Here is a 111906-nt window from a genome sequence, read left to right on the forward strand (position 1 = left end):
TGTCCCCGGGGAGACGGCGTCAGGCGGCCGCCGTCGTGAAGGCCGGAAGGTAGCCGAGGGTGTGGCCCTCGGCGGTGGGGTGGACGTTGGAACCGCTGATCCACTCGTCGCTGGTGCAGATCTCGTGGCCCGCGAAGGCCGGGCGGGCGTCGGCGAACACGAAGCCCGCGGCCTGGGCCCGGCCGGCGATGATGCCGTTGAGCAGGTCCGAGCCCTGGTTGAGCATGGTGCGCTTGGCGGAGCTCAGGCCGCCGATGCAGAGACCGCCGTTCTTGTACAGGTAGGGGTAGCCGACCACGACGACCCTGGCCTGCGGGGCGCGGGTGCGGATCTGGGCGTACAGGGCGTCGAGCTGCCCGGGCAGTTCGTTCTCGGCGACCTCGCGGGAGTCCGCCAGGGCGCGCTCGCACGCGCTGGTGGTGGAGTACTTGCAACTGAGCATGACGGACGCGAATCCGGTGTCGTTGCCGCCGATGCTGATGCTCACCAGCTGGGTGGACGCGCTCAGCGCCGAAAGCTGGTTGCGCTGCACGTCGGGGACCTGCGCGCCACCGCAGGCGACGAATTTGAAGGACGCCGGGGAATTGGCGGCGGCCCATAGTGCCGGATAGGCGTTTCTGCTTCTAGTGCAGGCGGTGTCGGAATAGTTTCCGGCGCCGGTTCCGGAGGCGTAGGAGTCGCCCATGGCGACGTATTCGCCGGTCGCCGCGTGTGAGAGGGGGGCGGCGACGGTCGTGAGCGCGGTGAGGGCGAATGCTCCCAGCGTCGCGGAGACGACACGAGAGAAGCGCATGGGGATCCTCCAACGGGGTGGGCGTGGCGCAAGTATTACCGCCGGGTAGGAGGCTGGTGAAGCGCTATGGGCTGGGAGTGGAACCGCGTTGTCGATTCGCGAACGGTGCGACGGCACAATGCGAAAGATGGCATTGTGCAAAGTAACTATCAATGGCACGGTCCACTGGTCAGGGGAATGGCTGGCCGGTGATCTCGCCCATGGTTCGCCGGTCGTTTTACCGACCGGGGAAGTCGGTGGGTGAGAACGCCGAAACAGCGGGGGCACCCACCCGCACACCGCCTTTCCGGTGCGGCCGACCGTTCACGGGAGCCGGGTCACCCTTCGGCGGGTCCGTCCTCTTATGGGGGACTGGATCTAGTCCGGTGCGGCGGGGCGCTCATCCCGGGCTGGGTAGTCTGTCGCGGCGGGGCGCCCATCCCGGGCTGGGTAGTCTGCCGCGGCGGGGTGCTCGTCCTGGGCTGGGCAGTCTGCCGCGGTGGGCTCCGGGCGGGCGGCGTCCTGCACGGGGTGGGTGGTGGTTTCCGCCGAGCCGCCGAGCCGGTCGACGTAGTCGTCCAGGTGTCGCCGGGCGAAGTCCTGGGGTGACCACTCCTCGTCGAGGTGGTCCGCGTCGGGGTCCCACAGGTACGCCGCCGCGTGCCGGCCGTCGCCGAGACCGATCCGCCGCCGCTCGTATTCGGGGCCCTCGAAGTCGTCCAGCACGCGCTGCTCTCGCACGGTCAGGCCGGTCAGCAGCAGCCCGCGGGCGATCCCAGCCCCGGGGATCAGGCCGGGGTAGACCCGGCCTGGTAGCGCGACGACCCGCAGGCCGGGCGCTTCGGCGGGGGCGCGGTTGGGCACCCGGCCCAGCAGCGCCTGGAGCACTTCGGGGAACCGCAGGGTTCCGTACACGAACAGCGGCTCGGACTCGCGCAGCGGCATGAGGGCACCGTAACCGGTGAACGCCCCCATTTTCGTGACATGCGCGACACCGAACTCCTCGTCGGGGTGGGCGAGGTTCCCCGGGCCGACCTGGCGACCCGGGGTCGCCGGGTGTTCGGCCCGGCCGGTGACGAGGGCGGGATCCACCACGACGAGTGGTTGTACGCCGAACTCGGGCGCCTGCTCGGTCAGGACATCCCGGCGAGTTTGTAGAGGACCAGGGAACCGGCCACGGCGACGTTGAGGCTGGCACCGGTTCCGATCATGGGGATCTCGACGACCTGGTCGAGCAGGTCGAGGGCCTCGGGCGGGATGCCGGTCTGCTCGTGACCCAGCACCATCACCGTCCGGGAACGGGCCATGGGCAGGTCCGCCAGCCGGACGGCGCCCTCCGCCAGTTCGACGCCCAGGATCCGGTCGCCGTCGGCGCGCCGGGCGGCCAGCCAGCCGAGGGGGTCACCGGTCCAGTGCACGCAGGCCGGTCGGCGCAGGGTGTTGCCGCGGGCGAGCGCCTCAGGCACCCAGCTGAAGCGCGGGACCGCGATGCAGGCTCCGACGGCATCGCAGGTGCGCAGCAGCGTTCCGAGGTTGGCGCCGTGCAACGGCCACAGCGGTGCGGCGAGCAGATGGTCCCAGCAACGGTGGCCGCGACGGCGGCGCTCGGCCCGCAGCTCGCGGGGGGAGCGGACGCGAACCGCCCGACTCATGCCTCCGGGGCCCGGTCGCCCCCTGTCATCTCGTGTTTCATGTGAAACGCCCCTTACGGCGGGCGCGGACCATCGACGGCATCGGCCTCCCAGCATACCGAGCGGGGACGTCCGCTCTAAGGCGTGTTTCGAAGTGGGCCGGGTGCCGGTGGTCCTGGTTCGCTCGGGCAGGACCCGGCCGCCCTGGCGGGGCGCGCCTTGCAGGTGACGTGCCGCCGGGGTCGCCCCAGCTCACACCGCTGAGCTGACCAGAGGCCCGCTAGTGCGGTGTCCAGCAACGTTTGCGACCTCACCTTGCGGCTTGCCCGGAACGTGATCGTGGAGGATAGGTGGGGCTGGGCCCACCTATCCTCCACGATCACGTTCCGAGGCAGGGGTGGACCCGGTGAACGTTGCTGGACACCGCACCACCTGGCACAAGTGCCTGCGCCGGTGATCGTTGAGGATGGGTGGGGCTGGGCCCCACCCATCCTCAACGATCATGCGGGCAAGGGGCCGGCGGGGTACCGGCTACCGGGCCGGGCGTCCGCCGCCCGGGGCCGGACGGGCCTGATCGGGGGCGGGGCCGCCGGGGATGCTGAGGTGCGCGGTGGTGCCGCCGTCCGGGGGCCGGGCGAGGCGGATGGTGCCTCCGGTGTCGTGGGCCGCGCGGGCGACGATGGACAGCCCGAGGCCGGAACCGGGCAGGCTGCGCGCGGACGGGGAGCGCCAGAACCGGTCGAACACGTGCGGCAGGTCCTCGTCGGCGATGCCGGGGCCCTGGTCGGTGATGGTGAGTTCCCCGTCGCTGAGGCGGGTGGTGACGGTGCCGCCGGGCGGGCTGAACTTGATCGCGTTGTCCAGCAGGTTGAGCACCGCGCGCTCCAGTGCGGCGGTGTCGCCGTGGACGTACCAGGGCCGCAGTTGCTGCTCGAACCGCAGCCCCGGGCCGCGCAGCCGGGCCCGGGCCAGGGCGGTGCGGGTCACCTCGTGCAGCGCGACGGTGTCACCGGGCGGCGGGTCGCCGGGCGGGGCCAGCTCCAGGAGGTCGTCGACGAGGCTGGTCAGTTCGAGCATCTGCGCCTTGAGGTCGCCGAGCAGTGTTGCGCGGGTGTGCGCGGGCAGAGACCGGCCCTCCTGGTCGGCGCGCAACAGCAGGTCGATGTTGCCGCGCAGGCTGGTGAGCGGCGTGCGCAGTTCGTGGCCGGCGTCGATGATGAGCTGCTGCTGGCGGTCGCGGGCCGCGGCCAGCGCGACCGTCATGGTGTTGAAGGAGCGGCTGAGCCGGGCGATCTCGTCGTCCCCGCTGTCGGGGATGCGGATGCGCAGGTCCTCGGTGCGGGCGATGTGCTCGACGACCCGGGTGAGCCGGTCGATGGGCCGCAGCGCGGCGCGGCCCAGCAGCAGGCCGATCACGGCGGCGCCGGTCACGCACAGGCCCGCCAGCGCCGCCAGCAGCAGGGCCAGGCTGTCCAGGGAGCGGTGGAGCTGGTCGAGGGGGACCGCGATCGAGATGGTGACGGGCTCGGCGGCGCGGCCCGGCGGCGGGTGCAGCGTGCGGGTCAGCACCCGCATGGGGGTGCCGTCAGTGGCGGTCCCGTCGTGCAGCGCCTGCCGGTCCAGGCCGCGGGCGACGCGCACGTCCCGGCCGGTGACCGTCAGCGCGTGGGGGCCGGCGAGCCAGCAGCCGCGGCCGTCGGCGGTCACCGACTGCGTGGTGTAGCGCAGCGGCCGCAGCGGCTGCTGGTCGGGAGCGGACCGGCACTCCTCCCAGGCGGGCGGGAGCCCATCGGCGCGGCGGTTGTCGAGCCTGCCCAGCGGTGCCGTCTGCAACGACCGGTCCACCTGCTGGTACATCTGGGCGCGGGACAGGAACCAGGCGCTGACGGCACACGCCACCACGCCGACCGCCACCGACAGGACGGTGAGCAGCGCCAGCCGGGACCGGAACGTGGCACCCCGCGTCCGGACACGGCCGGTCACGCCCGCTCCCGTTCCCGGAGGGCGTGTCCGGCGCCGTGCGTAGGGCGGCGGCTGGTCACGCGGGTTCCCGTTCCGGGAGGGCGTGTGTGGCGGCGGCTGGTCACGCGGGTTCTCGTTCCGGGAGGGCGTGTGTGGCGGCGGCTGGTCACGCGGGTTCTCGTTCCGGGAGGGCGTGTGTGGCGGCGGCTGGTCACGCGGGTTCTCGTTCCGGGAGGGCGTGTGTGGCGGCGGCTGGTCACGCGGGTTCTCGTTCCGGGAGGGCGTGTGTGGCGGCGGCTGGTCACGCGGGTTCTCGTTCCGGGAGGGCGTGTGTGGCGGCGGCTGGTCACGCGGGTTCTCGTTCCGGGAGGGCGTGTGTGGCGGCGGCTGGTCACGCGGGTTCTCCTGTCGGAAGGGCGTGTCCGGCGCCGTGTGCTCGGAGGTGGCCGGTCACGCGGGTTCTCCTGCCGGGAGGGTGAGTCCGATGCCGTGAGGGTGGCTGGTCACGCGGGTTCTCGTTCCGGGAGGGCGTGTGTGGCGGCGGCTGGTCACGCGGGTTCTCCTGCCGGAAGGGCGTGTCCGGCGCCGTGTGCTCGGAGGTGGCCGGTCACCCGGGCTCCCGTTCCCGTAGGACGTAGCCGACGCCGCGTACGGTGTGGATCAGCCGGGGGTCGCCCGCGGCCTCGGTCTTGCGCCGCAGGTACATCACGTACACGTGCAGCGAGCTGGTCGGGGGCTCGTAGGTGAACCCCCAGACCTCCTGGAGGATCAGCTCGCGGCTCAGTACCTGCCGGGGGTGCCGCAGTAGCAGTTCCAGCAGGGAGAACTCGGTGCGGGTCAGCGCCAGCGGGCTGCCCGCGCGGGTGACCTCCCGGGTGGGGACGTTCATCGTCAGGTCCGCGAACTCCAGCACCTCCTGCGGGGGCCTGGCCGCCGCCATGGCGCGGCGCCGCAGCAGGGCCCGGACGCGGGCCAGTAGTTCGTCCAGGTCGAACGGCTTGGCCAGGTAGTCGTCGGCTCCCGCGTCCAGGCCGGTGACGCGGTCGCCGACCATCCCGCGGGCGGTCAGCATCAGCACCGGGACCGTCGAGCCGGTGGCGCGCAGCCGGCGGCAGGCGGTCAGCCCGTCCATGCCGGGCATCATGACGTCCAGCAGCACCAGGTCGGGCGCCTCCCGGGCCAGCGCGGCGAGCGCCTGCCGGCCGTCGGCCGCCGTGACGACCTGGTAGCCCTCGTACTCCAGGCCGCCGGCCAGCGTGTTGCGCACGGCCGGTTCGTCGTCGACCACCAGGATCCGGGGCGGTGCCGGGCCCGGTGCGGGGGTGCTCATGACCGCCAGGTTAGGTGGCCCCTCGGGCGGCCGATCCGGGACGGGGCCGCCGGTGACCCGCTCCATCAGCGGTGCTCAGCCGGTGGGCCGCGGCGAGCCGCCACCGGCGGGCAGCAGCGGGCGGCACTCGGCCAGCGCCTTGGCGACCTTGGGGTCGGCGGTCCGCAGCCGGTTCGGCGGGGTGCCCGCGGGGACCTCGGCGCCGTTCTTGGCCATGCAGTCGGCGAACGCGCGCAGCGCGCTGCCGTTCCGGTCGCTCGGGCTGCGGGCCTCGGGGCGCAGCGAGGCGCAGGCCTGGACGGCTTTCCGCTGCTCGGCCGACAGCGACGGCCGTCCCCAACCCGCCCCGGGACCGCCGTCCGGCCCGGGGTTCGGGCGTCCGCCGGTTCCGGGACTCGGGCGGCCGTCAGGTCCCGGGTTCGGGCGTCCGTCGGTTCCGGGGCTCGGGTGGCCACTCAGGCGTCCGTCCGGTCCGGGACTCGGGCGGCCATACGGACGGCCGTCGGTTCCAAGGCTTGGGCGGCCGTCAAGTCCAGGGCTCGGGCGTCCATCGGGCCCGGGGCTCGGGCCGCCGCGCCGGGGGAGTTCGACGCCCTGCCGTTTCAAGCAGTCCTGGTAGGCGGTGCGGTCGGCGGCTCGGGGAGCGCCGGGCGGGGTGCCGCCCGCCGTGGCGTTCCCGCCGCCGCAGGCTGCGGAGGCCGCGGCGAGGACCGCGAGCGCCGCCGCGGCCACGCAGCCGCGGAGGCGGTGCGCTCCGGGCGTGCCGCGCCGGATGGAGGTGGTCATCGCGTTCGTCTCTTCCATGGCGGGTCAGCCTCCCGCGCCGTTCCCGCGGCCGGGGGCGGCGGCCGCGGGGCCCGCGGTGATGCTGGTGGCGGTGACCTTTCCGGTGGCTCCGGCGGTGCCGCGCACCACCACCGAAGCGCCCGGCCTGAGGTCGGTGATCTTCCCGGCCGTGCTCACCTGGATGGTGGTGCCGGCCGCGGTCTCGACCGGCACCGTCGTGCCGTCCGGGGTCTGGAGGTAGACGGTGCGGCCGCTGACGAGCCGGACGGTCCCGGTGGTCACCCCGGCGCCGCCGTTCGGGGAGCCGCCGTTCCTGGCGAAGGCGCCGCGGCCGGCCGGGGAACCGCCGCCGTTCCCGGCGAGGGCGCCGCCGGGGCGGGCCGCGCTCCCCTGCTCCTGGGCGCCCCACCGCTGCTGGGCCTGGACGCCGCCGAGGAACCCGACCGCCAGCAGCACGGCCGCGGCCAGGAAGGTGGTCGACACGGCCCGCCGCGGCCGGGGGGACGCGGCGAGCGCGGTCTCGATGTCGCCGGGGAAGGGGGAGCCGTCCAGCGGGCCGGGCGGTGTGTCCTGGGTCTTGCGCACGGCAGGGTCTCCGTTTCGGTCGTGCGGGTCACTCATGGCGCAGCGCCTCGATCGGGCGCAGCGACGCGGCGCGGCCGGCCGGGTAGCTCCCGAAGAAGAGCCCGATCGCGAGGGAGACGCCCAGGGACAGGAAGATGGAGCCGGGCACGATCACCGGCTCCACCCCGGCGATGGTGAACTGGCTGCCGACCACGCCGACGGCGACCCCGAGCAGCCCGCCGACCAGGCTGAGCACGGTCGCCTCGGTGAGGAACTGGCCCATGATGGCCCGCCGGGGCGCGCCGATCGCCTTGCGGATGCCGATCTCGCGGGTGCGCTCGGTGACGGTGACGAGCATGATGTTGGTGATGCCGATCCCGCCGACCAGCAGGCTGATCGCGGCGACCGCGCCGAGCAGCACGGTGAAGGTCCGGCTCGAATCGCTGACGGTCTGCTGGAGGCTCGCCTGGTTCTGCACCGCGTAGTCGGTGCCGGAACCGGTGGTGATCCCGTGCCGCTGGTCCAGGATCGCCGAGATCTCGCTCTGCGCGGTCGCCGTCGAGTTCGCGTCCCTGGCCTGGACCACGATCTGGTCGAGGCCGCCGAAGCCGGTCAGGCTCTGCCGGACCGCCGTCAGCGGGGCGACGGCGAGGTCGTCGGCGTCGGCGAACCCCGCGGACCCCTTCTCCCGCAGCACCCCCACGACGGTGAACGGCACGCCGCCGACCGTCACCTGCCGGCCCAGCGGGTCGGCGGTGCCGAACAGGTTCTCGGCCACGGTGTGCCCGATCAGCATGACCTTGCGGGCCTGGGCGACGTCGGCGGCCGTGAAGTAGGCGCCCGCCGCGACCTGGTTGTTGGTGGTGCCGAAGTAGGCGGGGTCGGAGCCGACGAACTGGCTGATCGTGTGGCTGCCGCCGGCGTAGGTGGCGGCCGCCGAGGGCAGCGTCACGACCGGGGAAGCCGACTTGACCGACGGGGCGGCGGCCGGGTCGGCCAGCGCCGCGGCGTCCTCGACGGTGAGCGGCCTGGCCTGGACCCGGGGACCGGTCTGCGCGGCGGCCCGGGCCCCGCCGCCCGGGCCGCCGCCGCTGGTGGTGGGGCGCACGGTCAGCATGTTCGAGCCGAGCCGGGCCAGGTTCTCCTCGATCTGGATCGAGGAGCCGTTGCCGACCGCCACCAGCAGGATCACCGCCCCCACCCCGATGAGGACGCCCAGCGTCGTCAGCCCGCTGCGCAGCTTGTTGGCGCCCAGCCCGCGCAGCGCGAACCGGACGACGTCGGCGTTCACCGGGCCGCCCCGAAGCGCGGCGGGCCGGCGACGGGGGCGCGCCGGAGGTCCTCGGTGATCTGACCGTCCGCCAGGCGGATCACCCGTTTGGCGCGGCCGGCGACCTCGTCCTCGTGCGTGATGACCACGACGGTGCGTCCCCTGGTGTTGAGCCCGGCGAGGATGCCCAGCACGTCCGCGGTGGAGGTGCTGTCGAGGTTGCCGGTCGGCTCGTCGGCCAGCAGCAGCGACGGGGAGGTGACCAGCGCGCGGGCCACCGCCACCCGCTGCTGCTGGCCGCCGGACAGCTCGTTGGGTTCGTGCCCGGCCCGCTCGGCCAGCCCGACCGCGTCCAGCGCCGCCAGTGCCCGGCGGCGGCGTTCCGCGGCGGGCACGCCCCCGTAGGACAGCGGCAACTCGACGTTGGCCAGCGCGCTCATCCGGGGGATGAGGTTGAAGGACTGGAACACGAAACCGAGCTTGCGGTTGCGGACGATCGCCAGCCGGTGCTCGTCCAGCCCGCCGACGTCGGTGCCGTCCAGCAGGTAGCGGCCCGCGGTGGGCGCGTCCAGGCAGCCGAGGATGTTCATCAGGGTCGACTTGCCGGAACCGGACGCACCCATGATCGCGACATAGTCGCCGCGCTCGACCGTGAGGGAGACGCCGCGCAGCGCGCGCACGGCGGTCTCCCCCTGCCCGTAGACCTTGGTGACGGCGCGCACGTCCAGCACCGGTGTGGCCGGGGCGCTCATCGGCCGCCCCCGCGAACGCCGCCGCCGAGCCCGCCTCCGCCGCCGAAGCCGCCGCCGGGGCCGCCCGGCCTGGCCCGGCCACCTTCCTGGGCGGGCGTCTGGGCGTCGGGGAGCAGGACCCGTGCGCCTTCGGTCAGCCCGGACCGGATCTCGATGCCCCGGTCGCCGCTCAGCCCCGTCTCCACCATGGTGGTGACCCGGCGGTCCCCGGCGGCGACGATGACGGTGCCGCGGCCGCCGGCGGTCCGTACCGCCGTCGCCGGCAGGTACAGCACGTTCTCGGCCTTGCCCGTCACCACCGAGACCTTGGTGGTCTGCCCCAGCCGCACTCCGCCGGGTCGTTCGTCCAGGGACATCCGGACCTCGTACTGCACGACGTTGTTGCTGGTGGTGGGTGTCTGGGCGATCGCGGCGACCTTCCCGGAGGCGGACGTTCCGGGCAGCGCGTCGAAGCCGACCGTGGCCGGTTGCCCGCGTTTGAGCTTGGCGACGTCGGCTTCGGTGAACATCGCGTTCACCTCCAGCCTGGTGGTGTCGGCGATGGAGACGAGTCCCGTGCCGGCGGAGTCGTTCCCCGAGGTGGACTGGCCGCCGGCCTGGTCGCCGGTCTGGCCGCCTGACCCGGTGTTTGAACCGGTGGCGGGGCCGCCGACCGTGCCGTTGACCGCGGTGACGGTCCCGGCGAACGGGGCCGTCAGCGTCGTGCCCGCCAGCTGCCGGGACGCCTGGGCGTGCCGGGACTTGGCCGACAGGTAGGCGGCGTACCCGGCGGCGGTGGAGGTGTCGCCTTCGCCGGCGGCGTCCAGCGCGGCCTTGGCCGCCGTCACCTCGTCCCGGAGCTGGGCGTCGTCGAGGGTGGCCAGGACCTGGCCCTTCCTGACGGTGTCCCCGACCTGGACGTTGATCGTCTCGATGGTGCCGGTGGCGCCGAAGTCGAGGTCGCCGGTCCGGGCGCTGCCCACCGAGCCGGTGGCCGACACCGAGGCGAGCAGGGTGCCCCGGGCCACCGTCACCGTCCGGGGGGCCGTGGCGGAGCCGCCGTCGCCCCGCAGGGACAGGTACCCCAGCGTGCCCGCCGCCACCAGCACCACCGCCAGCGCCCCGTTCACGGTGCGCCGCCCGCCGGGCAGCGACCGGGCCGGGCGGCTTCGAAGGATCCGCGATTTCACCTGGCCGAGGATGCACGGCCGGATGAAACGGGACCTGAGACGAGGTTAAGAAAACGCTGAGAACCGGGCCGGCGGCGACTCTTAGCGAATTCTTAGCCGGGCCGGAGGCTCCCCTAAGGACCGCCCGCCATCCTGCACTGTCATGATTGCGCCCGCGTTGACCAGGCGACTGGCCCGGATTCCCAAGAAGGTGTGGAGCGCCGTGGCTCTCCTGCTCCTGGCGGGGACGCTGCCGCTGTGGACCGGCGGCGAGCCGCCGGCCGGCCCGCGGACCGCACCGGCCCGGCAGGACGCGGCCGTCGCCGCCGCGGCCGGGACGGTGCAGGGTTCCGGTGTCCGCGGGCTGGCCTTCGGCACCTCCGGGACCGTCCGGCAGGTGCGGGTCCGGGCCGGGGACGTGGTCCGGGCCGGTCAGGTCCTGGCCCGGCTCGACGACACCGCCGCGCGGGAGGATCTTGCGGTGGCCAGGGCCGAGTTGGCCGCGGCGATCGAGGCGCGCGACCGGCCCGCGCGTTCCGGTGGTTCCTGCGCGGTCGCGCCCGCCGCGTACCGGGTCCGGTCCTCCCCGACGCCGACGCCGACCCCGGCGCCGTCGGGTTCGCCCGAGCCGTCCGGCACGCCGAGCCGGTCGCCGGCCGCCACGGTGACGCCCGTACCCCGGGAACGGGAGGCGGGCGGCTGCGCGGGTGCCACCGGATCCGGGACCGGGGCGAACGCCGCCGCGCAGGTCGTCCAGGCCGAGGTGGGGGTACGGCGGGCCGAGCGGGCGCTGGCCGGCACCCGGATCGTGGCGCCGGCCTCGGGCACGGTGCTGACCGTCGCCGGCACCGCCGGTACCCGGACCGGGGGGTCGAGCGCCTTCGTCACGCTGGGCGACCTCGACGAGGTCCAGGTCGAGGGGCTGTTCTCCCAGAGCGACGTGGCGGCCCTGGCGGTCGGGCAGGACGCCGAGATCACCCTGACGGTGCGGCCCGGCGAGCGGTTCACCGGCAGCGTGGTGCACATCGCCCCGGACGCCACCCGGGACGGTGACCTCGTCCGCTACGGGGTCCGGATCGCGTTCGACGACCCGCCTGAGGGGCTGCTGCCCGGGATGACCGCCAGCGTCACCATCGCCACCGGCTGAGGGCCGGGAATGGATCTGTGGCCGGGCGGGTTGAGTAGGATGCAAACGAAAACCGTTTTCATTCGTAGGCATCGAGAGGGGGCCCGAGTGGCGAGGAGCGAATCACGCCCGGTGGTCAAGCTGCGCTCGACCGCGGGCACCGGCCACACCTACGTGACCCGCAAGAACCGCAGGAACGACCCCGACCGGCTCGTGCTCCGCAAGTACGACCCCGTCGCCCGCGAGCACGTGCCCTACCGAGAGGAACGCTGACCCATGAAGAAGGGCCTGCACCCCGACTACCGTCCGGTCGTCTTCCGCGACCGGTCCGCCGACTTCACCTTCCTCACCCGGTCCACCGCCACCAGCGACAAGACCGTCGAGTGGACGGACGGCAACGTCTACCCGGTGATCGACGTGGACGTCTCCTCGGCGAGCCACCCGTTCTACACCGGCCGCAACCGCACCCTCGACACCGCGGGCCGGGTCGAGCGCTTCAACCAGCGCTACGGCCGCTGACCTCCACCGCACGAGCCTCCTTCCCACGGGAAGGAGGCTCTTCGCCGTAGGGGCCGTGTCACCTGAGGCCGCCGGCTCCGTGCACGGTGCGGGGGAAGCCCGCGCGGATCTCGTTGCGGGCGTCCGGCGATGACCTGACCGAAGCCGGCCTGGCGGCCCGCGGGCGGATGCCGGAGTTCCCCGGCGACGTCGAGGCGGACCGGCCCCGTGAACCCGGAGGCGGGGTTCTGGCGAGACATCGGTGACATGTCCCCGCACGAAAGGGCGGCCCCATGCCATGGTGTCCGCGATGACCGCACCGCCCGCGGCCACGGCCGGCGACTCCACACTGATCCGGGAGTCGCTGGAACGACCGGAGGCGTTCGCCGGGCTGTTCGACCGGTACGCGGGAGTGCTCTACCGGTACGTTTCTAGGCGGCTGGGACCGGAGGTCGCCGAGGACCTGGTCGGCGAGACCTTCCTCGTCGCCTTCGACCGGCGCCACCGCTACGACCTCTCCTACGACGACGCCCGGCCCTGGCTGTTCGGCATCATCACCCGGCTGGTCTCCCGGCACCGGCGGACCGAGGCCGCCCGCTACCGGGCACTGCTGCGCAGCCCGGTGGACGGCGGCGCCGAATGCCCGGCCGACCGGGTGGCCGCCGGGGTCACGGCGGCGGCGGCCCGCCCCGCCCTCGCGCGGGCGCTCGCCGCGCTGCCCGCCCGGGACCGCGACGTGCTGCTGCTCGTCGCCTGGGGCGACCTCTCCTACGAGGAGGCCGCGCGGGCACTCTCCATCCCGGTCGGGACCGTCCGGTCCCGGCTCAACCGCGCCCGCCGCAAGGTCCGCACGTCGCTCGGCGACACCAACCCGCTGCACGAGGAGGCGTAGCCATGGACGACCTGCGGATGCTCCGCGACCTCGGTCGCGACCTGGAGCACGAACCCCCGCCGACCCTCGCCCGCCAGCGGTCCCGCCTGCTCGCCGGACGGCGCCGCCGGCCACGCCGCCGGGCGGCGCTCGTCGGCCTGGTCGCCGTGCTGACCGCGGCCCTCCTCGCCGCCCCCGTCCTGCTGCTCCGCGCCGAGCGCTCCTCCCAGGAGCCCCTGACGGAACGGACACAGCGGCCGGGCACCGCGCTCAACATCCTGATCATCGGCTCCGACCGGCGGCGCGGCGACCCCGTGGGCGCCCGGGCCGACACGATCGTCCTGCTGCACCTGCCCGCGGGCCGGAAGCCGGTCACGGCGGTCAGCATCCCCCGGGACTCGGCGGTCCGGATCGGACCGTGCAAGCCGGGCGCCGCGACCCGGACGGACCGCATCGGCGCGGCGCTGGCCGAGGGCGGCCCCGGCTGCGTGCGCAAGGCGGTGGAGACGGCGGCGAAGGTGAAGATCGACCACCATGCCGTGGTCGACTTCGCCGGGCTCAAGCGGATGGTGGACGCCCTCGGCGGCGTCGAGATCACTCTCCCGCGGGCGATGGCCGACCGCCAGTCGGGACTCAGCGTCCCGGCGGGCAGGCAGATCCTGGACGGAGACCAGGCACTGGCCTACATCCGCGCCCGCCGGGAGGTCGGGGACGGATCGGACCTGGACCGGATCAGGCGCCAGCAGCAGTTCATGAAAGCGCTGGCCCGGCGGGCCGGGGAACGGCTCTCCAGCCCGGACTGGCTCGCCGCCTTCCTCCGGATGGCGGCCGGCGCGGTCGACTCCGACCTCGGCTTCCGGGAGATGCACGCCCTCGCCCGGAGCCCGGGCAGGGCCGGCCTGAACGACCTCGTCCTCGCCACCGTCCCGGTCGCCCCGGATCGCACCGACCCCAACCGGGTCGTCTGGCACCCCGCCCGGGCCGACCGCCTCTTCGCCCCGTTCCGGCACTGAGGTCCCGCCGTCCCGCGCCGCACCGGAGCGGGACGGCCCCTCAGCCGGCGCCCGGCGGTCGCGGCCGGAACACCCGGCTCGATCCCCGGAACGGGAAACACCCCGCCCGGATCGGTAGCGGCCCGGCCGGATTTGCGCCAGTGGCGGGCGCCGGGGCGGGCCGGTGGCGATGATGGCGGCATGGCGGGGCGGAGAAAGGCGCGCGGGGCCCGGTGGCGCACGGCCGTGCTCGTGGCCGGGCTGGTCGCGCTGGTCGGGTTACCGGCCTGGGTGGCGGCCACCGGGTTGCGCGGCGACCCGGCGGCCGCGGGCACGGCCGCGGGGGTGGCGGCGACGGTGCTGGCGGTCCCGGTGCTGGCGGTGGGGCTGTGGACGTGGTGGCGGCGCACCGCCGGCCCCCGGCCCGTCCCGGTCGGCGAGGAGGTCGCCCGGGTCCGGGAGACGCTGGCCGTTCTCGTGGCGCGGCAGTGGGACGGCGAGGCGCTGATCCGGTCGCTGGACGACCCCGCCCCGATCCCGGTGCGGTGGCGGGTGACCGGCCGGCCGGAACTGCTGGACCACCCGGCCAACCTGACCCCCGGCGTGCTGGTCTCGGCCTCCGGCGGTGACATCGCCGGCCTGGTGGCCGAGTTCCGGCGGCTGGAGCGCCGGCGGCTCGTCGTCCTCGGCGGGCCGGGGACGGGGAAGACCACGCTGGCCGTGCAGCTGGTGCGCGAACTGCTGGCCACCCGCGCCGAGGAGAGCGAGCCGGTGCCGGTCCTGGTGTCGGCCGCCGGGTGGGACACCGGGCGTTTCCCGCGGCTGCGCGACTGGCTGGCGGACCACCTGGCCCTGGAGTACCCGGAACTGCGCGCCCCCGGCCTGGGCCCGGACATGCCCGAGGTCCTGGTCGAGCGCGGCCACGTCCTGCCGGTCCTGGACGGGCTGGACGAACTCCCCGAGCCCGCCCAGGCGGCGATGATCACAGCGCTGAACGGCTCCCTCGGCACCGGCCAGCTCGTCCTGACCAGCCGCACCGGCGAGTTCGCCCGCGCGCTGGAGGCGGCCGGGGACGCGCTCACCTCCGCCCTGGTGGTCGAACCCGATCCGCTCACCCCCGAAACGGCCGCCGCCTACCTGGAACGCTGCCTGCCCCCGCGTCCCGCCCCGGCCTGGGAACGCGTCCTGGCGGCCCTGCGTACCCCCGACGGCCAGGCCGCGACCCTGGCCGGTCTGGTCACCACCCCGCTGAACCTGTGGTTGCTGCGCACGGTCTACATCACCCGCCGCGCCGACCCCGCCCCCCTGCTGGACGGAACGCGGTTCCCCGGCCTGCCGGCCCTGCGCGCGCACCTGCTCGGGCAGCTCATCCCCGCGCTGATCGCCGCCCGGGCCGGCGAGGAGGACTTCGCCAGGGCGTTCCCCCACTGCCGCGAGCCGGCCGAGGTCCGCCGCGGGCTGGGCTACCTGGCCCGGCACCTCACCGACCAGGGCACCCGCGACTTCGCCTGGTGGCGGCTCGCCCGCACCGTCCACGGCCGGTGGGGGCTGCGGTTCAGGGGCGGGCTTGCGGCCGGGCGTGGCACGGCCCTCGCGGTCGGGCTCGGCGCGGCCCTCATGGTCGTCCCGAACGGGGTCGGCGCGGCCCTGCTGGCCGGTGCGGTCGCCGGCGCCGTGGCGGGGCTCCCGGCCGCCGTGGTGGTCGGGTTCATGATGCCGGGCTGGGCGTGGGAGCCGCCGGGCTTCGCGGACCTGCGGTTGCGCGAACGCCTCATCCCGCTCCTGCGCGTTCTCCGCGAGGAGGTCGGGATCCTGCTCGTGGTCGGGCTCGTGATCGGGTTCGCGGTCGGGCACTGGAGTGCGGCCGGAGCGGGAGCCGGAGTGGTGCTCGGTTTGTGGGCCGGGGGCGGGGCCGGGCTCGTCATCAGGCTCATCAGCGGGTTCGTGAGCTGGTCGGAGGCACCGGTCACGGCAGAACGGATCAGCACGCCGCTGGCGAGCTGGCGGGCCGACCGCACGTTGAACCTGCTGCGCGCCGGTTCGGGACTGCTCGGCTCCGTTCTCGTCATCGCGGTCACCATCGGGGTCATGGCCGCGGCCGTCGGTGCGTGGGGGAGGGGAAGCGATCCCCTGCTCCTCGCCGGGCTCGTGATGGGGTTCATGAGCGGTCTCCCGGTCGGGCTGAGAGGCGCGTGGAGTTCCGGGTTCGGCCGCGGCCGGCACCACGCCTGGTGGGCGTACCAGCTGGTCACCCGGCGGCTGGCCCGCCAGGGCCTGCTGCCCCGGCGGTTGATGCCGTTCCTGGACGAGGCGCACCGGCTGGGCCTGCTGCGCGCGGTCGGCCCGGTGTACCAGTTCCGCCACGCCGACCTACAGGACTACCTGGCCGAGACGTACCTGCCGGGCCGGGAGAGGTCCTCGGGGTAAACGACGAATTAGAGCCGGCCAATAACGCCATTTCTCTTGAAGTGGGGCAAAGCGGGGCAGGGCTGGATACCCTCCTGGGATGGGTTCGCCCGCACGACGCATTTTCATTAGCCACACCAGTGAAATGTCGCGGTTTCCGGCGGAGCGGAGCTTCGTGGCCGCCGCCACGGACGCGGTCATCAGGGCCGGAGACGCCGTGGTGAACATGGCCTACTTCCCCGCCACGGAAACCTCTCCCGCGGAGTACTGCCAGGAGCAGGTCCGGAGCAGCGACGTCTACGTGGGGCTGCTGGGGATGCGCTATGGCTCCCCCGTCCGCGAGCGTCCGGAAGTCTCTTACACGGAACTCGAGTTCGAGACCGCCGGCGAGGTACAGATCCCACGCCTGATCTTCCTGCTGGACGAAACCGTCGAACTCGGCGGCGCAACCGACGAAACCGACCGTGAACGGCAACGGCTCTTTCGCGGCCGGGTACGCGCGAGCGGCCTGATCACCGCGAAATTCCGGACTCCCGAGCAACTCGAACTCCTGGTCCTGCACGCACTGCACGACCTGGAGCGGCGCCCCGAGCCCGACCGGCCGACCGAATCCAGCAGCCCATGGATGATCCCGGCGAGAACGAGCACGGTCATCCCCCGGCCCGCCATCCTCAACGAGACCATCGACACCCTCATCTCCGACAAGGGAGTCGTCGTCGGGGTGACCACGGCACTGCGCGGCGCCGGCGGATTCGGCAAGACGACACTCGCCGCGGAGATCTGCCGGGAACCGGGAGTGCAGGAGGCGTTCCCCGGCGGGATCCTGTGGGTCACGGTCGGCCAGTGGGTCAACGGAGCGGAACTGGCCTCCCGGGTGAACGACCTGAGCGAAGCGCTTTCCGGCCGCCGCCCCACGCTGTCCAGCCCGGAGCAGGCGGGCTTCCACCTGGGCGAACTGCTCGGCGAGCAGAAACGCCTGATAGTCGTCGACGACGTCTGGCACCGGTACCAGCTGCGCCCCTTTTTGCAAGGCGGGCCGAACTGTGCCCGGCTCTTCACCACCCGGGTGCACAGCGTGCTGCCGGACGACGCCATTCCCATCACCGTGGACGCCATGGAACGGCAGGAGGCCCGCACCCTGCTGACCGTCGGCCTGGGAAACCTGCCGGCCGCCCAGGCCGAGCGGCTGGCCCGCCTCACCGGGCGGTGGCCCGTCCTGCTCACCCTGGTCAACCGCTCGCTGCGGCGGCGAGTACGGCGGGGAGCCTCGGTCGTCCAGGCGGCCGAGGCCATCGAGGCCTACCTGGACCGGGCTGGCCCGACCGCCCTGGACGTCCGGCACCCGGAGGAGCGGGACCAGGCGGTCGCCGCCACGGTCGAAGTCAGCGTGGGCGCGCTGGCCGAGGACGAGCTCAGCCGGTACATGTGCCTGGCCGTCTTCCCCGAGGACGTCGACATCCCGCTGGCCGTGCTGCAGATGTGGTGGAAGCACCTGTGGGGAGTGGAGCGGGAAGAGGTCGACGAGTTCTGCGCCCAGCTCGTCGACCTGTCCCTGGTCCTGGCCGACGACAACGATCCGCTGGTGATACAACTTCACGACGTCATCCGCTCCTACCTGCGTGAACGCGCCTCGCCACAGGGCCTCCAGGAGATGAACGCCTCCCTGCTGGACGTCGCCCGCAGCACGCTGCTGCCCGCCCACGCCGACGGCGAGCCCCCGTGGTGGCTGCTCCCCGCCGAAGCCGAGTACATGTGGCGGTACGCCGCCTACCACATGTTCGAAGCCGGCCTGGACGAGGAACTGGCGCGCACGGTCTGTGACCTGCGCTTCATCGTGGCGAAACTGGAAGTCCAGGGGCCTGTCGCGGTCGAGGCCGATCTCGCCCTCGTCAACGACCCCGTCGCCGCGGACCTGCACCGGCACATCGGCAGAGCCGCGCATCTGCTCACACCGACGGACCCTCCCCATGCGCTCGCCGGCATCCTGATCAGCCGGCTCGAGAGCAGCCCGGTGCTGGCTCCCTCGATCAGGAAGTTCACCCGCTCGCTGACCGACTCGCGCCTGGTCAACCGATGGCCGTTGCCCGATGTGCCCGACCCCGCGTTGCGACGTGTCATGCAAAGCCGGCCCGGGGGGATCTGGGGCTGCACTTTCAGCGCCGACGGCGCGTGGCTGGCCTGCGCCGACGTGCTCTGCACCGTGTGGTTGTGGAACGTCGAGACCGGGGAACCCCGGGCCGTCCTCGAAGGGCACGAGGCCGGGGTCCGCTCGTGCGCCGCAGACCCGCACGGCGGCTGGCTGGCCACCGCCAGCGAGGACCGCACCATCCGCGTCTGGGACGTGCACGAAGCCCGGACCCAGGCCGTCCTGCACGGCCACACCGCGGCGGTGTGGACGTGTGTGGCCGGCCCGGACGGGAGCTGGCTGGCCAGCGGGGACGCCAACGGGACGATCCGGGTGTGGGACATGGCCGGGCACACCACCATCACCGTCCTGGACGGCCACCAGTCCGCGATCCACTCCTGCGTGGCCAGCCCCGACGGCACCTGGCTGGCCAGCACCGACGCCGGCGGGACGGTCCTGGTCTGGGACACGGCCACCTGGCGGAAGGTCCGCACCCTGCACGGCCACACCTCCACCGTCTGGGCCAGCGCCGCCAGCCCCGACGGCAGCCGGCTGGCCACCGCGGACAACGCCGGGACCATCCGCGTGTGGAACCCGCTGGACGGCTCCGTGCACGCCGTCCTGGAGGGGCACTCGGCGGGCGTGCGCGGTTGCGTCATCGACCCGGCGGGCGCCTGGCTGGCCAGCGTCGACTCCGGCGGGGTCGTCCGGCTGTGGAAGACCGACGGGTGGGAGGTCATGGCGGTCGTCGAAGGCCGCAGTTCCGGGGAGTGGGCGTGCGCGGTCAGCCCCGACGGGCGCCTGCTGGCCACCGCCGACGCGGTGGGCACCATCCGGGTCTGGGACGTGGCGGCGCTGCGCACGAGTACCGCCCCGGAGTCCCGGACCCCGGGGGTGCAGGCCTGCGCCGCCAGCCCCGACGGCCGGCGGCTGGCCACCGGCGACGCCGCCGGAGAGGTCCGGATCTGGGACGTACGCAACGAAAACGTGCGCCGGCTGCTCCAGGGCCACAACGCCGGGGTGTGGGCCTGCCCCTTCAGCCCGGACGGCACCTGGCTGGCCAGCGCGAGCGAAGACCGGACCGTGCGCATCTGGGACGTGGCCACCGGCCGGACGCTGCGGGTGCTGGAGGGGCACCCGGCGGCCTGCTGGAACTGCGCGATCAGCCCCGACGGCACCTGGCTGGTGAGCACCGACGCCGAGGGCACCATCAAGCTCTGGAACACGGAGACGTGGGAGACCACGGGGGAGCTGACCGGCCACGACGCCGGTATCTGGGCCTGCGCCATCGCCCCCGACGGCACCTGGATGGTGACGGTGAGCGAAGACCAGACGGCCCGGGTGTGGGACGTCGCCACCCGGGAGCAGATCCTGGTCCTCGACCACTCCGCGGGGGTGTGGATGTGCGCCATCGCTCCCGACGGCCGATGGATCGTGACCGTGGACGCGCTGGGCATGGGCCGTATCTGGGACACCTCCACCGGGGCCCTGCGGCGGCTGCTCGACGGCCACACCGCCGGCGCCTGGTGGTGCGCGGTGAGCAGCGACGGCGCCCACATAGCGACCGCGAGTGAGGACCAGACGCTGCGCATCTGGGAGGTCGACGGCGGCACCGGCGTCACCGTCCTGGAAGGGCACGGCTCCGCCGTCTGGGCCTGCGACTTCAGCCCCCGGCACGGCTGGCTGGCCAGCGCCGACGCCGGCGGCGGCATCCGCATCTGGGACAGCGGCAACTGGCGGATGAAATCGACCCTGGAAGGCAACACCAGCGCCGTCTGGGCCTGCGCGGCCGGACCGGACGGAACGTGGATCGCGACCGCGGGGCTCTCTCCCGACGCCAGCGGGCCCGTCGACATCTGGAACGCCGGGGACGGCGAACTGCGCCTCTCCCTGCCCGGTCATGATGCGGGGGTCCGTGCGTGCGTGGCGTCGCCGGACGGGCGCTGGCTGGCGACGGCCGACACTGGTGGTGCGGTGCGGGTGTGGGATGTGTCCACGGGTGCGGTTCTTGCTCGGCCGGTGTCGCATCCGGCGGCGGTGTGGTCGTGTGCGGTGGATCCTGGCGGGGCGTGGCTGGCCACCGCTGATGCTGAGGGGAGTATCCATCTGTGGGACACCGCCACCTGGGATGCCCCCACGGTCCTGCCCGGTCATGACGCGGGGGTCCGTGCGTGCGTGGCGTCGCCGGACGGGCGCTGGCTGGCGACGGCCGACACTGGTGGTGCGGTGCGGGTGTGGGATGTGTCCACGGGTGCGGTTCTTGCTCGGCCGGTGTCGCATCCGGCGGCGGTGTGGTCGTGTGCGGTGGATCCTGGCGGGGCGTGGCTGGCCACCGCTGATGCTGAGGGGAGTATCCATCTGTGGGACACCGCCACCTGGGATGCCCCCACGGTCCTGCCCGGTCATGACGCGGGGGTCCGTGCGTGCGCGGTGTCGCCGGACGGGCGTTGGTTGGCGACGGCCGACACCAACGGCGCCATCTGCGTCTGGGACGTCGGACGCCGGGCCTGCGTCACGATGATGCGCGTGGAGCAGTCCCTGCACGACTGCCGCTGGCTTCCCGGCGGGGACGCCCTCTGCCTGGTCGGCCTCGGCGGGATTTACTTGTTCACATGGATGCCCGGCTAGCCCTCCCGGCTTAGACTCTCTGCCAGGACACGCGCTCCATCGACACCATCTCCGGCCGGCCCCTTGGGCGGATCAGTGCAGGCACGATGAGACTGCTCCAGTTCTGCGAACTTTCCCCGCAAGGCATCACGGGCCTCAGGGAGATCTACGAAGAGGCGTTCCCGACAAGCGAACGCCTTTCCTTCGACTCGCTGGTCGGCGGGACGAAGGACGCCTCCCGGAGCCTCACGGCACTGCTCCAGGGCGATGAGGTCAGCGCCTTCGCCTCCACGCTGCGGCTGCACGGATACCCGGCGGTCCTGCTCGAGTACCTGGCGGTCCACCGCCGGCGTCGAGGCACCAGCCTCGGCGGAACGCTCTGGTCCCACGTCCGGCGGACGGCCGAATCCACGCCGACGGTGCGAGGGGTCGTCCTGGAGGTGGAGGACCCGGATGAGCCGGGCATAGCCGTGGACACCGTCGCCCTCCGGCGGCGCCGCCTGGTCTTTTACCGGCGTCGCGGGGCCCGGGTGCTTCCCGTGCTCGATTACCTGATCCCCGACCAGCAGTGCGCCGGTGAGCTGCCCATGGTGCTGATGTGGGCGCCCACCGGAAGTGGAGGTTCGCCGGACCGTACGGAACTGCGGCTCCTGCTGCGGGCATTGCACCAGGAAGGTTACGGCCTGCCGGAAGACAATCCGTTGACCTGCATCGCGCGCATTCCCGGGGAAACCCTTGAGTGATTTACCGTGACATCGTGTTCTGCTCGAACCTCGTGGGGAAATTGTGCACATCGTCTTCGTCCACGCGCCGGTGCCGCACCGAATGGTGCCGGGAAGAGGTGAGTACTGGAAGGCCTTCGACGACCGGTACATGAAGGCTCATCCCGGGTTCCGTCCGCTCCGCAAGACCCTGTGGGAACTGCCGCACTGGATTCTCTGGCTGGCCGGTGTCCTGGAGAACGCCGGATATTCCTCCCTGCAGGCTCTGGAGCTCTACACGCTCTGCCCGGTCCTGAACGGCGTCGATGAGGATCTCGCGGCCCGGGCCATCAGAGATGCGCCGGGAGATGTCTACCTGCTCTCTCCGATGGCCGTGAACCTGCCGCAGGCACTGCGAATCGCGCAACTGATCAAGAGTGAGCATCCGCGTGCCGTGGTGGTGTTCGGCGGGGTGGCCGCCACCCCGCTGGACGAGGAGGTCGCATCGTCGCCACATGTCGACTACGTGCTCAGGGGGCGCGCGGAGATCGCCCTGCCGCTACTGATGGACGCCATAGCCTCGGGTGGTGAGACAAGCCGGATCCGTGGAGTCACGGGAACCTGGCAAGGCCGTGTCCGGCGGGTCGAGGGCACCTACGCGGACGTGCCTCCCGGCCGCATCCCCTTTCCGAGGGTGGACCTCTTCGACAGCTCGAGCGGGCAGGACATCCGGTACATCCGGCAGAACTACGCGCTGGGCTGCCCGTTCACCTGCGAGTTCTGCACGATCCAGACCATAGGCCGCTCCCCGGGCTATTTTCCCCCGCAGCGCGTGCTGGACGAGATCGCGGCCTACCGAACCCACTACGGGGACCACCACCACGTCTACTTCGGCGACGAGACCTTCACGCTCAACCTCGACCGGACCAGGGAGATCTGCTCCGTCCTGGCCGCCGAGGGCGGGATCGAGTTCGATGCCCAGACCCGGCTGAACTGCCTGCGCAACCCGGAGTTGCCCGCGATGCTGCACGCCGGAGGCTGCCGGTGGATCGAAATCGGGCTCGAATCGCTGAACACGCGCAGCCAGGACCTCTTCAAGCAGCACACCGACACCGCGTCGCTCGAACGGACACTCGACCGCCTCGTCACCGCGGGCATCGGCACCTGCACGTTCCTCATCATGGGGCTCCCCAACGAGAGCGTCGACGACATGCGACGCACTGTGGACAGGGCCTGCTCCCTGCTGGCACGGGGGCTGCTGACGGCCAGCTACGTCTCCGTCTTCGTGCCCTATCCCGGAACGGCCATGTTCGACCGGCCCGCCGACTACGGCATGCGACTCCACCACCGCTCCTACGACCTGTTCCACGAGGACCTGCCCCCGGTGTACGACTCGGCCTCGGCCCGCAGCGACGAGGTCTACGAAGTCTTCCTGGAGGCCGTCTCCCTGTTCACCACGGAGATGCGCAACGGCCACTGACCGGCCGGCGGCAGACCCCGTCCGGGTGCGGCCGCCGTGCCGTTGCGCCCTCTCACCACCGGTTCTATGTAGGTTGTCATACATAATCCGGTGTGCACCGTTCCGCTCCGAGGGAGTCAGCGTGACCGAGATCGAAGCCCCGCCGCACCCGTTCGACGCGGCCATCACGCTCACTCCCGCGGCCGGCGGCGCCCTGCGGGGCCGGACCCGGCCGGAATACGCGAACATGGTCGGCCCCTTCGGCGGCGTCACCGCCGCCACCCTCGTGCAGGCCGTCCAGCAGCACCCCGACCGGCTCGGCGACCCGCTCTCCCTCACCGTCAACTACACGGCCCCCATCGCCGACGGGGACTTCGACATCACCGCGCGGGCCGTGCGCACCAACCGCACCAACCAGCACTGGCTGCTCGAACTGGAGCAGGACGGTGTCGTCGCGACCACCGCCACCGCGGTGTTCGGCACCCGCCGGGACACCTGGTCGGACACCGAACCCGACATGCCGTCGGTACCATCGCCGGACGCCGTCCCCGCACGGGGCCTCTCGGACTTCATCGCGTGGTCCCACAACTACGAGATGAGGTTCGTCGAGGGCGGCATACCGGCCCAGGACGCCGGCGAACACCCGGACTCGACCACGACCCTGTGGGTGCGCGACACCCCGTCCCGCCCCCTCGACTTCCCGGCGCTGACCTCGCTGTGCGACGTGTTCTACCCGCGGGTGTTCCTGCGGCGCGGCCGGTACGTGCCGGCCGGCACCGTCTCCCTCACCGTGTACTTCCACGCCGACGCCGCGGAGATCGCGGCCCAGGGCGACGGCCACATCCTGGGCACCGCGCGCGCCCACCGCCTCTCACGCGGCTACTTCGACCAGACCGCCCAGCTGTGGGGCCGCGACGGCACCCTGCTCGCAACCACCCACCAGTGGGTCTACTTCAAGGACTGACCACCGACCCGTGGGCTTCCGGGAGAGCCGGTTGCGACAATCGTCCAACCGCTGAACGCTGTCATTGACCCCTGGCATACTCGAACTGGAGTTCGAATCGGGGAGGGGTGTGGATATGCAGAGATCACCCTCGTACTCTGACGCCATGGACATGGTCAGACTCGAGGAGCGAGCCGCGCTCGTGGCGCTCCTCCAGGTTCGACCTCAGAGCGTGCGCTGGGGCGAGATCACTGCTGGGGTCGTCGAGGCCGGCAGCGCTCTCGAGGTGTGGCATCGCCTGGTGCCCCCCACGCTGCCAAGCCTCCCCGGGGAACTCGACCCGATGGGCGCGGCCGTCCAGGACATCGAGACCTGGGCCGCTCAGGGGCACACGATGCTCACCGTTCTCGACGGTGCCTACCCCGCGCGGCTACGGGGAGTTCATCAGGCGCCGCCCGTCCTCTTCACACGGGGCTCGGTGCTGCCACAGGACCGAGCTGTTTCCGTGGTCGGCTCCCGCAAGGCTTCCGAGCGTGGACTGGAAATCGCCGCCAACATCGCCGGCGAACTGGTGGCCCGAGACGTGACGGTGGTGGTGGGTCTCGCCCTCGGCATCGATACGGCCGCCCACCGGGCGGCACTGGAAGCAGGCGGGCGGACGGTGGCCATCATCGGGACGGGCATCAACAAGGCCTACCCCGCCGCCAACCGCGAACTGGCGGCCTGCTGCTCTCCCAGTTCTGGCCCGATGCCCCTGCCCAGAAGCACACCTTCCTGATGCGGAACGCCACCATGTCCGGCTACGGGCTGGCGACGGTGGTCGTGGAAGCGGGGGAGCACAGCGGCGCCCGCGCCCAGGCCCGGATGGCAGTCGAACACGGACGCCCGGTCATTTTGACCGACCTGGTCGTCAACAAGAACCTGTGGGCCAAGGAACTCGTCGGCCGGCCGGGCATCTACGTCGCAAGCGGCCTGCGCGACGTCATGGAGGTCATCGACGGCCTGATCAGCGGAGAATCGCTGATCGACGAGGACCTGCGACGGCTGGTTCCGTCCTAGCCATGCTCGATGCCCAGGTCGAAAGCGCCGGCCTTGATCCGATGCCCGAGCCTCCGCCAAGCACGACCCTCGAGGACAAGGCGTGGGCCTTCCGGATCCTTGGAGTCCCGTACGGCCGCGTAATCATCAGGGATCACAGCAGCGACTTCTACGCAGTTCTCGCCGCTGGTGCTGTAAGAGGAGCGACGCCACGCGAGGTGGCGGGGATCCTCACCCATCCGTGATCTCCCTTGCGGCACGTTCGATGCGTGCCTGTGACTCGTCTGGAGACATGGCCATTTCTGATAGTTCGTCGAAGACCACCCTACGACGAGCGACGTCGCTTTCGGACTCCAGGTAGATGTCCCCGCCCTGCCCGGTGCCTCCGGTCAGAGAGGTCAGCCGGGAGGGTAGGCCAGCTTGATGCGCCGTAGACCGTACGAGGGGTTCACGGCCATGAAGTAGGGGCCGTCCGCCCGTAGAGCAGCCGCTACGATCCGTGCTTCGTTTTCGAGGTACCACTGTGCCATGTCCCGCCCGGTGAGAGTGGCGCTGGACAGGCCGAAGACCTGGGCGCCGGACATGTAGACGACCTGGGCCTCGAGTGGATTGTGAGCGATGGCCAGGTCCTTGCACAGCAGGACGTCGCCGGCCAGGGCGGCTTCTTCGATCCACTGGGTGTCCTGGATCTTCTGCGATCCGGCTTTGCCGTACCGCTCGTCCATGGTCTCCAGCGACCAACCGGCTGCTCGTAAGGTCTCAGGGACGATCTTGGAACCCAGGCCCCGGTCGAGGAAGAACCGGAGCCCTGACCCGGCGGCTGTTGTGCTCATGTTTCAGGCCGCCTTGCAGATCGCTTCGACTTCTCCCACGGTCAGGTCGTAGTCGTACGCGACGTCCTTCGCCGGCTCCTCGGCCTGCAAGCGGCTCACGATGTCCATGACTCTGATGCCGCGGTCGGCCACAGTGGGCTGGCCGCCGTTCAGCCAGGGATCGACGACCACATCGACGCCCTCGAACTGGGGGAGCCGGATCGAGCGGGTCCATCCGTTCTCATAGGTGACCCGGGTGAGGTAGTCGCGGACGACAGGGCGGAAGACCTGCTGGCCGCTGCGGATGACGACCAGGTCCTCGACCTTCTGGTCGGCTGGGTCGTTCGACTGCTTGGCGAAGTCCCACAGCACCTCTGCACCGTCGGTCTGGAGTCTTTCGCTGGCCAGCGCCTGCGCCAGGCCGATGTGCTCCTGCAACCACAGCACGGCGGGCCGGATGCGTTGCATGGGCAGTCCGGCTTTAGTGAACGCGGCCACGATGTACGCCTCGGCGAGCCCGACGAACGGAACGCTCGGATGCCGGGCGCTGGACGACTCGATGGTGGTGACGATCGGTGCTGATGTCGCCACCTCACCGCCGAGCCGCTTGTAGGTGCGGCCGACCGCCCAGTTGCGGAAGGTCTGCGGCGCCACATTGATGATCCGCGCTGCTTGGGTCTTCTGGTACAGCGGCAGCGAGTAGTGAGGATCTTCGAGCACAGTGCTCGGCTCGAGCATCTCGATCACCCCCTTCGCGGTCGAACAGCCGTCAAACGATCAAAAGGCCGGTTCCTGTTGCCAAGAACCGGCCTCTGACTTGCATCAACCTGTCGGGGTGGCGGGATTTGAACCCACGACCTCTTCGTCCCGAACGAAGCGCGCTGCCAAGCTGCGCTACACCCCGGTTGGTGGCGCGCTGGGAGGCGTACGATCTCCCGGCGCCTCGGCAAGTCTAGCGGATCCCAAGGCGTGCTGCGTTCCCATTATCCGGGGGTGGGCGGCTATGTGCGGGGGACGAGGGTGAGGAGGGAGGCTTCGGGCGGGCAGCAGAAGCGGACGGGGGCGGTGGGCGAGGTGCCGAGACCGGCCGAGACGTGCAGCCAGGCGTCGTCGTGCCGGTGCAGGCCCTTGACGCGGGGGCGGTCGATGCCGCAGTTGGTGACCAGCGCCCCGTACAGCGGCATGCAGACCTGGCCGCCGTGGGTGTGCCCGGCGAGCAGCAGGTCGTAGCCGTCGGCGGCGAACCGGTCGAGGTTGCGCGGTTCGGGCGAGTGCATCACGCCGAGGTGGACGTCGGCCCGGGGGTCGACGGGGCCGGCGATCCGGTCGTAGCGGTCGCGGTTGATGTGGGAGTCGTCGATGCCGCCGAACTCCACGTCGAGTTCGCCGACCTTGAGCCGGCCGATCCGGTTGTTGAGGTCGAGCCAGCCCGCCGCGGCCAGCGAGGACCCCAGCTCACGGTAGGGGAGGTCGGGGACGCGCCGCCGTTTGGCGTAGTCGGCCTGGCTGGTCCGCCACAGGTACCGGGTGGGGTTCTTGAAGACCGGGGAGTAGAGGTCGTTGGAGCCGTACACGAACGCGCCGGGGAGTTCGAGCAGCGGGCCGAGCGCGTCGAGGAACGGGCCGATGGCGTCGGGGTGCGAGATGGTGTCGCCGGTGTTGATGACCAGGTCGGGCTCCAGCCGGTGCAGCGAGCGCAGCCAGGAGAGCATCCGCCGGCGGCCGGGGGTGAGGTGGGTGTCGGAGATGTGCAGCACCTTGACCGAGGGCGTCCCCGGCGCCAGTACCGGCACCTCGAAGCGGCGCAACCGGAACCAGTTGCGCTCGATCAGGGAGGCGTAACCGAGACCGGCGGCGCCGGTGCCGATCAGGCCCAGTGGTACGGCGTATCTCTTTCGCACGCCACCATGCTGTCAGACATACGCACATCTGCCGAACGTTCGCGCAAGAGAAAACGCATTTCGCCCATGGCCGGATGCACGGGTAATCCTGATGAGACGCCCCGCGGCGGGAGGGCATGATGGGGTCCATGAGTTCGCTCAAGGAGAAGCTGCGGGCCGACCTGTCGGCCGCGATGAAGGCGCGCGACGAAGTGCGCACCCGCACCCTGCGCATGACCCTGACCGCCGTCACCAACGAGGAGGTGGCGGGCAAGCAGTCGCGCGAGCTGTCCGACGACGAGGTCCTCAAGGTCGTGGGACGCGAGGCCAAGAAGCGCCGCGAGGCCGCCGAGGCGTTCGCCCAGGCCGGCCGCGCCGAGCAGGCCGAGGCCGAGCGGGTCGAGGGCGCGGTGCTGGCCGAGTACCTTCCGGCGCAGCTCTCCGACGCGGAACTCGGCGAGATCGTGCAGGCCGCGATCGCGGAGACCGGCGCGTCCGGTCCGCGCGCCATGGGCCAGGTCATGAAGGTCGTCCGGCCCAAGGTCGGTGACCGGGTCGAGGGCGGCCGGCTCGCCGCCGAGGTCAAGCGGCGGCTCGGGGCCTGACCTGCGAGGACATGAAAGGGGGGCGCCGTCCGGCCGGACGGCGCCCCCCTTGCACGTTCAGTCGCGGCCGCCGGGTCCCGGCGGGAACGTGAAGCCGGGCGGCAGGCCGGGGATCTGGCCGCCGCCGCGGCCGCGCCGGGCCTGGCTGACGAAGACCCGCACGGTGGTGCCGGGTTCGGCCTCCGAACCCCCGCCGGGAGAGGTGCGGGCGACCCGGCCGAGGGGTTCGTCGGAGCGGACGAGCCCCCCGAGCTGCGGGTTGAAACCGGCCGAGCGCAGCTCGTTCATCGCCTGGTCCACCGGCATGCCCCGGACGTCGGGGACCGGCTCGTCGCCGTAGTCGGGCGGCGCCGAGAACGAGGTGGCGGGCTTGCCCTCCAGCGCGCCCATCATCGACTGCTTCCAGATCGGCCCCGGCACGGTGGCGCCGTAGACCGTCCCGTAGCAGCGGCCGCCCATGCAGGCGCCCTGCCCGGTCAGCTTGCTCGCGTTGGGGCCGCGCGGGTCGCCGAGGCTGACCGCCGCGGCCAGGTCCGGGGTGTAGCCCGCGAACCAGGCGGCCGCCGAGCCGTCGGTGGTGCCGGTCTTGCCCGCGGCGGGACGGCCGATCCCGCCGACGCCCTTCATGGTGCCGCGGGTGAACACGCCCTGCAGGATGCCGTTGACGCCGTCGGCGGTCTGCTCGTCGAGCGCCTGCTTGCAGTCGGCGCTCGGTACCTTCAGCTTCTTGCCGGACGGCTCGGTGACCTCGGTGAGGGCGATCGGCTTGCAGTACTTGCCGCGCGCCCCGAAGGCGGCGTACGCGGCGGCGACCGTCACGGGGTCCATCTCGTTGACGCCGAGGGTGAAGGTCGGCGTGATGGCCAGCTCCGGACCGCCGGACCGCCGGGTGATGCCGAGCGCCGCCGCGGTCTTCGTCACGTCGCAGAGCCCCACCTCGCGTTCCAGTGCCATGAAGAAGGTGTTGGCGGACTGCCAGGTCCCGGTGCGCAGGGTGTACCGGCCGCCCTTGTCGCCCTCACCGCTGGCGTTGAAGACCTGGTGGCCCGGGGAGTTGACGGTCCGGCCCTTGCAGTCGGTGTATCCCGAGTTCGGCATGAACGGGGCCGGCGCATTCAGGGCGGTGTTGGGCGACATGCCCTCCTTGAGGGCGGTGGCCAGGGTGAACGCCTTGAACGTCGACCCGGCCTGGAAGCCCGACCCGCCGCCGTGCTTCCAGTCGGCGACCAGGTTGATGGACGTCTCGGTCTTCTTGTCGGGGCCGAACGGCTTGCTGGCGGCCATCGCGCGGATCTTGCCGGTGCCCGGTTCGACCATCGCCTCCGCGGCGACCTTGGTGTCGCCGGGGTTGAGGTAGTTCTTGAGGGCGCGGTCGGCGGCGCGCTGGGCCTTCATGTCGAGGGTGGTGCGGATGACGTAGCCGCCGCGGTTCAGCCGGTTGCGGACGTCGGTGCGCTGCTTCTCGTTCAGTTTCCAGTAGTTGCCGCCGCCGAGCATGTTGTACATCTCGTACTTGACGTACTCGCAGAAGAACGGCGCCTGGCTGGTCTCGCAGCCGCCCTTGGGCTGGGTCTCCTTGAGCTTGACCGGCTTGGCCGCCTCGGCGTCCGCCTGGACCTTGGTGATGTGCCCGAGCTCGGCCATCCGGTGGAGCACGATGTCGCGGCGCTGGCGGGCGTTCTTGGGGAACCGGATGGGGTCGTAGGCGCTGGGGTTCTTGGTGATGCCGGCCAGCAGCGCCGCCTGCCCCAGCGACAGCTTCGCGGCGGGCACGCTGAAGTAGCGCTTGGCCGCCGCCTGCACCCCGTACGCGCCCGCGCCGAAGTAGGCGATGTTCATGTAGCCCTGGAGGATCTCGTCCTTGGTCATCTTCTCTTCGATGTCCAGGGCGTAGCGCAGCTCGGTCAGTTTCCGGCTGATGGTGGGGGCGGTGACGGCCCGGTACTCCTCGTCGGTCTTGGCGTTCTCGACGAGCAGGTTCTTGACGTATTGCTGGGTCAGGGTGGAGCCGCCCTGGGTGGTCTCGCCGGCCTCCGCGTTGGTGGCCAGCGCGCGGATGGTGCCTTTGAGGTCCATCGCTCCGTGCTGGTAGAAACGCGAGTCCTCGATGTCGATGATCGCCTGTTTCATCACCGGGGCGACTTGATCAAGGCGCACCGACTCGCGGTACTTGTCGAAGAACGTGGCGACCGTCTTGCCCTTGGAGTCGTACACGACGGTTTTTTCCGGCGGCGGGTCGGTGTTCAGCTCGCCGTCGAGATTCTGGAAGCTGTCGGCCGCGTCGCGGGCCGTCAGCCCGGCGGTGCCGACGCTGGGCAGGGCGATGAGCGCGACGAGGACCCCGGCGAGGACACCCGCGCCGACCAGGCGGAACAACGTGACCAACGTTTTGCCGGGGGCATTGCTCTGTACACGCACCCGTATAGGGTACGGCCCCCTCGCGCGATCCGGTCCGGACGGCCGGGAGTTCCCGGTCCGGCCGCTGGTGTCTCGTTCATGTCAGCGGGCGGTAACTAGTCCGTTTCGGCGCCATGGCCCAGGCGGGCTATATCGAGAATGGGCCCATCAGGGACTGTTGAAACGTCCCAGGCTTCCGTAAGTTCTTCCCCACGGCTTTTGTATGGCGGCCTGACGCCCGCGCCCGTCTGGCCAAGCAGCGCAATCGACACAGACCCTAGGGGAGTGGGGCCAAGATGTGGATCACGGATTGGACCGCCCGAGCCGCCTGCCGTAACGCGGATCCTGATGCTTTGTTCGTGCAGGGTGCGGCGCAGAACCGAGCGAAGCTCATCTGCCGGGGGTGCCCCGTCCGGACCGAGTGCCTCGCCGATGCTCTCGACAACCGGATCGAGTTCGGCGTGTGGGGCGGGATGACCGAGCGGGAGCGGCGGGCTCTGCTGCGGCGGCGGCCGGACGTGTCCTCGTGGCGCGACCTGCTGGAGACCGCCAAGGAGGAGTACGAGCGGTCCAGCGACGACGAAGCCGACGCCGAGGCGCTCGTCGCGAGCTGAACGACATGTACCGAGCCCGGTACGGCCGATGACGGCCGTACCGGGCGGTCGTCGTCCAGGTGTTGCCGCCGCGCGGGCTCACGTCCCGTGCGGCGTCGATCGCCGTCTCACCCTGCCCGCCGGGCGGGGCGCTCCGCCCGGTTCAGGCCGCGGGAACGGCCGCGTTCTCGGCGAGGTCGTCCCCGACCAGGTGCAGGCCGTCCAGGTCATGGACGTCTTCGGCCTGCGCGGGCACGGCGGTGACGGGCACGCTCGGATGCGCCGAGGTGAAGCCCGCGCGGAGCCGTTCCTCGCGGGCGGCGAGCTGCATCCGGTCGGCGTGCAGCCGTAGCAGCGACGCGGTCAGCGGGTGCTCGCCGCGTTCGGTCAGCGTCTCGGCGGCGGCCTGGCTGCGCGCCGACGACAGGGACGGCGCGACGGCGGCGGCGCTCGCCCGGTGCACCCGGTTGACGACCAGGCCGGCGAGCGGCATCCGCTCCTCGGCAAGCCGTTCCACGAAGTACGACGCCTCCCGCAGGGCGTCCGGCTCGGGCGTGGCCACGACCACGAACGCGGTGCCGGGGGTCTGCAGCAACTGGAAGGTCTTCTCGGCGCGCTCGCGGAACCCGCCGAACATCGTCTCGAACGCGGCGACGAAGGTCTGCGCGTCCCGGAGCAGCTGGACGCCCAGCACCTTGTTGAGCGCGCCGGTGAACACCCCGAACCCGGCGGTCAGCACCTTCACACCGAGCCGGCCGCCCGTCTTGGCGGGCGCGGCCAGCAGCTTCATCAGCCGGCCGTCCAGGAAGCGGCCCATCCGCTCGGGGGCGTCCAGGAAGTCCAGCGCGTTCCGGGACGGCGGGGTGTCGACGACGATGAGGTCCCAGTCGCCCGACCGGTGGAGCTGGCCCAGCTTCTCCATCGCCATGTACTCCTGCGTCCCCGACAGGCTGGACGACAGCGACTGGTAGAAGGGGTTGGCGAGGATCTGCCGGGCCCGGTCGGGGTCGGAGTGCGCCTCGACGATCTCGTCGAAGGTGCGCTTCATGTCGAGCATCATCGCGTACAGCTCGCCGTCGCCCTGGACGCCCTCGATCCGGCGCGGGCTGTTGTCGAGCTCACCGATCCCCATCGACTGGGCGAGCCGGCGGGCCGGGTCGACGGTCAGCACGACCACGTCGCGGCCCCGCTCGGCGGCACGCAGCCCGAGCGCGGCGGCGACGGTGGTCTTACCCACCCCGCCGGAGCCACAGCAGACGATGATGCGGGTACGCGGGTCGTCCAGGAGCGCGTCGACGTCCAGGACGGGCGGGGGCTTGTGCATGTTTCCTCACTCCCTCGGCTCAGGCGGCGCCCTGGTCGCGCAGGGTTTCGGCCAGCCGGTAGAGCCCGGCCAGGTCTATGCCGTCGGATAGCAGGGGCAGGGTGTACCGCGGGTGCGGGCTTTCGGCCAGCCGCTCCTTCTCGCGGCGCTGCATGGCGGTGCGCCGGGCGTGCTCGGTGGCTTCGGCGGCCAGCGCGCGGGCGATGTCCTCGGCGCCGTGCTCCAGCCCGGCGGACTTGATCCCGCGGACGATCTCGTCCAGGTCGAGCGAGCCGTCGCCCGCCGCGGCGAGATGGTCCGGTTCCAGCGCGGACGGGTGCTCCATGTTGATCATGATGCCGCCGATGGGCAGGTCGGCCTCGTCCAGGTCGTGGATGCCGTCCAGGGTTTCCTGGACGGGCATCTCCTCCAGCAGGGTGACGAAGTGGACGGCCGTCTCGGGGCTGCGCAGCACCCGCATCACCGTGTCGGCGTGGTTGCGGATCGGCCCCATCTTGGCCAGCCCGGACACCTCGTGGTTGACGTTCAGGAACTTGGTGATGCGGCCTGTGGGCGGGGCGTCCATCACCACCGCGTCGTAGAGGCGCGAGCCGTCCTTCTCCCGGCGGCGCACGGCCTCGCTGGTCTTGCCGGTGAGGATGACGTCGCGCAGGCCGGGCGCGATGGTGGTGACGAAGTCGACGACGCCGAGCTTGGTCATCGCCTTACCGGCCCGCTTGAGGTTGTAGAACATTTCGAGGTACTCGATGAGTGCGGCCTCGGTGTCGATGGCGAGCGCGTACACGTCGCCGCCGCCGGGGGCGACCGCGACCTTGCGCTCCTCGTACGGCAGCGGTGGGCAGTCGAAGAGTTGCGCGATGCCCTGCCGGCCCTCGACCTCGGCGAGGAGGACCTTGCGCCCGCCGCTCGCCAGGGCCAGTGCGAGCGCCGCAGCGACGGTGGTCTTGCCGGTGCCGCCCTTGCCGGTGACGACGTGGAGGCGTACTCCGTCCCAATCGGTGTCTCTTGCGCTCACCGATTCACAATATCGCCCGCTCGGGGGGGATCTCGGAGGCGACCCCTCCCCTGTGTAAGTGATTTCTGACACCGGTTGCGGACGGGCTTCCGGGGGTTAGTCTGCAAAGGGAGCGCAACCGTCCGCCCGGCCAGGCCGACGAGGAGCACGGGTCCCTGCCGGCCGGCAGAAAGGTGCCCGTCATGGAAGCCGTGGTACTTCTCGCAATACTCATCTTCGTTCTCCTGATGGCCGCGTCCACCGGCATCCGGGTCGTGCAGCAGTTCGAGCAGGGCGTGGTGTTCCGGTTCGGCCGGGTGCACATCGACCGGGTGCGGACGGCGGGGCTGCGGGTGATCATCCCGATCGTCGACCGGATGCAGAAGGTCAACATGCAGGTCGTCGCGATGGGGGTGCCCGGGCAGGACGGCATCACCCAGGACAACGTGAGCGTGCGCGTCGACGCCGTCGTCTACTTCCGGGTGATCGACCCGGTGAAGGCGATCGTGAACGTGCAGAACTACGGCCACGCGGTCTCCCAGGTCGCACAGACCTCCCTCCGGTCGGTGATCGGCAAGGCCGACATGCAGCAACTGCTCGGCGAGCGCGACACGATCAACAAGGCGCTGCGCGAGATCATCGACGAGATGACCGAGGGCCCCTGGGGCGTCCGGATCGAGCGGGTCGAGATCAAGGATGTCTCGCTGCCCGAAGGCATGAAGCGCTCGATGGCCCGGCAGGCCGAGGCCGAGCGCGAGCGGCGGGCCCGCATCATCCACGCCGACGGCGAGTACCAGGCGTCCAAGCGGCTGGCCGCCGCCGCGCACGAGCTGTCGAAGGACCCGGCCTCGCTCCAGCTCCGGCTGCTGCAGACGGTCACGGACGTGGCGGCCGAGAAGAACAGCACGCTGATCATGCCGCTGCCGGTGGAGATGCTGCGCTTCTTCGACAAGATGGCCGGCGAGGCCGCCCCTGCCCCCGCCGCCGCCGAGCCGGAGCCGGTCGAGGAGCCGCCCGCCATCGAGTCGGTCGAGGACGTCCCCCCGGTCGGCGAGGTCGAGCCGTCCCCGATCGAGGCCACCACCAAGCCGGGCGTGTAGCGGGATCAGCCACCGCTCTCGATCTCGTGGCGGAGCCGCCGGAACACGGCCGGCTGGTTCGGCGGCGGTGCGGATCGCCTCTGCACCTGGTTCGAGATCGCCTGATCGTGGCCCGGGTTCGTCGGTTGTCCACAGGGTGTGGGTGGGCGGGCGGGAGGGGCGTGGCGGCTCTAGGCTGAGCGCCATGAAGAAGTGGGAGTACGCGACCGTTCCGCTGCTGGTGCACGCGACCAAGCAGATTCTCGATAACTGGGGGCAGGACGGGTGGGAGCTCGTCACGGTGATCCCCGGGCCGAACCCGGAGAACCTGGTGGCCTATTTCAAGCGTGAGATCGCGTGAGCGGGCCCGAGCAGCGGATCGAGGAGCTCGGCCTGAAGCTGCCGCCCGTGGCGGCGCCGGCCGGGGCGTACATTCCGGCGGTGCGCACCGGGTCGCTCGTCTACACCGCGGGGCAGGTTCCGTTCGTCGACGGCAGGTTCCCGGCGACCGGCAAGGTCGGTGCCGAGGTGGGCGTCGAGCAGGCCCAGGAGCTGGCCCGGATCTGCACCCTGAACGCGCTTGCGGCGATCAAGGCCGAGATCGGTGATCTCGGGGCGATCAGCCGGGTCGTGAAGGTGGTGGGCTTCGTGGCCAGCGCGCCCGACTTCACCGGCCAGCCGCAGGTCCTCAACGGCGCCAGCGAACTGCTCGGCGAGATCTTCGGCGATGCGGGGCGGCACGTCCGCAGCGCCGTCGGGGTGGCGGTCCTTCCGCTGGACGCCCCGGTCGAGGTGGAGCTGATCGTCGAGCTCGGCTGAGCCGATCGGGTGAGCGGTGCGGGCCGTACGGGGTGTGCGGCCCGCGCGGCTTTCCCTGCTCCGCCCTGTCCGATGCTTCGGAGCGTGGGTCGGGTGGGCTTGACGGCGGCCGGGATCCTATGTCCGAATTGTCCGCCATGAAGATCGAGCGGGCGGTGGCCATGCCCGGCACCCCTGGGTGAGCCGACCCTACGAATGGCTCGCTCGACCCGATCAAGAAGGTAGGGCGTGATGGTGCAGGGGCTGAAACTGCCGGAGGAGTTCCGGGAGCGGATCGAGGCGCTGCGTGACGGTCGGGCCGAGCCGCCCGTGGCCCGGGACGCGGCGACGGTCGTCCTGCTCCGCGACCATCCGGTCGAGGGGCTGCAGGCGTACATGCTGCGCCGGGTGGCCTCGATGGCCTTCGCGCCGGGGGCGTACGTGTTTCCGGGCGGATCGGTGGACCCGCGCGATGGGGACGCCGAGATCGGCTGGGCCGGCCCCGCCCCGGAGGTCTGGGGCCGGGCCTTCGCCGCCGACGACAAGGTGGCCCGGGAACTGGTGTGCGCGGCCGTCCGCGAGACGTTCGAGGAGTCGTTGGTCCTGCTCGCCGGGCCGACCGCCGACTCGGTGGTGGACGACACCCGCGGCCCGGAGTGGGAGGCCGACCGGAAGGCGCTGCTCGACCGGTCCCAGTCGCTCGCCGAGTTCCTCGGCCGCCGGGGACTGGTCCTGCGCGCCGACCTGCTGCGCCCCTGGACGCACTGGATCACCCCGCTCGCCGAGACCAGGCGCTACGACACCAGGTTCTTCGTCGCGGCCATCCCGGCGGGGCAGCAGACGGGCGACGTGAGTACCGAGGCCGACCGGGTGGCCTGGCTGCGCCCGGCCGACGCGGTCGAGCGGGCCCGGCGCGGCGAACTGGCCATGCTGCCGCCGACCCTGGTCACGCTGGGGGAACTGGCCGGGTACGACTCGGTGGCCGCCGTCCTCGCCGCCGAGCGGGAGGTCCAGGTGCACCAGCCCGAGGGCCGGATCATCGACGGTGAACCCTGGCTGGTCCTCCCGGACCACCTGGCCGAGAACTACCCGAACTACCCGAACGGCTGATCACCGGGAAGGGTCGGGCGGCGCCGCGCCGCCCGGGGAAGGAGGCACGGTGCCATCGGTGTCGAGCAAGGTGGTCATGAGCCGGCTGGCCGGAACGTCGGCCCTGCGGCATCTGGCCAGACTCCGGGGAGAGAAGATAGGCGCGATGCGCGATATCGATGGAATGGGCACAGAACGGGCGTTGTGCGTCCTCGCACCGAACCCCTCCGCGATGACCCTGGACGGAACCAACACCTGGGTCCTGTCCGAACCCGGCTCCGAGCAGGTCGTCATCATCGACCCGGGCCCCAAGGACGGCAAGCACCTGCGCCGGGTGGCCGACGTGGTGGCCGGGCAGGGCCGCCGGATCGGGCTCGTCCTGCTCACCCACGGCCACCCCGACCACTCGGCAGGGGCGAAACGGCTCACCGAACTGGCCGGCGGGAACGTGGCCGTCCGCGCCCTCGACCCCAGGCACCGGCTCGGCGAGGAGGGGCTGGCCGAAGGCGATGTGGTCACCCTCGGCGGGCTGGAACTCCACGTCATGGAGACCCCCGGCCACTCCAACGACTCGCTGACCTTCTGGCTGCCGGCCGACGGCGCCGTGCTCACCGGGGACACCGTCCTCGGCTACGGCAGCACGGTGGTGGAGGGCAAGCTGGGCGACTACCTCAACTCGCTCGACCGGTTGCGCCGGTTCAGCGAGGAGGTCGGGGCGCGCGTCGTGCTGCCCGGCCACGGGCCCGAGCTGAACGATCCGATCGCCGCGCTCGACGGCTACATCGGGCACCGGCGGGAGCGGCTCGCCCAGGTGGAGGCGGCGGTGGCGGCGGGCGCCCGGACGGCCCGGGAGGTCGTCGAGCGGGTGTACGCCGATGTGGACAAGTCGCTGTGGCGCGCCGCGGAGGCGTCGGTGCAGGCGCAACTCGACTATCTCGCCGAGCGCGGGGCGCTGCCCGACCGCTGACCGGCGATCTCGATCGTCGCGGGTCCCGGCACGGAGCGAAGGCACGGGCTCGGTCACCGCTGCGGCGAAGGGCCGGCCGCGGGGGAGGCCGGGGCGCGTGTCGTGCCGCCCGGTCACGGGCGTGCGCCGGACGATCCGGTCGGCTGCGTCGGTCAGCGGATCCGCAGTGCTTTCCCACCGCTGATCCGAGCAGGCGGGGAGGACGTTCGGGAGGAGGGTAGGGGAGAGCGTTCCGCCGACCGGTGCATGGCCGCCCGGCGATGGTGCGGGATCCGGACGAGGGGCCTCAGCGGGAGCGCTTGCGCAGCCGCTCGATGTCGAGGATCACCACGGCCCGGGCCTCGATGCGCAGCCAGTTGCGGCCGGCGAAGTCGGCGAGCGCCTTGTTCACCGTCTCCCGCGACGCCCCGACAAGCTGTGCCAGTTCCTCCTGCGTCAGGTCGTGGTGGACGTGCAACCCGGCCTCGGACGGCTGCCCGAACCGCTCGGCCAGGTCCAGCAGGGCCTTGGCGACCCGTCCCGGCACGTCCGTGAACACCAGGTCGGCCATCACGTCGTTGGTCTTGCGCAGCCGCATCGCCAGCGCCTTCAACAGGAAGACCGCCACCTCGGGGTGGCCGGTCAGCCAGGGCCGAAGATCGTCGTGGCCGAGACCGGCCAGCCGGCACTCGGTCACCGCGATCGCGCTGGCCGTCCGGGGCCGGGGGTCGAACAGCGAGAGCTCGCCGAACATTTCGCTCGGGCCCAACACGCTCAACAGGTTCTCCCGGCCGTCGGGGGCCGTGCGGGTCAATTTGATCTTGCCTTCAAGGACTACGTAAAGGCGGTCGCCGGTCTCACCCTCGTTGAACAGGGTCTGGCCACGTGCCAGCCGAACCTCGGTCACATTGGCCCGGAGCGCCTTGGCCCCCTGTTCGTCCAGGGCCTCGAAGAGCGGAGCCCTGCTCAGAACTTCCACGTCGCGGTCGGTCACGCTTCCTCCTCGTCCACCTACACCCATAGTGTGACGTACGTCCCACCGCGTTCGTGAGCGTGGGGTAACGGCATGCCGGGAATTACGGGCGGGAAACGTGTGGTCACGGGAGCCCCGGCGGTTTCACCGCCGCGGTTCTCGTCACCACCCGCGTTTCCGCTGGTGCCCCGCGAAACCCCGAAAACGCGCCCCGGTCCGCCCGTCCGGACGGCCCGGGAACCCGTCGCACCGCATCCCGACGCCCATCGCGAGCTCGGCTTGGCCGAGCCCGCTCGAGCCGTTGGTCGCCACGATCCTGTCAGCGAAGTGTACGGACCGCCGGGTGAACACCGTCATCTCGGCCCTCTTCGTCCGGTATGCCAGGGCCGGCGGGTCACCTGGCCGGACGGGGCCGTCGCGGCATCGCGGAGGCCCTACGCTTGCGGCATGGCGACGAACACGGCCGTTCCGCGGAAGGGCCGCCGGCGCGAGCCCGAGACCCGCCTCGGCCTGGTGCGGCGGGCGCGGCGGATGAACCGGATCCTGGCCGAGACCTATCCCGACGCCCACTGCGAGCTGGACTTCGACGGCCCCTTCCAGCTCCTGGTCGCCACGGTCCTGTCGGCGCAGACCACCGACGTGCGGGTGAACCTGACCACCCCCGCGCTGTTCGCGAAGTACCCCACGGCCGAGGACATGGCTGCCGCGGACCCCGAGGACCTGGAGACGCTGATCAGGTCCACCGGGTTCTACCGGGCCAAGGCGAAGTCCCTGCTCGGCCTCTCGGCCGCGGTGCGCGACCGGTTCGGCGGCGAGGTCCCCCGGACGCTCGACGAGCTCGTCACCCTCGCCGGGGTGGGCCGCAAGACCGCGAACGTGGTGCTGGGCAACGCGTTCGACGTGCCGGGGATCACGGTCGACACCCACTTCGGCCGGCTCTCCCGGCGGTTCGGCTGGACGGCCGAGGAAGATCCGGTCAAGGTCGAGCACGAGGTCGGAGAGCTGATCCCGCGCAAGGAATGGACGGTCCTGTCGCACCGGATGATCTGGCACGGCCGCCGGATCTGCCACGCCCGGCGCCCGGCGTGCGGGGCCTGCCCGCTCGCCCGGCTCTGCCCGTCGTTCGGCGAGGGGCCCACCGACGAGTCCACCGCCCGCAAGCTCGTCAAGGGGGGCCCGTTCTCCTGAGGGGGAACGAACGGGGTCCCCGGTGTGTTGGGAGTTTCGTGACCCCTTCCTGGCTCGACCGTTTCCTGGCCGAGGCGCCGCGAATGGACGTGCCGCCGCCGCACCGTCCCCCGGCCTCGGCGCGTCCCGCCGCGGTGCTCGTCTTGTTCGGGGAGGGGCCGGACGGGCCCGACCTGCTGCTGATCGAGCGGGCGGCCACCCTGAACAAGCACGCCGGGCAGCCGGCCTTCCCCGGCGGTGGGGTGGATCCCGAGGACGACGGCCCGGTCGCCGCGGCGCTGCGGGAGGCCTGGGAGGAAACCGGCGTCGAGGCGTCCGGGGTGGACGTGCTGGCCACCCTGCCCGAGCTGTACCTGGGCCGCAGCGACTACCGGGTCACCCCGGTGGCGGCCTGGTGGCGCGAGCCGTGCGAGGTCTCCGCCAACGACCCGCGCGAGGTCGCCGCGGTGGCCCGGGTACCGATCGCCGAACTCGCCGACCCGGCCAACCGGGTCACCGTGGGACACCCGTCGGGTTTCGCCGGCCCCGGCTTCCGGGTGCGCGGGATGCTCGTCTGGGGGTTCACCGCGGGCCTGCTCACCCAGCTGCTGGACGTCGGCGGCTGGTCGCTGCCGTGGGACCCCACCCGGATCGAGGAACTGCCGCCGGAGGCCCTCAGGCTCGCGGCGCGGGGCTGACGCGGGCTGAATCGTACTGTGCGGTGATGACCGGGGAGCACGATCTAGTCCGCCTAGGGGACGTACAGAGCAGGGTTCTCCCTATACGGTGAAGCGGTGCTTGGCGACCACGTTCTCGATCTGATCCTGCTGGCGCTCGTCGTGCTGTTCGCGGTTTCGGGCTACCGGCAGGGTTTCATCGTGGGCGTGCTGAGCTTCGTGGGCTTCGTCGGCGGCGGCATCCTGGGCGCCATGGCGGCCCCACCCGTCGCCCGCGCGGTGGTGGACGGCTCCGCGCAGCAGGCGCTGCTGGCCCTGGTCATCGCGTTCCTGGCCGCGACGCTCGGCCAGCTCGCGGCCTCGTCGATCGGCGCCGTGCTGCGCAACCGGGTCACCGGCGACAACGCCCGGGCGGCCGACGCGGTGGGCGGCTCGATCGTCAGTGCCCTCTCGCTGCTGATCGTCGCCTGGTTCATCGGCACCGCGGTCGTCGGCTCCCCGTTCGCCACGCTGCGCCAGCAGGTGAACAACTCCACCGTGCTCGGCGCGGTCGACGAGACCATGCCGGACGCCGCCAAGGGCTGGTTCTCCTCGTTCAAGGGCTTCGTCGGGCAGACGGAGTTCCCGCAGGTGTTCGGCGGGCTCGGCGGCGAGTCCATCGTCGAGGTGCCGCCGCCCGACGAGAGCGTGGCCGGCACCCCGGCACTGCGCGCCGCCAGCCGCAGCATCGTGAAGGTCACCGGTACGGCGCCGTCCTGCCAGCGTCGGATCGAGGGCACCGGCTTCGTGTACGCGCCCGAGCGGGTGATGACCAACGCGCACGTGGTGGCGGGGGTCAGGGGCCTGTCGGAGGTGCTGGTCCCCGGCGGCGGCCGGCACCGCGCCCGGGTGGTGCTGTACGACCCCCGGCGCGACATCGCGGTCCTGTACGTGCCCGGGCTGAACAGGACCCCGCTCCGGTTCAACGCGGAGGCCAAGACCCGCGACTCCGCCGTGGTCGCCGGCTACCCCAAGGGCCACCCGTCCTTCACCGCCGTGTCCGCCCGGATCCGCGCCAAGCAGCGGGCGACCGGCCCGGACATCTACCACGCCGGACGGGTCACCCGCGAGATCTACGCGATCCGCGGCCGGGTCGAGCCGGGCAACTCCGGCGGCCCGTTGCTCGCCCCCAACGGCTCGGTCTACGGGGTGATCTTCGCGGCCGCCCTCGACGACCAGGACACCGGCTACGCGCTGACCGCCGACGAGGTGGCCACCGACGCCCGGGACGGCCGCAGCACCACCGTCCCCGTCTCCACCGGCGAGTGCTCCGACTGACCAGTGGCCCGCGTGGGTCGGGGCATGCACGCCGCCGTCTTGGACCACGGCCGCCCACCCCGCCCGGCCCGCGTAGGTTGGGGGCATGCGTGACCGGGACGCCGCGGGCCGCCCGCGGAACGCGCGGCCGAGAGACGCCTACGGGCGCCCGCTGCCGCGCGGCGCGGCGGGCGAGCCGACGATGCCCGACGACCTCGACCTGCCGCCCGCCGAGGCGCTGGCACGGGCCCAGGCGCTGCTGGACGCCGACCGGCCGTTCCACGCCCACGAGGTGCTGGAGGCGGTCTGGAAGGCGTCCCCGGCCGGGGAGCGCGAGCTGTGGCGGGGCCTCGCCCAGGTCGCGGTCGGCCTGACGCACCTGCGCCGGGGCAACTCCCGGGGCGCCGTCGCCCTGCTCACCCGGGCCGCCGACCGGCTCGAACCGTTCGGCCCCGTCCCCAACCCGCACGGGATCGACGTCGGCGGGGTGCTGCGGCAGGTGCGCGAGCTGGCCGAACACCCGGATCCCGCCACCCCCGCCCGCCTCCGACTGATCACCCGAACCCCGGACGTGACCCTGCCGGGTCCGGTGCACCCTGGCGCACCGGACCCGGAAGGATCACGCCCCAAGAGGTAGATGCTCGCTGATCCTTCAGCATCCAGGGCGTCAGAGCGCCTCGGGTCCTGAAGGATCAGCCGACGCGTCCGCCGTCTGTAGTGATCTTTCAGCTTGAGGGCGCCGTGGCGCCTCGGATGCTGAAGGATCAGCGGCCGGATCAGCAGGCCGTGCCAAGGCCTGTCGCAAAGTGCGGCCGGCAGCCCCCGGCGGTACCACCAACGCCCGTCTCCGGCCCCTTGCTCGCGTGATCGTTGAGGATGGGTGGGGCTGGGGCCCCACCCAATCCTCAACGATCACCGGCGCGGGCGCTTGTGGCGGGCGGGCGGGTCCTGCGTGAGCGAGCCCAGGGTCATCGGCGCTCGGCCCGCCTCGAAACACGCCTTAGCGGTCGGGTTCGGGGTCGGTGAGCCAGCCGAGCAGCCGGGCGTCGAAGGCCTCCGGGCGTTCCTCGTGCGGGAAGTGCCCGGCGTCCTCGATGAGCCGCCAGCGATATGGCGCCGACACGTACCGGCCGGAGCCCTGGGCGGTGCTCGGCAGCGTGCAGCGGTCGAGCCCGCCGTGCAGTTGCAGGGTGGGCACCTGGATGGGGGCGCGCATCCGGTGCGCGTACCGGATGCCGTCCGGGCGGGCCAGGGAGCGGACCAGCCAGCGGTGGTACTCCAGCGCGGAGTGCGCCACCCCGGTGATCTGGAACGCGTCGCGGAACATCCGCTCGGTGCGGGCGTCCGGCCAGCCCGGGCCCGACCATTCGTGGAGCAGCCGTCCGATCAGGGCGGCGTCGTCGCGGACCAGCCGGCGCTCCGGCCAGAGCGGCACCTGGAAGCCGAAGCCGTGCCGGGTCGCCCAACCCTGCCGGCGCGGGGCGCCGACGACCGACTGCCGCAGCCGCAGCGGGTGCGGGGCCGACACCGCCACCAGCCGCTGCACCACCTTGGGGTGGTAGACCGCCGTCGTCCAGGCCAGCAGCCCGCCCCAGTCGTGGCCGACGATGGTCGCGTTCGCCTCGCCCAGGGCGCGGACCAGCCGGGCGGCGTCGCCGGCGAGGGTGACCAGGTCGTAGCCGCGTGGCGGCTTGTCGCTGCCGCCGTACCCGCGCAGGTCGACGGCGGCGGCGCGGAATCCGGCCCCGGCCAGGGAGACGAGTTGGTGGCGCCACGACCACCAGCATTCGGGGAAGCCGTGCAGGAGCAGGACGAGTGGGCCCTCACCGGCCTCGGCCACGTGGAAGCGGGTACCGCCGGCGCTGACGGCCCGGTGGGTCCAGGGGCCGTCGAGCCGGGTGACCGATTCCGTGGGCATCGGCCGTTACTCCGTGATCGCGGGCTTCGGGGAGCGCCTGAACGCGGCCAGGTCGCCTCGGACGGTCTTGCGAGTGCGGGGGGCACCGCTGATCTTGCGCATCTTCCGCTGGCCGAAGAAGACCAGCCCGCCCGCCAGCGCCGTGTAGCCCACGCCGATCGTCAGGAAGGCGGCCCAGGGCCACATGCCGAGCTCGACCAGCCCGAAGGCCAGCGAGATGGAGAGCATGATCACCACCAGCGCGCCCAGCAGGCCGGCCAGGCTGAACATCGCGCTGCCGAGCGCGGCCTTCTTCGCGTCCGCGGTGATCTCGGCCCTGGCCAGGTCGATTTCGGTCTTGACCAGCTTGGCGACGTTGCCCGACGCGAGGGCGACCAGCTCGCCGATGGACTTGTCCTCGATCCGCTCGCCTGGTCCTACCTGTGTCATCTCGCTCCTCTCCCGTTGTCCGGCGGGCTCGGGCCGCGGTGACACACGAGATCGCCGGGAGCAAGCCTGGCAGCCACAGGCACCGGAGGGCTACCCGGACCGCCGTCGGATGCGCGGGAGTGGCGGGCCGCCCGCGCGGGGAACGTCCCCGCGCGGGCGGCTCACGCGGTCACTCGTCGGACTTCGCCGCCGGCAGCTTGTCGGCGATGAGATCCATCACGGAGCTGTCGGTGAGTGTCGTCACATCCCCGAGCGAGCGGTTCTCGGCGACGTCGCGCAGCAGCCGCCGCATGATCTTTCCGGAGCGGGTCTTCGGCAGTTCCGGCACGACCATGATCTGGCGGGGCTTGGCGATCGGGCCGAGCGCCTTGGCCACGTGGCCGCGCAGTTCGGCGGCGAAGTCCTCGCCCTCGACGCCGGCCGCACCGCCCCGCGGGATCACGAACGCCACGATCGCCTGGCCGGTCACCGGGTCGGTCGCGCCGACGACGGCCGCCTCGGCCACCTTCGGGTGCGAGACCAGCGCGGACTCGACCTCGGTGGTGGAGATGTTGTGGCCGGAGACCAGCATCACGTCGTCCACCCGGCCCAGCAGCCAGAAGTCGCCGTCGTCGTCCTTCTTGGCGCCGTCGCCGGCGAAGTACATGCCGTCGAACCGTGACCAGTAGGTGTCGATGTAGCGCTGGTCGTCGCCCCAGATGGTACGGAGCATGGACGGCCACGGCCGCTTGACCACCAGGTAGCCCCCGCCGCCGTCCGGCACCGGGTTGCCGTGCTCGTCGACCACGTCCGCGTCGATGCCGGGCAGCGGGCGCATCGCGGCGCCGGGCTTGGCGTCGGTCACCCCCGGCAGCGGGCTGATCATCATGGCGCCGGTCTCGGTCTGCCACCAGGTGTCGACCACCGGGCACAGGTCCTTGCCGATGTGGTGGCGGTACCAGACGTACGCCTCGGGGTTGATCGGCTCGCCCACCGAGCCCAGCACCCGCAGCGACGACAGGTCGAACCCGGCCGGGATGTCGTCGCCCCACTTCATGCACGTGCGGATCGCGGTGGGCGCGGTGTAGAAGATCGTGACCTTGTACTTCTCGATGACTTCCCACCACCGGCCCCGGTGCGGGGTGTCCGGGGTGCCCTCGTACATCACGCTGGTGGCGCCGTTGGCCAGCGGGCCGTACACGATGTAGGAGTGGCCGGTCACCCAGCCGATGTCGGCCGAGCACCAGTAGACGTCGGTTTCCGGCTTGAGGTCGAACACCGCGTGGTGCGTCCACGCGGCCTGGGTGAGGTAGCCGCCGGTGGTGTGCAGGATGCCCTTCGGCTTACCGGTCGTCCCGGAGGTGTAGAGGATGTAGAGCGGGTGCTCGGCGTCGTGCCCCTCGGGGACGTGCTGCTCGCTCTGCCGGTCGACCAGGTCGTGCCACCACACGTCGCGGTCGCCCGCGGCGACGTCCTCGCCGGTGCGCCGGACGACCAGGACGTTCTCGACGCTCGGGGTCTGCGCGACCGCCTCGTCCACGGTGGGCTTGAGCGCGGACGGCTTGCCGCGCCGGTAGCCGCCGTCGGCGGTGATCACCAGTTTGGCCTGCGCGTCGTCGATGCGGGCGCGCAGCGCCTCGGCGCTGAACCCGCCGAACACCACCGAGTGGGCGGCGCCGATGCGGGCACAGGCCAGCATCGCGATTGGCAGTTCCGGGATCATCGGCATGTAGATCGCGACCCGGTCGCCCTTGGCGACGCCCAGCTCCAGCAGCGCGTTGGCGGCCTTGCTCACCTCGCGCTGGAGGTCGGCGTAGGTGAGCGTGCGGCTGTCGCCGGGCTCGCCCTCCCAGTGGTAGGCGACCTTGTCGCCCCGTCCGGCCTCGACGTGCCGGTCCACGCAGTTGTACGCGACGTTCAGCTCGCCGCCGACGAACCACTTGGCGAACGGCGGGTTGCTCCAGTCGAGCACGGTGTCCCACGGCTTCGTCCAGGCCAGGCGGTCGGCCTGCGCGGCCCAGAACGCCTCGGGGTTGGCCTCGGCCTCGGCGTACGCGGCGGCGGTGACGTTGGCGTGCTCCGCCAGGTCGGCGGGCGGGGCGAAGCGCCGGGTCTCTCGCAGCAGGTTGGACAGTGTTTCTTGACCCACGTGTGCTCCTTCTGACCGTGTGCGGTGCGCCCGGTAAGTCCCACTTCACCAGGGAGGGCCGGGCGCTCACAAGTACCCGCTCGCCGCCCGTCACATGCTATGCGGCCCCCACCGATTCTCCGGCGGCCGGAGGACGGCATAGGGTCGGGCACCGTGAGCGATCCTCTAGCCCAAGTCGCCGCGCTGCCCGGGGTGGCCGAGTCCGTCGACGGTGCCCGGTCGATGGTGGACCGGCTGCTCGGTCACCGGATCCTGCGCCGCCGCAGCGCCGAGGTGTCCGCCGAGTCCGCGCTGCGCGGCGCCCGCGCGTCGGCCGCGCTGGAGGGCGTGAAGGTGTCCCTGGACGAGTTGCGCGCCCTGGGCGCCGATCTCGCCGCGCCCGGCCCGACGGCCGCCGAGGACCCCGTCCCGCAGGGGGCGTTGCGGATCGCCGCCGAACTGGGCTCCCTGTCCGAGACCTGGCGGCGGGCGCCCCGGCAGGTGCTGGCCCGGCTGCACGTGCTCGGCGCGGCCGGGTTCGCGGAAGCCGGGGAGCTCGGCCGGCCGCGCCTCGCCGGGCAGCCCGTGCGGGACGCGCTCGAACTCGGCCCGCCGCCTGGCCCGGACGAGGTCGCCGTCCGGCTGGACCAGCTCAGCTCGCTGCTGACCGCGCCGACGAAGGCCCCCGCCCTGGTGGTGGCGGCGGTCGCGCACGGCGAGCTGCTCGTGCTGCGGCCGTTCGGCCAGGGGGACGGGATGGTCGCGCGGGCCGCCGAGCGCCTCACCCTGGTCCAGCGTGGCCTGGACCCGAAGTCGCTGACGGCGCCCGAGGTGGGGCACGCCGAACTCGCCGAGGAGTACGCGGCGGCGGCGCGGGCCTACGCGGCGGGCGGGCCCGAGGGGGTCGCGCGGTGGGTGCGGCACTGCGCCGATGCGGTGGCGGCGGCCGCCCGTGACTCGATCGCGATCTGCGAGGCGTTCATGCGGGGCTGACCCCGCTCGCACATGACGAGCGGCGTCCCGCCGTGGGGCGCCGCTCACCGTCACGTCACACCGGGTTACCAGGCGTGCATTCCTGTTCGTCGGGTCGGGACGAGCCCGCCGCGACGCGCCTTGTCGAGGCTGGCCGCGCGTGGGTGCCCGGGTGCCGTGCTCGGACGGTTGGTCCGTGACTCCTGTCTACGCCTCGTATGCCCAGATCGCAAGCCCGTGATTGGTAAAACCGGAGGATCGCGGCGTGGTGGGCGGGCTTGTGTCGGAGCGGATTACGGTGCTGTTGTCACGTGCCATTTTCGGACCGTTGCGGAGCGCGGAAATTGATCACTCAGGGTGATTATCCGAGGTGGCTCGGGCGCTTTTCCGGGGTGCGTGGGGAGTCGCCGCGGTTGTGCCGGGAAACACCGGCGGCACAGGCGGTGGGAGGGCACGGAGAGGGGTCCGAGCGGGAAAAATTATTGGTCCTGCCGACTTTCGTGCTCGACGGAACTTGTCGGGGTCAGGCAGCATATGTTGTATCTGCCTACACTGTGGATAAGGCTTTACCTGGGCTGTGGATCGTGCGGCTCACGCGCGCCCGATCGCCTGAGACTTTCCTGGAATACGGCCCGGCTCTACCCCCCCGGAGCCGGACCGTACGGCGACCCCCGCTCTCCCCCCCCGGCGGGGGTCGCCTCATGTCCGCACGGTTTTCCACAAGTCTGTGGACGGCTTCCGGGTCGGGGCGGCGCCGGCGGAGGCTGGTGGCGAGCACAGGCGTACGAGGAGGGGTCCATGGCCGATGTACTGCTCGCCACCGGCGATCCGGTGCTGCTCGACGACCTGCGGCGGCTCGCCGCGGCCGCCGACGTCACGGCCGAGGTGGTGCGCGACGCCGGGGAGGCCCGGGCGGCGTGGCACCGCCCGGCCCTGCTCCTGCTCGGCGCCGACCTGGCCGACGGGTTGATCCGGGCCGAGCCGCCGCGCCGGCCCGGGGTGGTCCTGGTCGTTCCCGAGACCGGTGCGGACGACGGGGCCTACCGGCGGGCCGTCGAGGTCGGCGCGCACGAACTGGCCGCGCTGCCCAGAGACGAGACGTGGCTCGTCGACGCGATGGCCGCCGTCACCGAACCACCCGGCGGGCGGGCCGGCACCGTCTGCGTGACTGGCGGGTCCGGTGGCGCGGGGGCGAGTGTCCTGGCCGCGGTCCTGGGCCTGGCCGGCGCGCGGCGCGGGCTGAGCACGTTGCTGGTGGACGGCGACCCGCTGGGCGGCGGGCTCGACCTGCTGCTCGGCCGGGAGGACGCCGACGGGGCCCGCTGGGCCGACCTCGCCGGGCGGCAGGGGCGCATCAACGCGGCCGGGCTGCACGAAGCGCTGCCGAAGGCGGGCGATCTGGCGGTCCTCTCCTGGTCCCGTGACCGGGCCGGGCCGGTCGCGCCGGCGGCGATGGGTTCGGTGCTCGCCGCGGCCGCGCGCGGCTTCGACCTGGTGGTCGTCGACGTGCCCAGACGGTTCGGTGACGCCGACCGGGTCGCCTTGGACCTCGCCGACCTGGTGCTGCTGGTTGTCCGCGCCGAACTCCGGGCGGTGGTGGCCGCCGACCAGGCCGCGGCCGCCCTGCGCGACCACGCCCCCGACCTGCGGCTGATCGTTCGCGGCCCGGCGCCGGGCGGGCTGACGGCCGATGCGATCTCCGTGGCCCTCGATCTGCCGGTCGCGGGCAAACTGCCCGATGACCGGCGCGTTCCGGCGGCGCTCGAACGAGGCGAACTAATCCGGGTGACCCGCCGCGGTCCGCTCATCGGCCTGTGCGAACGCCTCGTCGACGACGTCCGCCGCCCCACGTCCTTCCCGCGCGCCGAGGCCGCCTAGGGCGTGTTTCGAGTCGGCCGGATGCTGGTGGTCCTGGTTCGCTCGTGCAGGACCCGGCCGCCCTGGCGGGGTGTGCCTTGCGGGTGACGTACCGCCAGGGTCGCCGGTACCGGCCTGACTCACTCCGCTGACCCGACCGGAAGCCTGTCACCTGGCACCAGCGCCTGCACCGGTGATCGTTGAGGAATGGGGGCTCCAGCCCCACCAGTCCTCAACGATCGCGGTCCGGTACTCCACCGGACCTCGTTGATCAGGTACCGGCTCGCGACACGCCAGCTACCCAGCCCCCTTAGAACACGCCTCAGCCGAGCCGTACCGGCAGGCCGCCGTTCGTGGCGCGGCTTCCCGCATGGCGCTGCGACCCGACCGGTGGGCCTCCCGTGCGGGCGGCCACCCGAACCGGATGTGCCGGGCGGCCCGGAACCGTCCGCTCGCCCTCCGACGAATGGAGTGATCGACATGAGCAGAATCGTGGCCGCCGTCCGGGAACGGCTGGCCGAGACGGGAGAGGCGCCCACTCCCGGCGAGGTCGCGGCGGCGCTCCGGGCCGAGGAGCGGCTGCTGGGCGACACCGAGGTGCTGGCGCTGGCCGACACGTTACGGGCCGACCTGGTGGGGGCGGGCCCGCTGGAGCCCCTGCTGCGGGTTCCCGAGGTGACCGACGTGCTGGTGAACGGCCCCGGCGAGGTCTGGGTGGACGCCGGGACGGGCCTGGTCCGCACCGAGGCCCGCTTCGCCGATGAACTCGCGCTGCGCCGGCTCGCCCAGCGGCTCGCCGCGGCGGCCGGGCGCCGGCTCGACGACGCGTCCCCGTACGTCGACGCCAGGCTGCCCGGCGGGGTGCGGTTGCACGCGGTGCTCGCTCCGGTGGCGGCGAGCGGTACATGCCTGTCGCTACGGCTGCCCCGCCGCAGGGTCTTCACCCTCGACGAACTGGTCTCCGCCGGAGCCATGCCGCCGGGCGGCGCCGCGCTGCTGGCCGCCCTGGTCGCGGCGCGCACAGCGTTTTTGATCACTGGCGGAACGGGAACCGGCAAGACCACGATGCTCAGCGGGTTGCTGACGCTGGTCGACCGGCGGGAGCGGCTGGTCCTGGTGGAGGACTCGGCCGAGTTGCGGCCCGCCCACCCGCACGTGGTCCGGTTGGAGGCCCGTCCGCCCAACGTTGAGGGCGCCGGCGGGGTGACGCTGCACGACCTCGTCCGGCAGGCCCTGCGCATGCGCCCCGACCGGCTGGTGGTCGGAGAGGTGCGAGGCGCCGAGGTGGTGGACTTGCTGGCCGCCATGAACACGGGCCACGAGGGCGGTTGCGCCACTTTGCACGCCAACGCGCCGGCCGACGTGCCCGCCCGCCTGGAGGCGCTGGCCTGCGCGGCCGGCCTCAGCCGGGAGGCGGTGCACAGCCAGCTCGCGGCCGCGCTCGACGTGGTCGTCCATCTGGTCCGCGAACCGGGCGGGCCTCGCCGGGTGGCCGAGGTGTGCCTGCTCGACCGGGGCGCGGACGGGCTGGTCACCGCCTTTCCCGCGGTGACGTTCACCCCTGGCGGAGCCCTGGTTCTCGGCCCGGCCGCCGACCGGCTGGCCGAACGCCTCGGCGGCGGGTGGCTTCCCACATGAACACGGCGGACGGTTCCCCCGCCTTCAGGAACACCCGAAGATCCCCTACCTTCCGGGACACCCGAAGAGCGGCGGCCCGCTCGGTGCGGCGTTCCCTTTGGATGGAACACGGTGGGGTGGAACACGGTGGGGTGGAACACGGTGGGGTGCGGACCGTCCGGCTCCCGCCCGGCCATTCCTCCCGGGGCTCCGGATGACGGCCCCGGCGCTCCCAGCCGCGGCACTGGTGTGCGCGGTGGCGGCGATCTGGATCGGGGCGGGCCCGGCACCGGCCACGATCCGGCTGCGAGAGCTGCTGGTGCGCCCGGTGCCCGGGCCCGTCGTGCGCGTCGCCCGGAGGGCGGGGCGACGGGTTGCGACGATCAGGGCCGAGCGCGGCCGGCACGAGCTGTGGCGGTCGGCCGTCATCGAGCTGTGCGACGGCGTCGCCGCCGAACTCGCGGCGGGGCGCGCCGCCGAGAGCGCGCTGGCCGAGGCCGCCGCGGCGCTGGACGAGCGGGTGGGCGCCGTACTGCTGACCGAGTGGGCCCGCGGCCGGGCCGCGGGTGAGGACACCGCCGCGATGCTCGATCGGCTGGCGGCCCGCCCGGGCGCGGACGGGCTGCGGTTGCTGGCCGCCTGCTGGCGGATCGGAGCCGAGCGGGGCGGCACGTTCGGCACGGTGATCGAAGGGCTGGCCGGATCCCTGCGCGAGGAGGAGGCGCAGCGCCGCGAGGTCGCCTCCCAACTGGCCGGCCCACGGGCGACCGCCCGGCTGCTCGCGGCCCTGCCCCTGCTGGGGCTCGCCATGGCAGGCGCCCTGGGAGCCAGGCCGCTGGCGTTTCTGTTCGGCACGATCCCCGGCGCGATCTGCCTGGTGCTCGGCCTCGGGCTCGACGCGCTCGGCCTCCACTGGACCCGCCGCCTCGTCACCGCCGCCCAGACCACCCGCTGATCCGCCCCACCGGGCCCTGCCCACCCACCGCGAAGGAGCGCGCACATTGCGTCGCACGGCTACGACGGAACTCCCCCGACCCGCTCTTTTACGCGCTTGGAGCCACCGCTCAAGGACGGTGCACCTCGGCTGCGACCACCTGCCGACCGGGGCGGTTCCCGGCCACCGTGACCGCTCGGCGGGGAGAAGGCCCGGCCGTGGCCATCGCCATCGCCCGATCGGACGGAAGCCGTACTGCGGTTTCCGTCCGATGGGCACATCACCCGGCCCTGAGGACCGCACGGCCGGAAGGGCATTCGGTTGCGGGAGTCACTCCACCCGTAGGGGAATCGGCCGTGGCAACCGCCTGTTCTGGGTGGGTTCCGGCCCCCGGCACGGTCTGACCGGGAGATGTTCCGCCTGCCGGCACCGCTCGGCCGGGACCAGCCGCTTTCAAGGGAACCACCTGGCCAGGGCGGGTCCCGGTGGGGCAGGTCCCGGTGGGGCGGGTTTCGGTGGGGCGGGTCTCGACAGGGTGGGTCCCGGCGGGGTGGGTTTCGGCGGGGCAGGTCCCGGCGTGGTTCAAGGACGGTGGCGCTTCCAGGGGCAGTGCGGAGGTTGCAGGTGAGCGCGGCTTTGGCGGTGGTGTGCGCCGCGATCGCGGGATTCCTGGCGTGCCCGGCGGCGCCGGGCGTGCGGCGCCGGCTGGCGGATGTGTTGATCGGCCGGACGCGGGTCGGTGGCCGGGGGTCCCGTTCTGCCGGCAGCGGGCTCGCGGGACGGCGGGCCGATGCCCGCCGGTACGGTGCCGCGGTCCTCGCGGGATCGGCGGGCGCGGCCGTGCTCGGCGGTTGGTTCGGGGTGCTGGCCGGGATCGGCCTGGCGGTCGGTTGCGCGGTCGTGCTGGGCCGGCTGGAGCCTCGGGAGGTCCGGTTGCGCAGAGCCCGGTTGGTAGCCGATCTGCCCGTGGCGGTGGACCTGCTGGCGGCCTGCCTGCGGGCCGGCGCACCATGGGGAGGCGCGGTCGAAGCCGTTGCGGACGCGATCGGCGGCCCGCTCGGCGACGAACTGCACGCGGTGGCCGCCCAGGTGCGGCTGGGAGCCGATCCCGCCACCGCCTGGTCGGCGCTCACCGCCGATCCCGCGCTGGCACCTCTCGCCCGGGCCGCGGCGCGGGCCGTCCACAGCGGTACCGCCCTGGCCCCCGCCCTGGCCCGGCTGGCTCACGACCAGCGCCGGTCCGCCCAGCAGGCCGCCACGGCACGTGCCCGGGCGGCCGGTGTCCAGGCGGTGGCCCCGCTGGGGCTGTGCTTCCTGCCCGCTTTCGTGTTCCTGGGGATCGTCCCGGCCATCGCCGGAATCGCCACCACCCTTCTCCCCTAAGGCCTGTCTCAAAGTGAGGCCGGCAACCCCTGGCGATACCACCAACGCCCGCCTCCGGCCTCTTGCCCGAATGATCGTTGAGGAGGGGTGGGGTCCCAGCCCCACCCCTCCTCAACGATCACCGGCGCAGGGGCTTGTGCCAGCCGGAAGAGGCCCCGAGAGGCTGGCAGAAGCCCCGAGAGGGAGCGCAGCCGCGCGATCAGTCGCTGTTTTCTGGGCGCCTTTCCTGATTCGTGCCCCTCCGGCGCTTGGCCGCGGTGGGTTATCCACAGTTCACGGACCGTCTGGTGCGGTCGTGTGGCCTGGGCGCAGGGTGGTGGTGCGGGCGCGCCAGGCGCCTGCGGGAGGAGGAGACGCATGCGAACGCTGGCGAAGAGGGCGCGAGAGTACCGCCGGTCGGCCCGCGACCTGGGCATGTCCACGGCGGAGTACGCGGTCGGCACGGTCGCAGCGGCGGCTTTCGCGGGCCTGCTGTTCAAGATCGTGACCAGTTCGGAAGTACGTGGCCTGATTTCAGGGATCATCCGCCGGGCGTTGAGCCTGGCCGGGTGAGACCCGTGGCGAGGTGGCGGAAGCCCGCTGACCGGGCGGTGGTGGCCACGGCCCGGAGGCGGTGCGCGGAGGACGGGTCGGTGACGGCGGAGATCGCGGTGGCGTTTCCCGTGCTTGTCCTGCTCCTGGTGACCGCACTTTGGGGGATCATGCTCGCTGCGCGTCAGGTCGCGTGTGTTGACGCGGCGGGTGCCGGAGCGCGCGCGGCGGCGCGGGGCGAGTCGATCTCGGCCGTACGGGAAGCCGTGGCTCGCGGCCTCCCGCCCGGAGCGCGGGTGGAGGTGCTGCGCACCGGCGAGTCCACCCGCGTCGTGGTTGCGCTACCCGTCCGCGCGCCGGTTCCGGTCGGGCTGTCGCCGGTGATCCTCCGAGCCCGAGCCGTCGCGGTCACCGAGCCGGGAGCGGCAGAGCCGTGATCCACCACATGCAGCGGCGGAGGTCAGAGCGATGGATGTCTGGGCTGCGGAGGTCAGAGCGAGGGTCCGGAACGGTGTGGATGCTGGCGTTTATGGCGGTGGTCTGGGTGGTCGCGGTTGCGGTGATGACCGTGGGTGGGGTGCGGGCGGGGCGGCACCGGGCGGCGGTGGCGGCGGATCTGGCTGCGCTCGCCGCCGCGGGCCGCTTCGCCCAGGGGCCCGTCGTCGCCTGCCGGGCGGCTGCGGAGAGTGCCATGGGCTCCGGTGGGCGGCTGTCCGGGTGTGTGCTGCGTGGTGCCGTCGCCGAGGTCACCGTCACCGTTTCGCTGCGTGGGCTTGCCTACATCGGCAGTGCGCTGCGGGTGACCGCGCATGCCCGTGCGGGGCCTGTATCTCCCGCAAAGGCATCGAGCCCGGCGACCGCTGACCGTCCATGCCTGCGTGGGGCCGGTGTCGAGTATGGAGATCAGGACCAGGGTGTCCGAGCGACCATCCATGCCCGAACGAGGCCGGTGAACGCCGCGTGCTGACGCTGTCGCGGAGCGTTGGGGGAGGGGGCGGAGGAGGTGGGCGGAGAGCGAGCGGGCGGAGGGCGGAGGGTGGCTGGAGGAGGGGCGAAGGGTGGTTGGAGAGGGTGAAGGGCGAATGAAAGCGCGGATCGGGGGGACGGAGGGAGCATCCTGATGGACAAGTTGTCAGTAGTTGGTGAAAATGGGCCCTCCGGACGTGGAGATGGAACGAAAGTTGATGTTGGCCGGCTTGGTTTTGTCATGATGTTGCGACTCTTGCTACCGACGGGTTAGCTAGTCTTTGGTAAGTGCATAGGTACCTGCTGAGCCAGGAGCCTGCGGCCCACTACTGATCGCAAACCCCTCGATGCCACCGGTGGATCGTCCAACGAAGGGACCGGCGCCGTGACGATACTTCGCAAGATAGGTGCGTTCGCACTGGCAGCGCCCCTTGCGATGGGTTTCACGGTCCTCGCTCCGCCTGCTTCGGCCAGTGCGGCGGCCCCGGGGATCACCGCTCCGGGCAACGGGGCCGTCATCACGAGCGGAACGCAGGTCCGCATCACCACGACGACGGACAACGTGGGTTCGTGGCGCATCGTGGTCGTGACGCCCGACGGAGCCAGCGACGTCGTCGCCTCGAAGACCAGCAGCAACGCCGCACTGGCCGGGAACGCGACCGTCCGCAACAACGGCGCCTACCAGGTGCGGCTCGAGCAGCGGTGGCTGCTGTCGCTCGGCACGTGGACCCGCAAGTCCACCAGCACGTTCAACATGCGGGCTCCGGCCGCGCGGCCGGCGGGGCTGCGGGCGAGCGCCAGCGGCGGGAAGCTCACCGTGCGCTGGAACCGGGGTCTGGAGGACGACCTCACCGGCTACACCGTGGCCGCGAGCGGCCTCGGCACCAAGAGCGGATCGCCGGGCGGGCTGTGCTCCGGGACGGCCTGCTCCGCCACCTTCAACGTCCCGGCCGCCGCCGCCGGCCGGGCGACGGTCTCCGTCCGGGCCAGCCGGTCCAACGGCAGTGGCGGCAGCGTCTCCTCCGTCGCGTCCAGCGTCAGCGTCGCCTTCGGCAGCGGTCCGGGCGGGGGTCCGGGCGGGTTGGCCCCCGGCACGCCCGTGCCCGGCCTGCCCCTGCCCGGTTCCGGTGCATTGCCCGGTTCGGTGCCGCTGACGCCGCTCAACCAGAACCCGCCTGTCACGCTGCCCACCGTCGCGCCCGACGGGTCGACCCCCGGCTTCACCTACCCGACCCCTGACCCGGTCGTGGCCAGCAACCTCGCTCCCAACAAGCCCCAGGCCGCCGTCGACACCGCCGGTCTGCAGTGGGGCAAGAGCGTGGCGATCGCGCTTATCCTGCTGGTCGTCGCGGCGCATCTGGGCACCTGGACCCGCCGGTTGCGCGTCGCGCAGGCCAGGCTGAGCAGCAAGGGCACGGCGGCTCGGACGGCACGCGCCGGTTCCGGCCGGGCCCGGGTGCGCAGGTCGCGGGAGCGGATCGCCCGTGCCGAGGCCACGGCGACGACGATCAGCCTGCCGAAGCCTGCGGCCGGCGCGGCCAAGAAGGGCGCCCGCCGGGCCGACACTCCGTCAGCCGCATCGCGCTCGCAGAGCCTTCGTGGCCCGGCCACCCGGACCAGGCCCGGGACGAAGGCGGGAGTCGCCGCCAAGGACGCGCCCAAGGCGTCGGGCCGGCACGGCTCCCGGCACCGCACCAAATAATCGCCGCGCGGTCGCCCCGGTCAGGTCGCCGCCGAGGGCGGTGAGCAGCGGACGACCAACTCCACAACGCCGCTTGGATCGACCTCCCGGCAGGGCGGCGGAGCGTGGTGACGGCCGACTCCACATCACCCCTTGGGCCGCCCTCCACCATGGTGGAGGGCGGCCGGTACGTGGCATGGCCACAGTGGTGCGGGGCGAGGAGGCAGCCGGAGCATTCGGCTTGGGCGAGCGTGCAGCGCGGCTGGTTCAGTGCTCCTCAGTGCTCCTCAGTGCTCCTCAGTGCTCCTCAGTGCTCCGAAAGCACCGGAACATCGGATCGATGACCGGGCAGTTGGAGATGGCGAGGGCCCCGGACCGGCGCTCCCGGAGCTTTGAGGGCGCTGAGGAGCACTGAAAGTGCCGGGCCGGGAGGACCTGCCGGCAGCTGGGTGAGGCGGCCGGCGCAGTGACAACCTCAGATGGCCGTCCCGGTCCGGGCTGTGCTCCGCGCCTGGGCGGGCGCAGAGTCGGGCCTGATCTCGACGTCGGCGCGGCTGGTCTGTGCTCCGCGCCTGGGCGGGCGCAGATCGTTCGGCGCTCGCCCGGCCATCCCTCCCGGGCTCCGGACGAGGCCCGCACCGCCCGTGCTCACGGCTGCGCCGCCAGGTGTGCGCCGGCGACGATCGGGACGGGTCAGGCACAGGATCACGACCCGGCCGCCATGAACACGTACGGGGCCGATCTTGCCGTCTCAGGCACCCGGAGAACCCCTCCCGGCCGTCCTGGCGACACGAGCCGGCCCCGGGTGGCAGCAGCCGCCTGGGCGGCCGCTCGGGCCGCTACCGAGCCGTGCCCGTTCGCCGGCAAGGGTGTTCTCGGCCCGGTGCACCGAGGGGGCACCATGGGCGAGGGGCGCCGGGCACCGTCAGGCGGGGCCGTCGGGCGGTCAGTTGGAGTTGGCCCGCTGCGAGACGCTGGGGCTTGGGTAGACGCTGGTCTCCTTGCGCACCCGGGCCAGTTCCCGCTGCAGGCGCAGCTTTTCCAGTTCGAGGGTGTGCATCGACTCCTCGTGCTCCTCGCGCATTTCGCGCAGTCGGTGCCGCCGCCGGACGGCCCGGCCCAGCCCGAACATGGTCATCGTCGCGCCGATCATGAATACGGTCGCCACGACCGCGCCGGCCAGGAAAATCTGCCATTCGCTGGTGATGCCGGGTACCGCCTCGCCGTACACGGAAATCGCGGCGGAGTCGGGGTTGTCGAGTACCACGCCGACGCCGATGGCGATGGCGGCAATGGTCAGGGCCAATCCCAGGAACAACATGCGGAGGGGCTCCTCTCCGGGAGGGGGACCGGAAGAGATCTTCGTTGCGAGGAGCGTAGTCCCTTCGCAATTCGGGCGCTATCACTTCGTTATCCGGGAGCCTCGGCGAGCAGTTCGGCGAGCAGGTCGAGAGCGCCCTGCTTGGACAGCGGCTCGTTGCCGTTTCCGCACTTGGGCGACTGGATGCAAGATGGGCACCCGGCCTCGCACTCGCACGCCGCGATCGCCAGCCTGGTCGCCCGCAACCACCCGGCCGCGTCCGAGTATCCCCGTTCGGCGAAGCCCGCGCCGCCCTCGTGCCCGTCGTACACGAAGACCGTCAGCAGCCCGGTGTCGGGGTGCAGCGCGGTGGACACGCCCCCGATGTCCCAGCGGTCGCAGGTGGCGAACAGCGGCAGCAACCCGATCGAGGCGTGCTCGGCCGCGTGCGCCGCCCCCGCCAGGTCGGCCTCGGCCAGGTCGGGGGAGGGCAGCGTCCACCAGACCGCCCGGGTGCGCAGCGTCCGGGGCGGCAGGTCCAGCGGCTTCTCCCCGAGCACCGTCCCGGAGGGCTGCCGGCGCATCTGGTAGGCCACCACCTGGCGGGTCACCTCGACCGACCCGAAATGCAGTGTCGCCGCCCCCCAGGACGTGGACCGGAAGGTCTCCAGGATCCGGATGTCGGTGACGTCGCGGGCGTTCGTCGAGTAGTCGGGCTCGGCCGCGGACACCAGCGCCACGGAGTCGTCCAGGTCCAGCACCTCCACCAGGTACGTCTCGCCCTGGTGCAGGTAGACCGCTCCGGCGTGCACCGTGGTGTGCGCGGACGGCTCGTCGACGGTGCCCAGCAGCCGGCCCGTGCCGGCCTCGACGACCTGGACCGGTGCGCCGCCCGAGCCGCGCAGGTCGGCCAGGTCGGTGGCCCGCTCGCGGCGCGTCCAGTACCACCCGGACGGCCGCCGGCGCAGCAGTCCCCGGCGGACGAGGTCGGCCAGCAGGGCCGCGGTCTCGGGCCCGAACAGCCCGAGGTCCTGCTCGGTCAGCGGCAGTTCGGCGGCCGCGGCGCACAGGTGCGGTTCCAGCACGTAGGGGTTGCCGGGGTCGAGGACGGTCGCCTCCACCGGCGTGCCGAAGATCGCCTCCGGGTGGTGCACCAGGTAGGTGTCGAGCGGGTCGTCGCGGGCGACGAGGACGGCCAGCGCGTCCCGCCCGGTACGCCCGGCCCGGCCCGCCTGCTGCCACAGCGAGGCCCGGGTGCCCGGCCACCCGCACACGATGACGGCGTCCAGCCCCGAGACGTCCACCCCGAGTTCCAGCGCGTTCGTGGTGGCCAGGCCGACCAGTTCGCGGCCGCGCAGCGCGGCCTCCAGCGCCCGCCGGTCCTCGGCCAGGTAGCCGGCTCGGTAGGCGGCCACCCGGTCGGCCAGGCCGGGTTCGACCTCGGCGAGCACCCGCCGGGCGCCCAGCGAGACCGACTCGGCGCCGCGCCGGGATCGCACGAAGGCCAGCGTCTGCACCCCCTCGACCACCAGGTCGGCGAGCAGGTCGGCGGTCTCGGCGGTGGCCGCCCGTCGCACCGGGGCGCCGCCCTCGCCGCGCAGGTCGGTGAGCGGCGGCTCCCAGAGCGCGAACGTGGTCGCCCCCCGGGGCGAGGCGTCGGCGGTGACCGCGGTGACGTCCAGCCCGGTCAGCCGGGACGCGGTGACCGCGGGCTCGGCGGTGGTGGCGGAGGCCAGGACGAAGACGGGGGATGTCCCGTAGCGGGCGCAGACCCGCCGCAGCCGGCGCAGGATCTGGGCCACGTGCGAGCCGAAGACCCCCCGGTAGCCGTGTGCTTCGTCGACGATCACGTAGCGCAGCCGGCGCAGGAAGCCGCTCCAGCGGCCGTGCCCGGGCAGGATGCCGCGGTGCAGCATGTCCGGGTTGGTGAGGACGTAGTTGGCGTGCTGCCGGATCCAGGTCCGCTCGTCCGGCGGGGTGTCGCCGTCGTAGGTGGCGGCGCGGACGCGGGTCAGCCGCAGCGCGCGCAGCGCGCGCAGCTGGTCGGCGGCCAGCGCCTTGGTCGGCGCGAGGTAGAGCACCGAGCCGTCCTCGTGGGCCGCCGCGACGGCGGGCATCAGGTAGGCCAGCGACTTTCCCGAGGCGGTGCCTGTGGCGATGATCACAGAGCGCCCGTCCCGGGCGTGGGCGGCGGCCTCGGCCTGGTGCTCCCAGGGCGCCTCGATTCCGGCCGGCACCAGCCGGTTCACGAGCGGTTCGGGAACCCAGTCAGGCCAGGCCGCGCGGCGGCCCTGACGTGCGGGAACCACCTCGACATGGGTGACCCGCTCGCGCCGTGCGGGCGTCGCGAGCAGCCGGTCGAGCGCCTGGACCGGAGGCGGGGAAGTTTCTGAGGGACGCACAGGTTTCCAGTCTGACATCCTGGGCAGTAGTGGGGGGAACGTCCCGGTGTCGGACGGTGCCTCCCCCTGCCCACGGCTTGGCCCGCAGGTCAGACGGGCTGACCCGTACGACGGTTTCGCATGAACGCGACGCCGGGGCGTGGTTGAATCTCGGCGGGGTCCCGTTGCCCCGAACCATTGTGCGGCACGGCGCAGGAGGATCTGTGGACCTGAAGGTCAACGACTACACCACTGACGATGGCATCACCGTCATCAACGTGGAGGGAGAGATCGACGTCTACACGGCGCCGAAGCTCCGGGAGAAGCTCATCGACCTGGTCAACAAGGGCAAGTTCCACCTCCTCGTGGACATGGAGAAGGTCGAGTTCCTCGACTCGACCGGGCTGGGCGTCCTGGTCGGCGGGCTCAAGCGGGTCCGCGCCCACGACGGCTCGCTGGAACTGGTCTGCACCCAGGAGCGGATCCTGAAGATTTTCCGGATCACGGGCTTGACCAAGGTCTTCGGCATCCACGACTCGCTCGAGGATGCCCAGGAGAAGCGCAAGGGCCAGAAGTAGTCCAGGTCCAGGGGTGACCTCAGACATGGCTGTCGTTGAGCTGGCGTTCAGCGCGCTGCCCGTACACGTGCGTACGGCGCGCCTCATCGTGACCGCTGTGGCCCGCCGTAGCGGCGTCGCCGAGACCCTGCTGGACGAGGTCCGGCTGGCCGTCGGCGAGGCGTGCTCGCGAGCGGTGGAGTCCCATCAGCGGTACTGCCCCGAGGAGCCGGTCCGGCTTGAGCTGACCGGGGGCAAGAGCCGGTTCGAGGTCATCGTGAGCGACACGGTCCCGGACGATGGGGTGGCCGGCGGCCCGCCGGCCGCCCCATCATCCGGGGAGCCGGGCTGGGACGAGTTGGGCGCCGGGGAGGGCGCCGCGGACCTCGGCCTGGCCGTCATCGCGGGCCTGGCGGACGAGGTGGAGATCGCCCAGACGCCCAAGGGCATGCAGATCAAGATGAGCTGGCCCGTGGAAGAAAGCTGACCGCACCCCCTTTTCGGCCCCGCCTCGGCGGGGCCTTTTGGTGTCCACGCCCTGTGACGGGTGGGGCGGAACGTGACCATTGGTGCCGGTGGTGAAACCCGTTATGAGATCGTCTTCTCATGATCCGGCCGAGATCGGCGCAAAGTTGATCATTAATGACACTGCATGCCTCAAATCAAGATTTCGTCAAGACCCACTTTTGCGATCTTGCAAAGAACCCCGTTACCTGGGTGAACAAGCCTGATCAAGCGAATGATTGATCATTCTTGACTTCCCAAACATTCCTCCTTCGATGGGTTGTTCCGGGCGAAGTGGGAAGACTTCTCATTCGCCGATCCCCTACGTAGACTCCCGGCACCGCGTTGCCCGGAAATATGGCGCGGTGACGGTCGCCTCCGGGGGCGGTCGCCATCGCGGCGCAGCCTGTCGAGGAGGATGGATGTCAGGGCTTTCCCTCGCCACTCCAGCCGGTGCGGAAGTGGATCTTGCCGGCGGCGACCTGACCTTGGTCGCCATTGTCGGAGTGATCGCTCTCCTGGCGCTCGCCGTGGCCGGAGGTCTCGTTCGCGAGGTCTTGGCCGCCGGTCAGGGCACCGAAAAGATGCAGGACATCGCCCGCGCAGTGCAAATAGGCGCGGGCGCTTACTTGAAACGTCAATTCCGCACCGTCGCGATCTTCGTGGTGCTGATCCCGCTGCTACTCCTGCTGCTCCCCGCAACCTCCACCGAAGTGCGGATCGGACGCTCCGTCTTCTTCATCCTCGGAGCGCTGTTCTCGGCGATCACCGGTTTCGTGGGAATGTGGCTGGCGGTCCGGGGCAATGTCCGGGTGGCCGCCGCCGCACGCGAGTCCGGCGAGCGCGTCGCCATGCGGATCGCGTTCCGCACCGGCGGCGTGGCGGGCATGTTCACCGTGGGGCTGGGCCTGTTCGGCGCGGCCGTGGTGGTGCTCGCCTACCGCGGCGACGCGCCCGGCGTGCTGGAGGGCTTCGGCTTCGGCGCCGCCCTGCTGGCGATGTTCATGCGAGTCGGCGGCGGCATCTTCACCAAAGCCGCCGACGTGGGCGCCGACCTGGTCGGCAAGGTCGAGCAGGGCATCCCCGAGGACGACCCGCGCAACGCCGCCACCATCGCCGACAACGTGGGCGACAACGTCGGCGACTGCGCCGGCATGGCGGCCGACCTCTTCGAGTCGTACGCGGTCATGCTGGTGGCCGCGCTGATCCTGGGCACGGCCGCGTTCGGCACCGACGGCCTGGTCTTCCCGCTGCTCGTGCCGATGATCGGCGTCATCACCGCGGTGATCGGCATCTTCGCCGTCACCCCGCGCGACCGCGACCGGTCGGGCATGTCCGCCATCAACCGGGGCTTCTTCATCTCCGCGATCATCTCGGCGCTGCTGGTGGCCGTGGCGGCGTTCCTGTACCTGCCGTCGTCGTTCGCCGAGCTCACCGGCGTCACCGACGCGGAGATCCGGGCACTGGACGCCGACCCCAGGCTGGTCGCGCTGGGCGCCGTGGTGATCGGCATCGTGCTGGCCAGCGCCATCCAGCTGCTGACCGGCTACTTCACCGAGACCAACCGCAAACCGGTCCGGCAGGTCACCGACAGTGCCCGTACCGGCCCGGCGACGGTGGTCCTGTCGGGCATCTCGCTCGGCCTGGAGTCGGCGGTCTACTCCGCACTGGTGATCGGCGGCGCCGTCTACGGCGCGTTCCTGCTGGGCTTCGGCAACACGACGGTGGCGCTGTTCGCGGTGGCCATGGCCGGCACCGGGCTGCTCACCACGGTCGGCGTGATCGTCTCGATGGACACCTTCGGCCCGGTCGCCGACAACGCCCAGGGCATCGCCGAGATGTCGGGCGACGTCCAGGGTGAGGGCGCCGCCGTGCTGGAGCGGCTGGACGCCGTCGGCAACACCACCAAGGCGATCACCAAGGGCATCGCGATCGCGACCGCGGTGCTCGCCGCGACCGCGCTGTTCGGCGCCTACCGCACCACGGTGGAGGCCGCGCTGAGCGACGCCTCGGCGGGCGCCAAGGAGGCGCTCGGCGACTTCGCCACCTTCAACCTGTCGATCGACTCGCCCAACGTCCTGATCGGCCTCATCCTCGGCGCCGCCGTGGTGTTCCTGTTCTCCGGACTGGCGATCATGGCCGTCAGCCGGGCCGCGGGCCGGGTGGTGGTCGAGGTGCGCGACCAGTTCCGCACCAAGCCCGGGATCATGGACTACTCCGAGAAGCCCGACTACGACCGGGTCGTCGACATCTGCACCCGGGACGCGCAGCGCGAGCTCGCCACGCCCGGTCTGCTGGCGATCCTCACCCCGATCGCGGTCGGCTTCGCCCTCGGCTACGCCCCGCTGGGGGCTTTTCTGGGCGGGGCGATCGCCGCGGGCGTGCTCATGGCGGTCTTCCTGGCCAACGCGGGCGGCGCCTGGGACAACGCCAAGAAGCTCGTCGAGGAGGGCGAACTGGGCGGTAAGGGCAGTGAGGCGCATGCCGCCACGGTCATCGGCGACACGGTCGGCGACCCGTTCAAGGACACCGCCGGCCCGGCGATCAACCCGCTGATCAAGGTGATGAACCTGGTCTCCCTGCTGATCGCCAACGCGGTGGTCACCTACGCGGACAACATGCCGCTGCGGATCGGGGTCACCGTCGCCGCGCTGGTCGTGGTGGTGGGCTCCGTCGTGGTGTCCAAGCGCCGCTCCGACCCCATCGGCACCACCGAGCAGCCGCCCGCCGCCCCGGTGGAGGCGGCCCCGGCCGGAACTGGTTCGGCGGCCGCCCCGACCGGGACCGGACCCACCGACGCCCCGACCGGGGCCGGCTCCGCCGACGCGTCCTGACCGCCGTCTCCGCCCCCGGCGCGGGCACGCCGGGGGCGGGGACGGGTCCGCCCGGACTGGCCGTACGCTGAGGGAGTGGACACGGCTGGGAGGACGGCGACGTGAGCGGCGAGAAGGCCCCCATGGCGGGTGCGAAGGGCTTCGCGATCATTCTCGTGGTGATGTTCGCGATCTTCGGGGCACTGTTCCTGATCTCCGCCCTGCTGGCACCGGGCTGAGCCGGGTAGGGTCCCCGCATGGGGACCCTCATCGTGCTGCGGCATGCCAAGGCGGTCGAAGGCATCGGCATGATCGACATCGACCGGCCGCTGAATGGGCGCGGCCGGCGTGACGCCGCCGCCACCGGCGACTGGCTGCGCGAGACGGGGCTCGTCCCGGACCGGGTGCTGTGCTCGACGGCGCAGCGCACCCGGGAGACCCTGGCCGGTCTGGCGCTGGACGTCCCGGCCGACTTCGAGGCGCGGCTCTACGGCGCGGAGGCCGAGGACGTGCTGGCGGTCGTCCGGGAGACCGCCGACGAGGTCGGCACCCTGCTGATCATCGGTCACAACCCGGCGTTCCACGAGGTCGTCCACGACCTGACCGGCGAGGCGCCGGCGGCCTTCCCGACCTGCGCGCTGGCGGTGATCGACCTGCCCGGCGGCTGGGCGGAGGCGTGGCCCGGCGCAGGCTCGCTCACCACCGTCCGCACCCCCAAGGGCTAGCGGGCGTCCTCGGCGTCGGCGGCCTCGATCTCGCTCCGCGAGATGCCGAGCAGGAACAGGATCGCATCGAGGTAGGGCACGTTGACCGCGGTGTCGGCGGCCTCCCGGACCACCGGCTTGGCGTTGTAGGCGATGCCCAGCCCCGCCGCCTGGAGCATGTCCAGGTCGTTGGCGCCGTCGCCGATCGCCACGGTCTGGCTGAGCGGCACCCCGGCCTCGCGGGCGAACCGCTCCAGCGCGACGGCCTTGCCCGCCCGGTCGATGATCGGCCCGGTCAGCCGGCCGGTGAGCTTGCCATCGACGATCTCCAGCGTGTTGGCGGCGGAGTAGTCGATGCCCAGATCCTCCACCAGGGCGTCGGTGATCTGGGTGAAGCCGCCGCTGACGATCGCGAACTCGTAGTCGAGCCGCTTCAGCGTCCGGACCAGGGTGCGCGCGCCCGAGGCCAGTTGCACCTTGTGCCGGACCTCGTCGATGACGGCGGCGTCGAGCCCGGCCAGCAGCGCCACCCGCTCGCGCAGCGACCCCTCGAAGTCGAGTTCGCCGCGCATCGCGGCCTCGGTGATCTCGGCGACCTTGTCGGACTGGCCGGCGTGCTCGGCCAGCAGCTCGATGACCTCGCCGGTGATCAGGGTTGAGTCGACGTCCATCACGATCAGCCGCTTGGCCCGGCGGAGCAGCCCGCCGCGCTGCACGGCCACGTCGACCTGCTGCTCGACGGCTTCGGCGGCCAGCGCGGCGCGCAGCGCGGCGGGGTCGGCGCCGGAGACGTCGAGTTCGATGCAGGTGACGGGGTAGTGCGCGAGCCGCCCGATCCGGTCGATGTTGGCGCCCGCGGCGGCGATGCGCCCGGCGATCCCGGCCAGCGCGGCCGGGTGCAGCGGGTTGCCCAGCACGGTGACGTGCAGGGTGCCGCGGCGGCGCGGGACGTCCTTCTCCCGGCCGGTGGACAGCTCGATCTCCATGCCGAGGTCGGCGGCGACCGTCTCGGCCGCCGCCCACACGGCGCCGACGTCGACGCCGTCGGGACAGGAGACCAGCACGCCGAGCACCAGCCGGCCGCGGATCACGACCTGCTCGACGTCGACGACGTCCAGGGGGAAGGCGGCGAGCGCCGCGAACAGGCGTGACGTGACTCCCGGCCGGTCACGGCCGGTCAACGTGACGAGCAGTGTGCGCTGCGGTCTCCCGTCGGGAAACCGTCCGGGTGCCTCGCCCATGTGGCCGTGTCCCCCCGCTGTGCCGTCCATGACGTCCCCCAAGGTACTGGGCGCCGGAGCGTGCCTGGAGCTTGGCACCGCGCCGAGCTCGGCTGCTGTGACGCACGACACTTCGCCGGTGTCATCCGCTCCCGCGGGGGCTCACCCGCAGCGATGCCGCCACCGCCGCCACGGCGATGCCCACCATGAGCGTCCCGGACAGCGTCAGCCCGGTCTCCAGGCGGCCGAAACCGGTCGCCAGGGCGCCCGCCGCCCCGACGGCCAGCGCCGAGCCGAGGGTGTCGCAGATCTGCAGGGCGGCGGAGTTGACGCCCTGCTCTTCGGTGGGCGAGAGGCCGAGGACCAGCACGCTGAGGCTGCTCAGCGCGAGCCCCATCCCCGCTCCGCCGACAATCCATGCGGGTATGGTCCACCAGCCGGAGGTCCGCAGGGCGATCAGTGCTGCGACCACCCCGAGGGTGACGAGCAGCGCCCCGGTGCGGACGAACCAGGCGCGCGGCCGGCCGGATCGCCCCTGGTACCAGGACGCCGCCGACCAGCCCAGCGCGCCGAGGGTGAGCACCAGCCCCGCCTCGACGGCGGTGAAGCCGTGCGTGGTGGTCAGGCTGAGCGGGATGAACGCCTCGGCGCCGAAGAAGGCGCCGGCCAGCAACCCGCGCAGCACCACGGCCGTGGGCAGACCCCGGGCCAGCCGCAGCGCCCCGGCGGGCAGCAGCCTGGGCAGCCCGAGGACGAGCGCCGCCAGGGCGGGCGGGAGCAGCGGCCAGGTGCCGTGGTCCATCGCGTACAGCAGCGCCACGGCCCCGGCGGCCACCGCCACCGCCGCGGGCAGCCGCCCGGGGCGTGCCGGGCCGCCGGAACCGCCGCCCTGGGGCACCGGCAGCAGCATGGACGCGGCCGGGACGACCAGCGGGATCAGCCCGAGGAAGACCCAGCGCCAGTGCAGGTGCTCGGCCACCGCGCCGGCCACGGCGGGTCCCACGAGTGAGGGCACCACCCAGGCGGTGGCCAGCGCGGCGAACACCCGGGGCCGCAGCTCCTCGGGGTAGATCCGGGCGATCAGCACGTACAGGGCGACCAGCGAGATCCCGCCGCCGAAGCCCTGCACCACCCGGCCGGCCACGAAGACCTCCATGGTCCCGGCGGCGCCCGAGACGGCCAGCCCGGCCAGGAAGACCGCCACCCCGGCCACCAGCGGGCCGCCGGGGCCGCTCCGGTCGATCCACCCGCCGGCGGCCACGTTGGCCAGCAGGGCGGCGATCAGGTACCCGCTGAAGCTCCATCCGTAGAGGGACAGCCCGTCGAGTTCCCGGGCGATCACCGGCATCGCGGTGCCCACCGCCATGGCCTCGAAGGCCAGGAGCGTGACGACGAGCACGATGCCGAGGGTGGATCGGCGGTAGCGGGGAGTGAACAGGCTGGTGGACTTCCCAGGGGAGGGGGGAATCATGCCTATACATTAGGTAGGGATTCGGTCATCCATATCGGGGGGTCACGGTGAGTCCGCAAGCGAGGTCGTCGCTTGCGTGCACATGAATGACGAAAGGTCCGATGACGTAGCACCGCAGACTGATCCGACGGCCTCGGATGGGGCGGTACGGTCCGTAGTGTGGGCACCGATGAGCAGGACGCGCGGGGTGAGCGGGCGACGCCGATCTCCGGGAAAGCAGTCCGGGCCCACATGAGTAATGTGCTCGTGAAGCTGAGGGTGCAAGATCGGAAGTGGCCGGCGCAGCGCGCCGTCCGTTACGGACTGAGACCGCCGGCTGAAAGAACTCCTCTGACGGGACCGTCATCGAAATCGGTATGAACGTGACTATTAAGTACGCGGCAGGCTCCGACATCGGGTGCAACCGGGAGAACAACGAGGACTCGGCCTACGCCGGTCCCCGGTTGATCGCGGTCGCTGACGGCATGGGCGGTTACGCGGGCGGCGAGGTTGCCAGCTCCACGGTGATCGGTTCGCTGCGCTCGCTCGATGCCGAGGCGCTGCCCGTCGAGGAGCTCAAAGACGCGTTGGGCCGGGCGGTGGCCGAGGCCAACGAGAAGTTGCGGATCGCCCGCGAGGAGCGGCCCGACCTCAGCCGGATGGGCACCACCCTGACGGCGATGCTGTGGAATGGCACACACGTCGCGCTCGCCCACATCGGCGATTCGCGGGGCTACCTGCTGCGCGACTACGAGCTGCTGCAGATGACCGGTGACCACACCATGGACCAGTTGCTCAAGGCCGAGTCCCCGCACCCCGAGGAGCAGGGCGGCGAGCCGTCCCGCCTGTCCCACGTGCTCTACCGGGTGCTGGACGGCCGCGACGACCGCGACCCCGACCTGCAGCTGCGCGAGGCCCGGGTGGGCGACCGCTACCTGCTGTGCTCCGACGGCCTGAGCGGGGTCGTCGACGCCCAGACGATCTACGAGGTGCTGGAGGCCGAGGCCGAGCCCGCCGGCGCGGTCGCCCGGCTGATCGAACTGGCCCGGGCCGGTGGCGGCCCCGACAACATCACCTGCGTCGTCGCCGACCTGCTCGACGGCGACCCGGCGAGCGGGGGCGCCCCGCTCCTCGTCGGAGCCGCCGCCCAATAAGGGCGATCGCCCTCTTTTCCCGCTTCGGCGGCCCGTATCCCAGGTCACGGTCCGGTCGCAGACTGGTCGCGGATTGTGGCGCGGCCTTGACCACCGTATGGTGCGTGCAGGTATACGGGTCATTCGGACAAAGCCATCGAGGCGGAGGATTCATGGGGGAGGCGCCCGGAATGGCGGTCGCCGCCGCGCCGAACGGCGTGGCGCGATTCGTCGACCGGACGCTTGCCACGGCACGACACGGACCGCGGGGTACCGCGTTGCGCGTCGGGGCGATGGCCGTCGCGGCCGTCGCCGCGGCATGGATCCACCGCTTGAACGACCCCGGCGTGCTCTGTCCCCTGCGGGCACTCACCGGGATCCCCTGCCCCCTCTGCGGGGGCACGACGGTGTTCATCGAGCTCGGCTCCGGCCATCCGGTCCGGGCGCTGCTCGCCAACCCCGTCGCCCTCCTCGGCGCCGTCGGCATCGCCGTCGCGCCACTGGGAGTGGGGGGTCGGTGGTGGGCGCTCGACCCGAGGACTCGTGCCTGGGTGCTCGGTACCGCGCTCGTGGGGGCGGAGATCTGGCAGCTCGCCAGGTTCGGCCTCCTGGTGAACTGACGCTGAACACATCGGTGTTCCGCGGAGCCCGGCAGGTGAGACGGGCGTCTGACAACCCAAGGGTCAATTCAACAAGGAGAATCAGCGTGGGTAACCCCTACGACCCGTACGGCCAGCAGCAGCCGGGGTACGGGCAGCAGCAGCCGGGCTACGGGCAGCAGCCCCCGCAGCAGCCCGGGTACGGCCAGCAGCAGCCGGGGTACGGCCAGCAGCAGCCCGGCTACGGGCAGCAGCCGGGCTACGGCCAGCAGCCCCCGCAGCAGCCCGGCTACGGGCAGCAGCCGGCGCAGCAGCCCGGGTACGGCCAGCAGCCCGCCTACGGGCAGCAGGGTGGGTACGGCCAGCAGCCGGGCTACGGCGGCGGCGGGTACGGCGGCGGGCTCGCCGACTGGCCGCTGCGGGCCGGCGGGCTCCTGATCGACGGCCTCATCATCGGCGCTCCGTACTTCGTGTTCTACATCCTGGCGCTCGTGCTGGGCCAGAACTCGGCCGGGCTGGCGGCGATTGTTTCCCTGCTCGGGCTCGTGGTGCTGGTCGGCCTCTGGCTCTGGCTGCGCTACCAGGAGGGCACCACCGGCCAGACCCCGGGCAAGAAGGTGGTCGGCATCCGGCTCGTCGGTGAGACGACCGGCCAGCCCATCGGCATCGGCATGTCGGTGGTGCGGTATCTCGCCCACTTCCTCGACAGCTTCGCCTGCTACGTCGGCTGGCTGTGGCCGCTGTGGGACGAGAAGAAGCAGACCTTCGCCGACAAGGTCTGCAAGACCTACGTCGTGCGCGCCCAGTAAGGCACGGCACCCGCGAGCGGGGCGTCCCAGCCGGGGACGTCCCGCTTTTCGCGTTTCAGTGGACGGGGTCGAAGGCGCTGTTGCAGGCGGCGACGCGGGCCCGGCGGACCGCCCGGTCGAGCATCCGCAGCGCGGCGGACCGGAGATCGCTCTGCTCGGCGGTGAGGCCGCCGCCCTCCACCCGCCGGGCCAGGTCGAGGACGACCGACAGGCGGCCGGCCAGCGCCGCCACCCGGTGCGCCCGCGCCGGGTAGCCGGGGGCCAGCGCCACCCCGCTCGCCGGGTCGCGCAGCGCGGCCAGCGCCTCGGAGATCTCCGGCCCCCAGGCGGACACGTCGTCGACCGTGAGCAGCACCTCGGTGGCCTCGCGCATGGCCAGCGAGAGCCCGTGGTCGGCCTCCGGCAGGCCGGGGACGTCGGGTGTCCCGGGCCGTGCCTCGTGCACCTCCCAGCGCACCCCCACATAGGACGAGCCGCGCCGGTCCTCGGCGGGCACCAGCCCGAGTGATCGGTCGGCCAGGGCGGCGAGGGCGGCCTCCCCGGCCTCCAGCGCCGCCGTGTTGAACGAGGGCGGACCGTACAGCCCGAGCGGGTCGCCGGGCGCGGGCAGGGCCAGCCGGAGGGCGGTCAGGCCGTCCACCCGGAGCGCCCCCAGCGCCCGGCGCAGCGGCAGTTCCGGTGGTTCCCCGGGGACTCCGCACACCACGTGCGGGCCGGTGGCGCGTTCCACCGCGTCGGCGGCCTCGTCCAGCCCGACGTGGCCGGTCAGCCAGGCGTTGGCCCAGGCGACCAGGGACGCCGCGGCGGGTTGCGCGGGGTTCATGGGCGGCCTTTGCTGTGCATGCCGACCACGATAAGCGCTGGAGATGGCATAGGTTCGTCTCTGGACGTGGAATCACCCAGGGCCTGCGACATTGGGGAAAAAGGGGCACGATGGCGGGAGACGTACTGGAGCTCGACGGTGTCGGGATCCGGCGGGACGGGGCGCGGCTGCTGCGGGACGTGGACTGGACCGTCAACGAGGGCGAACGCTGGGTGATCATCGGTCCCAACGGGGCGGGCAAGACGACCTTGCTCCAGGTCGCCGCGACGATGCTCCACCCGGCCGAGGGCACCGTGGACGTGCTGGGCGAGCGGATGGGCAAGACCGACGTTTTCGAACTGCGCCCGCGCATCGGTTTCGCCAGTGCCGCGGTGGCCGAGAAGGTCCCGCCCGGCGAGAAGGTCATCGACCTGGTGCTGACCGCGTCCTACGCGATCCTCGGCCGCTGGCGCGAGCAGTACGACACCACCGACGTGACCCGGGCGGTGGAACTGCTGGACGCGCTGGGCTGTGCCGACCTGGTCCGGCGCCGGTTCGCCACCCTGTCGGAGGGCGAGCGCAAGCGGGTGCAGATCGCCCGCGCGCTGATGCCCGACCCCGAACTGCTGCTGCTGGACGAGCCCGCGGCCGGGCTGGACCTGGGCGGGCGCGAGGACCTGGTGGCCCGGCTGGCCCGGCTGGCCGCCGACCCGGCCGCGCCGACGATGGTGCTCGTCACCCACCATGTGGAGGAGGTCCCGCCGGGCTTCACCCACGCGATGCTGATCCGCGGGGGCACCCCGCTGGCGCTGGGCAAGGTCGACGAGGTCTTCACCGCCGAACACCTCACCCGTTGCTTCGACATCCCGCTCACCATCGAGCGGCAGAACGACCGCTGGTACGCCCGGTCCACTCGCTGATCTGCGGTTCATATGGGTTTGTCCGGGTATGTATCGAATGAACGTTCGAATACCGCGGAGGGGTCCCATGAAGGGCGACTGGGTCGAGATCGTGATCGACGCGGGTGACGCAACACGGACGTACGAGATCACGGCGAGCCGCGCCGGCCGCCGGGTCGAGATCACCAACCGGCGCGGCGTGGTCGAGGTGAGCGAGGTCACCCGGACCGGCACCCCCGTCCGCACCGCCCGCTTCATGGCCAGCCGGGTCCTCGCCCTGGTGGAGCACCCTGTCGAGGACGGCGCTTCCCCGTCCGCCACCGTCCACAACCTCCCTGGCTCCGCCTGAGCCGAGGGAGCGAGCGGAACGGTCTGCATGGCGAGTGAGCGAGGCGCGGGCGGCGGCCAATACCGCCTGAGCCGAGGGAGCGAGCGGGATGGTCCGCGCGGCGAGTGAGCGAGGCGCGGGCGGCGGCCGGCACCGCCTGAGCCGGGAGCCCGAACCGGGGTGGCCGGGTCAGACGGAGGGCCTGACCTGGACGGTGCCGTTCTCCAGGATCCGGGTCTCGAAGGCGGGCTGGCGTCCGGTGGCCGGGCCGTGCACCACCGAGCCGTCGGCGACCCGGAAGGTGCTGCCGTGCCACGGGCAGACCACGCACAGGGTGTCGTCTTCCTCGCTCTCCTGGACGATGCGGCCCTGGTGCAGCGGCCCCGCCAGGTGGGCGCAGCGGTCGGCCAGTACGTGCACCTCGTCGCCGGAGCGCAGCACGAACAGGCTGATGTAGCCGAGCCGCCGGTGTACCGGCCAGCCGTCGGGCAGTTCGTCGAAGCCGCACACGTCGTGCCAGCCCAGCGGCACCAGGTGCGCGACGGATTCGGCGTGGCTGGCCCCGGCCGCCTGCCGGAACGCCAGGTGCCCGCCCAGGTAGGCGCCGGTGAGCAGGGCGCCGAGCCCGGCGAAGCCGAGCAGCCGCCCGGCCGCGTTCCGCTCGCGCCGCCGGGCCGCCAGCGAGAGGAGGTAGAGGCCGCTGGCGGCGGACACGCTGAGGGCGTGCACCAGCCCCACCCGCTGCTGCTCACGGTGCAGCGCCGACCAGTCGGCCCAGCCGGTGAGCAGGGTCGGTACCACGCCGGCGAGCCCGGCGGCGACCAGCACCTTGCTGGCCCGCTCGGTGCCGGGGATCAGGTCGAGGACCGCGGCGGAGGTCCAGCAGCCCACCGGGAGGTCGGTCAGCGGCGGGTGCGCCGGGTGGCCTATCGGCACGCCGTGCAGCAGGTCCTTGACGGACCCGTCCGGCAGCAGCCGGCGGACGAGCGCGGTGATCCGCCGGGACGCGCCGTCGAGCGCGTCGGCGTGCTCCAGCCCCTCGGCCAGCTCGACCAGGTGCGGTCGCGGGGCCAGCCGGGCGTTGCGCTGGAAGATCCTGTTCGCCTTTCCGTCCATGGTCCCCCCTCACGCGTCCATCCGGACGGCCGTAACCATGACCCTACCCACGGGACGTCACCGGCGACTATCGCGGTTCTGCCTACCTCGGGCGGCGCGCTCGAAACCCACCGAGCGGACCAGAGCCGGACCAGAGCCCGGACCGGAGCCCGGACCGGAGCCGGACCAGAGCCGGACCAGAGCCGGACCAGAGCCGGACCGGAGCCCGGACCAGAGCCTGGATCGGAGCCGGGGCGGAGTCGGACCAGAGCCGGACCAGAGCCCGGGCCAGAGCCGGGCCGGAGCCGGGATCAGAGGGCCTCGACCGTGACCGGCACGCCGTTGAAGACGGCGTTGCCCGAGAGCGGGTCGATCTCGGTCTCGTCGGTGATCGCGTTGACGTTGCCGCCCGCGTGCTCCCGGGCCACCTGCGTCCGGGTGCCGGGCAGGTCGTGGCCCCAGCCGTGCGGCATGCTGACCACGCCGGCCATCACCGTGTCGGTCGGTTCGGCCACGGCTTCCAGCGCGCCGGCCCGCGAGACGACCCGCACGGTGTCGCCCGGGCCGACCCCCAGCCGGTCGGCGTCGGCCGGGTTGAGCTGGAGCGTGCACGTGTTGGAGCCGCCCACCAGTTCGGGCACGTTGTGCAGCCAGCTGTTGTTGGACCGCAGGTGCCGCCGCCCGATCAGCACCAGCCCGTCCCCGGTGGGGGCGTCCAGCCCGGCGCGGAGCCGGTCGGCGTCGGCGGCGAAGGCCGGCGGGCACAGCTCGATCCGGCCGGACGCGGTGCACAGCACCTCGTGCAGGCGGGGCTCCAGCGGGCCCAGGTCGAGCCCGTGCGGGTGTTCGGCGCGCAGCCGGGCCAGGGTGAGGCCGTCGGGGTCGGCGCCGAAGCCGTCGCCGTAGGGGCCCAGCCGCAGCATCATGTCGAGCCGGGCCTCGGGGCCGGCCCGGTCGTCGAGCATCTTGCGCAGCTCGGCGGGCTCGCGGCCGTGCACGGGGGAGCCGGAGGTGGCGACGGCCTTGGCCAGCGTGGCGCCGATGACCAGTTCGTCGAGTGCCGCCGGGTCGCCGTCCTGGCCTGAGGCGATCATCGCGAGCCGGGCGAGGATCTCCCACTCCGCGGGCCGGCCGTCGGGCAGCGGCACCGCGGGGTCGGAGTAGCGCACGTAGTTGCGGACGGTGAAGCCGAGCAGCGCCACGTCGTAGTGCGGGGTCTGCGCGGGGCGGGGCGGGGGCAGGATGACGTCCGCGTGCCGGGTGGTCTCGTTCAGGTAGGGGTCCACGCTGACCATGAACTCCAGCCCGGCCAGCGCCCGGTCGAGCCGGGTGCCGTTCGGCGCCGACAGCACCGGGTTGCCGCCGATGGTGATGAGCGCCCGGATCTGCCCGTCACCGGGCGTCTCGATCTCGTCGGCGAGCGTGGCGACCGGCAGCTCGCCGTTGGCCTCGGGCAGGTCGCGGACCCGGCTGCGCCAGCGCCCGGTGACGAACGGCCGCCGCCGCCGGTAGGCGGGCAGGTGCGCGGGCCGGGCGAACATCGCGCCGCCGGGGCGGTCGAGGTTGCCGGTGAGCACGTTGAGGACGTCGACCAGCCAGCTGTTGAGGGTGCCGAACGCCTGGGTGCAGGTGCCGATCCGGCCGTACACTGCGGCCCGCTCGGCCGCGGCCAGGTCGCGGGCCAGGCCGCGGATGGTGCCGGCGTCGATGCCGGTGATCTCCGCGACCCGCTCGGGCGGGAAGTGCAGTGCCAGCGCGCGCAGGTCGTCGAGCCCGTTCAGCTCGTACTCGCCGGTGGTCGTCAGGTCCTCGGCGAACAGCGTGTGCACCAGGGCGAACAGCAGGTAGGCGTCGGTGCCGGGCCGGATGAACACGTGGTGGTCGGCGAGGGCGGCGGTGCGGGTGCGCCGGGGGTCGATCACGACGACGCGGCCGCCGCGCTTGCGGATCGCCTTGAGCCGCCCGGGGAAGTCGGGGGCGGAGGCGAGGCTGCCGTTGGACTCCAGCGGGTTGGCGCCGAGCATCAGCAGGTGGTCGGTGCGGTCGAGGTCGGGCACCGGGATCACGAGCGGGTCGCCGAACAGGTAGCCGCTGCTGACGTGCTTGGGCATCTGGTCGGCGGTGCTGGCCGAGTAGATGTTGCGGGTGCCCAGCGCCTTGATGACCGCGGCGCCGTAGAGCGGGCCGGCGATGGAGTGGGCGGTGGGGTTGCCGATGTAGATGGCGACGGCGTCCTTGCCGTACCGGTCGACGATGGCGTGCAGCCGTTCGGCGACGGTGGCGAAGGCGGTGTCCCAGCCGGCCGGTTCGTGCTGGTCGCCGGCGCGCACCAGGGGTTCGGCGAGCCGGTCGGGGTCGCCGTCGAGCCGGCCCAGGGAGGCGCCCTTGGGGCAGATGAAACCGCGGCTGAAGGGGTCGGCCGCATCGCCTCTGACCCGCGTTACGCGGTCGTCGTCGAGGGTGAGTTCGAGTCCGCACAGGGCCTCGCACAGTGGGCAGGTCCGGTACGCCGTCCGACTCATCGGCATGCTCCTTCGGGGCGGGAAACATACCAATCATGACTCCATGACGGGCGGCGCGCCAGCATTTGTCCCCACAGGTCTAGACCAATTTATGGTGATGGGTTATCGGCCGGCTGATAAGTCCCTGTCCAAAAAGCGTTGTTTGGACGGGTTTTCGCTCTGCGAAACCGTGCCTAAGGTCGCCTTACTCGGGGATCCGACGCGAGGTCGCGAAAGGACCGACCATGAAGATCTCACGTGTCATCGGAGTCCTGGCAGGCGCCCCCCTGGTCGTGGGGGCGCTGGCGATCCCCGCCGCGGCGGCGCCCCCCTACGTCCCGGCCGACAGCGGCGCCGAGATCACCGGCGAGCAGTGGCTCGACCCCGTCACCGTCGACCTGACCGTGCAGACGCCGGCGATCGGCACCTCGGAGAAGGTACGGGTGATCGTCCCGGCGGGGTGGTCGCGGGAGGCGTCCCGGACCTGGCCGGTGGTGTACGCCTACCACGGCGGCCGGGACGACTACGTGTCGTGGACGCGCAGCACCGACATCGAGCAGGTCGCCGCCCGCTACGACGTGATCGTCGTGATGCCCGAGGGCGGCTGGGCCGGATCGTACGTCGACTGGCACAACGACGGCCGGGGCGGCACCCCGCGGTGGGAGACCTTCCTCGTCCAGGAGGTCGTCCAGCTCGTCGAGCGCAACCTGCGGGGGAGCACCCGGCGGGCGGCGATGGGCGCCTCCTCCGGCGGCCACGCCGCGGTCATGTACGCCGGCCGGTGGCCGGGGACGTTCAGGTACGCGGCCAGCTTCAGCGGCATGATGCACATCACGATGCCGGGCGTCCCCTCCTCATCGCTGTACACCTCCCGGGTCTGGGGCGGGGTGCGGGACCCGGAGCTGATCCTGGGCAGCCCGCTGACCGACTTCGCCAACTGGCGGGCGCACGACCCGTACCACCTGGCGCCCCGGCTGCGCGGGACGGGGCTGTACATCTCCGCCGGCACCACCGGCGAACCCGGCCCGTTCGAGCCCACGGACCTGGCGCTGCGCGAACTGCTCGCCGGCCTGCTGATCGGCGGGAACAGCGAGGAGACGGTCGGTGCCACCAATATCTCGTTCCGCACGCGGCTTTACGCGCTGGGCATTCCGGTGACCGCCAACATCTACGGTGACGGCTGGCACCAGTGGGGTTACTGGGACGCCGAGTACAAGAAGGCCTGGCCGCTGATGATGAACGCGATCGGAGCGCAGCGCACCGGCTGAAACGCCGGAACTTGACCACCCGGTTATAAGTCGCGCCAAAAGAATTGTTATCGCGAGAATTCTCGAATGCACAAGGTCCTTGTAGCCTTCGCGCTATTCGGCGGCCAGGCCAGAGCCCGCCGGAAGGGCACGAAAGGACCGGCCCATGAGGATCTCACGAGTCGCGGGAGTTCTGGCGGGCGCCGCCCTGGTCACGGGATCGCTGGTGGTCCCCGCCGCGGCGGCGCCCGCGTTCGTCCCCGCCGACACCGGGGCGAGGATCACCGGCGAGCAGTGGCTCGACTCCGCCACCGTGGACCTGACGGTGAGCACCCCCTCCCTGGACGGCCCGCAGCTGGTGCGGGTGATCGTCCCTGCGGGGTGGTCGCGGGAGGCGTCCCGGACCTGGCCGGTGGTGTACGCCTACCACGGCGGCCGGGACACCGCCGTGTCGTGGACGCGCAGCACCGACATCGAGCAGGTCGCCGCCCGCTACGACGTGATCGTCGTGATGCCCGAGGGCGGCTGGAACGGCTCGCACGCCAACTGGCACAACTTCGGCCTGGGCGGCAGGCCGAAGTGGGAGACCTTCCACGTCCAGGAGGTCGTCCAACTGGCCGAGCGCAACCTGCGGGCGGGCACCCAGCGGGCGGTGATGGGCGCCTCCTCCGGCGGCCAGGGCGCGCTGGCCTACGCCGGCCGCCACCCCGGGACGTTCAGGTACGCGGCGAGCTTCAGCAGCGTCCTGCACATGACCACGCCGGCCATGCAGTCGCTGGTCCTGACCACCGCCGCGGTCTGGGGCGGGGTGTGGATCCCGGGTGCGATCTACGGCTGGCCCCTGCTGAACGAGTTCGTCTGGCGGGCGCACGACGCCTACCACCTGGTGCCGAAGCTGAAGGGCACCGGGCTGTACGTCTCCGCCGGCACCACCGGCAACCCCGGCCCGTTCGAGCCGACGGACGCGAACCTGCTGGAGCAGCTCGCCGGGCGGCTGATCGGCGGGTTCGGCGAGGCGACGGTGGGGGCCTCCACCCGGTCGTTCGTGGACGAGGCCCGGCGCCGGGGCGTGCCGGTGACCGCCAACCTCTACGGCAACGGCTGGCACCAGTGGGCCTACTGGGACGCCGAGTACAAGAAGGCCTGGCCGCTGATGATGGACACGATCGGGGCGCGGCAGGTCGGCTGAACGGCGGCCCGGGCCCGCGCACGGGCCCGGGCGTTCCGGTCAGCCGTTATTGAGGCCGATGCCCTGGGCGACGCGGTCGCCGAGGTCCTTGTGGATGTTCCGCCAGTACTCGGCGATCCGCGGCTTCATCTCCGCGGTCACCTCCGGCGCCGACGCGTGGCCGACGATGTTGGAGACCAGGTGGTCGCGGTCGGTGTCGGAGAGGACCTTCTCCCACAGCGTCCGGGGCTGGCCGTAGTCGTCGTCCTCGCTGTGCAGCCGGTACGCGCTGCGGACGATCTCACCGGCGACCCCGTACTGCTCGCCGGTCCACGGCGCCGGGTCGGCCACGGGGCCGCCCGCCGAGTTGGGCGCGTACAGCGGGTCGCCCGGGTTCGCGTAGCTCATGGGGCCGTCCTTGTTGTAGCTGTGGACGGCGACCTTGGGCCGGTTCACCGGGAGCTGCAGGTAGTTCGGGCCGATCCGGTACCGGTGCGTGTCCGGGTAGGAGAACAGCCGGCCCTGGAGCATCTTGTCCGGGGACGAGCCGATGCCCGGCACCAGGTTGGCCGGCTCGAAGGCGGCCTGCTCGATCTCGGCGAAGTAGTTCTCCGGGTTGCGGTCCAGCACGAACCTGCCGATGGTGATCGGCGGGTAGTCGCCGTGCGGCCAGACCTTGGTCAGGTCGAACGGGTTGAACCGGTAGTCGGCGGCCGCCTCGAACGGCATGACCTGGATCTGCACCGTCCACGACGGGTGGTCGCCGTTGGCGATGGCCGTCCGCAGGTCGCGCAGGTGGTGGTCGGGGTCCTCGCCGGACATGGCGTCGGCCTCGGCCGCGGTGAAGTTCCGGATGCCCTGGTCGGTCTTGAAGTGGTACTTCACCCAGAACTTCTCGCCGGCGGCGTTGTACCACAGGAACGTGTGGGAGCCGTAGCCGTTCATGTGCCGCCAGGTGTACGGGGTGCCGCGGTCGCTCATCAGGAACGTCACCTGGTGCGCCGACTCGGGGGACAGCGTCCAGAAGTCCCACTGCATGTTGTTGTCGCGCAGGTGCGTGTCGGCGCGCCGCTTCTGCGAGTGGATGAAGTCGGAGAACTTCTGCGGGTCGCGGATGAAGAAGACGGGGGTGTTGTTCCCGACGAGGTCGTAGTTGCCCTCGTCGGTGTAGAACTTCAGCGCGAACCCGCGCGGGTCGCGCGCGCTGTCGGCGCTGCCGAGCTCGCCGGCGACGGTGGAGAAGCGGATCAGGAGGTCGGTCTCGGCGCCCTTCTGGAACAGCCCCGCCTTGGTGAACTGGCTGACGTCTTCGGTGATGAGCAGCTTCCCGTACGCGCCGCCGCCCTTGGCGTGCACGACCCGCTCGGGGACGCGCTCGCGGTTGAAGTGCGCCATCTTCTGGATCAGGTAGTGGTCTTGCAGCAGCAGCGGGCCGTTCGGGCCGACGGACTGCGAGAACTCATCGCTGGGCGCCGGGATGCCGGCGTCGGTGGTGGACACGGGCCGTTCGGACATGAACGCGGTTCCTCCTCACTCCATTGATGCTCGATCTGCGGGCTGTGCTACCCGGGAAGTCCGTTGACAGTCCGGGCAGAGCCCCCAGAAGGTGACGTCGGCCTCGTCGATCTGGAATCCGGCGGCGTCCGCTGGTTCCAGGCAGGGCGCCCGCCCCACGGCGCAGTCGACGTCGGCGACCGCCCCGCAGCGGCGGCACGCCAGGTGGTGGTGGTTGTCGCCGACGCGTCCCTCGAACCGGGCGGGGCTGCCCGCCGGCTCGATCCGTCGCACCAGGCCCGCCGCGGTGAAGGCGTGCAGGGCCTCGTAGACGGCCTGGAGGGAGACGTGCCCGACGCGCTCGCGCGCTCCGGCGGCGATCTCCTCCGCGTCGAGGTGGTCGCCGCCGCGCACGGTCTCCAGGATCGCGACGCGGGTGGCGGTCACCCGCAGGCCCGCGCCGCGCAGTTCGGCTGCGGCGTCGTGGGCCCGGGCGGTCTTCTGGTCTGCGGTCACGCGTCCCAGCCTACCCAGCTAAACCAGAATCATTCAAGTTAACGAGTCATTCAGGTTTTAGTCCGGCGATGGCCTCCGCCACCAGGTCGACCTCGTCCTCGGTGTTGAAGTAGTGCGGCGAGGCGCGGACCCGGTGCGGCGGGCGGGCGCCCGCGTCGTAGCGGTAGGTCTGCTCCGACGTCCGGACGTTGATCCGCCGCTCCGCCAGCCGCCGCACCACCTCGCCGGCGGTCACCCCCGCGACGGTGCAGGTGACGATGCCGCTGCGGCGCAGCCCCCGGTCGTGCACCGTGACCCCGGGCAGTTCGCCCAGCGCCGCGCGCAGCCGGGCGCCGAGCTTCAGCGTCCGCTCCTCGATCGCGCCGAGCCCCACGGCCAGCGCGTACTCGGCCGCCGCCGCCTGGCCGAGCTGGCCCGCGACATGGCGCTCCCAGGTCTCGAACCGGCGCGCGTCCGGCCGCAGCTCGTAGGAGTCGGGTCCCGTCCAGTCGGCCGCGCGCAGGTCGACGAACGGCGGTTCGAGCTCGCCGAGCACGTCCCGGCGGACGTAGAGGAAGCCGGTGCCGCGCGGGCCGCGCAGGAACTTGCGGCCGGTGGCCGACAGCAGGTCGCAGCCGATCTCCGTCACGTCGACGGCGAGCTGCCCGACCGACTGGCAGGCGTCCAGCAGGTAGCGCGCGCCCGCCGCCCGGGCCAGTCGGCCGACCTCGGCGGCCGGGTTGATCAGCCCGTCGTGCGTCGGCACGTGGTTGATCGCCACCAGCCGGACCCCGCCCCGGTCGAGCGCCGCGGCCAGCTCCGCCAGCGAGATCTGGCCGTGCTCGTCGTCCGGGACGACCTCCACCCGGGCGCCGCGCCGCCGGGCGGCCGCGATGAACCCGAGCGCGTTGCTGGCGTACTCGCTGGTGGTGGTCAGGATGCGGTCGCCCGGCTCGAACGGGATGGCGTGGAAGGCCAGGTCCCAGGCGCGGGTGGCGTTCTCCACGTAGGCGATCTCGTCCGGGTGCGCGCCGATCAGCCGGGCCAGCGATCCGTACGACGCGGCGAGCCGGTCCATGGCGGTGTCCGCGGCCACGTACCCGCCGGCCCGGGCCTCCAGCGCCAGGTGCTCGACCACGGCGTCCACCACGGGACGGGGTTGGAGCGAGGAGCCGGCGTTGTCGAAGTGGACGAGGCCGTCCCGGCAGCCGGGCGTCTCCGCCCTGAGGCGATCAATGTCCAAAGTCATCCCTCCACGGAGGATTGCAGACCTACCCGGCCCGAACGCACAATCGGCGTTCTACCGTCCAAACCATCGGATGAACGTCGGCGTCCAAACATTCGGCAAAGAGTCGGACCCCGGACCGCGGAGGAACACAGTGGGCAACGGACGCCGTTGGGGCATCGGCACGATGGCGGGAGCGGCGCTCCTCCTCACCACGGCGTGCGGTCCGCTCGCCACGGCGATCGACGAGGGCACCGAACCGAAGAAGCACCCCGTCACCATGGCCTTCGGCGGCGACGTGCACTTCGAGGGCATGCTGCGGGCCAAGCTCGACGCCGACCCCGACGCGGTGTTCGGCTCGGTGGCGAACATCCTGCGGGGCTCCGACATCGCCATGGTCAACCTGGAGACCGCGATCACCACCGGCGGCGTCCAGGCGCCCAAGCAGTTCGCCTTCCGCGCCCCGCCGACCGCGTTCCGGGCGCTGAAGTCCGCCGGGGTGGACGTGGTGAGCATGGCCAACAACCACGGCATGGACTACGGCGAGCCCGGCCTGCGCGACTCGCTGGCGGCGGCCCGGTCGGCGAACTTCCCGGTGGTGGGCATCGGCGAGAACGCCGCGGCGGCGTACCGGCCCTGGACCGTCACGGTGAAGAACACCAAGGTCGCCGTCATCGGCGCCACCCAGGTGCTCGACGACAACCTCATCACGGCGTGGACGGCCACCGACGCCCAGGCCGGCCTCGCCTCGGCGAAGGACGCGCCCCGGCTGGTGCAGGCCGTCCGGGCGGCGCGCGAGCAGGCCGACATCGTCGTCGTCCACCTGCACTGGGGGCAGGAGCTGAACAGCTGCGCCACCCCCGTGCAGCGGACGCTCGCCGGGCAACTCGTCGACGCGGGCGCCGACGCCGTCGTCGGCGGCCACGCCCACGTGCTCCAAGCGGGCGGCTACCTGCGCGGCAAGTACGTCCACTACGGGCTGGGCAACTTCCTCTTCTACAACTCCTCCGGGCGGACCGCGCAGAGCGGCGTGCTGGAGCTCACCTTCGACCCCGCCCGGCGGGACCGGCCGGTCACCCGGTCGGAGTGGCGGCCCGCGACGATCGTGAACGGGGTGGCGCAGCCGCTGCGGGACGCCCCCGCCGACCAGGCCCGCCGGCAGTGGGAGGGGCTGCGCTCCTGCGCGGACGTGCGGCCCACGCCCGACGGCGCTCCCGCCACCTCGGGGTGAACTCGGGGTGCCTCGGGGCGCCCCGGGCGAATCGCCCTGCATGTCGCGGTCCGTCCATACGGTCCGACATGGCATTCTGGGGCGATTCGTCTTCCCCCCGAGGAGTTCCGAGTGCGCAGGAGACTGGTGGCGGTCCTGGCCGGCGGCGCGCTGGTCACGGCGGCCTGCGGAGGCGGCGGCGACACCCCGGCCGAAGGCGACGCCGGACCGGACTCCCCGCCGCCGTCCACCGCGGCGTCGAGCCCCGCCCAGCCGGCCCAGCAGCCGTTCACCATCGCGTTCGGCGGCGACGTGCACTTCGAGGGCCAGCTCCGCGCCCGGCTGACCGCCAACCCGCGGACCGCGATGGGCCCCATCGGCAACTACCTGCGCCGGGCCGACATCGCCATGGTCAACCTGGAGACCGCCATCACCACCGGCGGCACCCAGGCGCCCGGCAAGCAGTTCGCGTTCCGCGCCCCGGCCACCGCGTTCACCGCGATGCGCGGCGCCGGGGTGGACGTCGTGTCGATGGCCAACAACCACGGCATGGACTTCATGGAGTCCGGGCTGCGCGACTCGCTGGCCGCCATCAAGCGCACGAAGTTCCCGGTGGTGGGCATCGGCCGGAACGCCGACGAGGCGTACAAGCCGTGGATCACCGAGGTGAAGGGCAACAAGGTGGCGATCCTCGGCGCCACCCAGGTGCTCGACGACCACCTGATCCCCGCCTGGACGGCCACCGACACCAAGGGCGGCCTGGCCTCCGCCAAGGTCGTGCCCCGGATGATCCAGGCCGTCAAGGACGCCCGCGAGCAGGCCGACACGGTGATCGTCCACCTGCACTGGGGCGCCGAACTGCAACCCTGCCCGCTGCCCCGCCAGCAGGAACTGGCCCAGCAGTTGGTCGACGCGGGCGCCGACGCCGTCGTCGGCGGCCACGCCCACATCCCGCTGGGCGGCGGCTACCTGGACGGCAAGTACATCCACTACGGCCTGGGCAACTTCGTCTTCTACTCCGCCAACGGCCAGACCGCCAACTCCGGCGTCCTGGTCCTGCGCATGCAGGGCCGCAAGGTTCTCGCCTCGGTCTGGAAGCCGGCCCGCCTCTCCGGCGGCCTGCCCCTCCTGCTCACCGGCACCGCCGCCCAGACCGAACTCCGCCGCTGGAACGGCCTCCGCCGCTGCACCGGCCTCTCCGCCACCCCCTGACCTCGCCCGGGTTGGAGGAGGTCCGCCGCCCGCGCCGGTCTCTCCGTCGCTCCTTGACGGCCCGCGCCGGGCGGGGGATGTCCGCTGCCCGCGCTGGTCTCTTCGCCACTCCTGACGGCATACCGGACCGGCCCGTTTTCCGGCGCGGGCCGGTCCCCGCGGGGCACTGTCGCAGGTGCCCGCCATGCGACGCCGTGACGCGACCCGCGCCCTTACGGGGCCGCTGCGGCCGTGGGCGTGGGACGCAGCCGGGCCGTCCGGCAGGTTTCCCGAAAAATCCGTCGCGGCCGTGTCGATCCGGCCGTCCCCCGGTCGACGCGTGGGTGAAGGCGGCCCGGCGGGCGGGCCGCCCGGAACGCGAGGAGACCGACATGTCGATCGCACAGCTCACCACGACGGCGCCCGGAACGGCCGCCGGGCGGACCGCACCGCGGAACCGGGCGCTGCTGGCCTGCGGCGTCGCCGCCGGCCCGGTGTTCGCCGCGGTGGCCGCGGCGCAGGTGCTCACCCGGGACGGGTTCGACCTCGGCCGGCACGCGCTCAGCCTGCTGAGCCTGGGCGACCTGGGCTGGATCCAGATCGCGAACTTCGTGGTCGCCGGCGCGCTGTCCATCGCCGCCGCGACCGGCCTGCGGCGGTTGCCGCACGGCGGCGGGGGCGGCACCTGGGGTCCCCGGCTGGTCGCCGGGTACGGGGCGGGGCTGATCGCCGCCGGGCTCTTCGTCGCCGACCCGAGCACGGGCTTCCCGGCCGGAGCGCCGGAGGGCATGCCCGAGTCCCTGAGCTGGCACGGCATCCTGCACGGCGTCGCCGCCCCCGTGGCGTTCCTCTCCCTGCTCGCCGGGTGCGCCGTCTTCGCCCGCCGGAACGCGGCCCGCGGCCGGCGCGGCCGGGCGGCGGCCGACGTGGCGACCATCGTGACCGTCCTCGCCCTCCTGGCCTGGCCCGACCACGGCACCTTCAGCGTCCGCCTGGCCGCCGCCTCCGCCGTCGTCTTCGCCTGGCTCGCGGTGACCTCCGCCGACGCCCTGACCGACCCGGAGTGAAGCCGGACCCACCCCTGGGCGGAGGACCGCGAGCGGCCCTCCGCCCAGCCGGAACTCCGCCACCGCACCAGCCTCTTCGTCACCCTGATGGAGGCCGAGGGCCTGGTACCGAACGGCCCGCACCACGAGATCTACCTCTCTGACCCGGCCGAGCCCGACCCGGCGAAGATGCGCACCAGCCTCTCCGGCACCCCTGCCGCGCAGGCGGGACGTAGCTGATCCTTCAGCTTCCAGGGCGCTATGGCGCACCGGAAGCTGAAGGATCTGTGAGTGTGTGGGTGGGCGGGGTCAGACGAAGTCGGTGGTGTCCAGGGTGAAGGAGAAGGGCGCGGGCAGGTCGATGGGCTTGCCGAAGGCGCCCGAGTGACTGGTCGTGTAGTCGTCGGCCTCGGGGTCGCCGAACAGGGTGACCGTGTGCCTGTCCCGGTCGATCAGGAGGTAGAGGGGAATGCGGGCGCGGGCGTAGCAGCATCGCTTGGCCTCGCGGTCGCTCTGCGGACGGGTGGAGGTCACTTCCACGACCAGCGCCACGTCGTCCGGCGGCATGTAGGGCATGTCGTTGCCGAACAGATCGAGTGCGGCCGGGGCGAACACACCGTCGGGAATCACATGGTTCTTCGGACACCGGCCACCGCTGGGCAGGACCAGGCCCCGGTTGCCGGAAAAATCCATTTCCAGCGGGGAGTTCCTCATGACCTGCCGGTTCACCTGGCTGATGGCCCGTTCGTGATACCCACCGGGGGGCGGTGACACGATGATCTCCCCGTCGATCAGTTCGGCCTTGAATCCCTCGGGAGTCTGTAGCGCCAGGAAACCCTCGAGAAGAACATCGTCGGATGGATACGGCTCATACGCCATCGCCGTCATGCCGATCCCTCCCTGCTCCTTGCCACCAGCATAGGCGTGACCCGCCTTCGTCGCCGGACGGTGAACCCGATCAGGCGAAGCCGGTGGTGTCCAGGGTGAGGGAGAAGGGCGCGGGCAGGGTGACGGGCTTGCCGAAGGGGGTGCAGTAGCCGGTGGTGTAGTCGCCGGTGCCGGGTTCGCCGGCCAGGACGACCGTGCGCTGGTACCGGTCGACCAGGAGGTAGAGGGGGACGCCGCCGCGGGCATAGCAGTGCCGTTTGACCTCGCGGTCGCACTCGGTGTGGTCGGGGGTCACCTCCACGATCAGCGCCACGCCCTCCGGCCGCAGGTAGCGGGTGTCGTTGGCGAACAGGCCGAGTTCGGCGGGGGCGAACATCTCGTCGGGGATCAGGTGGTTCTTCGGGAGCAGTCCGCCGTTGGGCAGGACCAGGCCGCGGTCGCAGGAGAAGTCCATCCTCGTCCGGGCGTTCCCCATGATCTGCCGGATCACGAGGTCGGCGGTCCGGCGGCAGGCCCCGTCGGGCGCCGGCGACACGACGACCTCCCCGTCGATCAGTTCGGCCCTGCCCCCTCCGGGGGCCCGCAGGGTGAGGAACTCCTGGAGAAGGGTGCTGTCGAGCCAGGGCAGCTGACGTGCCACGTCCCTCATACCGCACCTCCTTCACCCCTCACCAGCATGGACAGGCGACTCCCTATTCCGCACCGGGCAAGCCGGCGGGCAGAGGAGTGCCTACGGGAGGCGGCGGTCAGCGGGAGCGGGTCGCCTGGATGTGGTCGCGGTACCAGGTGTAGGAGGTGCGGGGGGTGCGGTGCTGGGTGGTGTAGTCGACGTGGACGAGACCGAAGCGGGGGTGGTAGCCCTCGGCCCATTCGAAGTTGTCCAGCAGGGACCAGACGAAGTAGCCGCGGACGTCCACGCCTGCCGCGATCGCGTCCTCGACGGCCTTGATGTGGGCGTCCAGGAAGGCGACGCGGGCCGGGTCGTCGAGTTCCGCGCCGTAGGAGCAGCCGTTCTCGGTGACGTACAGCGGGGGCAGGGCGTCGCCGTACCGCTCGGCCAGCGTGGTCAGCAGGGAGTTCAGGGCGGCGGGGACGATCGGCCAGCCCAGGCCGGTGGCGGGGTACTCCTCGATCGGGACGAGGTCGAACGGGAGGGGGCCGTCCGCGGGGGCGCGCAGCCGGGTGGGCTGGTAGTAGTTCACGCCGAGGAAGTCCAGCGGTGCCGCGATGGTCGCCAGGTCGCCGTCCCGGATCCAGGGGTCCAGCGGGGGGCCGCCGAGGGGGGTCAGGTCGGGGTGGCGGCCGAGCAGCAGGGCGTCGGTGAACAGCCGGTTCATGAACAGGTCGAAGGCGCCTGCCGCGGCCCGGTCGGCGGTGGAGGATTCGTCGGCGGGCCAGGCGGGCGAGTAGTGGTTGGCGATGCCGACCGAGCGGGCGCCGTGCGCGCGCAGGGCCGCCACGCCCAGGCCGTGGGCGAGTAGCTGGTGGTGGGCGGTGGGCAGGGCGTCCAGCAGCAGGGCCCGGCCGGGGGCGTAGTTGCCGAAGGCGTAGCCGTACGCCGTCGTCACGACCGGTTCGTTGAGCGTCATCCACAGTTCCACCCGGTCGGCGAGCCGCGCGGCGACCATGGCGGTGTAGTCGGAGAACCGTTGCGCGGTGTCGCGGTTCAGCCAGCCGCCGGCGTCCTCCAGCGGTTGCGGCAGGTCCCAGTGGTAGAGGGTGGCGGCGGGGGCGATCCCGCGTTCCAGCAGGCCGTCCACCAGCCGGTCGTAGAAGTCCAGGCCGCGCGGTTCGACGAGGCCGGAGCCGGTGGGGACGATCCGGGGCCAGGCGATCGAGAACCGGTAGGTGTCGGTGCCGAGGCCGGCCAGCAGGTCCAGGTCCTCGGCCGTGCGGTGGTAGTGGTCGCAGGCCACGTCGCCGGTGTGGCCGTCGCGGACCCGGCCGGGGGTGTGGGCGAAGGTGTCCCAGATGGACGGGCCCCGGCCGGCCACGGTGACGGCGCCCTCGATCTGGTAGGCGGCGGTGGCGGTGCCCCAGCGGAATCCGGGCGGAAAGCCCATCGCGTCCTCCCAAGATCGTTGGATTTCCGATCCTAGGTTTCCGCACGTCGCCGGGGGAAGCCGGAGGACAATGGGCCGGTGACGGAGATGCACACCCCCCTGCGCCGCCGCCCCGCCCAGCGCCGCAGCGCCGAGCGCGTCCAGCGGATGCTCGACGCCTGCGCCGAGATCCTCGACGAGGCGGGCTACGAGGGCCTGAGCACCACCCGCATCGCGCAGCGCGCCGAGGTCGCGATCGGCTCGGTCTACCAGTTCTTCCCGGACAAACGGGCGGTCGCCCAGGCGCTGGCACTGCGGAACCTGGAGCGGTTCGGCGCCCGCATCTCGGAGGTGCTGGCCGAGGGGGACTTCACGCACTGGTCCGACAGCGTCGGGGCGGTGGTCGACATCTTCGTCGACATGCACCGGACGGTGCCGGGCTTCCGGGTGCTGCGCTTCGGTGACGCCGCCGACCGGCACCTGCTGGACTCCACGGCCGACAACAACGCGGTGGTCGCCGACCGGCTGCGCCGGCTGGTGGTGGGCCTCTTCGACGTCCCCGACAGCCCGGCGCTGAGCCGGGCGCTGGCGATCGCGGTGGAGGCGGGTGACGCGGTGATCAAGCTGGCCTTCCGCCAGGACCCGGAGGGCGACCCGGACGTGCTGACCGAGGCGAAGCGCCTCATCCACGGATACCTGGCGCGATACATCGACGCCCAATAAAAGGGCAGATATGCCACACTTCGAGCCCCGACGATGAGGTGAGACGTGGACCCCTCCCAGCTCCAGCAGCAGACCCGGCTGCTGGTCCGGCAGAAGATCCGGCCGATGGTCAACCAGTACGTCGTGCACACCGCCACCCCGGACGGTGCCGAGGGCGAGCTGGTGGCGTTCGCGCAGCAGAAGCGCGTGGCGTTCAAGGAGCAGGTGACCATCTACGCCGACGAGGGCAAGAGGCAGCCCCTGCTGGGCTTCAAGGCCCGCAAGCGGATCGACCTGGCGGCCACCTACGACGTCACCGACGCCTCCGGCCAGCCCCTCGGCGCGTTCCGCAAGGACTTCAAGAAGTCGCTGCTCAGCTCCACCTGGCACCTGGAGCAGCCGGGGCTGGGCGTGACCACCGGCAGCGAGCGCAACAAGAAGGTGGCGATCCTGCGCCGGGTGTGGAACTTCATCCCGCTGGTGGAGAACCTGCCGTTCGCGGTGCCGTACCACTTCGACTTCGTCGCGAACGGGCAGATCGTCTTCTCCGTCACCAAGAAGATCGCGCTGCGCGACAAGTACGTCGTGGACATCAGGGACCCGCGGCTCGACCGCCGGCTGGTGATCGCGCAGGCGGTCGCGCTGGACGCCCTCCAGTCGCGCTGAGCCCTCACCGGGCGAAGGCGTCCACGATCAGCCGGGACGCGTCGAGCGCGGCGGTGGTCCGGCCGGTGCCCAGCAGGAATGCGCCGGGCCAGATGTGGCCGCCGCCCGCGACGGTGTAGAGCTCGACCGAGGCGCCGTCCCGGCAGTTGCCGTACCGCAGGTGCGTGACGGACCCGGCGGCCTTGGTGGTGCCGGGGCCGCAGCCGAACGCCCGGGCCCAGCCGGTGGTCACGCCGGGCACCCCGGGCAGCCGGAACGGGCCCCGCGCCGGGAGCATCCAGCGCGGGACGCGGGAGGCGTCGCCGAGGAAGGGGGCGCCGCCCCGGTAGGGGATCACGGTGTCCCCGGTGCCGTGGAAGGCGATGAGGCGGGCCGGTGCCGGCTGCCGGCAGGGCAGGGCCAGGTTGAGCCCGGCCACCGCGGCGACCCCGGCCAGCCGGCCGGGCAGCCCGCAGGCGAGCGCGGCCGCCAGCCCGCCCCCGTTGGACATGCCCGCGGCGTACTCGCGCGTCCGGTCGACGCAGATCGTGCGTTCCAGGTGGTCGAGCAGCCCGCCGACGAACTCGATGTCGGCCGTGCCGTCGGCCATGCCCGGCAGTTTCCAGCCGCGCCGGCTGGGCAGCGCCTCGGGGGTGACCACGGCGAAGCCGCGCTCGGCGCCCCGCTGCGGCAGCCCGCTGTAGACCGACTGCTGGAGCGCGCTGGAGCGCAACCCGTGCAGGTTGACGATCACCGGCACCGGGTGCAGCGGGTCGTAGACCCGGGGCAGCGCCAGCAGGTGGGACCGGCCCGCGTAGTCGATCCGGGTGGTGGGCGGGGCAGGGGTGCCGCATCCGGGGCTGGCGGGAGATCCGGTGGGCCAGGCCGCGGAGGATTCGCGGTCGTCGGAGCAGCCGGTGAGGCCCCCGGCGAGCATCAGGCCCGCCACCAGTACGGCTGGTATCCGTCGCACCGTCCGATCGTAGGGCGCGGTGACTCGCCGCAATCACATGTAACCCAAAAGTGACCCGATGGTCACCAAGCGAGTTGGGGCCTGTCGAGCACGCGCTTTACATGTTACGAATCTATGTAAAGCGGTGAGCCGGTCGGGCCGGCCGGCGGCGCCACCCCCCGGGCGAGGAGGCCCCATGAGCTCGTACGACCGCTACATCAGTCCGGTGAGCCGGGACACCTGGAACGTCCCCGCGGCCGGGGCGTCCCGCTTCACCTGGGAGTACGACAACGGGCGGGACCGGCTGCTGTCGCTCTACCAGAAGGGCAAGGACAAGCAGTGGGACTCCCAGACGCGGATCGACTGGGACCTGGAGGTCGATCCCACCAACGTCGCCGGCCTGCCCGAGGAGTTCAACCCGCTGTTCGGCTCCGACATCTGGGACAAGATGTCGGAGAAGGAGCGGCAGGAGTTCGGCCGGCACCAGGGCTCCTGGCTGTTCAGCCAGTTCCTGCACGGTGAGCAGGGCGCGCTGAACGTCTCGGCCCGGATCGTGCAGTCCGTCCCCGACCTCGACTCCAAGTTCTACGCGGCCACCCAGACCATGGACGAGGCCCGGCACGTCGAGCTGTACGCCAAGTTCGTCGACGAGAAGATCGGGATGTACTACCCGGTCAACCAGGACCTGGCCCGGCTGCTGGCGGAGTCGCTGGAGGACAGCCGCTGGGACCTGCCCTACCTCGGCATGCAGGTGCTGATCGAGGGGCTGGCGCTGGCCGCGTTCGGCCTCTACCGCGACATGGCGACCAACCCGCTGGTCAAGCAGCTGCTCGCGTACGTCATGCAGGACGAGGCCCGGCATGTGGCGTTCGGCCGGCTGGCGCTGAAGGACTACTACGCCGAGCTCAGCACGAAGGAGCGCGCCGAGCGCGAGGAGTTCGTGGTCGAGGGCTGCTACCTGATGCGCGACCGGTTCCGCGGCAAGGAGATCTTCGAGCAGCTCGACATGCCGGTCGACCGGTGCATGGAGTACGTCGACAACTCGGCGATGTACACCCTCTACCAGTCGCACCTGTTCAGCCGGATCGTGCCGTGCGTGCGCGACGTCGGCCTGTGGGGCGACAAGGTACAGGCCGCCTACGCCGACATGGGCGTCCTCGACAACGCCAAGGCCGACCTCGAGGCGCTGATGCGCCAGGACGAGGAGATCGCCGAGCGGCACGACGAGGAGCGCGCCGAGGAGCGGGAACTCGCCGTCCGCAAGGAGGAGGTGGCCGCGGCCATCAGCCTGGGCGAGGCCGGCTGACCCCGGCCGTGATGTACTTCGGTGCAGGACATCACCGAGGAGTCATCATGGCCGAGCGACTGGACGAGGCGACCATCGCGGCGCGGCTGGCGGAACTGCCCGGGTGGACGCGGGCCGGCGACGAGATCCGGCGGACGTTCCAGGCCCCGGACTTCCTGACCGGGGTCAGGATCGTCAACGAGGTGGCGGTGGCCGCGGAGGCGGCGAACCACCATCCGGACATCGACATCCGCTGGCGCCGGGTCTCCTTCGCGCTGACCACGCACGATGCGGGCGGGTTGACCGACCTCGACTTCGACCTCGCGCGTCGTATCCAGACTTTTGCCACGGAACACGAGGCCGACTGAGTCCGGATTCGTCCGAAAATGGGGGTGCGCTCTGCCGGGTGCGCCCCCGTTCTTATGTCGCTTTTCGGGTTGTGATGGGGGTCTCTGCCGGAATGGTAACGATCTTTATTTGCAATAACGCTGGGTATTGAGCCGATCACAGCCAGAGAGCAAGAGGCGTGAGAAAAGCCACACTCAATGCGTGAAATCCACGGTTTGGTCCGTTTCGCGAATGAGTCGGCGTACGGTCGAGGACTTGTGCGCGGCCCATCGTGAACGGCCCGGGTGATGGCCGGTGCCGCGCCAGCCGGACGCCGGCCCGCATTGCCGCGGGTCCACCGATGCGCGCCTGAATTGCGCGCGGCGCACCGGGTCATTCGGGGGAGATGTTCCTGAAGAGCCGTGCCGTGGTGGGCGAACGCCGCCGGGCGTCCGGGGTCCTGTCCCCTATCGAAGGAACGCCCTGGTGCGTAATTCCGGTAAGCGACATTTCCGATTCAACTCTCGTAAGGTGATCGCCGTGGGTCTCGCCGCCCCGGTCGCCGTGGCCGGGACCGGTGCGGTCTGCTCCGGCGACACCGCCCGGCGGGCGATCTCCGCTCCCGCCCAGGCGGCCGCCACCGCCCCGGCCCACCGGGCCAAGGCGGACCCCAGAACGGACCGGCCCAGACGCCCCGCACCGGTCCGGCAGGCCATGGTCGCCAAGCCGAGAAAGCCCCCCTCCAGATACAGAGTGGTGCGCAGCGGCTCGTGCCGCGCCTCCTACTACTGGGAGGCGCAGGCCACGGCCAGCGGGGAGCGGTTCGACCCGAACGAGCTGACCGCGGCGCACCGGACCCTGCCACTGAACTCGCGGGTCCGCGTCACCAACCCGGGCAACGGCGACTCCGTGGTGGTCCGCATCAACGACCGCGGCCCCTTCACCGGCGGCCGCTGCCTGGACCTGTCGCGCGCCGCGATGTCGGCCATCGGCGGCACCTCCGCCGGTGTCATCCCGGTCAGGTACCAGCTGCTGGGCCGTACCTGACCCGGTCAGCCGCGGAAGCCGTTGGCGGACTCCAGCTGGGACTCGTCCAGCAGGACCGGGCCGTCGAGGGACGGCACCGCCTTGGGGCGGACGGACAGGCGCTCCCGGAACCAGTCGGTGAGGGCGCCGTCCACGCCGACCGCCTCGGGCGTCGGCGCCCGGGGATCGACGCCGGGTTCGGGGACCAGCGCGTGGCCCATCCGGAACGTGGTGCCCTCGGCCGAGCGGAAGCCGGACGTCCGCAGCAGCTCGACGAGCTCGGCAACCTCCTCCGGCCCGGTCACCTCGTCGGTGGCGCCCCCGCCGAACAGGAGCTTGGTGTCGCGCTCGGCCAGGTCGCCCACCCGGCGGGAGAAGTCCAGCCGGACGGCCACGGCGCGGGCGGCGGCGGTCCACTCGTAGGTCCGGCCGGTGCGCCGCTCGGCGGCCTCGATCGCCCGGGCGGGCGACACCACCGGGGTGATGAGGGCGGCGGCGGTCACCGGTACGGCCGCCTCGGCGACGGCCAGCAGCGCGGCCGACGCCCCGGCCGAGAAGCCCGCCAGCGCGACCGGCCCGCCCGCCACGTCGAGCTGGGTACGGAGCTCGGCGAGCACGGCCGGGAGCGCGTTGGCGGCCTGCTCGACCGCCTCTCCGTAACGTTCCAGGCTGCCCGTCTCGAGTAGTTCGTCACCGCCGAACGCGGAGCCCTCGGCCAGCGGCAGGTACACCCGCCAGGCGGGCACCCCGGTCAGCGGCATGGCGGTGGCGAAGGAGGCCGGGGTGCGGGGCGGGTCGAAGCCGGGCCAGACGACGATGATCGGTGGGGGCCCGGCCGGCTCGGCGTCCACCGCCGTCGGGGGCAGGGCGAGGTAGGGAACGCCCGCCGCCGTACCGGTACTCGGCCGGATCAACCGATCGCCGCTCATGGTGATGCCCTGCTCCTGTGGTGAAGAGGGCCGCCCCAAGCGCGGGACTCATCCTCGCCGGCCCCCGGTCCCTGTACCGCCATCGTTCCATCACGGCCCGTGTAATGCTGCCGAAACGCCTTACCTGGTGGGCCTCTCGGGCAATCTCAGCTGTCCTGACATGCCAAAACACTCCGACCCCTGACAAGAGACCCTGATTTCGGACGCCCGTTAATCCGAATCATGCGCCTGATGATGTCGACCCCGAACGGTGATCTTACCCTTCCGCTCTGCGGAATATGGGGCGACCCCACCGAACTAACTATCGACCCCCTCTTATCGGGAACAAACGGGAGCAAATCACCGTCGAAACTGAAGAGGCGGGCGCGATACGGGGGGTTCGCGCCCGCCCCCGAGCGCAGGGGAGGACCGATGATGAAGCCTCGGCAGGCCGCGGCGGCCGGTCACGCGTGGCAGATCTACGACGAGACCCGGCGTCCCGGCGCCCCCGGCTTCGGCGCGCGGGTCCGGGCCCTGCCGCGCATGCTGCGGGCCGCCGCACGGGGCCAGTACAAGGGGCTGGGCACCGCCAAGCTCGGCCTGCTCGTCTTCGGCCTGATCTACCTCGTCTCGCCGATCGACGCGGTGCCGGAGTTCATCCCGTTCGTCGGCGTCGCCGACGACCTGGGCGTCGCGCTGTGGATGTTCGGCGCCCTGGTCTCCGCCGCCGGCGAGTTCGTCCAGTGGGAGCGGAACCGGGTCGTCCCCGGCCAGGTGATCGACGCCGACCAGGCCGCCGGCTAGGACGTGCGCGCGGTGAGCTCGCGGCCGAACTCCTCGGCCAGCCGCAGCATCATCGGGCCCACCCGGGCGACGACCTCGCCGGTCAGCCGGCCCGACGGCCCCGAGACCGAGAACCCGGCGGGCGCGGGAGAGCCCGGCAGCGCCACCGCCACGCACCGCACCCCCGGCTCCTGCTCCTCGTCGTCGAGCGCGTACCCCCGGCTGCGGATCACGGCCAGTTCGGCCAGCAGGGCGTCGGGGTCGGTCAGGGTGCGCGGGGTGCCGGCGGGCATGCCGGTGCGGGCGACCAGGGCGCGGACCGCGTCGTCGGGCAACTGCGCCAGCAGCGCCTTGCCGACACCGGTGGAGTGCGGGCGCACCCGCAGGCCCACCTCGGTGAACATCCGCATGGAGTGCCGGGACGGCACCTGCGCGACGTAGACGACCTCGTCGCCCTCCAGCACGGCCATGTTGGCGGTCTCGCCCGTGTCGTCCACCAGCCGGGCGAGCATCGGCCGGGCCCAGGTGCCGAGCAGCCGGGTGGCGCCGTCACCGAGCCTGATCAGCCGGGGGCCGAGCACGTAGCGCTTGGACGGCTGCTGGCGCACGTAGCCGCCCTTCACCATCGTGCGCATCAGCCGGTAGGCGGTCGGCATGGGCAGCCCCGACGCCTCGGCCAGCTCCGACAGCGCCAGCTCGCCGCCCGCGTCGGCCAGGTGCTCCAGCAGGTCGAAGGCTCGCTCCAGCGAACGTACGGCGTCCGACACGGCCGGGGCTCCTCGCGGGTTGCGAACGGTCGGCACCAATTCTATGGACTGCGGATTTCGTTCTGTGAAACGGGTCTGTGGTGTCGCGGACGGTTACGGACAGTGGCCGGTGGACATACCTACAAAGCGCGGCAACCCCCCACGGCAGGCTCGGAATCTCGGGAAGGGACGACGTGCGCGCGGGGGAATCGCGAGGCGCCTTCGGGTGGATGACCAGGTCCGTCACCCGCCCTGCGCTCCTGCCGGCGATGGCCGCCGCCGCGCTGGCCCTACCGCCGGCGTCCCCACCCTCCGGCGCCTTCGCGGACGCGTCCGGACGCGACGACTGCGCCCGGTGCGTGGCCCCTCCCCTGGCCCCTGCCCAGGCCCCACCGCCGGCCCTTCTCCAAGCCCCTTCCCAGATCCGTCCCCAGGCCGGCTCCCAAGCCCAACCTCAGGTCCGCCCCCAGGCCGGCTCCCAAGCCCAACCTCAGGCCCGCTCCCAAGCCCAACCTCAGGCCCGCTCCCAAGCCCAACCTCAGGTCCGCCCCCAGGCCCAACCTCAGGTCCGCCCCCAGGCGCGTCCCCAGATCCGCCCCCAAGTCCCTCCTCAGGCCATTCCCCAGGTGTCTCCCACGGCGTCTCCGCAGCGGTCCCGCGCCCGGCGGGAGCGGCGCCCCGACGCCCGGCCCACCACCGGCACGCTCGCCCCGGCGCCTCCGTCCAGGACCCCCCGGCCGGTCCGCCGGGGGCGCAAACCCGCCGAGCGGCCCCAGGCCGGCCTGGGGCCGTGCGAGGGCTGCCCGCAACCGCCGGCCCGGCCCGGCGGCAAGGCCGTGGACAGGCCGGGGCCCGGGCGGGACCCCGAGCCCCCGCCGCAGCACACCGGCGGCCGTCCGCCGCAGCACGCTGGTGGTCGTCCGCCGAAGGACGCCAGTGGCCGCCCGCCGCAGGAGGCCGCCGGGCCTCCGCCGGGCGGGCCGGGGCGCTCCGGCCCGCGGCCGGGCGCGAACCCGCCCCCGCCGCCCGGCGAGGGACGGTCCGGGCCGCCGCCCCGGTCACACCAGGCGCCGCCGCGCCCGCCGCGGCCCGAGGGGCGGCCGCCGTTGCCCCGCCGGCCGCGGCCCGCACCTCCGCCGGGGCCGCCCCGCGCGTCCGGGGGCGGTGCCGTCCTGCGGCCGGGTCCTGGGCCGGGTCCCGGGCCGGGTCCTGGGCCGGGCGGGGTGCCGCGGGCGACGGTGACCGTGACGGTGCGGCCCGCACCCGGGGCCGGGCCGGAACCGCGGTGGGCCGCTCCGCCGCCACAGCACCCGTCCGCCCGGGAGATGCCCCAGGCGGGCCCGGCACCGTACCCGCCGCTACCGTCGGGGACGGAACCGGTCCTGCCGACCCTGCCGACGGTCTCGCCGCCGGCGGTGGCCGCACCGCCCGTCCTGCCGTCCGGTGAGCGGCACATCTCGACGATCACGCCGCTCGACCCCGGGCCGGACGACCGGTCGTTCTGGATGACGGTGATCGCTACGCTGGTCGCCGGGGAGGCCGCGCTGCTCTGGCTCGTCGCCTCCCTGAGCCTGCGCCGGAACCGGATCGTGGGAGCCCGGCCGGAACGCTTTTCCCGGCGCCGCAGGTAGAAGATCTGCTGCAAACGTCCCGCGGGATCGTTTATCACGTGCATTTCCTCGGCTTGTCACCCCAGTGACAAAGTTCGCGGGAGCAAATATGCGCGCCGGTCAATGTCGGCTATGCCCGGCTTCGGGTACCTTTTCGCCACACGATCATCCCTGCCGTGTCCGGCCGGTGCAGCCCCACCGACCGGCTCTTGGTGGTCAGACGTCGGCGGCGTGCCCCTCCCCTGAAGCGCCCCGGCCAGTCCCAAGGAGACGAACGATGGCGTTGGGTGCGTTGCTGCCGGAGCTCGACCAGAGCGATCCCGACTGGACCCCGCTGGTCACGGCCATCTCCCGGCACGCGGAGACCAAGCCGGCCGCCCCGGCCTACACCTTCGTCGACTACTCGGGGAACCCGGCCGGCACGAGGACCACCCTGAACTGGGCGCAGATGGACGCGCGGTCGAAGGCGATGGCCGCCCGGTTGCGCCGGTCGGCCCGGCCCGGCGAGCGGGTCGCGCTGCTGCTGCCGCAGGGGCTCGACTACCTCGTCACGATGTGCGGCGCGATGCTCGCGCGTGTGATCGCCGTCCCGCTGTTCTCGCCGGACCTGGCCGGCCACGGCGAGCGGCTGATCCGGGTGTACGCCGACGCGGACCCGGCGGTGGTGGTCACCAGCAGGAGCGCCCTGTCGCACGTGGAGAAGTTCTTCGGCGACCAGGACGTCCCGCGGCCCCGGGAGATCGTCATCGCCGACGACCTGGACCTCGCGCCGGGGGAGACCTGGCACGACGAGCCGGCCGCCGCGGGGGACGTCGCGTACCTGCAGTACACCTCGGGATCCACCCGCACCCCCGCCGGGGTCGAGGTCACCCACGGCAACCTCGACGCCAACGCCCGGCAGGTGCTGGCCGGCTGGACGCCCGACCACCCGCATCCGAAGATGGTCTCCTGGCTGCCGCTCTTCCATGACATGGGCCTGGTCAACATCCTGGCGCTGACCATGGTGGACGGCCACGAGTGCATCCTCATGGACCCGCTCTCGTTCCTGATGAACCCGCTGCGCTGGCTGCGGCTGATCTCCGAGTGCGAGGCCGCCTACACCTCGGCGCCCAACTTCGCCTACGAGTACGCCGCGGCCCAGGCCACCCCCGCGAAGCTGGCCGACATCGACCTGAGCGGGCTGGTCAACTGCCTGAACGGGGCCGAGCCGATCCGCACGTCCACGCTGGAGGTGTTCTCCGCGGCGTTCACCCCGGTCGGGCTGCGGCCGGGCGCCCCCACCCCGGGGTACGGGCTGGCCGAGGCCACCGTGTTCGTCAGCGCGGCGGCCGACGACGTCCCGCCGACGGTCGTCTGGGCCGACCGGGAGGAGCTCGCCCGGGGCGCGCTGCGGATCCGCGAGCCGGGCGGTGCGGGCGTCACCGGCCTGGTGGGCTGTGGCCGTCCGATCGGGCAGCACGTGGCGATCGTCGATCCCGACACCGGGGTCGAGCGGCCGGACGGCATGGTCGGCGAGGTCTGGATCCACGGCCCCAACGTGGCCGCGGGCTACTGGCGCAACCCCGAGCGCACCGCGAGCACGTTCGGCGGCGTGCTGACCGACCCGGCCGGCGGGCTACCGGCCGGTCCCTGGCTGCGGACCGGTGACTACGGGCTGGCCCACGAGGGCGAGCTGTACATCACCGGCCGGATCAAGGACCTGGTCATCGTGGACGGCCGCAACCACTATCCGCAGGACATCGAGGAGACGGTGTACGAGGCGCACCCGGCGATCCGCCAGGACCACGTGGCCGCCTTCGCGGTCGTCGAGGAGGACGCCGAGCGGCTGGTCGTGGTGGCCGAGCGCAACCGGCGGGTGCCGCTGGCCCGGCTGGATCTGGGGGAGGTGGAGCGGGCGGTCCGCGGCGCGGTCAACGTCGCGCACGAGCTGGCGGTGCACGAGTTCGCGCTGGTCGAGCCGGGGATGATCTCGCGCACCTCCAGCGGGAAGATCGCCCGGGCCGCGACCCGGGAGCGCCATCTCGCGGGTGCGCTGGCCCGAACCGCTGATCGGCTCGCGGCACGCACCACATAATCGACAAAAGCCACCATCCGGACGACTGCCGGTGGGGAGGGACATGCTCGCGGGCCTCGGGCGTCTGATTCATCGACGACGCTGGACGAGCCTCGTCCTCATCCTGCTCATCACCGGGGTCGCCGTCGTCTGGGGGCCGGGCGTCTTCAGCAAGTTCAAGCAGGGCGGGTTCGAGGACCCCAAGGCCGACTCCACCACGGTCGCCAAGCTGTCGACCACCTACTTCGGCAGCACCAACCCCGACGTCCTGCTGCTCTACAGCAGCAAGACCATGACGGTCGACGACCCGCGGTTCATGGCCTCGGCGCTCACCACGGTCTCCCGGCTGCCCCGGGCGCAGGTCGCCGAGGTGGTGTCGTACTGGTCCTTCTCGGGCGAGACGGCCGCGCCGTTCGTCTCCCGCGACCGGCACTCCACCTTCCTCGCCGTCAAGCTCAGGGGCTCCGACGACCTGACGAAGGTGGCGAACTACGAGAAGATCAAGGACCGGCTGGAGGCCCCCGGGCTGACCACCCAGATCGCCGGCTCCTACCCGCTCGCGGTGGAGTTCGGCGAGCAGGTCGTCGCCGACATCGTCCGCGCGGAGCTCATCTCGGCACCGGTCCTGCTGATCCTGCTGATCCTGCTGTTCGGCGCGCTGGCGGCCGCGGTGCTCCCGCTGTTCGTCGGGATCTTCTCCATCCTGGGCGGGCTGGCCGTGGTGCACGCGGTCACCTACGTCACCGACGTGTCGTCGTTCGCCCTCGAAGTCATCACCATGCTCGGCGTCGGGCTGGCGATCGACTACTCGCTGTTCATCGTGAGCCGGTACCGGGAGGAACTGGGCCGGGGGGCGGACCGGGAGACCGCGCTGGCCAACACCATGGCCACCGCCGGCCGGACCATCGCGATCTCCGGGATCACGGTCACCACCGCGCTGGCCGGGCTGCTGCTGTTCCCGCAGATGTTCCTGCGCACGATCGGCCTGGGCGGCATGGCGACCGTGCTGGTGGCGGTGTTCGGGGCGCTGGTCCTGTTGCCGACCCTGCTCGCCCTCCTCGGCCCCAAGGTCGAGTTCGGCACGATGCCGTGGCGCCGCCGCCGGCGCGACCGGCCGAAGAAGCGGGACTCGGGCGTCTGGTTCCGGCTGGGCAGCAGCGTGATGAAGCACCCGCTGCCGTACTTCACGGTCGTCCTGGTGATCCTCGCGGTGCTGTTCCAGCCGTTCCTGAGCGTGCAGTTCGGCAGCATCGACGCCCGGGTGCTGCCCGAGGGCAGCCCCAGCCGGGTCGTGGTCGAGCAGGTCAAGCGGGACTTCCCGAGCGGGTCGGCCGAGCCGATCGACGTGGTGGTCTCGGGCGACCTGATCCCGCGCGACTGGGCGCCGGGCAGCAGCCCCATCCCGCCGTACCTGGACGAGTTCCGGCAGCGGCTGGACGCCCTGCCCGGGGTCACCGACGCCCGGTTCAGCGGCTACTCGCAGACCTACGGCGGGGTGCGGATCTCCGTCTTCCACCGGTACGAACCGATGGACGAGGAGGCCCAGGCGCTGGTCCGCGGCATCCGCGGGATGACCCTGGACAAGGACGGCTACCCGCTGCACATCGACGTGGGCGGCAGCACCGCCGCGCAGATCGACCTGATGGCCAGCCTGGTGGAGACGCTGCCACTGATGGGGCTGTTCGTCGGGGTGGCCACGTTCGTGCTGCTCTTCATGTTCTTCGGCTCGGTCGTGCTGCCGCTCAAAGCGATCGTGATGAACATCCTGTCCATCGGGGCGTCGTTCGGCGCGATCGTGTGGGGGTTCCAGGAGGGGCACCTGTCCGAACTGCTCGACTTCACCCCGACCGGCGGGGTCGAGGCCACGAGCATGGTGCTGATCCTGGCGGTGGTCTTCGGCCTCTCGATGGACTACGAGGTCTTCCTGCTGAGCCGGATCCGGGAGGAGTGGGACCTCACCCACGACAACCGGCTCGCGGTGGCCCGCGGCATGCAGCACACCGGCTCGATCATCTCCAGCGCGGCGGTGCTGTTCCTGGTGGTCGTCGCCGCCTTCGCGACGGCCGGCATCACGGTCGTCAAGCTGATCGGCGTCGGCATGTTCGTGGCGATCGTGGTGGACGCGGTGCTGGTGCGGTCGCTGCTCGTCCCGGCCACCATGCGGTTCATGGGCGCGGCCAACTGGTGGCTGCCCGGCCCGCTGGCGGCGCTGCACAGCCGGATGGACCTGCGGGACCACATCGTGGTGCCCCCGGCCCGGGTGCGGCCGACGCCCCCGATGCGGGCCCGGCGCCGGCCGACCGGGGCGTACATGTCGCCGGCACCCCACGGCCGGGCGGGAGCACCCGCGCCCAACGGCCGGACCCCGAACGGCCGGGCGGCCCCCGTCCCGCAGCCGATGTCCGCCCCCACCGGCCCCTGGCGCCCCTGGGCGGCGGGGCCGCCGAAACCCCCACAAAGACCCGTCTCGCGCCGGACGCGCGAGATCGTTCCCAACCCGGACGGCACCGGGTGGCAATGGAGGACAGATGAGAACGATGTCAGGAGGCGGCGCCCCTAGCCGGGGCACCCGGCGGGCGGCGTTCATCTCCGCCGCCGCGCTGGGGGTGGCCGTCACACCGGGCCTGGCAGGGAGCGCTCAGGCCGCCCCGACCTTCAAAGCGGCCTCGAACGGTTCGACGATCCACTCCTACAAGTGGCTCAACTCCTACACCTTCGACTTCACCGTCCAGTCCAAGGCGCTGGCGTCCCGGCAGAACGTGCGGGTCCTCATCCCGAAGGGCTGGCAGTTCTACTCCAACCAGAGCTGGCCGGTGGTGTACGCCTACCACGGCGGCGCCGACAACTACCTCTCCTGGACGCGCAGCACCTCCATCGAGACGCTCGCCAACCGGTACGGCGTCATGGTCGTCATGCCCGAGGGCGGCACGAACGGCTCGTACACCAACTGGTACAACAGCGGCCGCGGCGGCAACCCGCAGTGGGAGACCTTCCACCTCGACGAGGTCCGCGAGCTGGTCGAGCGCAACTACCACGCGGGCTCGGCGCGCGCCACGCTCGGCATCTCCTCCGGCGCGCAGGGCGCGTGCACCTACCCGGGCCGGCGGCCGGGCTCGATCCGGTACGCCACGTGCCTGAGCGGGGTGCTGTCGATGCAGGCGCCGGGCGTCCCGCTGCTGCTGTGGTACACGAACCTGGGCGGGGACTTCAACCCCGACGACATCTGGGGCCCGTGGCCGTGGGCCAAGCGCAACTGGGACGCGCACGACCCGATCAAGCTGCTGCCCCGGATGCGGACCACGAAGTTCTACATCTCGGCCGGCACCACCGGCAAGCAGGGGCCGCTGGACGCCGCGAGCAAGGCGCCGTGGGACATCGGCTACCTCAGCGAGCCGCCCATCGGCCGGACCGTCCAGGACTTCGCCGCCGAGGCCCGGCGGCAGGGCATCTCGGTCGAGGCGAACGTCTACGGCAACGGCTCGCACTCCTGGCCGTACTGGCGGCGGGAACTGAACGTCGCCTGGCCGAAGATGATGGCGGCGATCGGCGCCAGGCAGATGTGAATCCCGGACACGCCGATGGCGGCCGCGGGGAGTGCGACCGCCATCGGGGTGCCGTGGGCCCCCGCTCAGGAGTGGGGAGCGGGGGCCGGCGGGCTCACATCGGGCAGGTGAACCGGACGTCCGAGAAGGCGGAGCCGCTCGGGGCCGGGCACAGGAACGGGGTGTAGCGGGTGTCCTCGTCCACCCAGCGCTTCAGCCAGCTCACCATGAACTTGCCGACGTTGGCGTTGGCCGACTGCGGGAAGAAGTGGCTACCGTTGTTGAGCTCCAGGTACGCCTTCTCACCGCTGTTGGTCAGGCTGTTGTAGAACGGGATGGAGTGCGAGTCGACCGAGGCGATGGTGTCGCTCTCACCGCCGATGATCAGGGTGGGGGTGCGCACCTCCGGCCAGGACTTGTCGCCGTTCCACGGGGCCAGCGGGATCGCGGCCTTCAGCGAGGTGCGGTCCTTGGCGGCTTCCAGGGTGCCGCCGCCGCCCATGGAGTGACCGCCCACGGCCAGCCGGCTGGGGTCGACCCGGGTGCGCACCGAGCTGCTCTGGGTCAGGTAGTCCAGCGCGGCGAGGAGCTGGTCGCCGCGGCTGGCGGGCTGGTCGAGCCGGCTGTTGGTCTCGATGCCGATGACCACGAAGCCGTGCGAGGCCAGCCGCGGGCCGAGCCAGCTGATGCTGGACCAGGCGGCGGTGAAGCCCGGGGAGAGGGCGATGGCGCCGAAGGTGCCCTCGCTGGTGGTGGTCGGGTAGTAGATGACGCCGCCGCCGAAACCCCTGGCGGTGGACGGGACGTTGGTCTGCGAGGTCGCGAACGGGCCACGGGAGGCCGTCAGGATGGACTCCGTCGGGTCCGGGCCCCGCTCGTAGGGGCTCTGCGCGGCCTGCGCGGCGGGGGCCGCCATGGTGCCGGCGACCAGGGCGGCCACCGCGGGGAGAAGCCCGAGGGACCTCTTGAGTGATCGCTTCATCGGGGGAGCTTCCTTTCACAGCCGAAGCCCACGGGGTGGGCCGGCTCCCCGGACGGGGCGGGAGGGGAGCCTGGTCCGGGCCTCCGGTGCTCCGGTGGGGCCGGACGTGTGAGAGGAGTCTCATCGGCGGGGACCCCGGCCAAATCGGCGAAATCACTGGTCTCCGGGGATCCGGCCGTGAACTGTTACGGCTGCCGCACGATGCGTGTCAGACCTGTGTGCCTGCCTAGCAACCTTTTGTCAGGGCCCTCGTCGGGGATGCCTTGTCGCCAGGTGTGGCGATTCCGTTCATTGCGGCCTGGGTCTGTGCCGGCCGATCGGGGTCCCGAACGCGCCCGGGCGTCCCCTGGCCCGCCGCCTCGCCCGGTGCCGGGCCGCGTCGACCGATCGGGGCCCGAACGGGTGGTGTGACGCCGCGATCCGGGGAGCCCGCAGCGCCGGATCCGGTTGCCGCGGGAGAGTGCGGCCTCGGTTCGGCGTGGATCTGGTCGCCGCGGGTCCGCCCGGCCGGATGATCGTCGCGGTTCGGGGTCCGGCCGGCGCCCGGAGGAGGCGAAACGCCGGTGGCGGCCGCGGGGAGCGCGACCGCCACCGGGTGCCGTGGACCCCCGCCCGGCAGTGGGGCGGGAGTAACCGGGGTCACATCGGGCAGGTGAACCGGGCGTCCGAGAAGTCAGAGAACAGGCCGCTGCTCGGGGCCGGGCACAGGAACTGGGTGTAGCGGGTGTCCTCGTCCACCCAGCGCTTCAGCCAGCTGATCATGAACTTGGCGACGTTGTCGTCGGACGTGTTCGGGAAGAAGTGACCGGCGCCGTCCAGCTCCAGGTACGCCTTCTCACCGGTGTTGGACAGGCTGTTGTAGAACGGGATGGAGTGCGAGCCGACCGAGGCGATGGCGTCGCTCTCCCCGCCGATGATCAGGGTGGGGGTACGGACCTCCGGCCAGGACTTGTCGGCGTTCCAGGGGGCCAGCGGGATCACGGCCTTCAGCGAGGTGCGGTCCTTGGCCGCCTCCAGGGAGCCGCCGCCGCCCATCGAGTGGCCCGCCACCGCGAGCCGGTTGGGGTCGACCCGGTTGCGCACCGAGCTGCTCTGGGTCAGGTAGTCCAGCGCGGCCAGGAGCTGGTCGCCGCGGCTGGCGGGCTGGTCGAGCGTGCTGTTGGTGTCGATGCCGATGACCACGAAGCCGTGCGAGGCCAGCCGCGGGCCCAGCCAGGAGAGGCTGGACCAGTAGGCGGTGAAGCCCGGGGAGATGGCGATGGCGCCGAAGGTGCCCTCGCTGGTGGTGGTCGGGTAGTAGATGGTGCCACCACCGAAGCCGGACACCAGCGAGGAGACGTCCGTCTGCGAGGTCGCGAACGGGCCGCGGGAGGCGGTGACCAGGGACTCCGTCGGGTTCGGGCCCTTCTCGTACGGGCTGGCGGCGGCCTGCGCGGCGGGGGCCGCCATGGTGCCGGCGATCAGGGCGGCCACCGCGGGGAGCAGCCCCAGGGACCTCTTCAGGGATTTCATCGAGCGAGCTTCCTTTCACAGCCGAAGCCCACGGCGTGGGCCGGCTCCCTGGACGGGGCGGGAGGGGAGCCTGTCCCGAGCCCCCCGTTCTCCGGTGGGGCCGGGCATGTGAGAGGAGTCTCATTCGAGAAAGTCCTCGGTTACATCGGCGAAATCACCGGCCCTCTAGGCGGTTGTCGCGAAATGTCACGGTTGACGCCGTATTTGTGGCCGGCCTTGTGCTCGCGTCCAGCACCCTTCGGCCGGGACACCCGCCGGAGCACGTAACATCACTAAATGTGTCGGATTCGCTACTTTCGGCCCTGGTCCTGTGCCGCCCAGGCGCCGACCTGCTCCGCCGTCCGCCCGGGGTCCCGGACGCGCAGCCGCAGCCGGCGGTAGCGCAGCCCCGGCTCGGGGAACTGGGGCCGGGTGGCCCAGGGGCGCCGGCAGTGCCAGATCCAGTTACCGGTCCACTTGCCGCGGGCCCCCTCGAACAGGTGGCTGCCGTGCAGCCGCACCTCGAGGTTCAGCGGCTCGCGGAAGGGCGTGACCTCGCTCAGCGAGTAGTCCACGGCACCCGGGGGATCGCTGTGGGACCGGTCGAGCGGGGCCGCGCCCTGGACGTCCTCGCGGGCCACGCGCAGGGGTCGGCGAAACAGCACGGGGTACCGGATCACCAGCGCGCCGGGTTCCAGGCGCAGCCGGGGCCGGCCGGCCAGCGCGCGGAGGGTCTGCACCAGCACGGGCAGCGCCACCGCGGAGACCGCGGCCATCACCACGGCCAGCGCGAGGAAGAAGGGATCCCCGTCACGGACGAACTGCACCGTTCCAAGGACGGTGGCCGCCGGGGCGCCCACTCCGTACAGACCGCCGTACGCCATCGCGAACCACGCCCGCCACCAGGAGCGCACGATCCTTAGCTCTGTAGTGATATGTCGGCTCTGTTGGACTTTGGGGGATTGCGCCCGCATGGCCAGCATGATCACATCTCGCCGGCGCGGGCGCCACCCGTCCGGCGCAGCCTTTTACCCGCGACAACGCTGATACGGCAAGGGGGCCAATGGACACGAGGACCCGGATCCTGGAGGTGACCGCACGCCTGCTGGCCGACTCACCCGTCGGGGACGTCTCGACCCAGGCGGTGTGCGAGGCGGCCAGGGTGGACGCCGCGGACCTGTACCGGCACTTCGGCGACAAGGCGGGCCTGCTCGCGGCCGTCGTCGATCACGGCTTCAAGGAGTACCTGGAGCGGAAGCGGTCCTTCGTCCTCTCCGACGACCCGGTGCGCGACCTGGTCGCCGGCTGGGACGGCCACGTGACCTTCGCCCTCGAGCGGCCGCACCTCTACCGGCTGATGTACTCGTCCGCGATCACCACCGCCTCGGTCGCCGCGGTCGAGACCTACCGGCTGCTGACCTCCCGCCTGGAACGCTGCGCGGCCGTCGGGCGGCTGCGCGTCTCCCCGCACGTCGCCGCGCAGCGGGTGATGGCGGCGAACGTGGGCGTGGCCCTGATGCTGATCACCCGCCCCGGCACCTTCACCGACCCCGGCCTGTCCCACGCGATCCGGGACGCGGTCTACGGCGAGATCCTCCTCCCCGAGGACGCCGCCGAACCGGCCGGAGAGGCCATCGGCCCGACGGCGGCCCGGCTGGGCGAACTGCTCCGCCGGCACCCACCCCCCTCCCTGTCCCCGGCCGAAACCGCCCTCCTCCAGCAGTGGCTGACCGCCCTGTCCGACGACTCAGGGCATTGACGGACCTGAACCGCCGTCGGTGACCTCGGGCCGTATTACGCCTGCTCAAGTGCTTCTCCCCGGAGAGCCCGGCGTTCGGGCGCCGCAGGTGTGATGACCGCCCAGACGACCTTGCCGCCTTCGTTGAGCGGCCGGACGCCCCACTGGTCGGCGAGCTGTTCGACCAGGAACAGGCCGCGCCCGGACTCGGCCGCGTGGTTCGGCGGGGGGACCACCGGCCGCTCCGGACTCCGGTCCCACACCTCGATCACCGGGTTTCCGTCCTCGCTGAGGAAGGTCCGCACCACCACCGGCCCGCCGCCCGCCGAGCCGTGCGTGACCGCGTTGGTCGCCAGCTCGCTCACCACCAGCCGCGCGGCGGAGTCGTCCAGACCCCAGCGGGCGAACGCCGCACCGACGAACCGCCGGGCGCTTCGCACGGCTTCCGGTCGCGCCGGGAGGACGGTCGTCTCCGCCGTTGACTCGACGGCTGTCTCCATACTTGACTCCACTTCGCTCGTTTTGGCTCCATCAATCCACGAGCCGTCGTAGCGTAGTGGGCAAATAACCGAACGCAAGCAGGCGGGTTCCGTCTACTTGTCTTTCCTTTCGTTTGCTACCACTGAGAGGCCCGCGCGATGGCTGTCAAGAAGCTGACACCCGAACTGAAGGCGTTCGGCTCGGAGGTGGCCCGTCTCCGCGAAGAGGTGGGCTTGACCCGAACTGAGCTGGCTGAATTGTTGAATGTGACTCGCAGTTACGTCGGTCAGGTCGAGGCAGGGACCACTCGCTGCCGGCGAGAATTCGCGATAAGGATTGACGGCGCGCTCAATAGCGGTAGCGTTCTTGTGGACGGCTGGGACGATCTTCTTCAGTCGGCGAACTACCCGCGCTGGTTCGTGGACTTCCCCAAAGCCGAGGGGTCGGCTACCTTCCTGCGTGCCTACGAGAACACTCTCGTGTACGGGTTGCTGCAAATCGAGGAATATGCTCGCGCGCTGTTGATGAAGGACGAGTTGATTTCTGCTCGGATGAAACGGCAAGCGATCCTGGCCCGTAGCGATCGACCAATGGTCTGCGTGGTAATGAACGAAAGTGTGCTATTTCGGCAGGTTGGGAGTCGCGAGACGATGCGGGACCAACTCGAACACCTGGCTACGGTTTCCAGCTGGGACAACGTGACTCTGCAGATAGCGCCTACGGCGTACTATCGCGGTGCGCATGGGGCGTTCACTATCGCGACGCAGTCCAATGGGGGTGAAGTCATCTACCTGGCCACCGCGGCCGGAGGAACCATCTCCAACGAGTCGGATGACGTGTTGCATGTGGCGAAGGCGTTCGCCACACTGCAAGCACGTGCGCTCCCGGTAGACGCTTCACGGGATCTGATTTGGAAGGTTGTGCAGGAGCGATGGACATGACCATGGTTGTCTGGCGCAAGGCGCGTCGTAGCGACGACATGGGAGGTAACTGTATTGAGCTTGCCCCCATGCCTGATGGTGTGGGCATACGAGACAGCAAGGACCCCGACGGCCCCAGGTTGATCATTGGCCGTTCGGCTTTCCAGGCATTCACCACCGCGCTGAAACGGCATTGAAACCGTTCATCCGCCAGTGATCCTTCAGCTTTCGTGGCGCTATAGTGCGCCAAAAGCTGAAGGATCACGCGCCGGAGGCGAGGCGTGGCTGATCCTTCAGCGTTCGGTGCGCTCCGGCGCCTTGGATGCTGAAGGATCAGCCAGCCCAGCGGATATGTGCGTGATCAGCCGGGGTTTTTCAGCGGAAGCGTTCGATGAGTGGGGTGGGGCCGTGGCCGGCGGCCCAGAGCGAGCGGGTGTTCCCTATCTGGGCGAGGCCGTACATGGTCGGGCGGGTGGGGATCGGCTGGGTGCGGGGGACCCGGGTCCAGGTGGTGCCGTCGAAGTGGTGGTAGTAGGTGTCGCGGTTGGTCTGCAACCAGAGGCCGCCGCGGCCGTCGGAGGCGATGCCGCCGAGGAAGCCCGGGTCGTCGGCGAGGGCGCCGACCTGCTGGAGGCTGGAGGGCGGCGGGGGCTGGTGCTCGGTCCAGGTGGTGCCGTCCCAGTGCAGTACTCGCGGGCCGGAGAAGAGCGGGTCGAACGGCAGGGTGTAGACCCAGACGTCGTTCGCGGCCAGGGGGAGGATCTGCAGGACCCAGTGCGGCCACTGGCCGGGGAGGGGGACCGGGGTCCAGGCTGTGCCGTCGTAGCGGGCGAGCGGCCCGCCGGTGCCGCCGGCCCACACGTCGTGGGGTGTGCGGGCGGCGATGGCCGACGGGGAGATCCCGGGATCATGCCGGACCCAGTCCCCGCCCTGGCGTTGCAGGACCGCGCAGTCCGACTCGGTGCAGCCGACCGACCAGGCGGTGCCGCCGGAGTCGACGGACACCCCCAGCGGTTTCGCCAGCGGGTAGGGCACGGCGCGCCAGGCCCGGCCGTTCCAGCGCAGCGCCCGGACATCGGCGGGGTTCGCGGACTGACCGACGGCCCAGGCGTTCGCCGGGCCGCGCGCGTCGACGTCCACCAGCTCCGGCGCGGTCCCGGCGGGCACGGCCTGGCGATCCCAGGCCGTGCCGTTCCAGCGCAGGACGACCGGCACGGTGGCACCCGCCTCCGAACCCACCACCCACGCGGCCCGGCGGTTGGGCGCGGTGACGCCGTGGAGAGCGGCGGGCGCCGCCAGCGCGGGCGTCGCGGCGGGGACCCACTGCCCAGGCGGCGGCTCGGCCAGCGCCCGGCCGGGCAGGGCCGTGACCAGCGCACCGGCCAGCGCGAGCGGAACGGTACGGCGAACGAGGACGGACACCACGGAGACCTCCAGGCGGGGCGGGATCTGTCGTGGGTCCGGTGATGCGGCCAGTCCGCCGCATCCCACCACAGCGTTCAGTGGCGAAGATAACCCCGGGGAACCCGCCGAGCAGCCTGCGCTCATGACCACAACCGGCAATCTCGCCGCCTCGGCGGGCCAGGCTGCGGAGCGGACGATTCTGGTGCCGACGTCACGATCACCGTCGGGCAGGGTGGCTGGATGGTTGCCGTGCCGAGGGCCGAGGACGATCCGGCGGCGAACTAGTGCGGTGTCCAGCAACGTTCGCCGGGTCCCCCTGCCTCGGAACGTGATCGTGGAGGATAGGTGGGGCTGGGACCCCACCTATCCTCCACGATCACGTTCCGGGCAAGCCGCAAGGGGAGGTCGGCAAACGTTGCTGGACACCGCACTAGGGAGGCTGCCCCGGGAACCCGGCGCCTGATGTCAGGGGCGGCGGATCTTGTGGGTGAGGGGCCAGACGCCGGTCGTGGGGTTGCGGGTGTGCGAGGCCCCGCTGGGGTCGAGGCGTTCGGCGCGTCCGCAGGCATGGGGGACGCCGTCGGCGAAGTGCCGGAAGTCCAACTCCGTCTTGTCGTAGGCGGGGAGATGCTTGCAGAGCAGCTTCAAGACCTCAGCCGTAGAAATGTGCGAGGTGTGGTCGGCGTGGTGCAGTAGCAGCCAGAGTTCGAAGCAGGGGTTGGACACCGCGACCCGGACGCCGTTCCGCTTCGCGATGGCGGCGGCCTGCTCGATGTCGCGGAACTCGTCCACGTCGAGAACACACCAGACCTCGTCGAAGTCGTCCCGGTCGAGCTTCCTTAACTTGACCGCGTGCCGGACGACCTCGGTCGGCGACTTGGGATACGCCTTCACCTCAATCTTCACGGCGGCGTTGCGCTCGGCCCGGCGCAACCCCTCGAAGTACTGCTTCTCCGTCCGGAGACCGCCGCAGACGATGAGAATCCGGGTGGCGAGCGGACGAGTCGCCCGGGGGCGCCTGCTGGTGCGCCCTTCCCGTCTACCCATTGGCGGCGTGCCGCTCGTCCAGAGCCGTGGAGAAATCCGCCGGATCCAGGAACGGAATCGCTCCCACCGACCCGCCGAGATACCTGCGCTCCCAGTTCAGGCCCTGCCGCGGTTTGAAGTCGGTCAGCGGGAACAGGCGGGTCTCTCCGGTCGGCGTCTTCTCGGCGAACCACACCTCGTCTCGTCGCAGTACTTCTTCTCCTTGCTGCCGGGCCAGGAGTGAAGTGTCGTGCGTGGTGAAGATCAGTTGTGCTCCATGCGGATTGGTCTCATCGTTCTGGAACAGCCGCACGAACTCTCGGACCAGCAGCGGGTGCAGGCTGGCATCCAGTTCGTCCACGAGCAGCACCTGCCCGCCGTCCAGGGCATCGAGGGTCGTTCCGAGAAAGTCGAACCAGGTCTGGGTTCCCCGCGACTCTTCGGAGAGCGGGATGCGAACCGGCCCGTCTGGCGTGTTCCTGATGGTGTTGATTTTCGGTGTGCCCGCAGTCGGCAGGGTGGAAGCAGGGCCGAAGTCGAAGAGATGCACGTCCCGTCCCGCCTCGATGTTTATGACGCTCCTTGAAAAGAAATCAGGACGGCTGGAAGGCGGATGGTGGAGTTGCTGGTCGCTCAGCCTGAGCTTTTGCAGCATCTCTATGATCCGCTTGGTGTCGAGCTCTCCGGCCTCCTCAGCCTGGGTCAGGAAGCTTCGCAGTACGTTTATCGTCTCTCTTCCGCTCTCGACCTCGATACCGGATATCCCGAGGTCCGCGGAATTCATGAGTTGAATCATGCGGCCCGCGTTGTCCTTGCGCGCCAGCTGCCGTAGGGCGCTGCGGCGGCGTTCCAGTGGGTCGAGCTGGTGGGCGATCACCAGGGAGGTCTCGAACCAGGCGAAGATGGGAGCGGCCTGTTCCAGGTTGTGCTGGGCGGCGGCGCTGAGGAAGAGGCTGTTGGGGCGGGTGACCTCTTCGATGGTGCTCTTCGGGCCGCGCAGGGTGTCGCCGAAGTGGAAGTCGTCGCCGTCCCGTTCGAAGAGGACGCGGCGGCGGCCGTGCGGGTAGGTGTACAGCCACTCCTCGGTGATGCGGTCGTCGTCGGCGCCGAAGCCGTACACGTATCTCTGGCCGTCCAGCAGCAGGTCCACTCCGAAGGTGGACGGCTCGGCCTCGGCGGAGCGGGCCAGGGCGAAGCGGTCGCGCGGTACGCCGCCGAGCGGACCCCACTGGGCGAAGGACTCCAGGACGGCGCGGCGCATGAAGCCGAGGGCGTCCAGCAGGTTGGACTTGCCGGAGGCGTTGGCGCCGTAGACGCCCGCGACGGGGGTGACCGGCCGGGTCTTGTCGTAGGCGGGCAGCAGCAGCAACTCCTGCTCGCCGTAGAACGAGCGGTGGTTGGCGACGCGGAAGCTCAGCAGCATGGCCACCCTCGATTGAAAGCCGGATCGTGCGAACTACTTGCACGATACCCATTCTGATCCGGGATCAGTGCCCGGTTCCCTCCTCGAAACGCACTGTTGCACTGTTCTTCGCTGTGGCGGCAAGGCGGAAGCGGCCCCGAGCCGATCGCGGGGTCGGGTCGCGGTGGCCGGGCTACCTGTATCTCTCGGCGAGCTGGGACTCCAGGTGCAGGCAGGCCACCAGGAGGAGCAGAGCGGCGGCGGCCTGGAGGAGGGGGAGGGGCAGCCACCACAGGGTGATCCGCCCGGTGCGGGCGACCAGGAACAGAGTCAGTGCCTGAGCGGCGGAGATGAACAGGCACAGCAGGCTGACGAGGGCGCCCGCCGCCGGCCCGTTGGTGTTGCTTCCGTCCCCCATGACGGAGACCGCCCAGGCCATCAGCAGGATGAGCACCACGCACGCCGAGCCGAGCACGTTGGCCAGCAGGAACGTCACCAGCAGGAACCGGGCCCAGGGGGTGGCGGGTGAGGCCCGTGGCCGAGAGTCCATCGTCGTCCGCCTTCCGGTGGGGCCGCGGGGGACGGCTCCGCCGCCCATCATGCCCGCCGCCGGCGGCACCGGTTCGAACACGGACCGGCGGGCCGCCCGCGTTCGGGCAGCCCGCCGGGGACGAGGTTCAGCGGCCGCCGCGGTGCGTGGTGCGGGTGGGCAGGCGGCGGGCATTCGGGCGGGCGCCGCGGGCGAAGGCCGCGGACTTGCGGTCGAGACCGCCCCCG

At 72.0% G+C, this 111906-nt stretch carries 105 protein-coding genes, 1 tRNA gene and 1 pseudogene (1 of these 107 running past the window's edge); 60 read left to right on the forward strand and 47 right to left on the reverse strand.

Annotated elements, in window-relative coordinates; all coding sequences use genetic code 11:
• Positions 1–19: 19 nt before the first annotated feature.
• A complete protein-coding gene (locus tag DPM19_RS13850; RefSeq protein WP_111867163.1) occupies positions 20–793 on the reverse strand; it encodes an SGNH/GDSL hydrolase family protein in 774 nt (257 codons plus the stop codon).
• A 357-nt stretch (positions 794–1150) separates the two neighbouring features.
• The gene (locus tag DPM19_RS13855; protein ID WP_111867525.1) at positions 1151–1717 is read right to left on the reverse strand and encodes a gamma-glutamylcyclotransferase family protein; all 567 of its coding nucleotides are present in this window, start codon (positions 1715–1717) and stop codon (positions 1151–1153) included.
• Between the two features lie 39 nt (positions 1718–1756).
• On the opposite strand from DPM19_RS13855, the gene DPM19_RS35245 reads away from it, so the two are divergent.
• Positions 1757–1930 carry a hypothetical protein gene (locus tag DPM19_RS35245; protein WP_158566783.1) on the forward strand — a complete coding sequence of 58 codons (174 nt, stop codon included), beginning with the start codon at positions 1757–1759 and terminating at the stop codon, positions 1928–1930.
• Here DPM19_RS35245 and DPM19_RS13860 read toward each other — a convergent pair.
• The 8 genes from DPM19_RS13860 to DPM19_RS13890 form a co-directional block, all read right to left on the reverse strand.
• A complete protein-coding gene (locus DPM19_RS13860; protein WP_111867166.1) occupies positions 1906–2424 on the reverse strand; it encodes a TrmH family RNA methyltransferase in 519 nt (172 codons plus the stop codon). The two genes, DPM19_RS35245 and DPM19_RS13860, sit on opposite strands and share 25 nt — an antisense overlap.
• Positions 2425–2934: 510 nt before the next feature.
• Entirely contained in the window at positions 2935–4386 is a 1452-nt protein-coding gene (locus DPM19_RS13865) for a sensor histidine kinase (RefSeq protein ID WP_233510128.1), read from the reverse strand.
• A gap of 586 nt (positions 4387–4972) precedes the next feature.
• Complete coding sequence (locus DPM19_RS13870; protein WP_111867531.1) at positions 4973–5695, reverse strand: response regulator transcription factor; 723 nt, start codon at positions 5693–5695, stop codon at positions 4973–4975.
• Between the two features lie 75 nt (positions 5696–5770).
• The gene (locus DPM19_RS34835; RefSeq protein WP_146778858.1) at positions 5771–6499 is read right to left on the reverse strand and encodes a hypothetical protein; all 729 of its coding nucleotides are present in this window, start codon (positions 6497–6499) and stop codon (positions 5771–5773) included.
• A gap of 6 nt (positions 6500–6505) precedes the next feature.
• Complete coding sequence (locus DPM19_RS13875; RefSeq protein ID WP_111867169.1) at positions 6506–7066, reverse strand: hypothetical protein; 561 nt, start codon at positions 7064–7066, stop codon at positions 6506–6508.
• Between the two features lie 28 nt (positions 7067–7094).
• Complete coding sequence (locus DPM19_RS13880) at positions 7095–8336, reverse strand: ABC transporter permease (RefSeq protein WP_111867172.1); 1242 nt, start codon at positions 8334–8336, stop codon at positions 7095–7097.
• The gene (locus tag DPM19_RS13885) at positions 8333–9067 is read right to left on the reverse strand and encodes an ABC transporter ATP-binding protein (protein WP_111867174.1); all 735 of its coding nucleotides are present in this window, start codon (positions 9065–9067) and stop codon (positions 8333–8335) included. Before DPM19_RS13885 ends, DPM19_RS13880 begins: the two co-directional genes overlap by 4 nt.
• A complete protein-coding gene (locus DPM19_RS13890; protein ID WP_233510129.1) occupies positions 9064–10236 on the reverse strand; it encodes an efflux RND transporter periplasmic adaptor subunit in 1173 nt (390 codons plus the stop codon). Before DPM19_RS13890 ends, DPM19_RS13885 begins: the two co-directional genes overlap by 4 nt.
• A 202-nt stretch (positions 10237–10438) precedes the next feature.
• Here DPM19_RS13890 and DPM19_RS13895 point away from each other — a divergent pair, with 202 nt between their 5' ends.
• The 11 genes and pseudogenes from DPM19_RS13895 to DPM19_RS13945 all read left to right on the forward strand — a co-directional run bounded on the left by DPM19_RS13895 (position 10439) and on the right by DPM19_RS13945 (position 25002).
• Positions 10439–11362, forward strand: coding sequence for an efflux RND transporter periplasmic adaptor subunit (locus tag DPM19_RS13895; RefSeq protein WP_158566784.1), 924 nt, complete (start codon positions 10439–10441; stop codon positions 11360–11362).
• Positions 11363–11449: 87 nt separating this feature from the next.
• Positions 11450–11614, forward strand: a complete 165-nt coding sequence (rpmG, locus tag DPM19_RS13900) for a 50S ribosomal protein L33 (RefSeq protein WP_111867179.1) — start codon at positions 11450–11452, stop codon at positions 11612–11614.
• 3 nt (positions 11615–11617) lie between these two features.
• A complete protein-coding gene (locus DPM19_RS13905) occupies positions 11618–11860 on the forward strand; it encodes a type B 50S ribosomal protein L31 (protein WP_111867181.1) in 243 nt (80 codons plus the stop codon).
• A 289-nt stretch (positions 11861–12149) separates the two neighbouring features.
• Positions 12150–12731, forward strand: a complete 582-nt coding sequence (locus tag DPM19_RS13910; protein ID WP_111867535.1) for an RNA polymerase sigma factor — start codon at positions 12150–12152, stop codon at positions 12729–12731.
• 2 nt (positions 12732–12733) lie between these two features.
• Positions 12734–13723 carry an LCP family protein gene (locus DPM19_RS13915; RefSeq protein WP_111867184.1) on the forward strand — a complete coding sequence of 330 codons (990 nt, stop codon included), beginning with the start codon at positions 12734–12736 and terminating at the stop codon, positions 13721–13723.
• A gap of 180 nt (positions 13724–13903) precedes the next feature.
• Positions 13904–16129: an NACHT domain-containing protein gene (locus DPM19_RS13920; protein WP_111867187.1), complete on the forward strand. Its 2226-nt coding sequence runs from the start codon at positions 13904–13906 to the stop codon at positions 16127–16129.
• 79 nt (positions 16130–16208) lie between these two features.
• Positions 16209–20861 carry a DUF4062 domain-containing protein gene (locus DPM19_RS13925; RefSeq protein ID WP_111867189.1) on the forward strand — a complete coding sequence of 1551 codons (4653 nt, stop codon included), beginning with the start codon at positions 16209–16211 and terminating at the stop codon, positions 20859–20861.
• 86 nt (positions 20862–20947) lie between these two features.
• Positions 20948–21583, forward strand: a complete 636-nt coding sequence (locus DPM19_RS13930) for a GNAT family N-acetyltransferase (RefSeq protein WP_111867191.1) — start codon at positions 20948–20950, stop codon at positions 21581–21583.
• A 130-nt stretch (positions 21584–21713) separates the two neighbouring features.
• Positions 21714–23021, forward strand: coding sequence for a B12-binding domain-containing radical SAM protein (locus tag DPM19_RS13935; protein ID WP_158566786.1), 1308 nt, complete (start codon positions 21714–21716; stop codon positions 23019–23021).
• A 121-nt stretch (positions 23022–23142) separates the two neighbouring features.
• Positions 23143–23964, forward strand: coding sequence for an acyl-CoA thioesterase (locus DPM19_RS13940; RefSeq protein WP_111867196.1), 822 nt, complete (start codon positions 23143–23145; stop codon positions 23962–23964).
• Positions 23965–24337: 373 nt separating this feature from the next.
• Positions 24338–25002 (forward strand): annotated as a pseudogene (locus DPM19_RS13945) (DNA-processing protein DprA).
• On the opposite strand, the gene DPM19_RS13950 reads toward DPM19_RS13945, so the two are convergent.
• The 5 genes from DPM19_RS13950 to DPM19_RS13970 all read right to left on the reverse strand — a co-directional run bounded on the left by DPM19_RS13950 (position 24999) and on the right by DPM19_RS13970 (position 27694).
• On the reverse strand, positions 24999–25220 hold the full coding sequence (locus DPM19_RS13950) for a DUF397 domain-containing protein (protein WP_111867198.1): 222 nt from the start codon (positions 25218–25220) through the stop codon (positions 24999–25001). The pseudogene DPM19_RS13945 and the gene DPM19_RS13950 overlap by 4 nt on opposite strands.
• A gap of 159 nt (positions 25221–25379) precedes the next feature.
• Positions 25380–25814 carry a PIN-like domain-containing protein gene (locus DPM19_RS13955; RefSeq protein WP_146778859.1) on the reverse strand — a complete coding sequence of 145 codons (435 nt, stop codon included), beginning with the start codon at positions 25812–25814 and terminating at the stop codon, positions 25380–25382.
• A gap of 3 nt (positions 25815–25817) precedes the next feature.
• The gene (locus tag DPM19_RS13960; protein ID WP_146778860.1) at positions 25818–26531 is read right to left on the reverse strand and encodes a DUF433 domain-containing protein; all 714 of its coding nucleotides are present in this window, start codon (positions 26529–26531) and stop codon (positions 25818–25820) included.
• A 92-nt stretch (positions 26532–26623) separates the two neighbouring features.
• Positions 26624–26697, reverse strand: a tRNA-Pro gene (locus DPM19_RS13965).
• 97 nt (positions 26698–26794) lie between these two features.
• Entirely contained in the window at positions 26795–27694 is a 900-nt protein-coding gene (locus DPM19_RS13970; protein WP_111867206.1) for a metallophosphoesterase, read from the reverse strand.
• Between the two features lie 128 nt (positions 27695–27822).
• Here DPM19_RS13970 and DPM19_RS13975 point away from each other — a divergent pair, with 128 nt between their 5' ends.
• Positions 27823–28278, forward strand: coding sequence for a GatB/YqeY domain-containing protein (locus DPM19_RS13975; protein WP_111867208.1), 456 nt, complete (start codon positions 27823–27825; stop codon positions 28276–28278).
• A 57-nt stretch (positions 28279–28335) separates the two neighbouring features.
• On the opposite strand, the gene DPM19_RS13980 is transcribed toward DPM19_RS13975, so the two are convergent.
• Positions 28336–30696, reverse strand: coding sequence for a penicillin-binding protein (locus tag DPM19_RS13980; RefSeq protein WP_111867211.1), 2361 nt, complete (start codon positions 30694–30696; stop codon positions 28336–28338).
• A gap of 275 nt (positions 30697–30971) precedes the next feature.
• On the opposite strand from DPM19_RS13980, the gene DPM19_RS13985 reads away from it, so the two are divergent.
• Positions 30972–31289 (forward strand): WhiB family transcriptional regulator, encoded by a 318-nt coding sequence (locus DPM19_RS13985; protein ID WP_111867214.1) that lies wholly within the window; start codon positions 30972–30974, stop codon positions 31287–31289.
• A 142-nt stretch (positions 31290–31431) separates the two neighbouring features.
• On the opposite strand, the gene DPM19_RS13990 is transcribed toward DPM19_RS13985, so the two are convergent.
• Both DPM19_RS13990 and DPM19_RS13995 read right to left on the reverse strand, forming a co-directional pair.
• On the reverse strand, positions 31432–32592 hold the full coding sequence (locus DPM19_RS13990) for an ArsA family ATPase (RefSeq protein ID WP_111867216.1): 1161 nt from the start codon (positions 32590–32592) through the stop codon (positions 31432–31434).
• A 19-nt stretch (positions 32593–32611) separates the two neighbouring features.
• Positions 32612–33607, reverse strand: a complete 996-nt coding sequence (locus DPM19_RS13995) for an ArsA-related P-loop ATPase (RefSeq protein WP_111867218.1) — start codon at positions 33605–33607, stop codon at positions 32612–32614.
• Between the two features lie 182 nt (positions 33608–33789).
• Here DPM19_RS13995 and DPM19_RS14000 point away from each other — a divergent pair, with 182 nt between their 5' ends.
• From DPM19_RS14000 to DPM19_RS14015, 5 genes are all read left to right on the forward strand, one after another.
• A complete protein-coding gene (locus tag DPM19_RS14000; protein ID WP_111867221.1) occupies positions 33790–34686 on the forward strand; it encodes an SPFH domain-containing protein in 897 nt (298 codons plus the stop codon).
• 184 nt (positions 34687–34870) lie between these two features.
• Positions 34871–35026: a DUF4177 domain-containing protein gene (locus tag DPM19_RS34840; RefSeq protein WP_146778861.1), complete on the forward strand. Its 156-nt coding sequence runs from the start codon at positions 34871–34873 to the stop codon at positions 35024–35026.
• Positions 35023–35484, forward strand: coding sequence for a RidA family protein (locus DPM19_RS14005; RefSeq protein ID WP_111867224.1), 462 nt, complete (start codon positions 35023–35025; stop codon positions 35482–35484). The genes DPM19_RS34840 and DPM19_RS14005 overlap by 4 nt, the downstream gene beginning before the upstream one ends.
• 231 nt (positions 35485–35715) lie before the next feature.
• The gene (locus DPM19_RS14010; RefSeq protein ID WP_233510130.1) at positions 35716–36573 is read left to right on the forward strand and encodes an NUDIX hydrolase; all 858 of its coding nucleotides are present in this window, start codon (positions 35716–35718) and stop codon (positions 36571–36573) included.
• A 211-nt stretch (positions 36574–36784) separates the two neighbouring features.
• Complete coding sequence (locus DPM19_RS14015) at positions 36785–37519, forward strand: MBL fold metallo-hydrolase (RefSeq protein ID WP_407642524.1); 735 nt, start codon at positions 36785–36787, stop codon at positions 37517–37519.
• Between the two features lie 286 nt (positions 37520–37805).
• On the opposite strand, the gene DPM19_RS14020 is transcribed toward DPM19_RS14015, so the two are convergent.
• Positions 37806–38492: a Crp/Fnr family transcriptional regulator gene (locus DPM19_RS14020; RefSeq protein WP_233510131.1), complete on the reverse strand. Its 687-nt coding sequence runs from the start codon at positions 38490–38492 to the stop codon at positions 37806–37808.
• 510 nt (positions 38493–39002) lie between these two features.
• Between DPM19_RS14020 and nth the strand changes: the two genes are divergently transcribed.
• The 4 genes from nth to DPM19_RS14045 all read left to right on the forward strand — a co-directional run bounded on the left by nth (position 39003) and on the right by DPM19_RS14045 (position 42248).
• Positions 39003–39659 (forward strand): endonuclease III, encoded by a 657-nt coding sequence (gene nth / locus DPM19_RS14030; RefSeq protein ID WP_199485091.1) that lies wholly within the window; start codon positions 39003–39005, stop codon positions 39657–39659.
• 83 nt (positions 39660–39742) lie between these two features.
• The gene (locus DPM19_RS14035) at positions 39743–40336 is read left to right on the forward strand and encodes an NUDIX hydrolase (RefSeq protein ID WP_111867542.1); all 594 of its coding nucleotides are present in this window, start codon (positions 39743–39745) and stop codon (positions 40334–40336) included.
• 96 nt (positions 40337–40432) lie between these two features.
• Positions 40433–41632: a MarP family serine protease gene (locus tag DPM19_RS14040; RefSeq protein WP_111867232.1), complete on the forward strand. Its 1200-nt coding sequence runs from the start codon at positions 40433–40435 to the stop codon at positions 41630–41632.
• An 85-nt stretch (positions 41633–41717) separates the two neighbouring features.
• Positions 41718–42248, forward strand: coding sequence for a DUF309 domain-containing protein (locus DPM19_RS14045; protein ID WP_111867234.1), 531 nt, complete (start codon positions 41718–41720; stop codon positions 42246–42248).
• Between the two features lie 363 nt (positions 42249–42611).
• Here DPM19_RS14045 and DPM19_RS14050 read toward each other — a convergent pair whose 3' ends face one another.
• The 3 genes from DPM19_RS14050 to acs all read right to left on the reverse strand — a co-directional run bounded on the left by DPM19_RS14050 (position 42612) and on the right by acs (position 46086).
• A complete protein-coding gene (locus DPM19_RS14050; RefSeq protein WP_111867237.1) occupies positions 42612–43529 on the reverse strand; it encodes an alpha/beta fold hydrolase in 918 nt (305 codons plus the stop codon).
• Positions 43530–43535: 6 nt separating this feature from the next.
• Positions 43536–43958 (reverse strand): phage holin family protein, encoded by a 423-nt coding sequence (locus DPM19_RS14055; RefSeq protein WP_111867239.1) that lies wholly within the window; start codon positions 43956–43958, stop codon positions 43536–43538.
• A 169-nt stretch (positions 43959–44127) separates the two neighbouring features.
• Positions 44128–46086: an acetate--CoA ligase gene (gene acs, locus DPM19_RS14060; protein WP_111867242.1), complete on the reverse strand. Its 1959-nt coding sequence runs from the start codon at positions 46084–46086 to the stop codon at positions 44128–44130.
• A 153-nt stretch (positions 46087–46239) separates the two neighbouring features.
• Here acs and DPM19_RS14065 point away from each other — a divergent pair, with 153 nt between their 5' ends.
• The 9 genes from DPM19_RS14065 (at position 46240) to DPM19_RS35250 (ending at position 56027) form a co-directional block, all read left to right on the forward strand.
• Positions 46240–47058 (forward strand): Fic family protein, encoded by an 819-nt coding sequence (locus DPM19_RS14065; RefSeq protein ID WP_199485073.1) that lies wholly within the window; start codon positions 46240–46242, stop codon positions 47056–47058.
• 777 nt (positions 47059–47835) lie between these two features.
• Complete coding sequence (gene ssd, locus DPM19_RS14070) at positions 47836–48915, forward strand: septum site-determining protein Ssd (RefSeq protein WP_111867246.1); 1080 nt, start codon at positions 47836–47838, stop codon at positions 48913–48915.
• 459 nt (positions 48916–49374) lie between these two features.
• Positions 49375–50532, forward strand: a complete 1158-nt coding sequence (locus DPM19_RS14075) for a TadA family conjugal transfer-associated ATPase (RefSeq protein ID WP_111867545.1) — start codon at positions 49375–49377, stop codon at positions 50530–50532.
• Positions 50533–50725: 193 nt separating this feature from the next.
• A complete protein-coding gene (locus tag DPM19_RS14080; RefSeq protein ID WP_111867250.1) occupies positions 50726–51466 on the forward strand; it encodes a type II secretion system F family protein in 741 nt (246 codons plus the stop codon).
• 603 nt (positions 51467–52069) lie between these two features.
• Complete coding sequence (locus DPM19_RS14085; protein WP_233510132.1) at positions 52070–52828, forward strand: type II secretion system F family protein; 759 nt, start codon at positions 52070–52072, stop codon at positions 52826–52828.
• A gap of 357 nt (positions 52829–53185) precedes the next feature.
• The gene (locus DPM19_RS14090) at positions 53186–53380 is read left to right on the forward strand and encodes a DUF4244 domain-containing protein (RefSeq protein ID WP_111867252.1); all 195 of its coding nucleotides are present in this window, start codon (positions 53186–53188) and stop codon (positions 53378–53380) included.
• 80 nt (positions 53381–53460) lie between these two features.
• On the forward strand, positions 53461–53796 hold the full coding sequence (locus DPM19_RS14095; protein ID WP_233510133.1) for a TadE family type IV pilus minor pilin: 336 nt from the start codon (positions 53461–53463) through the stop codon (positions 53794–53796).
• A 35-nt stretch (positions 53797–53831) separates the two neighbouring features.
• A complete protein-coding gene (locus DPM19_RS14100) occupies positions 53832–54326 on the forward strand; it encodes an Rv3654c family TadE-like protein (protein WP_267900878.1) in 495 nt (164 codons plus the stop codon).
• Positions 54327–54887: 561 nt separating this feature from the next.
• Positions 54888–56027, forward strand: coding sequence for a hypothetical protein (locus DPM19_RS35250; protein WP_158566787.1), 1140 nt, complete (start codon positions 54888–54890; stop codon positions 56025–56027).
• A 925-nt stretch (positions 56028–56952) separates the two neighbouring features.
• On the opposite strand, the gene DPM19_RS14115 is transcribed toward DPM19_RS35250, so the two are convergent.
• Positions 56953–57327 carry a hypothetical protein gene (locus DPM19_RS14115; RefSeq protein WP_111867260.1) on the reverse strand — a complete coding sequence of 125 codons (375 nt, stop codon included), beginning with the start codon at positions 57325–57327 and terminating at the stop codon, positions 56953–56955.
• An 89-nt stretch (positions 57328–57416) separates the two neighbouring features.
• Positions 57417–59708, reverse strand: a complete 2292-nt coding sequence (locus tag DPM19_RS14120) for a DEAD/DEAH box helicase (protein WP_407642525.1) — start codon at positions 59706–59708, stop codon at positions 57417–57419.
• A gap of 203 nt (positions 59709–59911) precedes the next feature.
• Here DPM19_RS14120 and DPM19_RS14125 point away from each other — a divergent pair, with 203 nt between their 5' ends.
• From DPM19_RS14125 to DPM19_RS14140, 4 genes are all read left to right on the forward strand, one after another.
• Positions 59912–60265, forward strand: a complete 354-nt coding sequence (locus DPM19_RS14125; protein ID WP_111867265.1) for an STAS domain-containing protein — start codon at positions 59912–59914, stop codon at positions 60263–60265.
• A gap of 25 nt (positions 60266–60290) precedes the next feature.
• Positions 60291–60731 carry an ATP-binding protein gene (locus tag DPM19_RS14130; RefSeq protein ID WP_111867555.1) on the forward strand — a complete coding sequence of 147 codons (441 nt, stop codon included), beginning with the start codon at positions 60291–60293 and terminating at the stop codon, positions 60729–60731.
• 439 nt (positions 60732–61170) lie between these two features.
• Positions 61171–63582, forward strand: coding sequence for a sodium-translocating pyrophosphatase (locus DPM19_RS14135; RefSeq protein ID WP_111867268.1), 2412 nt, complete (start codon positions 61171–61173; stop codon positions 63580–63582).
• 236 nt (positions 63583–63818) lie between these two features.
• On the forward strand, positions 63819–64286 hold the full coding sequence (locus DPM19_RS14140) for a SixA phosphatase family protein (RefSeq protein ID WP_199485074.1): 468 nt from the start codon (positions 63819–63821) through the stop codon (positions 64284–64286).
• On the opposite strand, the gene serB is transcribed toward DPM19_RS14140, so the two are convergent.
• Positions 64283–65506: a phosphoserine phosphatase SerB gene (gene serB, locus DPM19_RS14145; RefSeq protein ID WP_111867270.1), complete on the reverse strand. Its 1224-nt coding sequence runs from the start codon at positions 65504–65506 to the stop codon at positions 64283–64285. The two genes, DPM19_RS14140 and serB, sit on opposite strands and share 4 nt — an antisense overlap.
• Positions 65507–65627: 121 nt before the next feature.
• Complete coding sequence (locus tag DPM19_RS14150; protein ID WP_111867273.1) at positions 65628–66956, reverse strand: MFS transporter; 1329 nt, start codon at positions 66954–66956, stop codon at positions 65628–65630.
• Between the two features lie 356 nt (positions 66957–67312).
• Here DPM19_RS14150 and DPM19_RS14155 point away from each other — a divergent pair, with 356 nt between their 5' ends.
• The 3 genes from DPM19_RS14155 (at position 67313) to DPM19_RS14165 (ending at position 69476) form a co-directional block, all read left to right on the forward strand.
• A complete protein-coding gene (locus DPM19_RS14155; RefSeq protein ID WP_111867275.1) occupies positions 67313–68089 on the forward strand; it encodes a PP2C family protein-serine/threonine phosphatase in 777 nt (258 codons plus the stop codon).
• 152 nt (positions 68090–68241) lie between these two features.
• On the forward strand, positions 68242–68688 hold the full coding sequence (locus DPM19_RS14160; RefSeq protein WP_233510135.1) for a DUF2752 domain-containing protein: 447 nt from the start codon (positions 68242–68244) through the stop codon (positions 68686–68688).
• Between the two features lie 86 nt (positions 68689–68774).
• Positions 68775–69476, forward strand: a complete 702-nt coding sequence (locus DPM19_RS14165; protein ID WP_199485075.1) for an RDD family protein — start codon at positions 68775–68777, stop codon at positions 69474–69476.
• A 55-nt stretch (positions 69477–69531) separates the two neighbouring features.
• Here the strand turns inward: DPM19_RS14165 and DPM19_RS14170 are convergent, their stop codons facing one another.
• A complete protein-coding gene (locus tag DPM19_RS14170) occupies positions 69532–70299 on the reverse strand; it encodes a hypothetical protein (RefSeq protein WP_111867281.1) in 768 nt (255 codons plus the stop codon).
• 110 nt (positions 70300–70409) lie between these two features.
• On the opposite strand from DPM19_RS14170, the gene DPM19_RS14175 reads away from it, so the two are divergent.
• Together DPM19_RS14175 and DPM19_RS14180 are read left to right on the forward strand one after the other, a co-directional pair.
• Positions 70410–71198, forward strand: a complete 789-nt coding sequence (locus DPM19_RS14175) for an ABC transporter ATP-binding protein (protein ID WP_111867284.1) — start codon at positions 70410–70412, stop codon at positions 71196–71198.
• A gap of 67 nt (positions 71199–71265) precedes the next feature.
• Entirely contained in the window at positions 71266–71526 is a 261-nt protein-coding gene (locus DPM19_RS14180; RefSeq protein ID WP_111867286.1) for a hypothetical protein, read from the forward strand.
• Between the two features lie 168 nt (positions 71527–71694).
• Here DPM19_RS14180 and DPM19_RS14185 read toward each other — a convergent pair whose 3' ends face one another.
• Both DPM19_RS14185 and DPM19_RS14195 read right to left on the reverse strand, forming a co-directional pair.
• Positions 71695–72621: a Rieske (2Fe-2S) protein gene (locus tag DPM19_RS14185; protein ID WP_111867289.1), complete on the reverse strand. Its 927-nt coding sequence runs from the start codon at positions 72619–72621 to the stop codon at positions 71695–71697.
• A gap of 290 nt (positions 72622–72911) precedes the next feature.
• Positions 72912–75122, reverse strand: coding sequence for a molybdopterin-dependent oxidoreductase (locus tag DPM19_RS14195; RefSeq protein WP_111867291.1), 2211 nt, complete (start codon positions 75120–75122; stop codon positions 72912–72914).
• Between the two features lie 224 nt (positions 75123–75346).
• Here DPM19_RS14195 and DPM19_RS14200 point away from each other — a divergent pair, with 224 nt between their 5' ends.
• Together DPM19_RS14200 and DPM19_RS14205 are read left to right on the forward strand one after the other, a co-directional pair.
• On the forward strand, positions 75347–76369 hold the full coding sequence (locus DPM19_RS14200; protein ID WP_111867293.1) for an alpha/beta hydrolase: 1023 nt from the start codon (positions 75347–75349) through the stop codon (positions 76367–76369).
• Between the two features lie 145 nt (positions 76370–76514).
• A complete protein-coding gene (locus tag DPM19_RS14205; protein ID WP_111867296.1) occupies positions 76515–77537 on the forward strand; it encodes an alpha/beta hydrolase in 1023 nt (340 codons plus the stop codon).
• A gap of 39 nt (positions 77538–77576) precedes the next feature.
• Here DPM19_RS14205 and DPM19_RS14210 read toward each other — a convergent pair whose 3' ends face one another.
• The 3 genes from DPM19_RS14210 to DPM19_RS14220 are packed head-to-tail and all read right to left on the reverse strand — an operon-like array spanning position 77577 to position 80754.
• Positions 77577–79031 carry a catalase gene (locus tag DPM19_RS14210; protein ID WP_111867299.1) on the reverse strand — a complete coding sequence of 485 codons (1455 nt, stop codon included), beginning with the start codon at positions 79029–79031 and terminating at the stop codon, positions 77577–77579.
• Positions 79032–79046: 15 nt separating this feature from the next.
• Positions 79047–79526, reverse strand: a complete 480-nt coding sequence (locus DPM19_RS14215) for a Fur family transcriptional regulator (RefSeq protein ID WP_111867301.1) — start codon at positions 79524–79526, stop codon at positions 79047–79049.
• A gap of 46 nt (positions 79527–79572) precedes the next feature.
• The gene (locus DPM19_RS14220; protein WP_111867304.1) at positions 79573–80754 is read right to left on the reverse strand and encodes an aminotransferase class V-fold PLP-dependent enzyme; all 1182 of its coding nucleotides are present in this window, start codon (positions 80752–80754) and stop codon (positions 79573–79575) included.
• Between the two features lie 130 nt (positions 80755–80884).
• On the opposite strand from DPM19_RS14220, the gene DPM19_RS14225 reads away from it, so the two are divergent.
• The 4 genes from DPM19_RS14225 (at position 80885) to DPM19_RS36760 (ending at position 84417) form a co-directional block, all read left to right on the forward strand.
• Entirely contained in the window at positions 80885–81961 is a 1077-nt protein-coding gene (locus DPM19_RS14225) for a CapA family protein (RefSeq protein WP_233510136.1), read from the forward strand.
• Positions 81962–82072: 111 nt separating this feature from the next.
• Positions 82073–83152 carry a CapA family protein gene (locus tag DPM19_RS14230; protein ID WP_233510137.1) on the forward strand — a complete coding sequence of 360 codons (1080 nt, stop codon included), beginning with the start codon at positions 82073–82075 and terminating at the stop codon, positions 83150–83152.
• A 371-nt stretch (positions 83153–83523) separates the two neighbouring features.
• The gene (locus tag DPM19_RS14235; protein ID WP_111867568.1) at positions 83524–84198 is read left to right on the forward strand and encodes a DUF998 domain-containing protein; all 675 of its coding nucleotides are present in this window, start codon (positions 83524–83526) and stop codon (positions 84196–84198) included.
• An 87-nt stretch (positions 84199–84285) separates the two neighbouring features.
• The gene (locus tag DPM19_RS36760) at positions 84286–84417 is read left to right on the forward strand and encodes a hypothetical protein (RefSeq protein WP_267900879.1); all 132 of its coding nucleotides are present in this window, start codon (positions 84286–84288) and stop codon (positions 84415–84417) included.
• Between the two features lie 69 nt (positions 84418–84486).
• On the opposite strand, the gene DPM19_RS14240 is transcribed toward DPM19_RS36760, so the two are convergent.
• The 3 genes from DPM19_RS14240 to DPM19_RS14250 all read right to left on the reverse strand — a co-directional run bounded on the left by DPM19_RS14240 (position 84487) and on the right by DPM19_RS14250 (position 87128).
• Positions 84487–85065 (reverse strand): Uma2 family endonuclease, encoded by a 579-nt coding sequence (locus tag DPM19_RS14240; RefSeq protein WP_111867307.1) that lies wholly within the window; start codon positions 85063–85065, stop codon positions 84487–84489.
• 70 nt (positions 85066–85135) lie between these two features.
• Positions 85136–85714, reverse strand: a complete 579-nt coding sequence (locus DPM19_RS14245) for a Uma2 family endonuclease (RefSeq protein ID WP_111867310.1) — start codon at positions 85712–85714, stop codon at positions 85136–85138.
• A 97-nt stretch (positions 85715–85811) separates the two neighbouring features.
• Positions 85812–87128, reverse strand: a complete 1317-nt coding sequence (locus tag DPM19_RS14250) for a GH1 family beta-glucosidase (protein ID WP_111867313.1) — start codon at positions 87126–87128, stop codon at positions 85812–85814.
• A 78-nt stretch (positions 87129–87206) separates the two neighbouring features.
• On the opposite strand from DPM19_RS14250, the gene DPM19_RS14255 reads away from it, so the two are divergent.
• Positions 87207–87830, forward strand: coding sequence for a TetR/AcrR family transcriptional regulator (locus DPM19_RS14255; protein ID WP_407642528.1), 624 nt, complete (start codon positions 87207–87209; stop codon positions 87828–87830).
• 45 nt (positions 87831–87875) lie between these two features.
• The gene (locus tag DPM19_RS14260) at positions 87876–88475 is read left to right on the forward strand and encodes an LURP-one-related/scramblase family protein (protein ID WP_111867315.1); all 600 of its coding nucleotides are present in this window, start codon (positions 87876–87878) and stop codon (positions 88473–88475) included.
• A 4-nt stretch (positions 88476–88479) separates the two neighbouring features.
• Here the strand turns inward: DPM19_RS14260 and DPM19_RS14265 are convergent, their stop codons facing one another.
• Positions 88480–89427 carry an alpha/beta hydrolase family esterase gene (locus tag DPM19_RS14265; protein ID WP_146778864.1) on the reverse strand — a complete coding sequence of 316 codons (948 nt, stop codon included), beginning with the start codon at positions 89425–89427 and terminating at the stop codon, positions 88480–88482.
• A 175-nt stretch (positions 89428–89602) separates the two neighbouring features.
• Between DPM19_RS14265 and DPM19_RS14270 the strand changes: the two genes are divergently transcribed.
• The 3 genes from DPM19_RS14270 (at position 89603) to DPM19_RS36950 (ending at position 92065) form a co-directional block, all read left to right on the forward strand.
• On the forward strand, positions 89603–90712 hold the full coding sequence (locus DPM19_RS14270; RefSeq protein WP_111867318.1) for a ferritin-like domain-containing protein: 1110 nt from the start codon (positions 89603–89605) through the stop codon (positions 90710–90712).
• 47 nt (positions 90713–90759) lie between these two features.
• Positions 90760–91059 (forward strand): 4a-hydroxytetrahydrobiopterin dehydratase, encoded by a 300-nt coding sequence (locus tag DPM19_RS14275; protein WP_111867320.1) that lies wholly within the window; start codon positions 90760–90762, stop codon positions 91057–91059.
• A gap of 490 nt (positions 91060–91549) precedes the next feature.
• The gene (locus tag DPM19_RS36950; protein WP_325050232.1) at positions 91550–92065 is read left to right on the forward strand and encodes a septal ring lytic transglycosylase RlpA family protein; all 516 of its coding nucleotides are present in this window, start codon (positions 91550–91552) and stop codon (positions 92063–92065) included.
• A gap of 5 nt (positions 92066–92070) precedes the next feature.
• Here DPM19_RS36950 and DPM19_RS14285 read toward each other — a convergent pair whose 3' ends face one another.
• Complete coding sequence (locus DPM19_RS14285) at positions 92071–92973, reverse strand: hypothetical protein (RefSeq protein WP_111867322.1); 903 nt, start codon at positions 92971–92973, stop codon at positions 92071–92073.
• A gap of 411 nt (positions 92974–93384) precedes the next feature.
• Between DPM19_RS14285 and DPM19_RS14290 the strand changes: the two genes are divergently transcribed.
• On the forward strand, positions 93385–93756 hold the full coding sequence (locus DPM19_RS14290; RefSeq protein ID WP_111867324.1) for a YkvA family protein: 372 nt from the start codon (positions 93385–93387) through the stop codon (positions 93754–93756).
• Here the strand turns inward: DPM19_RS14290 and DPM19_RS14295 are convergent.
• On the reverse strand, positions 93753–94502 hold the full coding sequence (locus DPM19_RS14295) for an IclR family transcriptional regulator (RefSeq protein WP_233510138.1): 750 nt from the start codon (positions 94500–94502) through the stop codon (positions 93753–93755). The two genes, DPM19_RS14290 and DPM19_RS14295, sit on opposite strands and share 4 nt — an antisense overlap.
• 1217 nt (positions 94503–95719) lie before the next feature.
• Here DPM19_RS14295 and DPM19_RS14305 point away from each other — a divergent pair.
• The 4 genes from DPM19_RS14305 to DPM19_RS14320 all read left to right on the forward strand — a co-directional run bounded on the left by DPM19_RS14305 (position 95720) and on the right by DPM19_RS14320 (position 101707).
• A complete protein-coding gene (locus DPM19_RS14305) occupies positions 95720–96112 on the forward strand; it encodes a hypothetical protein (RefSeq protein ID WP_146778865.1) in 393 nt (130 codons plus the stop codon).
• 256 nt (positions 96113–96368) lie between these two features.
• Positions 96369–98165, forward strand: a complete 1797-nt coding sequence (locus DPM19_RS14310; protein WP_111867332.1) for a fatty acyl-AMP ligase — start codon at positions 96369–96371, stop codon at positions 98163–98165.
• 43 nt (positions 98166–98208) lie between these two features.
• Complete coding sequence (locus tag DPM19_RS14315) at positions 98209–100704, forward strand: MMPL family transporter (protein ID WP_111867335.1); 2496 nt, start codon at positions 98209–98211, stop codon at positions 100702–100704.
• Positions 100673–101707: an alpha/beta hydrolase gene (locus DPM19_RS14320; RefSeq protein WP_111867337.1), complete on the forward strand. Its 1035-nt coding sequence runs from the start codon at positions 100673–100675 to the stop codon at positions 101705–101707. Before DPM19_RS14315 ends, DPM19_RS14320 begins: the two co-directional genes overlap by 32 nt.
• Before the next feature lie 94 nt (positions 101708–101801).
• On the opposite strand, the gene DPM19_RS14325 is transcribed toward DPM19_RS14320, so the two are convergent.
• The 3 genes from DPM19_RS14325 to DPM19_RS14335 form a co-directional block, all read right to left on the reverse strand.
• Positions 101802–102668: an alpha/beta hydrolase family protein gene (locus DPM19_RS14325; protein ID WP_111867339.1), complete on the reverse strand. Its 867-nt coding sequence runs from the start codon at positions 102666–102668 to the stop codon at positions 101802–101804.
• A 639-nt stretch (positions 102669–103307) separates the two neighbouring features.
• A complete protein-coding gene (locus DPM19_RS14330; RefSeq protein WP_111867342.1) occupies positions 103308–104180 on the reverse strand; it encodes an alpha/beta hydrolase family protein in 873 nt (290 codons plus the stop codon).
• 290 nt (positions 104181–104470) lie between these two features.
• On the reverse strand, positions 104471–105073 hold the full coding sequence (locus tag DPM19_RS14335) for a hypothetical protein (protein ID WP_111867345.1): 603 nt from the start codon (positions 105071–105073) through the stop codon (positions 104471–104473).
• Positions 105074–105222: 149 nt separating this feature from the next.
• On the opposite strand from DPM19_RS14335, the gene DPM19_RS14340 reads away from it, so the two are divergent.
• Complete coding sequence (locus DPM19_RS14340) at positions 105223–105918, forward strand: TetR/AcrR family transcriptional regulator (RefSeq protein ID WP_111867347.1); 696 nt, start codon at positions 105223–105225, stop codon at positions 105916–105918.
• A 35-nt stretch (positions 105919–105953) separates the two neighbouring features.
• On the opposite strand, the gene DPM19_RS14345 is transcribed toward DPM19_RS14340, so the two are convergent.
• The gene (locus tag DPM19_RS14345) at positions 105954–106397 is read right to left on the reverse strand and encodes an ATP-binding protein (protein WP_111867350.1); all 444 of its coding nucleotides are present in this window, start codon (positions 106395–106397) and stop codon (positions 105954–105956) included.
• Positions 106398–106535: 138 nt separating this feature from the next.
• Between DPM19_RS14345 and DPM19_RS14350 the strand changes: the two genes are divergently transcribed.
• Positions 106536–107318, forward strand: coding sequence for a helix-turn-helix domain-containing protein (locus DPM19_RS14350; RefSeq protein ID WP_111867353.1), 783 nt, complete (start codon positions 106536–106538; stop codon positions 107316–107318).
• Positions 107315–107494, forward strand: a complete 180-nt coding sequence (locus DPM19_RS14355; RefSeq protein ID WP_233510139.1) for a DUF397 domain-containing protein — start codon at positions 107315–107317, stop codon at positions 107492–107494. Before DPM19_RS14350 ends, DPM19_RS14355 begins: the two co-directional genes overlap by 4 nt.
• A gap of 178 nt (positions 107495–107672) precedes the next feature.
• On the opposite strand, the gene DPM19_RS14360 is transcribed toward DPM19_RS14355, so the two are convergent.
• The 5 genes from DPM19_RS14360 to DPM19_RS35255 all read right to left on the reverse strand — a co-directional run.
• Positions 107673–108719: a hypothetical protein gene (locus tag DPM19_RS14360; protein ID WP_146778866.1), complete on the reverse strand. Its 1047-nt coding sequence runs from the start codon at positions 108717–108719 to the stop codon at positions 107673–107675.
• Positions 108720–109166: 447 nt separating this feature from the next.
• On the reverse strand, positions 109167–109748 hold the full coding sequence (locus DPM19_RS14365) for an RloB family protein (protein WP_111867358.1): 582 nt from the start codon (positions 109746–109748) through the stop codon (positions 109167–109169).
• Entirely contained in the window at positions 109741–111150 is a 1410-nt protein-coding gene (locus tag DPM19_RS14370; protein WP_233510156.1) for an AAA family ATPase, read from the reverse strand. Before DPM19_RS14370 ends, DPM19_RS14365 begins: the two co-directional genes overlap by 8 nt.
• Positions 111151–111322: 172 nt before the next feature.
• A complete protein-coding gene (locus DPM19_RS14375) occupies positions 111323–111679 on the reverse strand; it encodes a hypothetical protein (RefSeq protein WP_146778867.1) in 357 nt (118 codons plus the stop codon).
• Between the two features lie 127 nt (positions 111680–111806).
• Positions 111807–111906: the 3' portion of a hypothetical protein gene (locus DPM19_RS35255; RefSeq protein ID WP_158566788.1), read on the reverse strand. The gene runs 65 nt beyond the window's last position; the window shows 100 of its 165 coding nt (coding positions 66–165); its start codon lies beyond the right edge, outside the window — the gene reads right to left on this strand; it ends in the stop codon at positions 111807–111809.

Source organism: Actinomadura craniellae (genome assembly GCF_003289645.1).
Taxonomy (GTDB): domain Bacteria; phylum Actinomycetota; class Actinomycetes; order Streptosporangiales; family Streptosporangiaceae; genus Actinomadura_D; species Actinomadura_D craniellae.

What these genes read in the sequence shown, in the direction of transcription:
- DPM19_RS13850 (WP_111867163.1), bottom strand. Translation starts at nt 793, where the DNA reads ATGCGCTTCTCTCGTGTCGTCTCCGCGACGCTGGGAGCATTCGCCCTC.
- DPM19_RS13855 (WP_111867525.1), bottom strand. Translation starts at nt 1,717, where the DNA reads ATGCCGCTGCGCGAGTCCGAGCCGCTGTTCGTGTACGGAACCCTGCGG.
- DPM19_RS35245 (WP_158566783.1), top strand. Translation starts at nt 1,757, where the DNA reads ATGCGCGACACCGAACTCCTCGTCGGGGTGGGCGAGGTTCCCCGGGCC.
- DPM19_RS13860 (WP_111867166.1), bottom strand. Translation starts at nt 2,424, where the DNA reads ATGAGTCGGGCGGTTCGCGTCCGCTCCCCCCGCGAGCTGCGGGCCGAG.
- DPM19_RS13870 (WP_111867531.1), bottom strand. Translation starts at nt 5,695, where the DNA reads ATGAGCACCCCCGCACCGGGCCCGGCACCGCCCCGGATCCTGGTGGTC.
- DPM19_RS34835 (WP_146778858.1), bottom strand. Translation starts at nt 6,499, where the DNA reads ATGGAAGAGACGAACGCGATGACCACCTCCATCCGGCGCGGCACGCCC.
- DPM19_RS13885 (WP_111867174.1), bottom strand. Translation starts at nt 9,067, where the DNA reads ATGAGCGCCCCGGCCACACCGGTGCTGGACGTGCGCGCCGTCACCAAG.
- DPM19_RS13905 (WP_111867181.1), top strand. Translation starts at nt 11,618, where the DNA reads ATGAAGAAGGGCCTGCACCCCGACTACCGTCCGGTCGTCTTCCGCGAC.
- DPM19_RS13910 (WP_111867535.1), top strand. Translation starts at nt 12,150, where the DNA reads ATGACCGCACCGCCCGCGGCCACGGCCGGCGACTCCACACTGATCCGG.
- DPM19_RS13915 (WP_111867184.1), top strand. Translation starts at nt 12,734, where the DNA reads ATGGACGACCTGCGGATGCTCCGCGACCTCGGTCGCGACCTGGAGCAC.
- DPM19_RS13920 (WP_111867187.1), top strand. Translation starts at nt 13,904, where the DNA reads ATGGCGGGGCGGAGAAAGGCGCGCGGGGCCCGGTGGCGCACGGCCGTG.
- DPM19_RS13925 (WP_111867189.1), top strand. Translation starts at nt 16,209, where the DNA reads ATGGGTTCGCCCGCACGACGCATTTTCATTAGCCACACCAGTGAAATG.
- DPM19_RS13930 (WP_111867191.1), top strand. Translation starts at nt 20,948, where the DNA reads ATGAGACTGCTCCAGTTCTGCGAACTTTCCCCGCAAGGCATCACGGGC.
- DPM19_RS13935 (WP_158566786.1), top strand. Translation starts at nt 21,714, where the DNA reads ATGAAGGCTCATCCCGGGTTCCGTCCGCTCCGCAAGACCCTGTGGGAA.
- DPM19_RS13950 (WP_111867198.1), bottom strand. Translation starts at nt 25,220, where the DNA reads ATGGGTGAGGATCCCCGCCACCTCGCGTGGCGTCGCTCCTCTTACAGC.
- DPM19_RS13955 (WP_146778859.1), bottom strand. Translation starts at nt 25,814, where the DNA reads ATGAGCACAACAGCCGCCGGGTCAGGGCTCCGGTTCTTCCTCGACCGG.
- DPM19_RS13960 (WP_146778860.1), bottom strand. Translation starts at nt 26,531, where the DNA reads ATGCTCGAGCCGAGCACTGTGCTCGAAGATCCTCACTACTCGCTGCCG.
- DPM19_RS13975 (WP_111867208.1), top strand. Translation starts at nt 27,823, where the DNA reads ATGAGTTCGCTCAAGGAGAAGCTGCGGGCCGACCTGTCGGCCGCGATG.
- DPM19_RS13985 (WP_111867214.1), top strand. Translation starts at nt 30,972, where the DNA reads ATGTGGATCACGGATTGGACCGCCCGAGCCGCCTGCCGTAACGCGGAT.
- DPM19_RS13990 (WP_111867216.1), bottom strand. Translation starts at nt 32,592, where the DNA reads ATGCACAAGCCCCCGCCCGTCCTGGACGTCGACGCGCTCCTGGACGAC.
- DPM19_RS14000 (WP_111867221.1), top strand. Translation starts at nt 33,790, where the DNA reads ATGGAAGCCGTGGTACTTCTCGCAATACTCATCTTCGTTCTCCTGATG.
- DPM19_RS34840 (WP_146778861.1), top strand. Translation starts at nt 34,871, where the DNA reads ATGAAGAAGTGGGAGTACGCGACCGTTCCGCTGCTGGTGCACGCGACC.
- DPM19_RS14010 (WP_233510130.1), top strand. Translation starts at nt 35,716, where the DNA reads ATGGTGCAGGGGCTGAAACTGCCGGAGGAGTTCCGGGAGCGGATCGAG.
- DPM19_RS14015 (WP_407642524.1), top strand. Translation starts at nt 36,785, where the DNA reads ATGACCCTGGACGGAACCAACACCTGGGTCCTGTCCGAACCCGGCTCC.
- nth (WP_199485091.1), top strand. Translation starts at nt 39,003, where the DNA reads ATGAACCGGATCCTGGCCGAGACCTATCCCGACGCCCACTGCGAGCTG.
- DPM19_RS14035 (WP_111867542.1), top strand. Translation starts at nt 39,743, where the DNA reads ATGGACGTGCCGCCGCCGCACCGTCCCCCGGCCTCGGCGCGTCCCGCC.
- DPM19_RS14045 (WP_111867234.1), top strand. Translation starts at nt 41,718, where the DNA reads ATGCGTGACCGGGACGCCGCGGGCCGCCCGCGGAACGCGCGGCCGAGA.
- DPM19_RS14050 (WP_111867237.1), bottom strand. Translation starts at nt 43,529, where the DNA reads ATGCCCACGGAATCGGTCACCCGGCTCGACGGCCCCTGGACCCACCGG.
- DPM19_RS14055 (WP_111867239.1), bottom strand. Translation starts at nt 43,958, where the DNA reads ATGACACAGGTAGGACCAGGCGAGCGGATCGAGGACAAGTCCATCGGC.
- ssd (WP_111867246.1), top strand. Translation starts at nt 47,836, where the DNA reads ATGGCCGATGTACTGCTCGCCACCGGCGATCCGGTGCTGCTCGACGAC.
- DPM19_RS14075 (WP_111867545.1), top strand. Translation starts at nt 49,375, where the DNA reads ATGAGCAGAATCGTGGCCGCCGTCCGGGAACGGCTGGCCGAGACGGGA.
- DPM19_RS14080 (WP_111867250.1), top strand. Translation starts at nt 50,726, where the DNA reads ATGACGGCCCCGGCGCTCCCAGCCGCGGCACTGGTGTGCGCGGTGGCG.
- DPM19_RS14090 (WP_111867252.1), top strand. Translation starts at nt 53,186, where the DNA reads ATGCGAACGCTGGCGAAGAGGGCGCGAGAGTACCGCCGGTCGGCCCGC.
- DPM19_RS14100 (WP_267900878.1), top strand. Translation starts at nt 53,832, where the DNA reads ATGTCTGGGCTGCGGAGGTCAGAGCGAGGGTCCGGAACGGTGTGGATG.
- DPM19_RS14115 (WP_111867260.1), bottom strand. Translation starts at nt 57,327, where the DNA reads ATGTTGTTCCTGGGATTGGCCCTGACCATTGCCGCCATCGCCATCGGC.
- DPM19_RS14130 (WP_111867555.1), top strand. Translation starts at nt 60,291, where the DNA reads ATGGCTGTCGTTGAGCTGGCGTTCAGCGCGCTGCCCGTACACGTGCGT.
- DPM19_RS14135 (WP_111867268.1), top strand. Translation starts at nt 61,171, where the DNA reads ATGTCAGGGCTTTCCCTCGCCACTCCAGCCGGTGCGGAAGTGGATCTT.
- DPM19_RS14140 (WP_199485074.1), top strand. Translation starts at nt 63,819, where the DNA reads ATGGGGACCCTCATCGTGCTGCGGCATGCCAAGGCGGTCGAAGGCATC.
- serB (WP_111867270.1), bottom strand. Translation starts at nt 65,506, where the DNA reads ATGGGCGAGGCACCCGGACGGTTTCCCGACGGGAGACCGCAGCGCACA.
- DPM19_RS14150 (WP_111867273.1), bottom strand. Translation starts at nt 66,956, where the DNA reads ATGATTCCCCCCTCCCCTGGGAAGTCCACCAGCCTGTTCACTCCCCGC.
- DPM19_RS14155 (WP_111867275.1), top strand. Translation starts at nt 67,313, where the DNA reads ATGAACGTGACTATTAAGTACGCGGCAGGCTCCGACATCGGGTGCAAC.
- DPM19_RS14160 (WP_233510135.1), top strand. Translation starts at nt 68,242, where the DNA reads ATGGGGGAGGCGCCCGGAATGGCGGTCGCCGCCGCGCCGAACGGCGTG.
- DPM19_RS14170 (WP_111867281.1), bottom strand. Translation starts at nt 70,299, where the DNA reads ATGAACCCCGCGCAACCCGCCGCGGCGTCCCTGGTCGCCTGGGCCAAC.
- DPM19_RS14175 (WP_111867284.1), top strand. Translation starts at nt 70,410, where the DNA reads ATGGCGGGAGACGTACTGGAGCTCGACGGTGTCGGGATCCGGCGGGAC.
- DPM19_RS14180 (WP_111867286.1), top strand. Translation starts at nt 71,266, where the DNA reads ATGAAGGGCGACTGGGTCGAGATCGTGATCGACGCGGGTGACGCAACA.
- DPM19_RS14185 (WP_111867289.1), bottom strand. Translation starts at nt 72,621, where the DNA reads ATGGACGGAAAGGCGAACAGGATCTTCCAGCGCAACGCCCGGCTGGCC.
- DPM19_RS14195 (WP_111867291.1), bottom strand. Translation starts at nt 75,122, where the DNA reads ATGAGTCGGACGGCGTACCGGACCTGCCCACTGTGCGAGGCCCTGTGC.
- DPM19_RS14200 (WP_111867293.1), top strand. Translation starts at nt 75,347, where the DNA reads ATGAAGATCTCACGTGTCATCGGAGTCCTGGCAGGCGCCCCCCTGGTC.
- DPM19_RS14205 (WP_111867296.1), top strand. Translation starts at nt 76,515, where the DNA reads ATGAGGATCTCACGAGTCGCGGGAGTTCTGGCGGGCGCCGCCCTGGTC.
- DPM19_RS14210 (WP_111867299.1), bottom strand. Translation starts at nt 79,031, where the DNA reads ATGTCCGAACGGCCCGTGTCCACCACCGACGCCGGCATCCCGGCGCCC.
- DPM19_RS14220 (WP_111867304.1), bottom strand. Translation starts at nt 80,754, where the DNA reads ATGACTTTGGACATTGATCGCCTCAGGGCGGAGACGCCCGGCTGCCGG.
- DPM19_RS14235 (WP_111867568.1), top strand. Translation starts at nt 83,524, where the DNA reads ATGTCGATCGCACAGCTCACCACGACGGCGCCCGGAACGGCCGCCGGG.
- DPM19_RS36760 (WP_267900879.1), top strand. Translation starts at nt 84,286, where the DNA reads ATGGAGGCCGAGGGCCTGGTACCGAACGGCCCGCACCACGAGATCTAC.
- DPM19_RS14240 (WP_111867307.1), bottom strand. Translation starts at nt 85,065, where the DNA reads ATGACGGCGATGGCGTATGAGCCGTATCCATCCGACGATGTTCTTCTC.
- DPM19_RS14245 (WP_111867310.1), bottom strand. Translation starts at nt 85,714, where the DNA reads ATGAGGGACGTGGCACGTCAGCTGCCCTGGCTCGACAGCACCCTTCTC.
- DPM19_RS14250 (WP_111867313.1), bottom strand. Translation starts at nt 87,128, where the DNA reads ATGGGCTTTCCGCCCGGATTCCGCTGGGGCACCGCCACCGCCGCCTAC.
- DPM19_RS14270 (WP_111867318.1), top strand. Translation starts at nt 89,603, where the DNA reads ATGAGCTCGTACGACCGCTACATCAGTCCGGTGAGCCGGGACACCTGG.
- DPM19_RS14275 (WP_111867320.1), top strand. Translation starts at nt 90,760, where the DNA reads ATGGCCGAGCGACTGGACGAGGCGACCATCGCGGCGCGGCTGGCGGAA.
- DPM19_RS14285 (WP_111867322.1), bottom strand. Translation starts at nt 92,973, where the DNA reads ATGAGCGGCGATCGGTTGATCCGGCCGAGTACCGGTACGGCGGCGGGC.
- DPM19_RS14290 (WP_111867324.1), top strand. Translation starts at nt 93,385, where the DNA reads ATGATGAAGCCTCGGCAGGCCGCGGCGGCCGGTCACGCGTGGCAGATC.
- DPM19_RS14310 (WP_111867332.1), top strand. Translation starts at nt 96,369, where the DNA reads ATGGCGTTGGGTGCGTTGCTGCCGGAGCTCGACCAGAGCGATCCCGAC.
- DPM19_RS14315 (WP_111867335.1), top strand. Translation starts at nt 98,209, where the DNA reads ATGCTCGCGGGCCTCGGGCGTCTGATTCATCGACGACGCTGGACGAGC.
- DPM19_RS14320 (WP_111867337.1), top strand. Translation starts at nt 100,673, where the DNA reads ATGAGAACGATGTCAGGAGGCGGCGCCCCTAGCCGGGGCACCCGGCGG.
- DPM19_RS14325 (WP_111867339.1), bottom strand. Translation starts at nt 102,668, where the DNA reads ATGAAGCGATCACTCAAGAGGTCCCTCGGGCTTCTCCCCGCGGTGGCC.
- DPM19_RS14330 (WP_111867342.1), bottom strand. Translation starts at nt 104,180, where the DNA reads ATGAAATCCCTGAAGAGGTCCCTGGGGCTGCTCCCCGCGGTGGCCGCC.
- DPM19_RS14340 (WP_111867347.1), top strand. Translation starts at nt 105,223, where the DNA reads ATGGACACGAGGACCCGGATCCTGGAGGTGACCGCACGCCTGCTGGCC.
- DPM19_RS14345 (WP_111867350.1), bottom strand. Translation starts at nt 106,397, where the DNA reads ATGGAGACAGCCGTCGAGTCAACGGCGGAGACGACCGTCCTCCCGGCG.
- DPM19_RS14350 (WP_111867353.1), top strand. Translation starts at nt 106,536, where the DNA reads ATGGCTGTCAAGAAGCTGACACCCGAACTGAAGGCGTTCGGCTCGGAG.
- DPM19_RS14355 (WP_233510139.1), top strand. Translation starts at nt 107,315, where the DNA reads ATGACCATGGTTGTCTGGCGCAAGGCGCGTCGTAGCGACGACATGGGA.
- DPM19_RS14365 (WP_111867358.1), bottom strand. Translation starts at nt 109,748, where the DNA reads ATGGGTAGACGGGAAGGGCGCACCAGCAGGCGCCCCCGGGCGACTCGT.
- DPM19_RS14370 (WP_233510156.1), bottom strand. Translation starts at nt 111,150, where the DNA reads ATGCTGCTGAGCTTCCGCGTCGCCAACCACCGCTCGTTCTACGGCGAG.
- DPM19_RS14375 (WP_146778867.1), bottom strand. Translation starts at nt 111,679, where the DNA reads ATGGACTCTCGGCCACGGGCCTCACCCGCCACCCCCTGGGCCCGGTTC.